This is a genomic window from Paenibacillus sp. CMM36, from assembly GCF_053570945.1.
The window spans coordinates 402,731-518,073 of sequence record NZ_JBSEDY010000001.1; the positions used below are offsets into that span (position 1 = coordinate 402,731).

Genomic DNA, 115,343 nt, shown 5'->3' on the forward strand with positions numbered 1-115,343 from the left:
AGATTACTCCTGTGAAGGCGAAAAAGAATCAGAGTTCTGTGGTACGTACTGCAGTGGAATTGAAAAAACTGCGCCAAATCAATGAAAACTTACTCAAATGGCCACAGTCTTTTCACGTATATCCGAAGCTGGATCGAATTTTACAGCGTAGAAAAACCGCTCTGAACGAAGGTGAAAAGGTAGATTGGAGTTTGGCGGAGACGCTGGCTTTGGCTACCATTCTCGCAGACGGCAAGCCTATTCGTATGACAGGCCAAGATGCGGAGCGAGCTACATTTGCTCACCGTAACCTTGTGCTGCATGAGCCTGAAACAGGCCGTACACATTGCCCGTTGCATACATTGCCGGAAGCACGTGCTTCGTTCAGTATTCATAACAGTCCATTGTCTGAGGCATCTGTCCTTGGCTTTGAATATGGCTATAACGTGTATTCTCCTGAAACGTTAGTGATTTGGGAAGCACAATTCGGCGATTTTGCCAACTGTGCACAGGTTATTTTTGACCAATTTATTTCCGCAGGCCGTGCCAAATGGAGACAGAAATCGAGTCTGGTGATGCTGCTACCGCATGGTAGCGAAGGACAAGGACCAGAGCATACGAGCGCACGTCTGGAGCGTTTTCTCCAGTTGTCCGCACAAAATAACTGGACTGTCGCTAATTTGAGCAGTGCCTCCCAATATTTCCATCTGCTGCGCCGTCAGGCTGCATTAAGCGAAAGTGAGGAAGCCCGCCCGCTGGTGATGATGTCGCCGAAGAGCCTGATTCGTAATAATCGTGTCGCTTCGCCTGCTTCTGAATTTAGCGAAGGAGCATTCCGTCCTGTGTTGGAACAGCCTGGTCTGGGTGCACGTCCGGATCGTGTAGAACGCATTGTACTGTGCAGTGGCAAGATTGCCATTGATCTCGAAGAAGCATTGGAAAAGGATAAGAATGAGGCAGAAGAGCGTCTGCATATTATTCGTGTGGAGCAGTTATACCCTTTCCCGGAAGAGGAAATTCGGAATATTTTCGGTCGCTTCCCGCATGTTAAGGAGTTCGTATGGGCTCAGGAAGAACCTAAAAATATGGGGGCTTGGAGTTACATTGAACCTCGCCTGCGGAATGTTGTGCCACAGGGAGCAGAAATTCGTTACGCAGGCAGACCAGATCGTTCAAGCCCGGCCAGCGGTTATCAGCAAGTACACAGCCTAGAACAACAGCGAATTATTCAATCGGCGTTGAAGCAGGATTCCAAAAACAATATTACACTGGGGAGGTAGCGGCTGTGAGCGATATTATAGTGCCGGCAATGGGAGAATCCATCACGGAGGGAACAATCTCCAAATGGCTTGTGAAGGAAGGGGATTCCGTAGGACAGGGAGATGTTCTGCTGGAGTTGGAAACCGATAAGGTCAATCTGGAAATTAGTGCGGAAGAAGCAGGTGTGGTGCAGAAAATCCTTCGTCAGGAGGGAGATACTGTGGTCATTGGTGAAGCTGTTGGTCTGATCGGAAGCGGCAGTGGTAGTGCGGATTCAACCGGTGCTGGAGAAGTTGCAGCGACTCAAGCGCCTGAAGCACCGTCCGTAGCGACTTCACCGTCTTCCGTAGGAGGCGGCGTTAAAGTAGAAGAAAAGTCTGCACCGCCTATTTCATCGAATAGCGACGGAAATGGCCAGACGGCATCACCATCTGCACGGAAGTTAGCGCGTGAGCGCGGGATTGATCTTGAGCAGGTACAGGGAAAGGACCCGCTCGGACGTGTATTCCAGGAGGACGTAAAAACGCATAACAGCGCTGAAGTATCACGTGCAGCATCTATACCTGCGTCTGCCGCTACTAGCAAGCCTGCGCCTCCGTCTCCAGCGCAAACGGAGTACAGCAAGCCTGTGGAACGCCAGCGCATGTCTCGTCGCAGAGCGACGATCGCTAAGCGTCTTGTTGAAGCACAGCAGACAGCTGCCATGCTGACCACTTTTAATGAAGTGGATATGACCGCCATTCTCGATGTGCGTAAACGCCGTAAAGATAAGTTTAAGGAAAAACATGATGTAGGCTTGGGTTTTATGTCCTTCTTTACAAAGGCAGTGGTTGGTGCTCTCAAGCGCTTCCCTACCGTGAATGCTGAAATTAATGGCGATGATATCGTACTGAAAAAATACTATGATATTGGGATTGCTGTATCTGCCAAGGAAGGTTTGGTTGTGCCAGTTGTGCGGGATGCCGATCGTCTTGGCTTTGCTGAGATTGAGAAGAGCATTGCAGATTTGGCTGGCAAAGCACGCTCCAATTCGCTTTCTCTGGCCGACTTGCAAGGAGGAACTTTTACCATAACCAATGGAGGTATTTTCGGTTCCCTGCTGTCTACGCCAATTCTCAATACGCCGCAAGTGGGGATTTTGGGAATGCATAAAATCCAACTTCGCCCGATTGCCATCGACGAGGAACGAATGGAAAATCGTCCGATGATGTATATCGCGTTGTCCTACGATCACCGGATTATTGATGGTAGTGAGGCAGTTCGTTTCCTGGTAACGGTCAAAGAATTGCTGGAAGATCCGGAATCATTGTTACTGGAAGGATAAAATAATTGAGGTAAGTGTATCTCCTCTTTACGTGTATGACAAAAGCAGACTCTTGCGAGTCTGCTTTTTTTCCTGCATAGTTATCACATAAGGCTACAGACATTACTGTCAGTAGATGTAGAGAAGGGCGGGAACTGTTTTGGACAAAGACTTGCGCTATCCGATAGGATCATTCGTTGTTCCAGACACCATTACAGAAGAACAGCTTATCGCATGGATTCACGACATTGCTGAATTGCCTGCACAGCTGCGTCTGGCGGTCGAAGGACTGAATGAGCAGCAGCTAAATACGCCTTATCGTGAAGGGGGCTGGACGATAAGGCAGGTAGTTCATCATGTGGCAGACAGCCATATGAACAGCTATATCCGTTTTAAGCTGGCGCTGACGGAGGATACACCGACGATCAAGCCATATGATGAGGGACGTTGGGCCGAAATACCAGACGCCAGGGAACTTCCACTGGAGCCCTCGTTGCAATTGCTAGAAGGACTGCATGAACGGTGGGTGACCGTGTTGCGATCGTTGGGAGAGGATCAGCTACACCGATCGTTTATTCATCCTGAATCGGGCCAGACGATCCGCCTGGAACGAAACATCGGTATCTATGCCTGGCATGGTAAACATCACACAGCTCATATTACTTCCCTGAGAGAACGAAATGCATGGTGATTTTTAAAACTAACCCAAATGGAAAATAAAAAGGAATAAGAAAAGAAACCTTCAATCCCACTTTAATCGTGGTTTTAAAGGTTTCTTTTCTTATTTCCTCACAAGGCTGATGACTTGGACGAGGTTGATTGTTCAGGTTCATCGGAGGCTCCAGACAATGTGGAAACAGAGGTCACCTCTGTATTAACATGACGGTCGAGCCAGTCTACGATGTCACTCATCACCTCGTCGCGGTTTGTTTCATGAAGCATCTCATGGCGACCATCAGGATAGAGGCGATACTCTATGTCCTGAAGCTCTAGGCTTCGATACATTTCCACTAGTGACAACACGCCTTTACCGAACAAACCCACTGGATCACGATCCCCGGCAAAAATATAAACTGGCAGTTTGGGATTGATATGTTTCAGCGAGGAAGGCCAATGGATTTCTTGCAATAGCCTGAAAAAATCCAGAAAAAAGCCTGTCGTGCAAATAGCTCCACATAATGGGTCGTGCACGAACTGATCTACTTCCTCAGGATCACGGGACAGCCAGTCGAACGCTGTGCGCACCGGACGAAAGGCACGATTAAAGCCTCCAAAGACCATAGCGTTGAGCAACATACTGCGATGATCCATTCCTTGCAGTTTGGCTTGCAGTAGAGCAACTTGCTCTCCGAGTTTTAGAAGACCACGTCTTCCGTTGGTTCCTGATAAAATAAACCCATGATACGTCTGCCGATCGTCATACATAATTTTCTGGGTTAAAAAGGACCCCATGCTGTGACCCAGCAAAAAACGAGACTGTTCAGGGAATTCCTTAGCCACAATTTCGCCTAGCTCCAGCATGCCATTTGCCATTCGATTAAACGCATCAGCTCCTGGCATACCCAGCTTATCAGGATCACCAGCCGTGCGCCCGTGACCGATATGATCGTTGGCATACACACCGTAACCGCAAGCAGTAAGCTTTTCGGCCAGTCGGATGTACCGATAGGACGTCTCGCACATACCATGCGAAATTTGAACAATCCCCTTAATGGGCAAATTCTGATCGGGCAGCCAGCGGTAGGCAAAAAGCTCTGTTCCATCATTTTCAGCGATGGTGAAGGTGTATTCCCGCATAATTAGACATCACATCCTTTAAGCCTTAAGGAAGATAAGATCTAAGTACGGTCATTCCGTCATTCAGCGTGTAACCGCTCAGGTTAGCGGGCAACAGGAAGCAATCTCCAGCTTTACAGGAAAGAGACTCGGTATTATTGTTCCATGTTATGGTCCCACTGCCTTCACAAATCACGAGAATGGTGAAGCTGTCTTCCGTTGTAGAAAGTGCCCAACTTCCATCTACGATACCCTTTTCCACAACAAAATACTCACAGGCTGCCAGCTGGAGCCATTTTCCAGGCTGTAAGCCGTCCGTTTTCATCGTTGTTGCGCCTGCACCTGCGTAGGAGGTTACATTGAGGGAATCCTCGATATGCAACTCACGAGGCTTGCCATCCAGTCCGGGGCGATTATAGTCATATAAGCGATAGGTAGTATCCGAATTTTGCTGGATTTCAGCAACGACAACGCCTGCACACAGTGCATGTACGGTTCCAGCGGGGATGAAGAATGTATCGCCTGCTTCGACTGGAACCTGTCGCAAACTGCCGAGGATGTCCCCACTTTCAAGAGCTGTACGCAGACTCTCGCGGGTTACACCTTCGGTCAGACCATAAATAATCTTGGCATCCGGCTTGGCATCAAGCACGTACCACATTTCAGTTTTTCCTAATTCTCCGGCTGGAAGTCCTTTGTAATCATCTGTCGGATGCACCTGAACGGATAAGTCATCATTACAATCCAGTAGTTTGATCAAAAGTGGGAATCGTCCGCCTTTTTCCGATACACCCTTGGCCCCGAGCCAATCTTGCCCGTAGGTCTCGCGAATTTCATCCAGTCCTTTGCCTGCCAGCTCACCATTGATGACCGTTGTTGTTCCGTTTGGATGATCGGCAATCATCCATCCTTCCCCGATATGTCCTTCTGGTGGGGTTAGACCAAATTGCTCTAAGGCCCGTCCTCCCCAAACTCTCTCTTTGAACTCAGGTTGAAATTGCAGCGGGTATGGCTTTAGCATAATTTCTCTCCTCCATAATGAGTAAATGAGTGTGATCTAACAGAATAGGGAAATCAATAACGTGCTGATGGGCAATAAACTGGGATGAATAGCGCCCAAACGAGCTAAAAAAATGATATATGTAAGGCGGCTAAAAAAGCCGCTCATAACCTGAGTTTAAAATCCGACATTATTTCTTCTCAACTGCCACTACGTAAGGTGAAGCGGCTCGTTGTAATTGACGATAAATAATGCTTTGACCGCTGGAGACCGGGAGAGCAGAAGCCCATTGAAGAACGGCATCTGCTTCTTCACTTCCTCCAGCATGCCCTGGATAGAGTACGGCAGTCAGAATGCCGCGTGGTCGCAGCAATTGTAAGGCAGCATCCAGTGCGACGAGCGTACTATGCGTATGCGTGATGACCGTAGGATCGGCGCCTTCGGATGGCAAGTAGCCGAGGTTAAACATGACCGCAGCGACTTTGCCATGCAGCATGTCCGGAACGGCCTCCCGCATTTGCTCATGACCTTGTAGTAGTAGCGATACTTCTGCTAATGAAGGTGAAGCGTTTTCTTCCAGTCGACGACGGGCGCAATGCAGTGCTTCTTGCTGGATGTCAAAGCCATAGACACGGCCCCGTTTGCCAGCAGCTTTTGCCAGAAATAACGTATCTGCTCCTGTACCGACGGTAGCGTCTATAGCAGTATCGCCTGGCTGCACCCGCGTAGCCACCAATTGATGAGCGTAGCTCAGGACGGATAGGAATCCCATTTAAGGTTGCCTCCAGTATTTTCCCTGCCACGTTTCGCGTGACTTCAGTTCATGATCAATGGCATTGAGCACTTCCCATTTTTTGAGCGACCACATGGGTCCCACTAGCAAATCGCGTGGGGCATCTCCGGTTAACCGATGAACAATCATTTCGGGAGGTAAAAACTCCAGCGTATCAACAATCAGCTTCACGTATTCGTCCTTTTCCAGAAAGCGTAGCAATCCCGCTTCATACTGCTTGACCATAGGCGTTTTGCGCATGAGATGCAGCAGGTGGATTTTGATGCCCTGCACATCCATAGCCGCTACTGCACGTCCCGTATCAAGCATCATTTCATGCGTCTCTTGGGGCAGACCATAAATAATGTGGGCGCACACGCGGATATTCCGCTTGCGCAACTTTTCCACCGCCTCCAGATAGCATTGAGTATCATGAGCGCGGTTAATCAGCTCTGAGGTCGATTCATGGACGGTTTGCAGACCCATTTCGACCCACAGGTACGTGCGTTCGTTTAGCTCGGCAAGGTAATCCACTACATCGTCAGGCAGGCAATCAGGACGTGTAGCGATGGACAGACCGACAACGCCGGGCTGCTCCAGAATTACCTCAAAGTATTCTCGCAGTTCCTCAACCGGGGCATACGTATTCGTGTAGGCTTGGAAATAGCCAATATATTTGGCGTTTGGCCATTTTAGATGCTGTCGATCCCGAATCGTATTAAACTGGGTGACCAGATCATCACGACGACGCCCGGCAAAATCACCCGATCCGCGTGCGCTACAAAAGGTGCAGCCCCCTTTAGCGATGGAGCCATCGCGATTCGGACAGGTAAAACCCGCATCTAGCATGACTTTGAACACTTTATTTTGAAATTGCTCACGCATTTCGTAATTCCAAGTGTGGAACCGTTTATCTCCCCACAGGAGAGGAGCAGGCAATAAATCTGTTTTCATGGGTGTACTCCTTTTTTTTACGATCACCCTATTGTAACAAAAATTAGTCTTCATTGGGAATCATTTGACCGAACAAGTCAATAAAATGTGCGGATTTCACGGCGTTGCGGATTGAAAAAGGTTACACAATATGTTATATTGTAAGCGGTACCAGACATACAATAAAAGGACTGTTTTCGATCCTGAAGATAAAAGTTATCCCGTTGCTAATGATTATTCTTCAGGGAGGCAGCTATGCTGTTTCTAACGCCTGTTTTAGGGTAAGTGCACGTCGGTTCCATCACAAATAACCCGTGAGGTGATCTTTTATGAATGCGCAGGATAAGACGCGTATGGATAAAGTTACTGTTGAGTTAACCTTTGATGAGGCGTTGGCATTGACTGGTGTCCGTTTTGGGCAGGATCGTCAGATTGGAACGACCGCACGTCAAAAAATCAGAGCGGCTTGCCAAAAGACAATTGATTTTTCACCTGCTGATGGGGTAGACTATGAACAATTAAATTAGTTGGACCCCAATCCAAATATATTGAAAAAGGAATTTCATTTCCGTATCTTCAAGCGGGGGTGAAATTCCTTTTTCCTTGATAACAGAGTATATGGAGGAGTAACATGCGTTTACGCGGAAGAAAAGGAATACGGGAAAGTCTGGAAGAACAGCAGGATCTAGTCATCTTGGAGCCGGCACAGTATAAGGGGAAATGGCAACAGCTTTTTGGTAATGATCGTCCCATTCATGTAGAGTTCGGTATGGGTAAAGGGCAATTTATAAGCCAAATGAGCTTCCGGAATCCAGAGGTTAACTATATTGGCTTTGATATGTATGATGAGCTGGTTCGCCGTGCAACAGAAAAGTCCCGTCTGGCCTGGAGTAATTCAGAGGTTGATACGCCGCCTAATATTAAATTGGCACTGGCAAACATTGAACAGATCGAGAATGTTTTTGAACCAGGAGAAATTGAACGCATTTATCTAAATTTTAGTGATCCTTGGCCTAAAGCCAAGCATGCACGTCGTCGTTTGACGCATCCGCGTTTTTTGGACAAGTACCGTCAGCTTTTGAACAGCAAAGGACAAATTCATTTTAAGACTGATTCGGAGACACTATTTGAGTTTTCTTTGAATTCGTTTGCCGATAGCGGTTTACAAATGACGAATATTTCGTTAAACCTTCATCGTGAGGGGATCAACGAGGAGCATGTCATGACGGAATATGAACAAAAGTTCATGGGCAAGGGTATGAATATTCATCGAGTCGAAGTGCTGATCGGCCAAGATGCTTTGGAAGAGTACGGAAAAACACGCCTTGAAAAGTACGGGAAATAAAAAAAAGATCAAATGGATAAAATAAGACAGGGTGCTTCCTTTTAGGAAAGCACCCTGTTCGGTTCCAGTATATCCAAAATACTCTGTGCGCTCTGAAGAGGATAATATCGCGCTACATTGTGGACGTGCTCCTGTCGTTTACGGACGATTTCTGGAAAATCGTGTAGCAGTCGGTTCATCCATTTCACGACAACATCCAGCGAAGTAATCGGTTCTCCGTAGCCTTGAGCCGTAAAGTATTGACAATTTTCCTCCTCCTGTCCAGGGAGAGGTTTGTGAAACAGCATCGGAATCCCTTTAGCCAATCCCTCGGTGCATGTCATTCCGCCGGGTTTGGTGATGAGCAGATTCGATACCTCCATTAATTTGTCGATTTCCCGTGTAAATCCGAAGATATGAATATTTGGATGATTAAACCTGGGATCTAATTGCATTTTACGACGAATTTTATCATTATGCCCCAAACAAAAAATAAATTGAATGTTCTCTCTCCACTGAGTAAGCGAACGATGTATAACTTCGTCATTCATAAGGCCCCAGCCGCCACCCATAACGAGTACGGTCGGGATGGGTTTAAGTCCAAATTGTTCTCTAATTTCATCGTGCCCAGGATGTTCCCAAAAATTTGGATGAACGGGAATACCGGTCACCTGGATTTTCGAGACGGGTACTCCGCGTGCTCGCAGCTTACGCATGACTTCAGGCGTAGATACAAAGTACCGGTCAACCTCGGGACTAATCCATGTTCCATGTGCATCGTAGTCTGTAATAACAGTACAAAGCGGAACATGTAAACCTAAGCGCTTCAAACGTGAAATTACCGCGCTTGGGATGGGATGAGTACATACCACCAAATCGGGACGAAGCTGCCGGAGAATGTTTCGGGTCTGCGTGTAGAACAGACGGTGCAAAGCGAGCGTTGTAAGACGGTTTAATGATTTTTTGTACTGATGACGGTAAACCAATCCGACTAGGCGAGGCTGCGATACGACAGTCTTCTTGTATGCTGTAATAATAAGGGGGGCCATTCTTGGATTCAAAAAACTCCCCAGCTCCAGCACTCTTGTCTGCACATTCGGAGAAAGCTTCCGCAAACTGCTTGAGAGCGCGTAGGCAGCTTGAGTATGTCCGGCACCGAAACCTTCCGATAATAATAACACTCGTTTTTTAGCCACTCTCATTTCACCTGTTCCTGCTGGGATGTTCTCAATCATACCATATCGGCTTTAAGGCCAGAATGCAACCGTTCCTATTGCTGCAGACGTTCCGATCACCGCTCCTGCAAGTACATCCGTTGGGTAGTGGAGACCTAGATAAATCCGAGAAAAACCTACAATTGTCGCTACAGGCAACAGCAGCAGTGTTAGCATCGGTGACTGTAGCATAAAAGGCACGGTAGCTGAAAAAATAGCGGTCGTGTGCCCTGAGGGAAAAGAATGGTCCGACAAGGGGTTGCGGAATGTATTTGTACCTGGTAGCGCTAAATACGGGCGAATCCGCGGGTACAGCTTTTTAACGATAGCTACGGGGATGTGACTGACCCCAAGAGCGATGGCTCCCTTCATACCGGAATCTTTCCACGGGTTCGGAGCGAGCCACCAAATAAGGAGTGTGGAGGCTATAGTAAAGGTAGCCCCGCCTAAATGTGTGAGATAATAAAGCCAGAAGTTCAAAAAACGGTTGTGTAAGCGTCCATTGATCCATTTGAACAACTGCTGCTCCAGACTTACAAGTTTTACGACTAGACGTTGCATTTGGTTTCCTCCGGTTGCCGGTTCAGGTCAGTCGGCAAATATTTTGAGTCATTTTGACATAATCAGACCATAAGTAATTATTCTCTTGCTCTCATCATATTTTTAAACGCTGTTCATTTCAAGAATCACTAAATATTCATAACTTACTTGGTTCAATTCTACACAAAAATGTTAATGGAATATAAGCTGTATTGTATAACTTTCTTTGCGTTCATCCGTCTAATAAGATAGAGTGTTTAGAAGTGGTTGCTAATTGGCCCACAAAAAGGAGGGACCAAAGAAATAAAAAGTTAGCAAATGGATGAAAATAAGACCTAAACGTCATGAATGAGAAGTCCAGCGCTGCATTCCCGGTTTAAACGGGAGTTTGTTGTGTTTTTTTGCTGCTGAGACCGGTTTAAGGGCTTTGACAAAAGATTGAAAACCAACGAAAATCGTAATGGCGTTCCTGTGTCAGCCAAAAGGGGGCTGCGCACAGCCAATGAAGAAAGCAAGGGTCGGGTCAAAAACTACAGAAAAGGCGCGAAAAGCGCCGCAACTTGCGCTACACAGATAGAAAACAAACAAACGCAAGATTTTAAGGGGTATAAAAAGGGGGTAACAAGAGATCATGTTAGACGCTATTTTTGTGACGCTCCAGGTCATACTGGCGGTGATCGCAGTCTATCAGTTTGCATTCTCCTTGTTCGGATTGGTTCGGAAGAAAAGGAAAGAGCACGCGGCTCCAGAAAAGTCATTTGCCATTTTAGTCGCTGCCCACAATGAAGAACAGGTTGTCGGAGCGTTGATGGAAAATTTGAAGCAACTTGATTATCCGAAGGAACTTTACGATGTGTTCGTAATCTGTGATAACTGTACAGATAAGACTGCGGACATCGTTCGCGCTCACGGCATGAATGCTTGTGAACGTACGAATCCGAATCTGCGTGGTAAAGGCTACGCTATTGAGTGGATGCTCAAGGAATTATGGGCTATGCCACGCCAATATGATGCCATTGTCATGTTTGATGCTGACAATTTGGCGCATACCAATTTCTTGAGTGAAATGAACAATGATCTGTGTACAGGTGCCCGTGTTATCCAGGGGTACATTGATACTAAGAATCCTGAGGATTCTTGGATTACAGCGGCATACGGGGTATCTTATTGGTACATCAACCGTTTGTGGCAGCTGTCACGTCACAATCTGAACATGGCTAATTTCCTCGGTGGTACAGGCATGTGCTTTGAAACAAATCTGCTTAAGGAAATGGGCTGGGGTGCGACAAGTCTCGTAGAGGATTTGGAATTCACCATGCGCTGCACGCAGTGCAACGTATATCCAAGATTTAATTACGATGCCAAGGTATATGATGAAAAGCCGTTGACGTTCAAAGCCTCGTCCAGACAGCGTCTGCGCTGGATGCAAGGTCATTTCACGGTCGCTCGTCGTTATTTCTTCCCGTTGCTGTGGCAAAGTATCAAGCATAGAAGCCTGATTAAATTCGATATGGCTCTTTATGGTCTGAACGTGTATATCGTACTGCTCACCTTCTTGATGACAGTAGCTATGTGGATAGATATCGCCTTCTTTGGTGGACCTAATATCGAGAACATCTATGTACAGTTACCAGCTTGGACCGGTGTTATAGCTATTGGTTTGAATGTTGCTACTTTTGTGCTCGCAATGATTTTGGAAAAGGTCACATTCAAAAAAGTATATCTGTACTTATTGCTGTTCCCGGTCTATGCGATATCGTGGTATCCAATTACGGTCTATGCGTTCTTCACACAAAACAACAAGCAATGGAGCCATACCCAGCATACGCGTGTCGTTCGCCTAGAAGAGGTTCAGAGCAAGCAAGGGTAATTAGACGGTGGAATAGGACTAGAGATCGGTGTCATCAATTTTTATTAAAGTGTTGACACCTCGATTGCACCGTGATAAGATATTTGAGTATGTTAATTGAAAAGTATGGATTAACAAGTAGAAGGTCCGACTTCTCACCTGTCCGGTATTGCCGGCTGGTCATGATCCAATGATTTGTGAATTGAACTTTCATGATGAATTGAGTATCAGACAGGGATGTCGGCTGTGTAGTCGTCATCCCTTTTTTGTGCTTAAACACAATACAACAATAACAGGTTCTGGAGGTGGAGGGTTATTAGTAAGGAACATATGATCAATGATGAGATTCGAGTGAGAGAAGTACGTCTAGTTGGTGCGAACGGTGAACAAATCGGGATTAAACCGACGCGTGAAGCTTTGCAAATGGCGATTGACGCAAACTTGGATCTCGTGAACGTGGCGCCTCAAGCGAAGCCGCCCGTGTGTCGGATTATGGATTACGGAAAATTCCGCTATGAGCAACAGAAGAAAGAAAAGGAAGCCCGTAAAAACCAGAAGATCGTTGACATCAAAGAGGTATGGTTCCGTTCCAACATCGAGGAACATGACTACCAAACCAAGTTTCGCAATGTGGTGAAGTTCCTGAATGAAGGGGACAAGGTGAAATGCTCCGTTCGTTTCCGCGGTCGTGAAATTACTCATGCTAACGTGGGTCAAAAAATTCTCGAACGTGTGAAATTGGAAGTTGCTGATCTTTGTACCGTGGAGCGCCAACCCAAGCTCGAAGGACGCAGCATGATTATGATATTGGCTCCAAAGAGTCAATGACAAATTAAGGAGGAAGTTCAATGCCTAAAATGAAAACACATAGCAGCCTTAAAGGCCGCTTCAAAATTACCGGTACTGGTAAAGTAATGCGTTACAAAGCTTACAAAAACCACTTGCTTTCCCACAAATCCAAACGTGCAAAACGCGTTCTGGGTACTAACCCTGAGATGGCACCTGGGGACGTTAAGCGTCTGAAACAAGGTCTTGCTAACCTGAAATAGCACAGCACGGCAATGAAGAAAGTATAAACATTATTTGGGAGGTCATTTGATATGGCAAGAGTAAAGGGCGGATTCGTCGTTCGTCGTCGTCATAAAAAAGTATTGAAGCTTGCTAAAGGTTATTTTGGTTCCAAACACCGCATTTTTAAAACAGCTAACGAGCAGGTAATGAAATCGCTTGTTTACGCATACCGTGACCGTCGTCAGACGAAACGTAACTTCCGCAGACTGTGGATCGTGCGTATCAACGCAGCAGCTCGTTTGAACGGTTTGTCTTACAGCAAATTGATGCACGGCCTGAAATTGGCTGGTGTGGACATTAACCGCAAAATCTTGGCTGATCTTGCAGTCAATGATATTAATGCATTCAACTCTTTGGCAACTGTTGCTAAAGGCAAAATCAACGCTTAATTATTCATAATGAAGGCGTGGAAACCACGAAAGTGGTAAAGAGGTATCCCAAGCAGTACGCTGTGTAGGGATGCCTTTTTTTGTACATACTCAATGGTACGGAAAAGACTTTGTTTTCTCCAAAATACGAATAAATATGACGTAGGATGGAAGAATGTATGTTTTTTTTAAGATTGTAGCGCTTACATTGTTGAGGTTTTAAAAAAAAATTGACCCAAGGTTATTAATTGTCTAGATTTTAGCCGATCATAATTGTATAATCTCTAAAGTAAGTCTTCTGTACGATCTGTCTCGTCAGTAAATGACATGCATGAGCATGTACATGTTCAAAGAAAAGAGACAGTCCAGGGATCTAACACTAAGGGGGAACAGTATCAGCATGAAGAAAATGTTCAGTATGTCTTTGGTTATGCTGCTGGCGATCTCGGTCATTCTCGCAGGCTGCGGTAACAAAAATCAAGGTGCGTCCAACGCAAATGGTGGAGACACAGGTGGTTCTGCCAAAACATCGAATGTCCAAATCGGCATGGTTACAGATGTGGGTGGAGTAAACGACAAATCGTTTAACCAATCTGCTTGGGAGGCACTACAAGCCACTGAGAAAGAATCAGGCGTTAAAGTTAAATACCTGCAAAGTAAATCTGATCAAGATTATATTCCTAACCTGAACCAATTTGTTAAGGGTGATTTTAACCTGACTTGGGGAATCGGTTTTAATCTGGCGAATGCGATTGGACAAGTAGCGAAAGACAACCCGAGCAAGAATTTGGCGATCATTGACAGTGTCGTGGATGCGCCTAACGTAAAATCGGTTGTTTTTGCTGAAAATGAAGGTTCCTTCTTGGTGGGGGTTGTAGCTGGTAAGCTTACCAAAACAAACAAAATTGGTTTTGTGGGTGGACAAGATAGCCCGTTGATCAAACGTTTTGAAAAAGGATTCGAAGCAGGAATTAAAGCTGTAAATCCAAATGCAAAATTGGAAGTTAACTACACAGGTGCATTTGATAAGCCGGATCTGGGTAAAGCAGCGGCTGCGACGATCTATAACAGCGGTGCAGATATTATTTTCCATGCAGCTGGCGGATCTGGTACAGGTGTATTTAACGAAGCACTCGCACGTAAGCAACAAGGTCAGCAAGTATGGGTTATTGGTGTGGATAAAGACCAATCGCTTGAATTTGGTGACGACGTAACATTGACTTCGATGGTAAAACGTGTAGATGAAGCTGTAAAACGCGTATCTAAAGAAGTAATTGACGGTAAATTTAAGGGCGGTGTCGAAACACTGGCTCTGAAGGATAATGGCATTGGTTTGGCAGACACTTCAACGAAAAACGTACCTAAAGACGTGCTTGATATTGTAGAACAATACAAGCAAAAAATTATTAAGGGCGAAATTACAGTTCCTTCGAAATAAGTTTTGGATTGAAGAATATAGAGGTGGCGACAAGGCTGGTTCATAAGACTAGCCTTGTTCTTACGTCTGGAGTTATATGGATTATAACGGGCAAAATCAGCTCATTGGAGCACATACTATAAAGTGTATAAGGGTGATCTCATGGATGCAGCGACCCCCGTCGTTGAGTTAAAGCAAATTACAAAACGATTCCCCGGCATCGTTGCCAACGACTCCATCAGCATCAAGCTGCATAAGGGAGAAATTCATGCCCTTTTGGGTGAGAATGGCGCGGGTAAATCTACGCTTATGAATATTCTTTTCGGACTGTATCAGCCGGATGAAGGGAACATTGAAATCGGAGGTAAACCTGTACAGATTGATAGTCCAAATAAGGCGATTGATCTGGGGATTGGCATGGTGCATCAGCATTTTAAACTCGTACAGCCGTTTACCGTTACCGAAAATATTGTCCTGGGCTCGGAGCCACGTAAGGGTCTGAAAATCAATTATAAAAAGGCTGCCGCAGAAGTACAGCGGTTGTCTGAGCAGTACGGCCTTCAGGTGAATCCGAATGCCAAAATTGAGGATATATCTGTGGGTATGCAGCAACGTGTAGAAATTATTAAAACGCTTTATCGCGGTGCAGATATTCTGATTTTCGATGAGCCTACAGCTGTACTGACACCACAGGAGATCACTGAGTTGCTGGATATTATGAAACGTTTGGTGGCTGAAGGCAAATCAATTATTCTTATTACTCATAAACTTAAAGAAATCATGCAAATTGCGGATACCGTTACGATCATTCGCCGAGGTCAGGTTATTGATACGGTCAAGACGTCTGAAACAACACCAAATGAGCTGGCTGAGAAAATGGTGGGCCGTCGTGTGTCCTTTAAAGTGGACAAGCAGCTTGCGCAACCAGGACAAACGGTATTGGAAATGAACAATGTAATTTCTAAAAACAAGGATGGTATTCATGTTCTAAATGAGTTGAACCTGCAGGTCAAGGCGGGCGAGATTTTGGGGATTGCCGGAGTAGATGGTAATGGACAGAGTGAGCTGATCGAAGCTTTGACAGGCTTACGCAAGGTGGATGGCGGGAGCATTCGTTTGCTCGGACAAGAGGTGGCCAATCAGTCACCACGCAAAATTTCAGAGGCAGGCGTTTCACATATACCAGAGGACCGTCATAAGCATGGGTTGGTGCTGGATTTTTCTATGAGTGAAAATATGGTGCTGGAGACGTATTACCAGGCGCCTTACAGTAAAAATGGCTTCTTGAACAAAGAAGCTATAGAGAAACAGGCTAAAAGTCTCATCGAAAAGTTTGATGTTAGAACACCGGATATTCACACGAAGGCAAGAGCATTATCTGGTGGGAACCAGCAGAAGGCTATCATTGCACGTGAAATTGATAAAAATCCGGACCTTCTCATTGCAGCACAGCCTACACGCGGTCTGGATGTTGGAGCTATTGAATTTGTCCAGAAACAACTGATTGCGCAGAGGGACCAAGGTAAAGCTGTGTTGCTCATATCTTTTGAACTGGACGAGATTATGAATGTATCCGACCGAATTGCTGTCATCTATGAGGGCAAGATTGTCGGGGAAGTGCTGCCAGAAGAAACGAATGACCAGGAACTGGGACTGATGATGGCAGGAAGTGCAGTGAAGAAAGGAGTAGAGAATGGCTAATCTATTGAAAATATTCACAAAAGACTCCTTTGTACTGGCGCTGGTCTCTATTATTTTGGGTCTCCTTCTGGGTGCTATCGTGATGCTGATTGGCGGGTATGACCCTATTGTGGCCTATTCTGCTTTGTTTAGCCGTGTATACGGAGATTCTTATAACTTTGGAGAGGCTATCCGCGAGATGACTCCGCTGATTTTGACGGGGTTGGCATTTGCTTTTGCGGCCCGCGCCGGATTGTTTAATATTGGTGGCGAAGGTCAGTTTCTGGTAGGTATGACAGCTGCTTCGATTGTGGGCATTAAACTCCATGGGTTGCCAGCTATCATTCATGCACCTTTGGCTGTGATTGCAGGCGCAGTTTTCGGAGGCCTGTGGGCTGCGATTGCTGGCTATTTGAAGGCCAAACGAGGCGTGAATGAAGTTATTACATGTATTATGATGAACTGGATCGGCCTGTATTTGGCTAATTTGGTGATCAATCAGTTCGCACTTATGGAAGGTGAGAATCGTTCTGTGGATATTCAGCCTTCTGCTTCAATTTCCATCGAATGGCTGTCCCAGATGATGGGGAATGCTCGGGTACATTGGGGTACGGTTATTGCTGTGCTGGCAGCAGTCTTTTTCTACATTTTTATGTGGAAAACAAAGCAGGGCTATGAGCTGCGGGCTGTCGGATTTAATCAGGATGCATCCCGTTATGCAGGTATGAATGTAAATCGTAATATTATAAAAGCGATGTTCATTAGTGGAGTTTTTGCCGGATTAGCAGGGGCCTTTGAAGTGCTGGGAGTATTCCATTACCAATCTGTCATGGCAGGATCACCAGGAACCGGTTTTGACGGTATCGCCGTAGCTCTGATTGGGATGAATAACCCATTTGGTGTGCTGCTCGGTTCTGTTTTGTTCGGAACGCTTACGTATGGTTCTGCGGGGATGAGCTTTAGCGCAGATGTACCGCCCGAAATTATCCGGGTTGTCATTGGCTCGATTATTTTCTTCATTGCGGCCCAAGGTATTGTACGTTGGGTTGTGAAGCCGCTCTACTCCAAGCGGAAGAAAGAGAAGGTGTTGTAAAATGAGTTGGTTAACACTTGGTGAATTAATCCATACAACGCTCGTTTTTGCGACGGCGATTATTTTTGCGTCTCTCGGCGGGGTTTTTTCAGAAAAATCCGGTGTGACGAACCTCGGATTGGAAGGACTTATGGTATTTGGAGCGTTTGCAGCGGGTGTTGGCGGATTCTATGCCGAGCAAGCTGGACTAGGAGGCACCTCTGCGGCTTGGGTAGGTGTGCTGTCAGCTGCGGTGTTCGGTATTCTGGTTTCGCTAATTCATGCTGTAGCCTCTATTACCTTTAAAGCTGATCAGGTAATAAGTGGTATAGTTATTAATTTTCTGGCAGCAGGTAGTACACTGTATATGGTCAAGCTTTTATTTGAGGGTGATGGTGACACCGGTCGGATTCAGGGTTTCAACGAAATATCCATCCCTTACCTTGTGGATATCCCGATTGCAGGAAAAGCCTTTTTCCAAGCTTACCCAACGACATATCTAGCCATTCTATTGGTTATTATTGGATATTTCACCTTGTATAAAACACCGTTTGGCTTGCGTTTGCGTTCCGTTGGGGAGCATCCAGGAGCGGCCGATACCGTGGGAATTAAAGTAAATCGTCTTCGTTATATTGGTGTGATGATTAGTGGGGCGTTGGCTGGGATTGGTGGAGCTACAATCACTCTAACTACAACCAACATGTTCTCACACAATACAGTTTCGGGGCAGGGATATATTGCTATTGCCGCTATGATTTTCGGTAAATGGAATCCGCTCGGTGCTTTTGGCGCAGCAGTGTTTTTTGGTTTTTCACAAGCCATTCGCAACTATGTGCAGCTGTTCGCATGGTCACAAAGTATTCCCCAGGAAATTATTTTTATGTTGCCGTATCTCCTGACGATTATTGTACTGGTAGCGGCTGTCGGACGTTCACGCGCTCCGGCCGCTTTGGGTCAACTTTATGATCCAAGCAAGCGTTAAACTTATAAACAACTGATGCTGTATGTTTTGCAAAATGTACATGGGTGTATAAAAAATCTGGTATCTGCATATGCAGGTATCAGATTTTTTTATATTGTGCAGGCATTTAAACATACGCTACTGGCATGAATGGAATAGACTGTGCTATGCAGATTGGACGGGACGCTCGGCCCCTGTCAGCTCCGGTCTATTTTGTGGTGGTGATGAGCTATCAAGGAGCCGTTCAATCTGTCCATCCGTTGAGAAGAAGGAGGAAATACGATGAAACAGGCAGTAACCAGAAAGCAGGTGGAGAAGCTTGTCGGCAAAGTCATCTTTGCTACTCGCAAGGATGGTTCCCAGGTCAGCGGCAAGCTGATTCGCATTTCGGGTAACCGACTGGTTCTTCAACCAAACCGCAAGAAAAAAGTAAACACGAAGGCAATTATTCCTCTGGTGCTGTTTGACTTGCTTGCCATCGGCACAGCTCCATACATTGGTGCCTATGGTGGGGGATATGGTGGCTACGGTCCGGGCTATGGAGGACCAGGATATGGTCCGCAGCCAGGCCCGTATACAGACGGGGGATACCCCGGGGTAGGATATCCGTATTACCCTAATTTATTTTAGTCATACAAAATCCTGAGCCCGAAAAAGATACTTTTTACAGTAACTTTTCGAGTTCGTGGCATCGGCTCAGAGCTACGTATCGCAGCATTTGATATTGATGACGCAGATAAAAGTGGATCCCCCTGATATTGTCTTCATCCACCATCACTTTAGCCCGCTTGCAGCGACGCAGTCGTCCGTAGTGTTCGGCATGCTCAAGCAGTTTTTTTCCGTATCGCATACCTTGATGAGCCGAAGAGATTGCGATCAAATCAATGTATAATAGTTCGCCATGCAGCATAACATGAATGAAGCCAACAACCTGTGCATTATCCGGTCTGCAAGCTACAAAAGTGATGCCCCGGTTTAAGCGCCGGGGTAATTCTTTGCGTATTTGCTCCATTTCTTGGGCACTTAAATGCGATAGGGGGACAAGCTCTTGCTCGATTAGACGAAAGATGATGTTGTCATCTAGAGAGCTGCGTTTTCGAATCATAAACGGGCCTCCTTTTCTACCCTTTTAACAAGATAAGACGTGGCTTTGGAGGAGTGTACTGTCTCACCGTGTGGTCTTTTTTATAATATGCGGGTACCTCTTACAAGCGTGCGACTCGGAGGTGCTTCAGAAAAGAAACATAAATTTTTATGAAATATGGGTATTGACTATCCCAGATGGGAGACATATAATGTGTCTAAACATTTGAAAGAATGACATGAACTCAACGGCAATGAAGAGGACGAAGTGATTAGGGCTCTTTTGTTCAGAGAGTGAGGCATTAGCTGCAAGCTTCACCAAAATCCCTTTTTAACGAGCTCACCTTGGAGCTGTTTTCCTGAAAAGTATTTGGGCCCGATGGTATTAACGGCGTACTAAATCACCTATTAGGGAAAATCGTACGGTCTACGTTACAGACGCCAGATATGGAGATCCTTTGTGATTTCTGTACCTGCCAAGGTTCGATATTGCGAAATATCGGGCAAACACGGGTGGTACCACGGAAGCTACAGCCTTTCGTCCCTCAGTAACAGCAAGTCTGTTCTAGGGATGAAAGGTTTTTTTGTTTTTACAAATGTCAGATGTATGTAAATTTTGTAAAGGAGGATGACCAATGAGTGCACAAATTCCTGAAGTTAGGTCAACCAATGAATTACGTGAAAAGTGGATGAAGCCTGAAGTGATTACAGGTTCGGAAATTTTACTCCGTAGCCTGTTGCTGGAGGGAGTAGATTGTGTCTTCGGATATCCTGGTGGTGCAGTGTTATATATCTATGATGCCATGTATGGCTTTAAGGATTTCAAGCATGTCCTCACTCGTCACGAACAAGGAGCTATTCATGCGGCAGATGGTTATGCACGGGCGAGCGGTAAAGTGGGCGTCTGTATTGCGACTTCCGGACCTGGAGCGACAAACCTGGTAACTGGTATTGCGACGGCTTTTATGGATTCGGTGCCGTTGGTGGTCATCACGGGTAACGTTGTATCTTCCCTGATCGGTACGGATGCTTTCCAGGAAGCCGATATTACGGGAATTACAATGCCGATTACGAAACATAGCTATCTGGTAAGAGATGTAGAGGATCTACCGCGAATCATCCATGAGGCATTTCATATTGCCAACACAGGGCGCAAGGGACCGGTACTGATTGATATTCCGAAGGATATTTCTGCAGCCCAGACGTTGTTTGTCCCACAAACGGAACCTGTGACCATGCGGGGTTATAACCCGAAAGTGTTACCCAACAAAATTCAACTAGACAAGCTAACTCAAGCTATTTCCGAAGCAGAACGTCCATTCATTCTGGCAGGTGGAGGAGTTGTATACTCCGGTGGACATGAAGCACTTTACGAGTTTGTTCGTAAAACGGAAATTCCTATCACGACAACATTGCTCGGATTGGGTGGTTTCCCAAGTGGACATGAACTGTGGACGGGGATGCCGGGGATGCATGGAACATACACCTCCAATCAGGCGATTCAACAGTCTGATCTGTTGATCTGTATCGGAGCCCGCTTCGATGATCGGGTAACAGGCAAGTTGGATGGGTTTGCTCCTCAAGCTAAAATCGTCCACATTGATATCGACCCTGCTGAAATCGGAAAAAATGTTGCAGCGGATATTCCTATCGTGGGTGACGTGAAGGCAGTGCTGGAATTGCTGAATCAGGATGTGAAACGTGCGGACCTGGCAGATGCATGGAGAGCGCAAATTCAGCATTGGAAGAATGAGAAACCTTATTCTTATAAGGATTCTGAAACGGTGCTTAAACCACAATGGGTTGTTGAGTTGTTGGATGAAACGACCAAGGGTGGTGCAATCGTAACGACAGACGTGGGACAGCATCAAATGTGGGCAGCGCAGTATTACAAATTCAATCAGCCACGCTCATGGGTCACCTCTGGTGGACTCGGTACGATGGGATTTGGTTTCCCTTCTGCAATCGGTGCTCAAATGGCCAATCCCGACAGATTGGTAATATCGATTAACGGGGACGGCGGTATGCAGATGTGTTCGCAGGAATTAGCCATCTGTGCAATCAATAACATTCCGGTTAAAATCGTAATTATCAACAACCAGGTGCTTGGAATGGTTCGCCAATGGCAGGAATTGATCTATAACAATCGGTATAGTCACATTGACCTGGCGGGAAGTCCGGATTTTGTGAAACTTGCCGAAGCATACGGTGTCAAAGGGCTGCGTGCTACGAATAAGGAAGAGGCACGTCGGGCTTGGCAGGAGGCGCTTGATACACCCGGACCGGTCGTTGTCGAGTTTGTAGTCAGCAAGGAAGAGAACGTATATCCAATGGTGACGCAAGGTTCGACAATTGATCAAATGCTGATGGGGGACGAGTAAAATGACAACAAAAAATACCATTGCTGTACTGGTAAATGATCAACCCGGCGTTTTGCAACGTGTGTCCGGCCTGTTCGGTCGCCGCGGCTTTAACATTGAGAGCATAACTGTGGGACAATCGGAAGAAGTTGGATTATCCCGTATGGTCATTGTGACTGTAGGGGATGAGAACAACCTAGAGCAGATTGAAAAGCAGCTTTACAAGCTGGTTGATGTGATCAAGGTCATCGATCTCAGTTCCAAACCAATGGTAGCCCGGGAATTGGCGATGATAAAGGTAAAGGCAGAACCGCCTCAACGGCCAGAGATTATGGGCGTGGTAGAAACATTCAGAGCAGCTGTAATTGATGTTGGAACGACGAGTTTGATTGTACAGGTCATTGGCGATACAGAAAAAATTGATGCCATGATCGAGTTGTTGAAGCCTTACGGTATTCGGGAGTTGACTCGAACCGGGGTTACAGCTATGATACGTGGCAATGCTTAATATGGAGCTTTAACGAATTACCGCTTATAGCGCATTACATCAATAAAGAACCGCCCGCATAAGAGCGGGGACTCGAAGAGATTTTTAGATGCTAATCACGAGGGAAAGTCTCTTGGAGTACCCGCTCATTATGAAGGGTCCAATTAAAAGGAGGAAATTAACCATGGCAGTTACAACGTACTACGAAAAAGATGCAGAACTCAGCGTATTGAAAGGAAAGACAGTGGCCGTTATCGGTTACGGTAGCCAAGGGCATGCTCAAGCACAAAACTTGCGTGACAGTGGTGTGAATGTTGTTATTGGTTTGCGTGAAGGCAAATCGGCTGATGTCGCAAGAAACGACGGTTTTGAAGTTCTGAACGTAGCTGATGCAACAAGCCGTGCAGATGTGGTTCAAATTTTGTTACCTGATGAAACTCAAGCTTCTGTGTACAAAAATGAAATTGAACCTAACCTGAAAAAAGGCGCAGCTCTTTTGTTCTCCCATGGTTTTAACGTTCATTTTGGACAAATCGTAGCTCCTAAAGATAGCGATGTATTGCTGGTTGCTCCAAAATCCCCAGGACATATGGTACGTCGTACTTATGTAGAAGGGTTTGGAGTACCGGGGCTGATCGCAATTGAGCAGGACGCAACGGGTCAGGCCAAAGAAATCGGACTTGCTTACGCAAAAGGCATTGGCTGTACACGTGCGGGCGTAATTGAAACCTCCTTCCGTGAAGAAACGGAGACGGATCTGTTCGGTGAGCAGGCGGTATTGTGTGGCGGCGTGAGCGCACTTGTAAAAGCGGGCTTTGAAACATTGACTGAAGCAGGTTATGCTCCTGAGATGGCATACTTTGAATGTTTGCATGAGCTTAAGCTGATCGTTGACTTGATGTATGAAGGTGGATTGGCAACGATGCGTGATTCCATCAGTAATACAGCGGAATATGGCGATTATGTAACTGGACCACGTGTGGTAACGGAAGATACGAAGAAAGCCATGAAGGATGTGTTGACTGACATTCAACAAGGTAAATTTGCTCGTGACTTCATCCTTGAAAATCAATCTGGACGTGCATTCCTGACGGCTACTCGTCGTAATGAAGCTAACCATCCGATTGAAGTGGTGGGTGGACAATTGCGTGAAATGATGCATTGGATCAAAAAGTAATAATCTTTTGTACTATGAATTCGACTACATGCATTATTTATAAATATTAATTACAATGCGGCCCTGCTTATTGCGTGAGCCGCATTGTAATTTAAGGGTCCTAATCCTGAGGAGGTGCGTTAGGTTGCGCAAAATATATATATTTGACACAACGTTGAGAGACGGAGAACAGTCACCTGGCGTGAACTTGAATACTCGTGAAAAAGTGGAGATCGCTCATCAGTTGGAGAAGCTGGGAATTGATCGTATGGAGGCTGGGTTCCCGGCTGCTTCTCCGGGTGATCTGGCAGCTGTTAATGCAGTAGCAAAAGCTGTAAAAAATTCGACGGTGATTGGTCTTTCGCGTGCAAGGGAACAGGATATTGATGCAGTTCGCGAGGCACTCAAGGGAGCTCAGGACCCGTGTATCCATATCTTTTTGGCAACCTCTCCTATTCACCGTCAACATAAGCTGCGGATGGAGAAGGCACAGGTTTTGGAAACTGCTCGTGCTGCCATACGCTATGGGTTGAAATATTTGCCTAAAGTGGAGTTTTCCTTGGAAGATGCAGGCCGTACAGAGCTTGATTTTGTGGTTGAAATGGTCACCATGGCTGTACAAGAAGGAGCTTCTGTCGTCAATATTCCAGATACGGTAGGTTACTTGACACCCTATGAGTATGGAAATATATTCAAACATATTAAGGAAAATGTAATCGATGTAGAGAAGATTCAATTGAGTGCACATTGCCACAATGACCTGGGAATGGCTACTGCTAATACACTTGCTGCCATCCTGAACGGCGCGGATCAGATCGAGGGAACCATTAACGGTATCGGTGAACGTGCTGGAAACACGGCCATTGAGGAAATCGCCATGGCACTGGAGACGAGACAGGAATTTTTCCAGGCCAAAACGTCTCTTCAATTGTCTGAAATTGCGCGCACGAGCCGTTTGGTTAGCCGTTTGACGGGGATGGTAGTGCCGGGCAACAAGGCAATTGTTGGAGCCAACGCTTTTGCGCACGAATCAGGTATTCATCAAGACGGCATGCTGAAAGAGAAAACGACTTATGAAATCATGACACCAGAAAGTATCGGTCTGAAAGAAAGCAAGCTGGTACTTGGTAAGCACTCAGGTCGTCATGCTTTCCGTGAGCGTTTGATCGAGTTGGGCTACGAATTGAACGAAGAAGATCTGAATCGCGCTTTTGGGCAGTTCAAGGATTTGGCTGATAAGAAAAAGGAAGTTTCGGACGATGATATTTTGGCATTGCTGGAAGAAAAATTGGCTGATGCACCTGAAGTCTTCAAGCTGGAAACGATTTTTGTTACCTACGGGAATAAGGCTACGCCTTCCGCACAAGTGCGTCTGGTTAACGATGAAGATCAGGTTATTGAGACAGAAGCTGAAGGAAATGGTTCAGTCGATGCGATCTATAATGCGATTGATCAAGCCAGCGGTGAGAGCGTTGTACTTTCAGATTACTCCATCAAGTCTGTTACCCATGGTAAGGACGCTCTGGGTGAAGTCCATGTAGTGCTGACGCAAAACGAACTGTCTGTACAGGGACGCGGGGTAAGCACCGATATTCTGGAAGCAAGTGCTCGGGCTTACGTGGATGCGCTGAATGGTTTAATCGACAAGCGTAAAAACTACAGTAATCGCGTAGATTATAAATCTTAGTTTTTATGCAGACTTAAGAGTTGGGTTTACAGGATCGGTTTTTTTCGGTCCTGTTTTCTTTTTTTCTGATGAAAAAACCAGCTTATAGGCTGTGCCTATTGAATTGATAGATTCTATATCTTGGTCAAAGCCCTGCCATATATGTTACAAAGAAGGTATGAAAAATACAGTTGTATGGCTGTATAACAAGAGGAGTGTACGTGATGGCAGACGTTAAAAAGATTGCGGTAATAGCGGGAGATGGAATTGGACCTGAAGTGGTCGCAGAGGCAGAGAAAATTTTGAAACGTACGGAAGAAGTATTCGGCTTTTCATTTGAAACGGAGCGTGCGCTGTTCGGCGGGATTGCCATTGATAAGAAGGGCACACCATTACCGGAAGAAACACTGGCAGTATGTCAGTCTGCAGATGCTGTTCTGCTGGGAGCGGTAGGAGGGCCACAATGGGACAACAATCCAAAGGAACTTCGTCCTGAAACCGGACTGCTGGGCATTCGCAAAGAGCTCGGTCTGTTTTCGAATCTTCGTCCTGCTGTCGTCTTTGACTGTCTCAAGGACGCGTCTACATTGAAACCGGAAGTGTTGGAAGGAACGGACTTGATCGTGGTGCGCGAACTGACGGGCGGCATTTATTTCGGCGAGAAGTTCAGACGAGAAAGTCCTCAGGGTGAGGAAGCAGTTGATACTTGCGCATATAATGTAACAGAAGTAGAGCGTATCGTGCGCCAATCTTTCGAAATTGCACAAAAACGTCGCAAAAAACTTGCATCGGTGGATAAGGCTAATGTACTGGAAACTTCCCGTTTATGGCGTGAAGTAGTGAACCGGGTTGCTGTAGACTACCCGGATGTCGAGCTGGAGCATGTATTGGTTGATAACTGCGCCATGCAATTGCTGCGTCGTCCATCTAGCTTCGACGTCATCGTGACGGAAAATATGTTTGGTGACATTCTCAGTGATGAAGCGGCTATGCTGACTGGATCCATCGGCATGCTCTCCTCCGCATCACTGGGAGAAGGCAGCTTCGGCCTTTACGAGCCGGTACATGGCTCGGCGCCTGACATTGCAGGTCAAGGCCTGGCGAATCCCATTGCAACGATTTTGTCCGTTGCTTTGATGTTCCGTCTTACCTTCGGGTACGAGAAAGCAGCAGATGCCATTGAGAAAGCCGTAGCTGAGGTGCTGGATGCAGGGCACCGTACGGCGGATATTGCGGTGGATAAATCTCAAGCAATCTCGACAACTCAAATGGGTGATCTGATCGCAGCAGCTATTCGCTAAAAGCTTCGTAAATGCACCCGTTCTGAAAAAAAGCTTCCTATTATATAGTAAGGTTATACAGTCTGGCTTTTTGGCAAATGTTTAGCACAGTAGCTCCTGAGCAATCAGGAGCTATTTGTATATTCAAAGGTTCAAAATGTGAATAAAATGTGAATTTTTAAGCTAGTTTAAAATAATTATAAAAAAGTAATGGTTACAATATTGACTTTGATTTCAGCGAATGATAACATTTATCAAGTAAGTTGTTGTTTATTACAATACAGATGATTGAGGAAAGCACATTTGGTGTTTTTCTTACATATTTTAAAGGAGGATTTCATATTATGGCAGAAAGATTGGTAGGAAGACCCGCCCCTGATTTTGCATTGGAAACAGTGACTGGAGACGGTCAAGAATTTGGTTCGGTGAAGCTTTCCGATTACCGTGGCAAGTGGCTCGTATTTTTCTTCTATCCACTGGATTTCACTTTTGTGTGCCCTACGGAAATTACAGCATTGAGCGATGCTGCTGACCAATTCAAAGAGCTGGATACTGAAATTCTGGGTATCAGTGTAGACTCCGTGCACAGTCACAAAGCATGGATCAACACAGCTAAAGAAAACAACGGTCTAGGCAAACTGAACTTCCCATTGGCTTCTGACATCACGAAAAAAACAGCAAGCGATTATGGCGTTCTGATCGAAGAAGAAGGCGTTGCATTGCGCGGCTTGTTCATCATTGATCCAGAAGGCGAATTGAAATATCAAGTGGTTAACCACAACGATGTAGGTCGCAGTGTAGAAGAAACATTGCGTGTACTGCAAGCTTTGCAATCCGGTGGCTTGTGCCCAATGAACTGGAAACCAGGCGATCAAAATCTGTAATATAAGCTTCACAAGTTGAAATTAATTAAACAAACAAGCCCCCAACTAGCGGTTACTCTACCGTTATTGGGGGCTTGCTTGCCTGCTCTGTGCAGCGGAAAATGTGAGGACAGCCTGTTTAATGAGGCAACGCAGAGTGAGGTAACAAATAATTATGGAAATGTTGTTGTGTTCTGGAGGAATTTTGCCTGACGAAAGCGAATAAGGTATTGTAGAAGATAAGCAAGGCAGAACAGGTTTTGTTCAGAGGAGGCTGAGCCCGGATGAGTTATTGCTGTGGAGCAAGCATGGTAGGAACCAAGGGAACGCTGAAGCATTACCGCACCCAAGTTCATAATGTTCCTTTGCTGTTTTGCCCGGTATGTCGTCGCATTGAAGTTCATTATAAAGTCGAAAATGAGTATGAAATCTTGGCTGAATATGCACATGGAGATGGGGCAAGCGAGATTGATTTTCAGGATTATGTCATGGAAGACGATGATACGATATTTGAAAATTGTGTGAATCGTGAAAGTGAAGATGCGTTTGAAATTGTGAAGCGTCAAATTGACATATCCCTGGATTTATTGATGGTAGCCAAACAGATGAATGATGAAAAATGGCAGGGAGAGCTTAAGAGAAGACTGGCCGTTATGAGCCAAAGACGATCCCGGCTTCAACATAATAAGAGCGGCAGTTGACATCCTACACACCAAAGAAGCTCTCAATTCTGGAGAGCTTCTTTGGTGTGTAGGGCGCTTGTTCCTAACTTCATTTTTCATTTTGGTAATGTTGCGCAGATATTATGACGAAAGAAAACAGGATAAAAATTTGGATTCGACACTTTTTCCGATTGACTGCGATCCTTAATCTTGTCTATCATAAAATAAGACTGGAATTGGAAAGAGATGGTCGGATTTCTGTGTAACTGTTTTCTACACCATTGAAGGGTAGTCGATAGATGCCTTTCTTTTCTTCAAGATTATTACGCGTCCGATACGGCCAGTTTGTCATTCCGAAACAAGGGGGAAGCCTGGCATGATCAGTGAATTCCAAGAAGCCTTGCTTGATACCGTGGGAGCTTGTCCTTCCACACAGATCGCCAATAACAAGTATGAAAATGTGCTGGAGAACCTGGATAGTGGTATCATGCTGTTTGACAGTGACGGGGTACTGACCTTTATTAACGTGCAAATGGCGAAATTGCTGGAGCTACCACGGAGTTCGCTAGCAGGTCGCAATTTGATGCAAATTTTGCACCATCCTGAGTTAAGCCGGTTTAAGAAGAAGAAAATCATGCGGATTTATAAAGAAACTATCTTTCATAGAAAGCGCTATCATGAGTTAATTGATGAGTATGGTCGGCATTGGTTGATAACAGTAACCTATGGTGATCAGATGGATGGCAATTTTTTGTTTAGCGTCAAGGATGTGTCGGATTATAAGCAGATTGAGCAGACAGCATATCAAAACGATAAGCTGGCGATGCTGGGACGCATCTCGGCCTCTATTGCTCATGAAATTCGTAACCCGCTTACCGCAATCCGGGGCTTTATTCAATTGCTTCGACCGCATTTGGTGGAGTTGGGCAGGGATGAGTATGCCCGCATTATATTAACAGAAATTGATCGTGCGAACGACATTATTTATGAGTTCTTAAATTCGTCCAAGCCTTCGGCTCCGCAAAAAACGGCTGTATCTGTGATGGGGCTGCTGAAAGAAGTAGTGATGCTGACAGAAAGCGAAGCATTGATGAAGGGTTGCCAGATTGCATTGGACGAAAATGATGAGCTCATGAAGGTTTCCATTGATGTGAAGCAGATTAAGCAGGTTATTCTCAATATGATTAAAAATGCAATGGATGCCATTGAAAGCATGGGTGGGGAACGAGAGGGCTGCATCGATATTCATACAGTGCTTGAGGGCAATTATGTCCACATTTGTATTGAAGATAACGGATTAGGTATGGATCACAATACATTGACGCGTTTATTTGATCCTTTTTTTACAACAAAAGAAAGTGGAACCGGATTGGGATTGGCTGTGAGCTATCGAATTATCAAAAATCACGGAGGTTTCATACATGTAGACAGTAAACATGGAAGTGGCACACAATTCAAAATCACGCTTCCTGTAGTTTAATATGGGGAGGTTTTCGCAGAGGGGTCCTGTACATACTATTTCTTTTATGTTGTGCAGCGTTGGGGTATAGGTATCACCTTTTTGGAAAAGGTTATCTGAAGCGCATAATCTGACAAGATGATGCGCTTTTTTGGTGCTGTAAGCTCGGTTATTTGCGTAAATGCGAAAATGAATTCATGAATTTAAGACAAAAAAATGATTCACCTTTCACAGATTAAATGCTATTATATACCAGAATACAACATTATTTTTGATACTATAGACTTAAACAACGGCTTCCAAAGCTGTCAAACGTCTTAGATGATCGGAATCTCCGATATGCAGGGGGCTGAAGAGGCTGAATGAGTATACGGCTGGAAGTAAAAAAAACGATAGGTATCGGCATTGCTGCGATAGTTTTGTTTGTCTTGGTTCAGTTATTTCACGTAACTTTGAATAAGATATACTCCCATAATGTTTTTTTCTTGTTATATCCGATCATAGGGTTTGCCTGTGCTGCGATTTGTTTTTCTATTTTTTATCAATCCTGGTCCGTTTTACTGGAACAGTTATCCTTGCAGAGACTTCTTATTGCCCCGACGTTTTTGGTGGCTGGTCTGCTTTACCTTGTTCATATTGTTTCGTTTAGTTTCGTAAGCCTGACGGACTTTGCTTTGTCTCCGGGCATTTCGTTATGGCTGCTGTTTGTAAATCGTGCCTTTACTTCTGTCTTGCTCTTATGTGTTTGTTTCCTCCCGTTTAGCAAGACGAAGTCTGAATACAAGACAGTGGCTTTGTGGGCAGGGATAGGCTGCACTTTGCTGATTCTAGGAGTTATTAAGATATTTGGTGCAGGCTTACCGGATCTACGTATACGATACGAAATAGGCAACCTGGGCTGGACGTTAAATCTGGCTGTCATGTTACTACTTGTGTTCACTTTTATTTTCGGGGTGCGAAAATATCGGAAAGTCCGCCCGGCGGAGTTGGGCATGTTGCTTATGGTTCGTGGAATTGGACTGTGTGTTGTGAGTCAGTTGTTCTATTTATTTTCTGAGCAAATGAGCGATATTAATCACCTATTGGGACTTTTGACCAACGCGATAGCATTCTATAACATGTTGAGCGGGCTGGTCCGGTTGATGGTTCTGGTTCCTTATCGTGAAAAGCAGGCAGCAGAATCTGAGTTTAATCACATTGCTTATAATGATGATATAACAGGACTCCCCAATCGTCGCCGCCTTTCCCAACGTTTAGATAAAATATTGCGCAAATCATTGAAATCGGATGAGACAGTAGCACTTTTAGTTCTAAATATTGATCGTTTCAAGGCGATTAATGATTCGCTTGGACATATGGCAGGAAATTATTTGCTGTATGCAGTAGGCGAACGCTTGGGGCATTTTAGCCATGAAGGGGAAGCTGTCTTTAGCATGGGCGGAGATGAATTTGCCTTTCTTCTAACGGGATACGAAGATACAGATGCTATGAGAAGTCGTATTGATGATATGGTGAAGCTGTTCGATCTGCCTTTCGATATTGATGGTGAGTCTTATCATGTGACGGTGAGCGTTGGTATAGCTTTGTACCCGTTGGATGCGAATCAGAGTGAACAGCTTATTCAGCAGGCGGATACGGCTGTACATAGTGCTAAAGAGCAGGGAGTGAATTTTCAGCGGTATGCTAGTTCGATGCAGATGCGAGCGCATGAAAGACTCCAGCTGGAAAATGATCTGCGGCGAGCGCTTGAAAATGAGGAATTTTCATTGGTGTATCAACCTCGTGTCCACCTGCAAAGTGGCGAGCTAACGAGTTTGGAGGCGCTGGTGCGTTGGAATCATCCTCATCGTGGGATGGTGATGCCAGGCGATTTTATTCCGGTGGCTGAAGAAAGTGGTTTAATTGTGCCCTTGGGGGAATGGGTGTTACGGGAGGCCTGTCTGCAAAATAAGCATTGGCAGGAGCTTGGGTACCCACCAATCCCGATTTCGGTCAATTTATCCATGCGCCAATTTCAGCAAAAAAAGCTGGTGGATGTAATTCGGGGCATTTTGACCTATACGGAACTTGAAGCACGCTATCTAGAGCTGGAGATTACCGAGAGTATGACCTTTGATAAGGATCGAGCCTTTGAACAGTTAAAAAAAAATAAAGGCTATTGGTGTCGCAATCAGTATTGATGATTTTGGAACTGGCTATAGCTCATTGCATTATTTGAAGAATCTCCCGATTGATCGTCTAAAAATTGATCGTTCCTTTGTAAATGAGGTACTGGTCGACAGCAAAAATGCAGCAATTGTATCTACTATTGCCTCCATGGCTCACCATTTGAAGCTGAAGGTTACGGCTGAAGGGGTAGAAAATGAGGAGCAGCTTCATTTTTTGCAGGCACAAGATTGTCATGAGGGTCAGGGGTATTATTTTAGTCGCCCCATTCCGGCAGAAATCTTTGAAAAATTGTTTTTACGTGAACCTATGAATTGGCTGGCTCAGGATAGTATGTAGTATACTTGCATTTTGCTGAAAGGTAAGTTATACTAAATAACATCCTGATTCAGCTGGTTGACGATAGGTTAAGCGTGCCATACATAAGAATCGAGATATTATAAAATGCGGGTGTAGTTCAATGGTAGAACTTCAGCCTTCCAAGCTGATAGCGTGGGTTCGATTCCCATCACCCGCTTACTATTTTAAGAAGTTCGAAACCCTTGTGACGCAAGGGTTTTTGTTTTGTTTGGAGTAGATAAATACATTATAGCCGGGGTGCCAATGGGGTATCACGGCTTTTTGCGTTCTTACGAACTATTTTTACATTGCCACACAAAATAAAATATAAAACATTTAGCTTATATGCTATAAATAAACAGATAAAAAGAACTATTTACCATTTACTAAAAAATAAGTATAGTCGCATTGTTGGGATTTAACTTAAAAAAGGATGGTGTAGCTGCAATGAGGAAAATTTCTTTTCTGTTTTTAGCATTAACTTTGGTGCTGCTTACTTTCCCTGCAAGTTCTACGTTCGCCGCTGCTGATTTTCCGAATACGTCGACGAATGGAATGACTGGTTTTACCGGACAGGCTAAAAGTGAAAATGGAGCTACTAAGCCTGCCACAACAGGGGGAAAAGGCGGTCAGATTATCTATATCAATAATCTAAACGATTTGAAAAACCAGTTAGGGGATTCAACTCCTAAAATTCTGGTCATCGAAAAAAATATCTCTGCCTCCTCTAAAACCGTGGTCAACATTGGTACTAACAAATCGCTCATTGGTTCTTATGCGCAAAACAAACTGGTTAACATTCATTTGAAAACAACAAATAATTCGGGAAATGTGATCTTTCAAAATTTAACTTTTGAGCACAGTGCCAACATTAACGGTAACGATGACATCCAACTTTATCTTACTGCGGGCACAAATTATTGGATTGATCATGTTACGTTTGCAGGTCACAGTTATAATGCAAATGGCTCGGATCTGGACAAACTTTTGTACATAGGCCAATCGGCTGATTATGTAACCATTAGTAACTCCAAATTTGCTAATCATAAATATGGTCTCATTTTGGGATATCCTGATGATGGCAATAAAAATTATGATGGCATGCCCCATATCACGATCGCTAATAATTATTTTGAAAACTTACTTGTACGTGGTCCAGGACTCATGAGATATGGATATTTCCATGTTAAAAATAATTATATTAATAATTTTCAGCTTGCTTATACCATTGCTACGAATGCAAGAATCTATTCTGAGTACAACTACTTTGGAAAAGGTAGTGAAAAGGGCGGTATTCTTGATGATAAAGGCAATGGCGAGTTTAAAGATGTAGGGAGTTTTCCCACCATCAACAATCAAAAATCGCGTGTAACCAACTGGAATCCAAGCAAGAACTATAGCTATCAAGTTCAGACTCCTGAATATACTAAAGAGTTTGTAACGAAATATGCAGGCTCGTCGAATACAACTTTGGTATTTGGAAAATAACGAGGGTTATTTGCAAATGTGTTGTGATCTGCTATACTAACCGCAAGTAATTATCCCATGAAAAGGAAGGTAACCATACGTCCGATGAAGTAAGCACACTGATTTTCCCACTTAACTGCACAGTTACTGGCAGGCGGCTGTAAGCTGCAACGGGAGAAGTGTGTCTGAAAATGAATGTAGGGACGTATGCGTTTATTCCGGAACGGGATTTGGCTTATTCGTTTACGGTGTTATTTTTCATAAGCGTATGTTCTGAAACGATTCATAACAGTCATTCTATATTCCTTGTATGCAAGCCGCAGCCTTCTGCGGCTTTTTTTATTGCTTCCGGGGTCAAAAAACCGGGCTGGGAAAGGATGATCGGTATGAGAACGATTTTGCGTATTCGCAATGTAGTAAAGGATTGGAACGGGACATCTTTATTTGAGAATGTGTCGTTGGATGTGATGGAAGGAGAACGGCTCGCACTGTTTGGAAGAAATGGAGCAGGTAAAACGACGTTATTGCGAATATTGCTGGGAGATGAAGTGCCAACCTCTGGTCAAGTAGAGCATGATTTGCCACTGGAAGAGCGGGGCTGGCTGAAGCAGCAGGATACGGTGGATGGGTCTCGAACCGCACTGGAGGCCGCACAGCAGGCCAGCCCTCGGCATTGGCTCCTCAAGCAAGCGTTGGGACAGCTGGAAGCTGACCTAGCCGATGCTGGGAAGGATATGGAGCATCATCTGGAGCGTTACGGCGAGCTGATGGATGAATACGAACACCTGCAAGGCTTTGCCTGGGAGTCTGAGGTGGAAAAGGCGCTCACTCGAATGGGAATGCCTGCCCAGACGTGGTCCATTGCTTATGGTGACCTGAGTGGCGGACAGAAGACGAGAGTGCGGTTAGCCGGACTGATGGTCAGGCAGCCGAGGCTGCTGGTGCTGGATGAGCCGACCAACCATTTGGATGCCGAAAGCTTGCTTTGGCTGGAGCAGTGGCTGTCCACGTATCCGGGAACGCTGCTGTTTGTATCGCATGACAGAGCCTTTTTGGATCGAGTGGCTACGAGTATAGTTGAGCTTGCATCAACGGGTATTGGGCGCTATAAAGGCGGCTATAAGGAATATAAAGCGCAAAAGGAGCGGGAACTGCGAGAGCAGGAAGCCAGCTATCGAAAGCAGGAGCTGGCGAAACAGGCGCTGGAGGAAACGATTCGAAATTACAGGGAATGGTTTCACCAGGCACATCGTAGCGCATCCAAAGTCGAAGTGGCTATTACACAGAGCTTCTATAAGGCCAAGGCTAAAAAAAATATCTCCCGTTATCATGCGAAAGAAAAAGAACTGGAGCGACTGGAGGCTAACAGGGTAGAGCAACCGTGTGAGGCTGCGTCTTTGCACATGAAATTAAGTGACAACGGGTTTCAGGCAAAATATTTGCTGCGTGCTGAGAAGGTTGGTTTTAATTACGACGACCGTGTCATTGTAGAGGGTCTCAACTTGAACATTGTACGTGGAGACCGTCTCGCTGTTCGGGGACCGAATGGAATTGGCAAGACAACGCTGCTTCGGTTATTAACGGGTCAACTGGAACCGCAGTCAGGAAAGATCACAGCCAACCCACAGTTAAACATCGGATATTTTTCACAGGAGCTGGAGCAGCTTCCAGAGGATCAAACGTTGCTGAACAGTCTGCTTGCACTCCCGGCGATGACTCAAACAGAAGCGAGAACAGTGTTGGGCTGCTTTCTTTTTGCGAAAGAGGACGTGTTTAAAAGGATCGGGACACTCAGTATGGGAGAAAAATGCAGGGTAGCTTTTCTGCGTCTGTACTTTAGTGGAGCCAACCTGCTGGTGCTGGATGAACCGACGAATTATTTTGACATTGAAACCCGTGAAATTGTAGAGGATTCTTTACGCAACTATGATGGAGCACTGGTGCTCGTCTCACATGATCGGGAGCTGGTGAGGTGCACGGCAACTCGGTTACTGGATATGAAGCCGGGAGGCGGATATGAAATTTATGAGGGGACAGCCGACGAAAAGCAGGAAGATGAGCAGAGCCGTCAACGGGAGCCAGAAGATCAGGAACGGCGTGAGGAACGGCTTCGATTACAATTGCGTCTTACAGAGTTGATGGGAATGACGGGCACGAATGACGAAAATGAGAAGTTGTTGAGCGAAATTAGGCGCATTCGTGCAAATCTGGAGCGGTTGGATGATCTCGATATCTAAAGGAATGAAACGTATGCCCTGCTTGCCAAAGCGCGGTAGTTTGCATATAATAATGAACAATAGTTCGAATTTTTGAAAATGTCTTGATGGAGAAGAGTAGACAGTGTCCGATTGAACAGGGAGGAAGCGTCGTAGGATTGAGAGCGTTTCTGCAAATACTGGGCTGTTGAAGTTCGCTCCGGAGCAGTTCCTTGAACCTCAGGCGCCATGTGAATGGCGAATGTGCAAGTAGGGGATACCGGTTCACGACCGTTACAACGTGCAGAGCGAGACGATGATGCACAGCATAAACAATCACCTGTAACTAGTGCCGTAAGGCAGAACGCCGGGTGAGCTGAGCTTATTGTCTAACGAGGGTGGTACCACGGTCTTTTCGTCCCTTACCGGGAGAAAAGACCTTTTTTTGTTGTCTGAAAAGCTGGATATGAAGAAAGGGGACTGAACAGGCGATGAGCGAAACCATCCAAATGAAGGAACATTTGCTGGCCTTGAAGGAAGAAGCACTGGAAGTATTGGAGAAGGTGGCAACACCCAAGGAGCTGGCTGATCTACGGGTCAAATACTCGGGGAAAAAGGGCGCACTGACTGAAATTTTGCGCGGTATGGGCAAGCTGAGCGCGGAAGAGCGTCCGGTTGTTGGACAGGTCGCCAATGAGGTGCGCGAGGCGATTGAAGAAGTCGTTAACCGTAAGCAGGACGAGTTCACGAAAGCGGAAACGAATGAGCGTTTGCAAGCGGAAAAGATCGACGTTACGCTGCCTGGACGCGCGTTGCCGCAAGGTGGACTGCACCCGCTCAACAAAGTGATTGAGCAAATCGAGGATATCTTTACAGGTATGGGCTATCGAGTGGCTGAGGGTCCACAGGCAGAGACGGATTATTATAACTTCGAAGCATTGAATCTGCCTAAAAATCACCCGGCACGCGATATGCAGGATTCATTTTATCTGACCGAGGATCTGTTGATGCGTACTCATACGTCACCAGTTCAGATTCGCGCGATGGAGGCGATGAAGGACGAAACACCTATTAAGGTTATCTGTCCGGGTACAGTATTCCGGCGTGATGATGACGATGCAACGCATTCTTTTCAATTCCACCAGATTGAAGGGCTTGTTATTGGAAAAGACATTCGCATGAGTGATTTGAAAGGAACCTTACTTCAATTTGCACGCGAAATGTTCGGAGAATCGACCGAAATCCGTTTGCGCCCAAGCTTCTTTCCATTCACAGAGCCGAGTGCTGAAGTAGACGTGACTTTTGTGAAGAAAAATGGCGAACGCGTATGGATTGAAATTTTAGGCTGTGGCATGGTCCATCCGAAAGTGCTGGAGATGGGCGGTTTTGATCCCGAGGTGTATAGCGGCTTTGCATTCGGTATGGGTGTAGAGCGGATTGCTATATTGAAATACGGTATCGACGATATTCGTCATTTTTATAACAGTGACCTGTCGTTCCTGAAACAGTTTGCGCGTCAATAAACAACTATATCAAGGGAAGTGAACCCATATGAAAGTATCATTCGAGTGGCTGTCCGAGTATGTATCGCTGGATCAGGTAAGCGCGGAGGATCTAGCAGAGAAAATCACCCGTTCGGGCATAGAAATTGATGAGGTCGAGCAGCGCAATCAAGGGATTACTGGCGTCGTTGTCGGCTATGTTAAAAGCAAGGAAAAGCATCCAGATGCTGATAAGCTGAATGTATGTATTGTCGATGCAGGTCAAGAGGAAGATCTGCAAATCGTGTGTGGTGCCAAAAACGTGGATGCAGGTCAAAAGGTTCCTGTTGCAGTTGTAGGTGCCAAGTTGCCGGGAGATTTCCACATTAAAAAGGCCAAGCTACGTGGTGTTGTATCCATGGGTATGATCTGCTCGGCCAAAGAACTGGGCATGAATGACAAGCTGCTTCCAAAGGAATTGCAAGAAGGTATTTTGGTGCTGCCTGAGGATGCTGAAATTGGTATGTCAATTACGAAGCTGCTGGCGCTGGATGATCAGGTGCTGGATTTTGATCTGACACCCAATCGTTCGGATTGCCTGAGCATGCACGGAGCAGCATATGAAGTGAGTGCGATTCTGGGACGTGATATTTCTCTGGCTGATCCGGCTAAGGATCTGGTGGAAATTAGCGATGCAGCGGCAGATCATCTGTCTGTGAAGGTAGATACTCCTGAACTGTGTACGCACTACGCGGCCCGTTATATTACAGGTGTAAAAGTGGGGGTTTCCCCATTATGGATTCAAAACCGTCTGATGGCGGCAGGTGTTCGTCCCATCAACAACATCGTAGATATTACGAACTACGTCATGCTGGAATACGGTCAGCCGTTGCATGCTTTTGATGCGGATAAGCTGGAAAATGGAAATATTGAAGTTCGACTCGCTCGTGCAGGCGAAACATTGATTACACTTGATGATCAGGAGCGTAAGCTGGAGCCGCATATGCTGCTGATTACAGACGGTGTGAAACCAATAGCATTGGCAGGCGTGATGGGTGGAGCCAACTCCGAGGTTACGGATGCGACGGTCAGCATTGCGCTGGAATCTGCGAAGTTTGACGGCGGTACAGTTCGCAAAACGTCTCGTCAACTTGGACTGCGTTCAGAAGCAAGTCTGCGTTTTGAAAAAGAGGTTGATCCAGGCGCTGTTGTGCCTGCTGTGAATCGTGCAGCTGCGCTGATTCAGCGTTATGCAGGAGGCACTGTACACCAGGGCATCGTAGAATCTGCGTCTGCAAAAGCTGAAAACCGCATTATCAAGCTGTCGCTAGATAAGATAAACCGATATTTGGGAACCGAACTGTCGCTGCTTGAGGTGAAAACGATTTTCGGTAGACTTCATTTCGGATGTGGCGACGCAGAGCAAGGGGTACTGGAAGTTCAAGTTCCTACACGCCGTGGAGATATCACCATTGACGTGGACTTAATCGAAGAGGTTGCTCGTCTGTATGGTTACGACAATATCCCGACCACGCCGATTGAAGGTCCTACAACTCCGGGAGCTTTGACAGCATCACAATCATTGCGCCGCTCCCTGCGCAGATTGCTGGCTCATGGTGGCTGGCAGGAGACGATCAGCTACTCTTTTGTACATCCGCAAAGTACGGGGTTATTTAATGCCCTGACAGAAGGCAGCCATCCGGTACGTTTGGCTATGCCTATGAGCGAAGACCGTAGTGTTTTGCGTACGAGTATCATTCCGCAGATGCTGGATACAGCGGTGTATAACATGAACCGGAAGCAAGACAATCTGGCGATTTTCGAGATGGGAACAGTATTTTATACAGAGGAACAAACATTAACCCGCCAGCCGCAGGAAATTCAAGTGCTGAGTCTGTTGTTGACTGGGGTACGCCGTGAAAAACAATGGAATATTGGTGCTGAAAAGGTTGATTTCTTTGATATTAAAGGCGCGCTTGAAACGGTGTTTGACTATTTCGGATTGAGTGCCAGCATTCGTTATGTCGCTGACCAACCGCAAAGCTACCACCCGGGCCGTTCCGCTTCGGTATGGCTGGATGTGAATGGAAGCTCTCAACGGATCGGTACCCTTGGGCAGATTCATCCGGAGCTCCAACAATCTTATGGGCTGAACGATACGTATGTTGCAGAAATTGCGTTGCAACAGGTCATTGAACACGCAAACTCTCATATTCAGTTCAGAGAGCTGGCTCGCTTCCCATCCGTGGAACGTGACATTGCCCTCGTGGTCAATAAAGACGTTGAGGCAGGCGAACTGCTTCGTGTTATTCACGCTGCAGGCGGAGAGCTGTTGCAGGATGCACGAGTGTTTGATGTATTTACAGGCAGTAAGCTTGGTGAAGATAAGAAGAGCGTAGCTATCTCTCTGACCTATCGTCACTGGGAACATACGTTGACGGATGAAGAGATCAATGCGGCGCATACTCCTGTCGTTACGTCTCTGGAACAAACTTTTGGAGCGGAATTGAGAAAGTAGCAGGAAATGCGGGAAGCCGTATCGAATCTTAGTGACAGAGGTTCGATACGGCTTTTTGGCCTATCATCATAGAAGCTCTCTTACTCTGATAATTACCCGCTGCGGGGAAGCCGGACTAATAAGGTTGAACGCTTCACGGAAGGCGGGTTACCATAGTACCGGACACACCTTAGAATCAACATACAGTAGTATTGAAGGAGGGCATAATTGTGACTACACCAGATCGTACTCGCGTCACTGTAGAGATCTACGGTACTTCTTATAAACTCGTCGGCAGCAATACCGATTATATGAAGCAGGTTGCCAATTACGTGGATGAGCGTATGCACAGCATTTCTCAAGCTCATTCGCGTCTGGATATGCCCCGAATTGCCGTGCTGGCTGCGGTTCATATGGCAGAAGAAGCTGTACAAATCCAGGAAATTCAGAGTCATATGAACCGCTTAGCAGCGGAACGAGCAGAGCTCCGGGGAGATCTGGCGCAACTCCAGACAGCTCTAGGGGAACAACAGCAGAAAAATACAGATATGCATCAATCTCTTATTCAACTGAAGGAAGAAAAGGAAGCAACGCAGAAGAAGCTGATGGAAACCGAATCTGTATCAGCCAAGGAGATTGCCCAATTGAGGGCAAAGCTGGAACAGCAGGAGAAAAAGGCGGCTGAACTTGAAAATGGACAAAAACAAGCTAAACGTGAACTGGAGGAGTCCCGTCAAGAAGCTTCTCGCAAGCTGAAAGAGCAGCAGGAGGCGGCCAATGCGCGTATCCGGCAGATAGAAGAGCAGATGAAGAAGGAAGTATCTGAAGCGGCTAAACAGGCAGAAGCCAAGCTGTCAGCTGCAGAGAAGACTCATCAGGAGCAAAAGCGCACAGAACTGGACAAGCTGCGATCTGCTTTGCAGCAAGAGCATAGCAAGAAGGTAAGCGAATGGCAAACCAAGTGTTCCGGACTGAATGAGCAGCTGGAGCAGGAACGTAAACAGGCTGAATTGGCGTTGAATGAGGAAAAGCTCCAGCATCAGGAAGCGCAGAAACGAGCTGATGAAGCCGCACTGGAGCAGGAGATTCGGGTCGAGGAGCTTCAGGAACAATTAGAACAAGTACAGGCAGGCAGTACAGAGCTTTCTTCTCGTCTGGGAGAGGCTCAAGAGCAAGCAAGAGTACTGAAGGAACAACAGTCCGAGCTGGAGTCTGTGCTGGAAACACAGCGACAGGCTGCGATAGAGCGAGAGCAGGTAGATACGCTTGCACGTGAAGAATTGCAAAGTCGATATGATCAATTAGAAGCTGAAGCCAAGGCTAAGCAGCAGCAGACGTCTAAGCTGGAGGAAGAACAGCGGCGGATGCAGAAGCTGTTGGAGCAAGCTCACGTATCTTCTCGCAAGCTACAAAGTGAGCTGGCTACGCTAGCTGAAAGCGAGAAGTCATGGAAGAAGCTTGCAGAAGAACGCCAGGTGGCAGTTGATGAACTGGAGCTCTCCCTGCTGGAAGCACGTGAGCAGAAGGAAGAAATACAAGTGCAATTACAGCACGCAGCGGCTGAGCTCGAAGCTATTAATGATAAATTTGCTTCACAACAGCAACGGCTAGTTCAACTCGAAGCGAGAATCAAGGAGCTTTCACCTGAGCTGATTCGCGTGCAGGATGAGCTTGAGAAAGCCAAAGTCCGAGAGCAAGAGGGAACTAAGGCGTATCAATCGCTTCAGGAGCAATATGGAAGCATGAAGAGCCGAGCTGGACAGCTGGAGCAAAATATCAAGCAGCTCCAGAAGGAAAATCGAGAACGGCGGAGTGAACTGGAACGTGCTGAGGAAGAATCCCTGGAATGGCAGCTTAAATACGATCAGTTGAAGGCTGAAGCGGAACGTTTGGAAGCTGAAGATGCTGCCCGTAAGGAAGAATTTGCTTCTTGGGAGCGGGAAATAGCGGTAACGGTTCAACAAAAGGAACAGCTTCAGGAGGAGATTCGTTTGGCTGTTGAAACTGCCAAAACGGCGAAGGCTGAACAGCAGTCCATAGAGCAGGAACGAATGGCCTTGCAGTCTGAATTGGACGAAGTGGGTCAAAAATATGAAATGGCGGCGCATCAGCTTCGTCTGTTGCAAGTACAACAGAACGTAGATCGGGAAAATACGGAGAAGATTTCTACGGAATTACGTCAATTACAGGAAGAATACACCAAGCTTCAAACTGAGTATAATGAATGGATTGAACTTATCGAACAGGATCAGTAGATACGGATTATACATGTAAGGCAATCCCCGGCTGCTCATCGCCGGGGATTGTTTGTTTATTGTATCCACTCAGAGGTGTAAATGACAAAAAGCTGTCCTTTGGCAGATGAATTCTGCTTCGGGACAGCTTTGCCAGAAGCGATTACTGAAATTAATTCCCGTTTTTGCGACCGGCTTCAAACGGTGTCGATACCGGAATGAACAGGTCGATAATCCCGATAACCAATGCAGCGAGCAATGCGCCCAGAACGGAAACACTGACATGAGCGACGACATATTGAGCGACCCAGATCACCAGAGCGCTCACAAGAAAACCTACGATACCGCGTCCAAATGGGGAGACGCGTCGACCAAACACCGCCTCGACGATATAGCCAATCAAGGCAATGACAATGGCTAGGATCAGCGCGCTCCAAAAGCCGCCTACACTAAATCCGGGAACGATCCAGCTTACGACCATCAGCACCAGAGCGGCAACGATGAAACGTACAATGTGCCCGAGAATGCTCACGGAATAACCTCCTTTGTTTTTTGAATCAGGGTTAGACAAAGGTTAGTGTGTGGCATGAAGAGCTTTCTTATGTGTAAAACAGAGTTGGCAAATAGCGTAAGTTTGCTGCTTTCGGTATAATATAGATATAAGTGAAAGGAGTAGTGAAGTTGGACTCTAAAATTTTCAAAACCCTTGAATATCAAAAAATTCTAAATAAACTAAGTCACTATGCCCAAACGGCAACGGGACAACAGACAGCCCTTCAGCTACAGCCCAGCGATGATTTGGAGCATATCAAGAAAATGCTGAAAGGTACGGATGAGGCCTATGCTGCTGATCGCCTCAAAGGAGTGCCTTCATTTAACGGAGTAGTGGATATCACTCCGGCGGTGAAGCGTGCCCGTATTGGTGGAACATTAAGCCCGCATGAGTTGCTTGGCATTCGGACAACGGTTCAGGCCGCACGCCGTATACAAGTATACGTGACAAGTTTGCATGAAGAAAATCCTGTCGAAACATTGCTGTATTGGAGTGAGCAGCTTTCGGAGCAGAGAGGTTTAGAAAACTCCATCAAAGGCTGTATTGACGAAAATGCAGAAGTGTTGGATTCTGCCAGCACAGAGCTTTCACAAATCCGTCGGGAGCTACGCTCGGGAGAAGTGCGTATTCGTGAGAAGCTGGATTCCATGATTCGTTCCTCAACTGTATCCAAAATGCTTCAAGATCAGTTGATTACGATTCGTGGAGATCGGTTTGTGATCCCGGTTAAGGCCGAATACCGTTCTTATTTTGGCGGAATTGTTCATGATCAATCCGGGTCAGGTGCAACATTGTTTATCGAGCCTGAATCTATCGTAGCCATGAACAATAAGCTGAGGGAAACAAGGCTGAGAGAAGAGCGTGAAATTGAAGTCATTTTACAAAAGCTGACCGCACTTGTCGCAGAACAAGCGGATATGTTGCTGTATGATGTGGACATTTTGGGCAATCTTGATTTTATTTTTGCAAAAGCGCGTCTCGCCCGTGAAATGAAGGCAACCTTGCCTTTAATGAATGACCGAGGGTACTTGAAGCTGAAAAAAGGCAGACATCCTCTAATTCCGTTGGAGCAGGTCGTTCCCATAGATGTGGAGCTGGGCAATTCATACACCTCCATTATCGTTACCGGACCGAACACAGGGGGGAAAACCGTTACCCTGAAAACCATTGGCCTGCTTAGTTTGATGGCGATGTCTGGACTGTTTGTACCTGTTGAGGATGAAAGCCAGCTGTGTGTATTTGATGCAATCTATGCTGATATTGGTGACGAGCAGAGCATTGAGCAAAACTTAAGTACATTTTCCAGTCACATGACCAATATCATTAGCATCCTGAAAAATATGACGCCCAAAAGTCTTGTATTGCTTGACGAAGTGGGGGCAGGAACGGACCCCGCGGAAGGTTCGGCTTTGGCTGTGTCCATTTTGGAGCATATACATGCCATGGGTTGCCGTATGGTTGCGACGACTCACTATAGTGAATTGAAGGCGTATGCCTATGAGCGTAAAGGAATTATTAATGCAAGCATGGAGTTTGATGTCGCTACCTTAAGCCCGACTTACCGCCTTCTGGTCGGTGTCCCCGGACGAAGTAACGCATTTGCCATTGCCGAGCGATTGGGATTGCCAGGGCGCATTTTAGACTATGCCCGTGGTGAGGTAACAGAAGAAGACCAGCGCGTTGAGCACATGATTGCGTCACTGGAGCAGAACCGTTTGACAGCTGAGCAAGAACGGGAAAAAGCGGAGCAGTTGCGTAAAGAAATGGAAGCATTGCGTAGCCGTCATCAGATGGAGCTGGATAAGCTGGAGTCCCAACGGGACCGTATGCTGGAAAAAGCTGAGGATGAAGCAAGAGTTCTCGTGGATAAGGCTCGTAGCGAAGCTGAGAAAATCATTACTGATTTGCGTAAATTGGCTCAGGAAGAAGGGGCTTCGGTTAAGGAGCACAAGCTGATTGCAGCTCGCAGAGAACTGGATGAGGCTGAACCGAAGCAACGCAAGAAAAGTACTGTCAAACGCCCGGCCGCTACGCGTACTCGTTCTATCATGGCTGGCGATGAAGTATCCGTTCACAGTCTGAATAAAAAAGGCCACGTGGTTGAACTGTCCGGTACCAAGGAAGCTGTGGTTCAATTGGGGATCATGAAGATGAAGGTCAGTCTGGATGATCTGGAACTACTGCAACCTGCCCAAACAACGACTCCAAGAGTTCAAAAACCAGTCACTGGCGTTAAACGGACACGGGATGATAACGTACGAAGTGAACTTGATCTTCGGGGGGCGAACGTGGAGGAAGCCTTGATGGAAGTGGACCGCTTCATGGATGAAGCGTTTCTGGCCAATCTGGGTCAGGTACACATTATTCATGGCAAAGGTACGGGTATTCTGAGAACCGGTATTCAGGAGTACCTCCGCAAGCATAAACATGTGAAAAGCTACCGTATCGGTAATTACAATGAAGGCGGCACAGGCGTAACCGTTGCTGAATTGGAATAGCTATGGGTTGCCGGCTTTGCTCGGGAACGCTTGGTAGAACGGGAGGGACGAAGTGAAGATGGCGATTGATGAATTGCTGTCACATCCGTTGGGGATGATGCTGGGTTATTTCTCGGTGGCGGTGCTGGAGCTAATTGTATTTTTGTCGTGTTTTGAGCTGGTAACCCGCTATAAATGCTGGGAAGAGATCAAGCGCGGCAATGTTTCAGTAGCCATGGCTACGGGAGGGAAAATATTCGGTATTTGCAACGTGCTCCGCTTTGCAATGGAAGCCAAATCGAGCGTGTACGATACGATGATTTGGTCGTTCGTTGGCTTTTTACTGCTACTTGCGGCGTACTTTCTTTTTGAGTTTCTGACACCGGTATTTTCTATCGATCAACAGATTAAAGAGGATAACCGTGCTGTCGGCTTGTTCTCCATGATTATTTCAATATCGTTATCTTATGTGATCGGTGCCAGTGTAACTTGACACATCCTGTATACTAGAGCTTGGTATACGCTTGGAACGGAAGGATGATAAAGCTTGGAAATGACTATTTGTCCATGGTGTAACATGGAAATTATTTGGGATGAAGAATTGGGCCCTGAGGAAGAGTGTCCCTATTGCCATAATGATCTGAAAGGGTACTCTGACATCACTGATGATGATGAAGATGAGTCTGTTTCTCCACCTGTTCATAGACATGCCGGTGAGCATGGACATGAAGAGACGAAACATGATCATGTGACTTCTGTAACCCCGGCGCCTCACGCTCATGGAAAAGAAGACCTGAAGGGTTATCGTACATTGAGTATTCAGCTCGGTGATGATGAAGAGCAGGATATTTTATATGAGGCAGAGGATGAAATCGTAGTTGAAAAACCGGTTGATGCACCGTTGTTGCAGGATAATGAGCTGCATAAGCTACCTGTTCTGCATACTTTGCAAAAATTTGAAGAAAGCGGTGCGGATCTGATGGCTTATGAACAAGGTGCTGAACAAATACTCGACAGACAAGATGAGGTTCTTGAATGTTCCCAATGTGGAGAGTACATGCTGCATGCGGGTTCGCAAACCGTAACCAGAGAAGGTTTTGAACCGTCGATGTCGCCAGCACTTGGCAAACCTGTTCTGGACTTGCCATTCGTCTTGAATGTTTATGTTTGTCCTAGCTGTTTTCATGTCCAGCACACATTGTCAGAGAATGACCGACTGCGGATGCTGGAGAAGCTCAGCGGTATTTCCAACAATTAAATAGCAATCCCCCGGATAGGCCCAAGCTTAATACGGGCATCTTAATCGAAGAAATCTTTGAACAAGCTGGCTTGAAATAAGCTGATTGGTGATTTTTCGGTTAGGGGGAACTGCATTGAAATCAAACCTGAACGGACAATCCATTCTGCTATTAAGCTTGAATGGATTGTTTGTGTTTGCAGCAGCATTGTCAGGCACATTTCTCAACGTATATTTATGGAAGAGCAGGCAGGATTACGCGATGATTGGCTGGTTTAATGTCAGCCAACAAATTGCGCTGGGAATTATGGTCTGGGTGGCTGGGAAATGGGTCAAGGAACATAACAAAATGAATGCCCTGCGCGTGGGGACAGCACTGTCCGGTCTGTTTTATTTAATCGTGTTATATACGGGACCGCAGGCTGTAAACTACATATGGCCGCTCGGAATGTTATTGGGTGCAGCATTAGGTTTATTCTGGCTGGCGTTTAATGTCATTTTTTTCGAAGTCACAGATCAGGCAAGTCGCGATCATTTTAACGGATGGGTCGGTCTGCTGGGTTCGTTTTCCGGTATCGTGGGTCCTTGGCTGTCTGGTTGGATTATTGCTCGTATGGAGGATGATGCGGGTTATCGAGTAATATTCAGTATTTCCTTAGCTTTTTATGTCGTAGGAGTGGTACTTAGTTTCTTTCTTCGCAAGCGTAAGCCGACAGGAAACTACAATTGGAAGGAGCCTAAGCAACGATTGTCACAAAAAGGGAGCATGTGGCGTCCCTTGTCGTTATCGCTTGTTACCCAGGGCATCCGTGAAGGGGTTTTTGCCTTCCTGATTACGCTGCTCGTGTATGTAGCTACTCAACAGGAATGGAAGCTGGCACAGTTTTCACTTATCACCTCGGCGGTTTCATTTTTCAGCTTTTGGGCTGTCGGAAAATGGCTCAAGCCACACTATCGCTCGGCTGGTATGCTGTTGGGTGCTGTATTGTTGGTGATTGCGCTGTTACCATTATTGTGGCGTATGGAGTATATCACGCTACTGATTATGGGGATCGGCACCGCTATATTCCTGCCCTTGTATTTAATTCCTATGATCTCAGCGAGTTTTGATTTAATGGGTACGAGTGAAGGAGATGCGAATCAGAGAGTGGAACTGGTTGTACTGCGTGAACTGTGCTTAATGGTAGGCCGGTTGACCGGTACACTCATTTTCTTGGGCGTCCTAAGTATCAGCAAGGCTCCTACAGCGATGATTTGGTTGTTGATTGGACTTGCATTAATGCCAGTGATCGGCTGGTTTTTTATGCGAAATGTGCTGAAGATGGAACAGAAGACAAAGCGAAGCAATTCTCATTCCCATGCACAACGCTGGCGCAAGCAAACGGAGTAACAGGAAAATTCAACACAAAAAGAACCTCAGAATTCACTTATATAGGCGAAAGGAGGTTCTTTTTGTATTCATATGTTAAACCATTGGTTTTGTTGCTTCTGGCGAGGGTTTGGTCGTACGGGTCAGAGAATACAGCTCCATTTCAGGTCGGTGTGTGCCCGTCAGTTCATCAGCCAATAGCTGTGCGGCCATCATATTCGTAACCGTCCCATTTCCCCCGTAACCCTCCAAGAAATAGCAGTTTGGAAAACGCGGATGTGGACCAATATACGGCAAGCCGTCGTGAGAGGAGCCGAATACAGCCGCCCAAGCGTAGTCGATCTGAAATGGCACACTGGGAAAATGCTCCTGTAGTGCTTGCAGCAGCTTTTGTTGTTGGTGTAGTAGCCTGATTTCACGTTGGTTGGCGTCCAATACAGGTTCATCCAAACCACCAATAATGATACGTCCTTCCGGTGTGGAGCGCATATATAGATAAGGACGGGCCGTTTCCCAGATCAGACACTGCTCATGCCACAAGGGAGCATCTCCGATTGGATTGGTGGCGATAGCATAAGAGCTTTGCAGAACGGCTCCCTGATCGGTTTTAATCTCTTGTGTTTCATAACCTGTTGCAAAAACAACCTTTTTTGCTCGGATCATTCCACCGTTAGTATGACAAACGACCTCATTATCATGGAATTCAAAATGCTTGGCTTCCGTATGCTCATATAAGCGAACACCGAGACGGTTGGCAGATTGCAGCAGGCCCTGGGCAAACAAAAATGGATTAACCTCAGCATCTTCGTGTGTGTACAAGGCTGCCGGTTTTCGAAAAGGAAATCGGGCAGCAACCTGTTGCTCATCCCAGTACTCCACTGGAAATCCAAACCGGGTTAGCTGTTTGTACTCTTCCTGAAGCACCTGTACATCTTCTAGTGTACTTGCATAGTACAGGCTGCTTCGCCGAATAAAGGAAGGGTCTGTATCCAGTGTGGCAGCCAGCTTATCTAACTGATCTAGTGCATCCTTGCACATGCGGTAAAACAGTACACCGTTCGTTTCACCAAACGTATTGATGAAAGAGGTTAAGGTCTTGTCATTGCTGTATTGCAGCAGGCCAGTATTGGCCGAAGAGCTTCCAGTTACCAGTTTGCGTTTGTCAATAACCACGGTGTCTACCTGTCGTTCTCCCAATAACCGGGAGCAGATGGCCCCCCCCATCCCTCCCCCGATGATCAATACATCACAATTTAAATCCTCTGCCAAAGGCGGAAAATCCAGCGCCTGCTCCAATGTATTCGGCCAATATGTATTCCCGCTTATCAACTCCATATAAAATAGCACTCCTCATAGGCAATATGTAGTATTTCTTATGTGTACATAGTATTTCGCCAAACGGACAAGATAACCAGCGTGCAACAAAACTTTTAAGGAGGCACAGAGATTATGCAATCTACGAACATGCAACCCCTGTCAGGCAAAGAGCTGGAGTACATCGTGGACTCCATCTCCAATGAAGAACTACTACTCAAACAATGTGCGGCCACAGCGGCGTCTATTCAGCACCCAGCCATCCAACAAGCCTGTTTACAACTGGCAAGAACTCATGAGCACCACTTGAATCTGCTTTCTAATGCTCTTCAACAGCATCAGCAGCTTGCTCCAATGCAACCACAGCAGTAATTTGGATTTACCAATAAAGGAGGTTTGACAGAATGTATTCACAAAACAATATGTCATTTATGCCCGAAGAAGATTTGCTCTATACCATTCTTGCTGATATGAAACGTACAGTGCGCGAATACACAACGGCGACGACAGAATCCAATTGTCCGTCTGTGCGTCAGATGTTCACCGACCTTACGAATGATACATTGCGTCTGCAAGGTGATTTGTATCATCTGATGAGCCAAAATAATATGTACGCCACTCCAACTAAAGCACTGCGCATCGATTTGGACAAACAGATTCAAGAAGCTCGCAAGACCCAACAAGAATGCCAACAGTTCATTCAGCAAAAGTCGACATCCGCGGGAGTATATGGTCAATCTATGCACCAGCAAGGCCAGTCTACACATCAAAACAACCCTTATTATATGTAAACGGGATTTTCTGTTTTTGAAGCAGATTCCCATAACAGCCGTCCACCTGCCGGGTTTACCGGAGTGGACGGTTTTTCTTTGCAGGTTTAAAGTGCGTATTGTATGATGTATAGTAATCTCTTTCGATGGAGGCCTTATGTAGAATGACAGAGCTGAATGAATTGAAATTAAAAGTGCTGGAATTGTTAAAAGAAGATGCAAGAAGAACACCGACTCTATTGGCTACTATGCTGGGGGTTGACGAGCAGGATGTACGCATCTCAATGAAAGAGCTCGAAGACCAACACGTGATTGTCAAATATGCCGCTGTAGTTAATTGGGACAAAGTCGACGACGAAAAGGTTACCGCTTTGATCGAAGTGCAAATTACACCCGAGCGTGGAAGAGGCTTTGAAGGGATTGCAGAACGGATTTATTTGTATCCGCAAGTTAAATCGGTCTATCTCATGTCCGGAGCATACGATTTGCTGGTAGAGGTTGAAGGCCGCAATCTTCGTGAGGTCGCTAACTTTGTGTCGGAGAAACTGTCGCCTATTGATTCGGTCTTGTCTACCAAGACTAATTTTACGCTTAAAAAATACAAGCAGGACGGAATTATCTTTGAGGACCATCAGGAAGATAATCGTCTGATGATTTCGCCGTAAAGGAAGATCATGATGAATCTCAAAACAGAAGCATTTACCGACAGTAACAAAGCTATGAGTTCCTATTTGTCCCCGTTGGTGCGCGAGATCCCATCTTCGGGTATTCGTAAGTTTTTTGACTTGGTGGGTGGCAACAAGGATATTATTACCCTTGGTGTAGGCGAACCGGATTTTACAACCCCTTGGCATATGCGGGAAGCCTGTGTCTATTCATTAGAGCGAGGTTTTACCAGCTATACGTCTAATGCGGGAACGCCAGAACTGCGTGAAGCGATCAGTGATTATCTGAATGAGCAATTTGAAGTCCGTTATGATCCTAAAAATGAGATTATCGTGACCGTTGGGGGAAGCGAGGCGATTGATCTTGCTTTGCGTGCGTTAATTGTACCTGGCGACGAAATTCTCGTGCCCGAACCGTGCTACATTTCATATTCTCCAATCACTGCAATTGGAGGCGGGATTCCGGTAGGTATTGAAACCTTTGCTAAGGATGAATTCAAGCTGACGGCTGAGGCGCTGGAGGCAAAAATTACACCTAAATCCAAGGTGCTGATTTTATGCTATCCGAGCAATCCAACTGGGGCTACGATGACTTATGAAGATTGGCTTCCGATTGCCGAAGTCGTGGAAAAGCATGATTTGATCGTCATTTCTGATGAAATTTATGCTGAATTGAATTATGGAGAGAAGCACGTCAGTTTTGCGGCTATGCCTGGTATGATGGATCGTACAATTCTCGTCAGTGGTTTTTCCAAAGCCTTCGCCATGACAGGTTGGCGTATTGGATATACATGCGGACATCCCGATCTGATTGCCGCTATGCTCAAAATCCATCAGTACACCGTAATGTGTGCGCCTTCTATGGGGCAAGTTGCGGCACTGGAAGGGTTGCGGAATGGTTTGGGTGAGAAAGATCGTATGGTAGAAGCCTATAATCAGCGTCGCCGTCTGATGGTTGAAGGGTTTCGGGAAATCGGCCTGGAGTGCCATGAGCCAAGAGGGGCTTTTTACGTTTTCCCTAGTATTCAAAGCACGGGACTCAGCTCAGATGAATTTGCACAGCGTCTTTTGGCAGAGGCTAAAGTTGCGGCTGTACCAGGTAATGTGTTCGGTTTGGGAGGCGAAGGCTATCTTCGTTGCTCATACGCGACTTCTGTTGCTCAGCTGACGGAGGCACTGGATCGGATTGGTCATTTTGTAGAAAAAGTAAGAAAAGAAGGTTAAAATTATTTTTTTATGGGTAATTCATAAAAAATAGTCTTTTATTTCTAATTTCTATGCTATAATTTGAAATCGATAGCAGGAAGTTCAATTTTTCAATTGTAGGAGGAATGCTCATGTCATATGTTGGATTTAATTCGTCTAGTTCAATAGGATACGACATTTCTCTGGAAGATGAAATTTTGTTCCTGCGCAATGAGATGATGCGGACGTTTCAGAAAGAGCAGTCCTTCACCTCTGATCTTGTCATCGAGATCAGCTGCAAGCTCGATTTGAAAATCAATGAATATATGAAGCTGTATGGTACGGAATGCAAGGTTTAACCGTGTGAAGTCAGCCAAATGTAAGAAGAAGGCCGTCGAGCCTTCTTTTTTTGCGTTCACAACTTATGATATATTAATGGCATGGAAGAGGGGGCGTACATATGAGAGCGGGGCTAAAAAGGCTATCGCCGTGGATCATCGGAATGCTGACACTTGTATTATTGGCTGGATGTGGGGGACGGGACAAGGACAGCTTCTCCATTTTTATTATGGATAAAGGGGATGCTTCAGTCATCCGTGAGGAGCTGGCACAAAAGCTTAAGGATAAGCTGGGTGAACAGGCTCCGACTATTGAGATTTCAGTCAGTCCGCTGTATAACCAGCAGAAGCTGGTTGTAGAATATGCGGCCGGGGAGCATGATCTGTTTCTTTTGCCAGAAGAGGACATGAAGCTGTATGGACAGAATGGTTCGAATCTGCCGTTAGATGATGCTTTTGACAAGAAGACGTATGCCCGGGGCGTGTTCGAGGGCGGCGTATTTAAGAAGAAGGGGCAGGAGGAAGAAGGAACAGATGTGAGCAAGGAAACTCATTTGTTCGGAATTCCGGTGGAGCAGATGAAGATGTTTAAGGAGCTAAAATATAACTCCAAAACATTATTTGCTACCGTTCCGCCTCGTACAAGCAATAAGGAAGAAGCCATCAAGGTGCTGAAAGCACTTACGGAATGATAAAGGGGATGAAATGGAATGGGAATCTATACTAGAACAGGTGATGAAGGACAAACTTCTGTGATCGGCGGTCGAGTGTCCAAAGATGATGATCGTGTGGAAGCGTACGGAACAATTGACGAGCTGAACAGCTTTGTAGGACAAGCGATCAGCTTTGCCGAAGGGGAAGAGTTTGCGGATATTCGGACTCAATTGGAAGAAATACAGCAGGAGCTGTTTGATTGTGGTTCGGATTTGGCATTTGTTAAAATCAGTGAAAGCAAATATAAGGTGAAGGACGAGCTGGCAGAGCGTCTGGAAGGTTGGATTGATGCATGTCAGGAGGAAAATCCGAAGGTGGAGCGTTTTATTATACCAGGTGGTAACACATTATCCTCAACGCTTCATGTATGCCGTACGGTTTGCCGACGCGCAGAACGCCGTGCGGTTACACTAGGTAAACATACGGACATCAATCCGGCGGTACGTCGGTATTTAAACCGCCTTTCCGATTATTTCTTTGCCGTCGCTCGCACAGCGAATGTCCGTCAGGGCGTACCCGATGTCGAATATGTGCGCAGCAAAAAAGTGTTCCGCAAATAAGGAGGCAACCGGGAATTTGTGATGAGCTTGTACTATGAACCTATCGTATATACGATCCCTCCGGAGGAGGAGGGCATGCTGTTGAAGACTATTTTACAAAAACGTATGAACATTTCTCGAAAGTTAATATCCAAACTCAAGCTGACCGAGCAAGGTATTATGCTGAACGGGACGCGTGTGTACATCAGCGTAAAGGTGAAATCCGGGGATCGAGTAGAAATTCGCATGGAGCGCGAGCGTTCTGATGATATTTTACCTGAACCCATTCCTTTTGAGATATTGTTTGAGGATGAACATCTGTTAGTGGTGAATAAGGCGGCGGGCATGATTGTCCATCCGACTCATGGTCATTACACAGGAACACTGGCTAACGGGGTTGTGCATTATTGGCAGACCAAGGGGGAGCTGTTCCGGTTTCGTCCTGTTCATCGTCTTGATCAGGAGACGACGGGGGTGCTGGTCGTAGCCAAAAATCCATATGTACACCAGCATATTTCTGAACAGATGATTGCGGGAACGGTGGATAAGCGCTATACGGCTCTGGTGCATGGGCGCCCTGAGCTGCAGGAAGGTAAGGTAGACGGACCGATTGACCGCAACCCGGATGATCCGCATTTGCGTATGGTGACTCCGGATGGTTATCCTGCCCTTACGCTGTATAAGCTGGAGGAAGTGTGGAACGGGGGAAGCCGTATCGGACTAAAGTTGGAATCCGGGCGTACGCACCAAATTCGAGTGCATATGACTTATATCGGCTGCCCGTTGATCGGAGATAAAATGTACCGGATTACACCTGATGATGCTGCGCAACGTGAGCGATATGATCAGCTTGATGTCAAGATGCCTCGACAAGCCTTACATGCTTCAGAGCTGTCCTTGGAGCATCCTGTAACCGGGGAGCGGCTGACGTTCTATGCTCCTCTACCTGACGATATGGCTGAAATGCAGGAGCTTTTAAGAGAAAACCAAATGGAGGTTAAACTAGCGATGAGCCAACTGAAAGTATATCAGTATTCTAAATGCAGTACCTGCCGTAATGCAGTGAAATGGCTGCAAAACAAGGGGCATGAGACGGAACTGATTCCTATTTTTGAACAGCCGCCCGGCCCGGAGGAATTGGAAGAATTGATTCGCAAAAGCGGGCTGGAGCTGAAAAAGTTTTTCAATACTAGCGGTGAGGTGTACAAAGAGTTAAAGCTGAAAGATAAGCTGGGAGACATGAGCCGTGAAGAGCAAATTTCGCTTTTATCCTCAAATGGAAGATTAATCAAACGCCCGATTGTAACCGACGGTAACAAAGTAACGGTAGGGTTCAAAGAGGAAACATTTGAGGGCACATGGGGAGCTCAATAACGCCCAATTTACCCCCACGATATGTTATACTGTGGGGGTTAAATATTATGATGAATGGGAGCAATACAATCTGTGACACAACGCAATGAACAATCCGTAATGCTGGTTGACGGCATGGCCCTGCTATTTCGCGCTTATTATGCAACCGCCGCAAACGGTTATATCCGTCGTACAAAAGCTGGGGTGCCAACGAACGCCATATATGGTTTTATTCGATATTTTTGGGATGCAGTCCAAACGTTTAATCCTACACATGTTATTTGTTGCTGGGATATGGGCGGAACGACATTCCGTGGGGAACATTTTGCTGCGTATAAGGGAAATCGAGCCGACGCACCCGATGATTTGATTCCCCAATTTACATTGATTCGTGAAGTGACGGACAGCCTCGGCATTCCCAACATTGGAGCGGAAGGCTTTGAAGCCGATGATTGTATCGGTACGCTTGCACGCCATTATTCGCAAAATGAGGACATGGATGTAATGATTCTCTCGGGAGATCATGATTTACTTCAATTAGTGGATGATCGGACACGGGTCATTATTATGAAAAAGGGCCACGGCAATTATATGGTATACACCCCGGAGACCCTGCTGACTGAAAAAGGGCTTAAGCCACGCCAAGTGGTGGACCTTAAAGGCCTGATGGGGGATGCAAGCGATAATTATCCAGGAGTACGAGGTATTGGTGAGAAAACGGCACTCAAGCTGGTGCAGGAATACGACTCTATTGAGGGCATTCTGGAGAATCTGGATCAATTAACACCATCGGTCCGCAAAAAAATTGAGAGTGATTTGGATATGCTGCATCTTTCACGCAAACTCGCTGAAATTCACTGTGGTGTACCTGTAGCATGTGCTTTGGATAGTTGTCTGCTGACGTTGGATCACGTGCAAATTGTAGACAAGTTTGAGCAGCTTGAAATGAAAAGCTTGTGTACATTAATGGGTGTCGCAACCGGATCATAATGAAGCTATTAGGCTTGGTACGACAATTTAAATAAAGTAAGTTATATAGGGATGCTGAGGCTGGATGCGTCAGTGTCCTTATTTGTATACGTTATGTTAACGGAGTTATATCGTCTTGTGAAGGATTATATACAATTGCGATTAGGGGATTGACCTCAGGTACATTTCAGGTGAATATAGTGGAGAGAGAACCGGATTATCGAAAGGGGACAACAGCAACTATGACAGTATTGGGAGCAATTGAGGCAGGCGGTACCAAATTTGTATGTGGAATTGGCAACGAACGTGGAGAGGTACTGGAACGAGCGAGCTTTCCAACAACCACACCAGCAGAAACAATGGAGAATGTCATCGCATTTTTTGAAGGCAAGGGCATTGAAGCATTGGGCGTAGGTTCGTTCGGGCCGATTGATCCTATCGAAGGTAGTGATACATATGGTTATATTACAACAACGCCAAAGCCACATTGGGGAAATTACAATCTGATTGGTAAACTGAAAGAGCATTTTGATGTGCCTATGGGGTTTGATACGGATGTGAATGGAGCAGCACTTGGTGAGTCTATTTGGGGTGCCGCCAAAGGATTGGACAACTGTCTGTATATCACGATAGGTACAGGCATCGGGGCAGGTGCTTTGGTTGGTGGAAAGCTAATACATGGATTATCTCACCCGGAAATGGGGCATATTCTGGTACGTCGTCACCCAGAAGATACTTACGAGGGGACATGTCCTTATCACGGAGATTGTTTGGAGGGTCTGGCAGCAGGTCCTGCGCTCGAAAAAAGATGGAAGGTTAAAGGACATGAGCTTTCTGTCGATCACCCGGCCTGGGAAATGGAAGCGCACTATCTGGCACAGGCTTTAATGAGCTATGTATTAATCCTGTCCCCGCAAAAAATTATTATGGGCGGGGGAGTAATGAAGCAAGACCAATTGTTCCCGCTCATTCGTACCAAACTACAAGAACTTTTGAACGGATACGTGCAGCATTCGAGTCTGACAACAGATATTGAGCAATATATCGTATCTCCAGGATTGGGTGACAATGCTGGATTGTGTGGTGCTCTGGCATTGGCAAAGGAAAAGCTGAATCATTAGAATTTAGGGTTGACGGCACTCCAAGGTACGGTTATTATATAGGCAACAGTATAGTACGGCTCAAAAAGGGAAGCACCTTTCTTGCGAACACGCAGGATAGGTGCTTTTTTTTGCGTTTTTGTGTTGTGCGGGACTGTCTTTCAACGATATGAGGGAGGAAGAAATCATGGAGATTGTATTTTTAAATCGCTTGTCCAAACGGAATGAACAGGGCTATGAGGACTTTGCTCAGGTATGGATTGGGCAGCATGAAGGGGGATGGAGTGCAGGCTGGAGCACACACCATGTCCCGGATGAAAGTATAGACGACCTTTGGTATGAGGGCAGCTTGTGGCAGGAATTACTGCATGTATACCGTCATGAGCTGGCGCTCAAAATGGCTGAGGGCTACAGGCCCTTAATCCATGGCGTATTTCATGAGCAAGAAGGATCATCAGGGCGAGGACAGACGCTGCAAAAGCTGTATTGCTACAGTGATTTGTATCCACGTGATGAAGTGTATGAGCAATTGACGATGTGGAGACGGCAAAAAGCAGCAACGGAACGAAAAGCACCTTATTTTATCGCTACGAATCGACTGCTTCGGCTCATTAGCGTTTATCTTCCCCATACCGAAGAAGAACTGTTGGAGCTGCCTGGTATGGGTCAGGGTAAGGTGTCGCAATATGGGACGGAGCTATTGGCTATTACGACACAAAATGACCGCACCACGCCATTTCCGTTGAACTGGGTAACAGAGACGCTGGAAGAAGAAGTTTTTTTGTCATGGCTATACAAGCAAAAAGAGAACCAGTACAGGCAGGAGCTGAACAAATTCAGCTTAACTAGAACGATTATTGAAGGCATTTCGGACGGTCTTTCACTGGAGCATATCGGAATGAAGACAGGTTTGCATCGTAGAGAGATGATTGAAGCTGTGGAGCATTTGGATAGAGATGGTATTGATATGGAGAAGCTGATCCACAACGAATTGGTGAATGTATCTGAGGCGGAGCAGGCAGCTATCTGGTCTGCTTATGAAGAGTTGGGGGATACGTTGCTCAAGCCCGTCATGCTGAAAGTGTATGGGGAAGAAAAGGCAACCGAAACAGGACTGGATCAGATTTATGAGCGTCTGCGTCTGATCCGTATACGGTTTCGTCATCAGCAGGTACCCGACCGACATGTTGGATAATATAGAACTGGTTGGATAAAGCTAGGTATTAAAGTATATTCAGGGTCCAACATACTAAAAAGCAGCAGCCAGTTCCTCACAGGACACGGCTGCTGCTTTTTATGACCAAGCTTGAAAATAGAAAAAAGTATCCAATTCGATACTTTTTCCCCTTTTATTTTTAAACCCAGTCTTTCTTACGGAAAATACAGAACATACTGACGCCTAATGCCACCATAATACCAATGACGACAAAATAGCCATAACGTGTATGAAGCTCAGGCATATTATCGAAGTTCATCCCATATATTCCGGTAATGACCGTCAATGGCATAAATACGGTCGTAATTGCTGTAAACACACGCATAATTTCATTGGCACGGTTGGCGATACTGGATTGATAAGCTTCTCGAAGGTTACCCATCAAGTCGCGGTAAGTTTCGAAAGTCTCCGAAATTTTCACAGCATTTTCATAAATGTCGCTAAAATATTTTTGCAATTGATCGTCGATGAGCCGCAAATCCCGCTTGTTCAGGGTATTGATGACTTCTTTTTGCGGGCCCAACACTTTTTTCAGCCACAGAATCTCACTGCGTAAGCCGATGATTTCGTTCAAATGCGACTTTTTCGTATGCATTAGAATATCTTCTTCCAGCTTTTCAATGCGGACCTCAATCCGGTCACCAACCAGAAAATAGTTGTCAACAATTAAGTCGACCAACAGATACATAAAACGGTCAGGCTGGCTGACTTCTTGCTCCCACAGCATAGGCTTGAGGGTACGAAGCTCATTGATTTTCTGCTTGGTCACCGTAATGATAAAATGGCGGCCGAGAAAAATGTTCAAAGCTCGCAAAAATATTTCTTCATCATCAAAACGAATGCTATTTACAACGATAAAATAATGGCTTTCATAAATTTCAATCTTCGGACGCTGTTCTTCTTCACTCAAACAGTCTTCTACTGCAAGATCATGCATGGAAAATAAAGGCTGGAGCACTGCCAAATCATCGACATCGGCATCAATCCAATAAAAACCTTCTGCCGGTGCAGTAAGCGCCATTTCAATTTCTTCGACAGGGGTAAAAACCCCGTTGTTGACCAAACGGATTTTCATATACGTCACTCCTTATGCTCCGCCGTAACGGAAATACGTTTACCTTAAGCATAAGGAATGGACTCAGTTAGCCAGTTAGCCGGTGCGGGTAAGCGTGCACTCTCATCAAAAGCCGGAGGCTTTTGGAGCATGCAGAGCCTGGCGTCCCGTCTTTCGGCAAGCTGAAGTCATTCCTATGCTGTTGTTCAGGGATCGCCGCCTATTCGGACTCGGGTCGCCTTCCATTCCGGATTCACCTCTCAAATGTTCTTTTTTTAGATTGCCACAGTATCGCAGGAAACACTCAAGTCTGCACTACTGCTCCATATTTTTGCCTAATAGCACTTGTATAGTATAACGCTCGGCCTACGGCCTTTCAAGCGCAAAATCATGGGCAAAATCAACAGTAGTGGCAAGAGCTTCAGCGATAGGAGGGATATGATTTAACCTATGGAAAAGGTAGACAAAATGTGAATGCAGGTTACAAATTTGCAAGTCCCATCTTGACGAAGCCCAGCCGATGCATTAAAGTGAACAACAAGAACTTTGTGAACCCAAAATGAATATAGCGAAATCTTATCAAGAGCAGGTGGAGGGACTAGCCCGATGATACCCGGCAACCGGCGATTTTAATCGCACGGTGCTAATTCTTGCAGGACGCGCGCTTTGTACAAAGCGCGTTGCCCTGACAGATGAGAGAGGCGCATATGGATACAAATATGACCTTTCTCTAACCAGAGAAAGGTCTTTTTATTATATGCCCGGCATCTCAACAAGACGATTTTCGCAAAACTTACCGAACAAGGAGTGAGTTTACATGCCGATTAAAATCCCAGACACATTACCTGCTAAGGAAGTGCTGGAGGGCGAAAATATTTTCGTAATGGATGAAAGCTTGGCTTATCATCAGGATATTCGTCCGTTGCGTATCGCCATTTTGAATTTAATGCCTACAAAGGAAACGACGGAAACCCAACTGTTGCGTCTGGTCGGCAATACGCCGTTGCAAGTGGATGTCACGCTGGTGCACATGAAGTCTCATGTATCCAAAAATACATCGCAAGAATATTTGAACATGTTCTATAAAACGTTCGACGAGATCAAGAACAGTCGTTTTGACGGCATGGTCATTACAGGAGCCCCGGTTGAACAGCTTGAGTTTGAGGATGTGAACTACTGGGAGGAAATCCGGCAAATCTTTGAATGGACGAAAACGAATGTAACTTCGACCATGCATATCTGTTGGGCCTCACAGGCAGGCTTATACCATCATTTCGATGTCCCTAAATATGGGCTCGACTACAAATGCTTCGGTGTATTTCCACACACCGTGATAAAACCTAAAGTAAAATTGTTACGCGGCTTTGATGAACTGTTTTATGCCCCTCACTCCAGACATACGGAGGTTCGTCGGGAAGATATTGATCATATCGCCGAATTAGAAGTTTTATCCGAATCCGAGGAAGCTGGGGTGTACCTCGTAGCCACGCTTGACGGTAAACAAATTTTTGTAACTGGGCATTCTGAATATGACCCGCTTTCACTGAAATGGGAATACGACCGCGATGTAGCCAAAGGAATGGATATTGAAGTCCCCAAAAATTATTTTCCTAATGATGATCCTGAGCGCACCCCCCCCTCAATTTGGCGGGCGCACGCCAATTTATTATTCTCGAATTGGCTGAACTATTATGTATACCAAGAAACACCTTATGATATCGGGCCCCAGATTTAAAAAAGGAGCATGTAGTTTACCTTTGTAGAGTATCACCTTGCAGTAGCGCAGCAGTATAGTCTTTGACATCCATTTTTGCAGGATTGGTTATAGCACCCACTATGGAAGTTAACAGGAGGATTCATATGAGTGAGAAACAGTGGAAAATCGAAAGTAGATTGGCACAAATCGGTTCAGTAGAAGAGCCAGTAACCGGGGCTGTTAATTACCCGATTTACCAATCTACGGCGTTCCGCCATCCCCGTCTGGGTCAAAGCACAGGATTTGATTACATTCGGACGATCAATCCCACGCGAAAGGTACTGGAAGAGGCTTCTGCTGCACTTGAATCGGGTGATGCAGGCTTTGCATGCAGCTCAGGTATGGCGGCGCTGCAAACGGTATTTGCATTGTTTGGACAGGGAGATCATCTCATAGTATCGCTGGATCTGTATGGCGGGACGTATCGTTTGCTGGAGCGTATTTTGTCTAAATTTGGTGTGACAGCCAGTTATGTGGATACGAACGATCTTGAAGCGCTCGAACAGTCATGTCGACCGAATACCAAAGCTGTATTCATAGAAACGCCTACAAATCCGTTAATGATGATTACTGATATTCGAGCGGTGGCTAAATGGGCATCACAACATCAGTTGCTTACCATTGTAGATAATACGCTGCTAACGCCATATTTCCAGCGGCCATTGGAACTGGGCGCGGATATTGTGGTACATAGCGCAACCAAATATTTGGGCGGACACAACGATGTGCTGGCAGGGTTGATCGTAACCAAAGGCAAAGAGCTATCAGCTGAAATTGCATTCCTGCACAATTCCATAGGGGCAGTGCTTTCCCCAAGCGATTGCTACCAGTTAATGAAGGGCATGAAGACGTTAGCGCTGCGTATGGACCGGCACGAGCATAATGCAACAGTGCTGTCTAACTATTTACTGACGCATCCGGCTGTGGCGGAAGTATTTTATCCAGCTCTAGAAGGCCATCCAGGTCGTGAGATTCAAAATAAACAATCCAGCGGAAATACGGGTATCTTTTCCTTTAAAGTAAAGGATGCTCGTTATGTGGAACCTTTGCTTCGTCACATTAAGCTCATTGCGTTTGCGGAAAGTCTCGGCGGTGTGGAATCGTTAATGACCTATCCCGCTGTGCAGACACATGCGGACATACCAGCAGAAATTCGGGATGCAGTCGGGGTAGATGACAGGCTGTTGCGTTTCTCCGTAGGCATTGAGCATACAGACGACCTAATTGAAGATTTACGTTCGGCGTTGGAAGCGGCACGTCAAGAAGTAGAAGGAGGAGAGCTGCAATGATAGAGGATGCGAGGAGGATCGGGCAGGATCTGAACAAAGAGCGGAAGTTCGCTACCAAGCTGCTGCATTTTGGCTCTGAAATTGACAGCGTTACGGGGGCATCGAGCGTCCCGATCTATCAAGCTTCTACCTTCCACCATCACGATATTTTTAATCCTCCACAGCATGACTATAGCCGTTCAGGTAATCCGACACGACAAGCTTTGGAGGATTATATCGCTTTATTAGAAGGCGGGGCGTGCGGTTTTGCCTTTGCATCAGGTATGGCGGCCATCTCTACTACATTTATGCTCTTGTCTGCTGGAGATCATGTCATTGTTTCCGAGGACGTATATGGAGGAACATATCGACTGCTGACCTCCATTTTGAAACGGATGAATATCGAAACGACCTTCGTCGACATGACGGACCTCAACCTTGTGAAAGATGCGTTGCAGGAGAATACAAGGGCTGTATATATGGAAACTCCGTCCAATCCGACACTCAAAATTACCGATGTGGCAGGAATAACTTCTTGGGCACAGGACAACGGGCTTTTAACGTTATTGGATAATACTTTTATGACACCTTATTATCAACGTCCGATTGAGCAGGGAGTTGATATTGTATTGCACAGCGCGACCAAGTTTCTGGGCGGACACAGCGATGTGCTGGCAGGACTTGCGGTAGCACGTACCGAATCGTTGGGAAGACAAATCAAGCAGCTCCAAAATGGACTGGGTACCGTGTTGGCTCCGCAGGAGTCATGGTTGCTCATGCGCGGTATGAAGACACTGGAGGCTCGTATGGCTCACAGCGAAAAGAGCGCAGCGAAGCTTGCTAACTGGCTGAACGAGCGCAACGACATTGAGGCGGTATACTACCCGGGTCTGGAGAATCATCCAGGGCGTGAAGTTCATGAGTGCCAATCCAGCGGTTATGGTGCAGTGATATCTTTTGATGTGGGTTCTGGTGAGCGTGCAAAAGAAGTCCTCAGTCGCGTACGTATTCCAATTGTAGCGGTGAGTCTGGGAGCTGTGGAAAGCATCTTGTCGTATCCGGCGATGATGTCACATGCGGCTATGCCCCATAGTGTACGATTGGAGCGCGGGATTACGAACGGACTACTCCGTTTCTCCGTAGGTTTGGAGGATATTGACGACCTGATCAGTGATCTGGATGAGGCGCTGCGCTAGAGCGTTAGCACATCCGCAGCATCTTTGTCGTTTTCACGCTGAGAGCAAATATGTACAGTACTAAACAGCAAGTTTCCAGTATTTCAGGAGGCTTGCTGTTTTCTATAAAATAACATGAACGACAGTGTGAAAAAAGACACTTTTCAGTTCTGTTTTCTTATTTTTTGGCTATATGCAATGTTGAGATAAGCTTGGCAGTTGCCTGTTTTCCTAGGTGAAAAGCAGAAAGAAGCGGGAATAAGTATGGTTCCTTACCTAAAGATATGTTAGTATTATCATTAGGTTTTACTATGCTAAATAGCACAGACAACATACAAGGCTAGTCATGAACATACATTACGGCAGGGTTCGAACGCAGGTTTGTGAAAGCATTCTCGTTCATAAGTCCTGTCGTTCATTTCGTCGCCCTGTGACAGCGAAGGAGGATACACCATGAGTGTAATCGACCATATTTTAGATAAAGCCCTACGCGGCGAACGCCTGAATTTAGAGGATACCGTTGCTTTGTTCGAATCAGACGAGGTAGAAAAAATCGGTCATGCGGCGAATAAAGTCATGAATCGCATGCATCCCGATCCCGTTAAAACCTTCGTTATCGGACGAAATATTAACTATACAAACGTGTGTGACGTATACTGTCGCTTCTGCGCTTTTTATCGTAGACCAGGTTCTGATGAAGGTTATGTTTTGCCGGATGAGGTGATCTTTCAGAAGATCAAGGAAACGCAGGAAGTAGGTGGCACCGAAATTCTAATGCAAGGCGGTGTGAACCCGAATCTGCCGTTCAGTTATTATACCGATTTGCTGAAAGGTATCAAGGAGCGTTTTCCCGATATTACGATGCACTCCTTCTCGCCAGCTGAAATTCACAAAATGAAGGAGAAATCTGGTCTTTCTATGGAAGAAACAATCCGCGCCATTCATGAAGCTGGATTGGATTCGCTTCCGGGCGGAGGTGGAGAAATTTTGGATGACCGCACACGCCGCAAAATTAGCCGTCTCAAAGGCTCTTGGCGTGATTGGATGGATGTCATGCAAACGGCTCATAAGGTTGGGATGAACACGACTGCTACGATGGTTATTGGCTTTGGCGAGTTGATGGAGGAGCGTGCGCTGCATTTGTTGCGTGTTCGTGATGCTCAGGACGAATGCATTGAAAACAAATATAATTCTGAAGGATTTTTGGCCTTTATTCCTTGGACCTTCCAGCCAGACAATACCAACCTGAAGAAGGAACGTCAGACGCCGGAGGAATATCTGAAGACCGTTGCGATCAGTCGTCTTGTATTGGATAACATCAAGCATATTCAATCCTCATGGGTAACTATGGGACCTGAAATCGGTAAAAAATCGTTGTACTACGGTTGCGATGATTTTGGTAGCACCATGATTGAGGAAAACGTAGTTTCCGCTGCAGGCGCAACGTATAAGGTTAACATTGAATCCATTTTACAGTTGATCCGCGAGACGGGTCACATTCCGGCACAGCGTAATACCCGTTATGATATTATTCGTACTTTTGACAGTGCCAGCAGTATTGAACATGATTTTATCATGCAGAATTAATATCCGTTAATATAGTGTTCATTACAAAACGCCTATCTGTACTAATCGTTATACATAGATTAGTGCAGATAAGCGTTTTTTTGATGTGTTACTTTGCTATGCTTTCCATCGTTTCATATACATGATCTCAGCTTGCGGGTCTGCCATTTGAATGACTGCCTTAAAGCGCTGCAAATCCAACAGATGAACGCTGTAAACGATGACCATTTGTTCTTTTTTATCCTCAGATTCGCTTTTGATCTTGCCCTCTATCTGGGCAGAGCCTACAACAGGCGTGCTGTGTATACGCAGCCTGCGATATATGGCATCCTCGACGGTTGGCTGCTTCTTGCTGACAACACAAACCATACGCGTCAGACCGGTAAACATCAGCCGGGTCGTTTCGTAGGCGGCGAGGCAGGATAAGGCTGAATATAGAGCTGGCTCCCATCCTAGCACAAAGCCAGCTGTAATGAGCAGCAGACCATTACACAGCATAACAATCTGTATTAACGGAATCTTGCGGTGTGTTAGCAACAATGTGGATGGACGGCCATCGCCTGATTCGTTAAGTCCTAGTGAATCGAGCAGACCACCGTGACGAGCTGCCAGCCCTGCGCCAAGCCCGATACAGATTCCGCCGCCCAAAGCACATACGACCGGATGGCCGCTCACTGCCGGAAAAGGCGAAAGAATGATGGCTGAGCCTGAAAAGGCGAACAAGCCGGGTAGTGCACGGAGCAGCATGGGTTTGTGAGTAGACAGAGAATACAGCAGCATGAGTGGTAAATTCAAAACGAATAGCAGTAACCCAAAATGCTCTTGTGTATAAAGCGACATGAGTCTGGAGATCCCCGTGACGCCTCCAGCGATCATATCATGCGGATGCAAAAACAATTCTAGACCGACGGATGCCGTAATCCCGCCAATCACCGTATAAAAGACAGGGAACCTGCTCGCATCTTCTGAAGCGGGCTTCACAAGCCGCCTCATAGAGTTTCGGCATGTTTAATAGCGTGCGGCATAGCCTTCCCTCCTATGGATTGTCGTATCCAGCTTTACAGTTACGCCGAGTTACTTTCTTCTTTTCGTAGGCGGGGGTCCTTGAACTTGAATATTTTGTTTAACATATTAAAAATAGGTTTTGACTGCTTTGTGAGAAGTGGTCCAAGAATGGCCAGTATGAGTACATAGATGGCTGCAAAGGGTTGAACAATATCAAGTAAACCACCTTCCTTACCCAAGTTGGCCATGATAATCGAAAATTCACCCCGTGCCACAATGGTCAGGCCGATATTTGCTGACGCTTTGGGAGATAAGGAGGCCGTACGCCCAGCCAGCATTCCTGCCCAAATGTTACCAAACAACGTGAGGACAACTGCTGCCAGCGCAAGCCATATCGCGTTTCCTCCTAGGGACAGTGGATCAATGGATAGTCCAAAGCTGAAAAAGAACAGGGCACCGAAGAAATCGCGGAAAGGAACAATTAAATGCTCGATTCGTTTGGCATGTTCTGTTTCGGCTAGTACCAGACCGACCAACAGGGCGCCGATAGCTTCCGCCACATGAATCGTTTCCGAAAAACCTGCCACCAGAAACAGGGAGCCGAAAACAACAAGTCCGAATACCTCATTGGAGCGAACACGAAGAATCCGATTTAACAGAGGGACGGCCTTACGGCCGATAATAATGACTGCAAGCATAAAGCCAAGCGCGATTAACGCTGATAGCAGCACACCCCCGAGCGAGGATGAATCGCTAAGAACCAATCCGGAGAGGATGGAGATGTATACGGCGAGGAAAACATCCTCGAACATAATAATGCCCAAAATCATTTCAGTTTCAGCATTGGCAGTCCGCTTGAGATCTACCAGCACCTTCGCAGCAATAGCACTGGATGATATGGTTGTAATTCCGGCGATAACCAGCGTTTCTGCTACAGGAAAGCCGCTCAGGAAGCCAAGAGCCAGCCCCAGTGTGAAATTGATGCCAATATAAATGGTGCCACCCACGGCAATGGAGCGGCCTGATTTAATTAACCGACCTACTGAAAACTCCAGACCCAAGTAAAAGAGAAGAAACAGCACTCCGATTCTTCCCATAAAATCAATAAAAGGGGCGCTTTCGATAAAGCGAAAATCAAAATGCCATAGCTCCATCGCATGCGGTCCAACTGCCATTCCGATCAGGATATAAAAAGGGATGACCGAGAAGCGCAGTTTGGAGGAAATAAGTCCGGCTGCAGCGATGAGAGCAATTGCCAATCCAACCTCAAATACCAGATGATCCATCCAATCACCCGCTTCCGTTCATAAGGATTTGTTTAAAGCGTTTTTGCTGATCGCGTTCCCCAACAACAACTACAGTGGCATCATCGTTAATAATCACTTCAGGACCAGGATTTACATATTTCTTTCCCTTTTTCTCCACAATGGCAATAACAGTGGCTCCCGAATTTTGCCTAATATCCAGCTCACCGATGGATTTGCCAACACTTGCATAGTGAGATTCCACTCTATACCATTCGATAATAAAATCGTCAAACGTCATTTCTACACTTTCAAGCTGTTTGGGCTTATATGTCATACCCCCGATGATGGAGGCTACCAATCGCGCTTCCTGATCATTCAGGGTTGTCGTAGAAATACTTTGTTCCAAATCCTCGTAATCAAAGTGATACAACTCACGCCTGCCATCATCATGAATAATAATGACAATTCGGTCGCCACTCTCTGCATCTATTCGATACTTAATCCCGATTCCTGGCAAAATAGACTCTCGAATATCCATTTGTAAAGCCTCCTGTACGATACGTTATTTAAATGAATGGTATGGGAAATAAATCACATGCTTTGGGAGTGACATGGAAACTTTCTTTTTGTATTAAATTTTATAAATTAACATAGAAAACCTGATAAATATACTTAACGTATTACACTTATTGGGAACGGTTAACAAATAGACATGCAAATGTGGTGATGTGCATGCTTAAGGGAGGTTAAGCCACATAACTAGAGGTAAATTTGATGGGGAACAAGTACAATTGCTTCTTTAGTTTGCAAATGACAGGAATAAAAGGCAGACGTAGTTTAGGGATGCTCAATAGCAGCACAAACGCTATCAAAATGACAAAGGGAAGTGATTTGGCCGCAGCGATCACCAGATGAAGTAAAGGGGAGGATTTGCGTATAGCTGGTTTGGGATGGTGCTCCAGACCGTGAGAATCTGTTTCTAACGAGGAAACATCAGCATGAGACAGGAGAGAAGATCCCGCAGTAAACTGAAGGGATTGAGTAGTGTCTTCTGCATGAAACGTCACAGGAAGGGACAAAATCTGAACGAGGCTCAATATGACGATCATGAATGTACGCAGCATGTTCAGCATCGTTGACATCTTATCTCCTCCCTCTTGTGAAAAATTCATATTAATTTAACCTTAACATACCCCACCCTAAATATTCAAACGTCTTTCGTTTTTTTCCTATACCACAGTCATTGTTTATAACACGCCAACCGGCTTTTTGAAACCTGATCATCCTCTTTTGACTATGTCTTTCTGTTTCCAGTCGTTCACTTCGTATAACCCTTCAGAGGCCGCCATATACTGAAAGCAGTGATCGAAAGGAGTGAGCCAATGGAACTGTTTACAGTGTGGACCAATACAGACGGAGATCAGGAAACCGACCGGTTTTACGAAGTGGTCAAAAGTAGAACAAAGGGGCTACATATGTCACGGCGCGGATTTCGATTCACTTTCAGACAGCTGGACAACAAAGTGGCATGGACCTGCAAGGGCACAGAAAGCAATTCGGCGTTTGAAAGCTTTCTCCCCTGTGTATACAGCATCATGTCTTCGGCAATAGCGGATTATATTATCGAGGTCAAGGAGTGGGGGCTGCTTAATCTCATTCTCACCAAAGCCTGTTCGCTGCTGGAGAAAGAGGATACAGAGCAAATTCGCAATATGATTCGTTCACTGTTAAACGATGATGGCCCGAGAGGTCGTTTGAAGCGTCATGGTAAGCTGACCACTCTCCTGGAGAAGGATTTCAAGGAGCTTCGTGTGATCAATTTGGAAGGACTGATTCAATTTAGGCTCCATGCGTATAAAAAAGAGCTTGAAGAAATCGTCGACTATGCCATGGAAGAATTCTGGGCAGATCGGCAATACGAAGAATTTATGGGGCTGCTTAAATATTTTGTTTTTTTTCAGGAAAGCAAAGTTCCGCTCGTACACGTACTTCACCAAGGCGGACATAATTTTACGATTCTTGATAGTGCCATGGTGCCGATACCGACTCCCGATGCAGATGACATCATTGTCGAGATGCCAGGCATCGAACTGGAAATGGAGGTCGAGGATCGAATCGTGAGCACCCTTATTTCGATTTCTCCTGCTTCCATTATATTGCATACAGACGATGAGCACACCCCCATAGTGCGGACACTCCTGCATATTTTTGAAGATAAAGTGAAGCTGAGCAGATTTTATCCAGGTCAGGATGTTCAAAAATAATAATCTGTTCGTATAAACCAATGGATTTCTGGAAAGCCTTTGCCTCAAGGGGAGGTTTTTTATGAGATCCATGTTGGTATGGAAACGGATTTTGGGAACCGTGTTAATCGCAACCTGTCTGGTATTGCCCGGCAATGAAGTTTACGGTCACAAAGAACCGGTCCAGCATAAGAAATGGCAGTCCACACCTGTTTTAGCTCCACGCGAAGAGCAGGTTATTACGACCATGACGGTCACAGCAACAGGATATACAGCAGGCTATGAATCGACTGGCAAACGGCCAAGTCATCCCGGTTACGGTATTACGTATTCCGGTGTAAAAGTGCGTCGTGACAAGAACACGCTGTCTACGATTGCGGCTGATCCCAAAACGTTTCCTTTGGGAAGCATATTGTACATTCCTGGTTATGGATACGGGATTGTAGCAGATACAGGTTCTGCGATTAAGGGTAATAAAATTGATTTGTATTTTAAAACAACCCGGCAGGTGTATTCTGAATGGGGCAAGAAAGATGTGGATGTTCAAATTATAAAAAAAGGGAACGGAAAATGTACGGAAAAGATGGTGAAATCGCTCCAAAAGGCGATAGAAACGCATAAAACCATTCCGACCGCGACACTGGATGCTTCCATATAATCCTTGAATATTGTTTTTTCCAACATCACATACTATGTTGCGGGATGAGTTTATCCCACAAAACATACTGGGAGGTTAAGAATTATGCCAAATCAAGGCGGAAGTTCTTTCACGAACAAAGGCTTCAATGCGAGCACAGGAAATCAGTTCAAAGCGGAATTTGCACAAGACAATACGGTAGGTGTTGTTTCACAAAAGGTAAAGCAGTCTGAACAAAATAAAATTCAAGACAACTTCCAGACACCAAATGAGAAGTATGATGAAGAATTTGCAACAGATCAAGGCGGTACAGGTGCAGTAGCACAAAAAGTTCAAAACTCTAGTCGCAACAAAATTCAAAACAATGCTCAAACACCGAACGAAAAGTTCGACGAAAACTTTAACACGAAATAAAAAAGCATATATAATCGATAATGCTCCGGATTATATCCGGGGCATTTCGTTTTGAGTAAAAGTGGTTAGGTACAAATAGGTCTAAGGTTTTATCTCCTTTTTAATTGTTTTTAAGGTGGAATTAAGGTTTAAAGTGCAAAATAAAGTCAGTTAAACAACACCACCTTGAAGCATAGGGTTTGGGAGGAGATATACAATGGACGAATTTAAAAATAATAACTCCGGACGCCGGAACGACAACGATCAGGTTGATACCGATAACGTAACTCGGCAAAACGATTCGAACGGTTCCTCATATTATTATTCTTACGGCCCTTTTTCTTCAGTTCAATCGGACGGACAACGTAAGGAAGGGCAGTCGGTGGAAAAAGATGTTGAGATCACGCCACCGCAGGCAGTAAGACCCCTTCCTCCCTCATACCATCGTGCTATGCCTGAGCAACAGGATGGTTCGGGCCGAAATGGCGGCAACTGGCAATTTAAACCGAATAAGCCCAAGTCGCAGGTGAAAACAATTTTCTTATCTTTTTTGGCCGGGATGCTGGTCATTACGGTATTGATGTATACAGCTGACCGAACAAATATGTTCACACCCGAGACGGCGTTGACTTCGGCGGCAGCTGAAAGCGGAGAAACGACTAATTCGGGAACAACCAGCTCGACTCCAAGCGCAGTTCCGGCTGTGATGCCTTCAGGTACCGCTGATGTTCAATCTGTTGTGGCTAAGGCTGGACCGGCAGTCGTCAAAATCGAAACGCTTGCCAAACAAACCAGTGGCAGCAGCGGCAGACAAAGTAGCCCTTATTACAATGACCCGCTGTATCAATACTTTTTCGGTAATCAGTATGGTGACAGTGGCAGCAGCGGTAACAGTAATGAAAATGAAGGTAGCAACAGCGGACAGCTGACTCCGCTTGGTATTGGTTCCGGTTTTATTTTTGATAAATCGGGTTACGTCCTAACCAATAACCATGTTGTTGAAGGCGCGAGTGTGGTTCAGGTTACAGTAGAGGGAACTAATAAGCCTTACGAAGCCAAAGTCTTGGGCAAAAATGCTGATCTTGATTTGGCGGTACTTAAAATTGAAGGCAAAAATAACTTTCCGACAGTAACTTTGGGTGACTCGGATAACGCTAAAGTCGGCGAGTGGATGGTCGCAATTGGCAACCCTGAAGGCTTTGAGCATTCGGTAACAGCCGGGGTGCTAAGTGCGAAAGAACGTACGATCACCATTAATAGTGAATCAACTGGAAAACCGACGCAATACAAGCATCTCATTCAGACGGATGCGTCCATTAACCCTGGTAACTCTGGTGGACCGCTGTTAAATCTGCAAGGGCAAGTTATCGGTATGAACGTAGCTGTTAGTGCAGACGCACAGGGAATCGGGTTTGCGATCCCGTCCAATACGATTTTGGAAGTCGTCGATAAGCTGAAAAATAACCAGCCTATCCCTAAAGAACCTGTACCTTTCATTGGTGCAAGTCTGTTAAATTTGAGTCCTGAAGTAGCCAAAGAACTGGGAACAACCCTGACCGAAGGCTCGGTTGTGCGGGATATTATATACAAATCACCAGCTTATCAGGCTGATCTGCGTCCTTACGATGTGATTATCGGAGCCAATGGCACGCCTTATAGCACATCACAAGAGCTGATCCAGTTCATTCAAAAACAAAAAGTGGGTACAGCACTGACGCTTAACATCGAACGAGCTGGGCAGAAAAAAGATGTTCAACTGAAAATAGGCAATAAAAATGACTTTAGCTCGACGCTCCAGCAATAAGATGATAACTTTACAAAAATGAACATGTGCACGCAAGAAACGGAAGGAAGATCCCTTCCGTTTCTTGCTGTATGAAGTAGCAAGATGCTACGCGCGTGTACTCCTGCTACAATAGAGGGAAAAGAAGAGATAAAGGAGTTCGATCGTGTATGCGTTCTACTATTTTGATCATTGATGACGATGAAAAAATTGTTTCCATGCTGCGCAGAGGACTGGCATTTGAAGGCTATGAAGTGCTGACAGCCGCCAATGGAGCAGAGGGATTAAATAAAATGCTGACAGCTGAGCCTGATGTAGTCGTGCTGGATGTAATGATGCCGCAGGTCGATGGTTTTGAGGTATGCCGTCGCATGCGGGAGGGGGGAAGCACGGTACCTGTCCTGATGCTTACAGCCAAGGATGAGGTTGAGAATCGGGTTAAAGGCTTGGATCTAGGGGCCGATGATTATCTCGTCAAGCCGTTTGCTCTGGAGGAGTTGCTGGCACGAGTGCGAGCGCTTTTGCGGCGTAAAACCGAACAACAGGGCAATAACGGAAATAGACTTACCTTCGAGGATTTACAACTGGATAACGAATCCCGTGAAGTGGTTCGTGGCGGCAAACGCTTGGAACTGACGGCCAAAGAATTTGAACTGCTCCATTTGTTCATGCAAAACCCGAAGCGTGTTCTGTCGCGTGATCTGATTATGGACAAAATTTGGGGCTATGACTATAGCGGAGAATCGAATGTGCTCGAAGTATATATTGCCATGCTACGACAAAAAACGGAGCAGGATGGCGGTAAACGTCTCATTCGTACAATTCGGGGAGCTGGCTACATTTTAAGAGGTGATGTGTAATATGTCTATTCGGTGGCGGCTGACAGCTTGGTATTCGAGCATCTTGGCTATAGTGCTTGTCATTTTTGGTCTGGCTATTTACGGACTGGTTTATTATTACACATACAATGAAGTAAAAAGTCAGCTTACGACTCAGGCGCCACGGATTAACAAGCAGCTACTGCTTACAATTAAAGGGGGATTATTTGAAGTCCCCAATCTGGATTTGGGTTTAGTGCAAGAACGTGGAATTGATGATTCACAGCTATATGTACAAATTTACAATTATACATCAGGTGTTACCAAAACCACCCAAAACATGAAAGACCTCAATATCACCTTCCCTGTCCCATCTACAGCGACAGGAGCAGTTCAAAATGAGGGAATCCGGCGTGTAAACGTAAATGGGGATACCTTTATGATTTACCAACAGCCCATTAAGTCCGAGGAGTTGGGCTTGGTAGTCGGGTTGCTACAGGTAGGACAATTCACGGGCTCTCAGGATCGACTCATGAACAGGTTGCAAAATGTGCTTGTATATGGTTCGTTGTTTGCATTACTTGCTGCTGCGACTTCAGGCCTCTTTCTGGCTCGCAAGTCTATGAAGCCGCTGGTCAAGGTAATTGAGGGGGCAAATCAGATTCAATCCAGTAATGATTTGAGTGTTCGGATTGAATATGACGGACCACCAGATGAAATTGGACAATTAATCGGGACAGTTAACAACATGCTGGGGCGTACAGAGGTGTTTTACAAGGAGCTGGAAGATGCGTACGGTGCACAGCGCCGTTTTGTGGCTGATGCTTCCCATGAGCTGCGTACGCCGCTAACGACGATCCGTGGCAACGTTGATTTTTTGCTCAAAATGTGGACTACCGAACCAGGAGAGCGACCGAATATGGATGAAGAGATGATTCGTGAGCTTTCTATGGAGGCATTAAATGACATGGCAGATGAAGGCAAACGGATGAGTCGTTTGGTGAGTGATATGTTGTCACTTGCGAGAGCGGACACAGGGAAAACGTTCGATAAGACTCCCGTTGCGCTAGAACCCCTTGTAAGTGAGGTTGCCCGTCGTGCTCAGTTTTTAGAGCGAACGGCCGAATGGAATGTAGGAGATTTTTCGTTGCTGAATGGTATTTATATGGATGGGAGCAAGGATTATTTACAGCAAATGCTATTCATTTTCATTGATAATGCATTCAAATACACACCTGAAGGTACGGTCCGATTTGATGCCATTGTTTATCAAGGACAGGTAGGGCTACGGATCAGTGATACGGGCATTGGAATGGACAAGAGTGAGGTTCCCTTTATTTTTGACCGCTTTTACCGGGCAGATGAGTCGCGCGGGGTGACAGAGGGAATTGGGCTGGGGCTGTCTATTGCCAAGTGGATTATTGATGAACATCACGGGTCTGTGGAAGTGGTTACGCGTCAAGGAGAAGGGACGACATTTGTCATCTGGCTTCCGGTCAGCTTTTCCGCGCCTTTGGAATAGGCTATAATAGGAAGGCAACTACATCATAGAATTGGCCGGTAAAGGCTTGGATGCCCACAGCTACCGAGTTATCGGAGCTGTATACTGTGTCGAAGAAAGCGGGGGCTCATTTTGGAAGTACTCAGAATTTCGCCCCGGGGTTACTGCTACGGCGTAGTCGATGCCATGGTATTGGCTCGTCAGGCAGCCAGAAATCTGGACTTACCCCGGCCTATTTATATATTGGGCATGATCGTGCATAACAGTCATGTCACGAATTCCTTTGAAGACGAAGGGATTATTACACTGGACGGCCCGAACCGTATGGAGATTTTAAGCCAGGTAGAGAGCGGTACTGTTATCTTTACTGCTCATGGCGTATCACCAGAGGTACGCAAGCTGGCACGAGACAAGGGGCTGACTACGGTAGACGCGACTTGCCCTGACGTCACAAAAACGCATGATCTGATTCGGGAGAAGTCTGCCGAAGGCTACCAGATTGTTTATATTGGCAAAAAGAATCATCCAGAGCCGGAGGGAGCTATCGGTATTGCTCCTGACCATGTTCATCTGATTGAAAAGGAAGAAGAGATCGACAGCCTTACGTTGCCAGCTGGCAAAATCCTTATCACGAATCAGACGACCATGAGCCAATGGGACATCAAGCACATTATGAAGAAGCTGCTGGAGAAGTTCCCGGGTGCTGAGATACACAATGAAATCTGTTTGGCGACGCAGGTACGTCAGGAAGCGGTAGCTGAGCAAGCTGGACAGGCGGACCTGGTGATCGTTGTCGGTGATCCACGCAGTAACAATTCAAACCGATTGGCTCAGGTGTCGGAGGAAATTGCTGGTACAACAGCTTATCGTATTTCTGATGTAACCGAGCTGAAGAGAGAGTGGCTTGAGGGCGTAGCCAAAGTGGCTGTGACTTCTGGGGCTTCAACGCCGACACTGATTACCAAAGAGGTTATTACGTATTTGGAGCAGTATGATGCGGCTAACCCGGATACGTGGGAGATTCAGCGAACCATAGATATGAAAAAACTGCTGCCTCCTGTACGAGAGAAGTCAAAAACGACGAAATAGTATGCAATTGATTACAGCCGTTATTCGGATACAACCATCCGGATAGCGGCTTTTCAATCGTTTAAATTATAGATATTATCCGGTAGCTTCACTAAGTTTGAATATTGAATAATTCGGGATAATTAAACCTTGACGAGTATAGCTAAAACAGGTATAGTTGCTTTAACGAATAAAAGCTTAAAAGCGAACAAGCGTCTAAGTGTCATAATATCAATCTATTACTGGTTAATAAAATATGTTTCATAGAGAGGAATAAAAAAATGATCGTTATCGCTGGTGTTCAAACACCTGAAGAGCATATTCAAGCTATTGTTGAAGTTATTGAGAAAGAAGGATTGCAGGCTCATGTATCAAGGGGATCGGATCGCACGATCATCGGACTGATCGGTAGCGTAGAGCCCAAGCTGGCTGAACATCTGCGTCAAATGAAAGGCGTAGAAAATGTGGTTAAAATATCGAAGTCCTACAAATTGGCTAGCCGTGATTTTCATCCGGAAAATACGGTTATCTCCATTAAAGGTGTAAATATCGGTGGGGGCGAGCTTGTCATTATGGGTGGACCATGTGCCGTTGAGTCTGCTGCACAGATAGATGAGATTGCCGGATTGGTCAAAGCAGCAGGTGCGCAAGTTCTCCGTGGAGGTGCCTTTAAGCCGCGTACAGGGCCTTACAGCTTCCAGGGAACTGGTGTAGAAGGACTGATCATGATGGCTGAGGCCGGCCAAAAGCACGACCTCCTGACCATCACAGAGGTCATGACACCTGAATACGTAGACATTTGTGCGGAATATGCCGATATCCTGCAAGTAGGTACACGTAATATGCAAAACTTTGATCTGCTGCGCAAGTTGGGAACTTGCGGCAAGCCAGTGTTGCTCAAACGCGGTTTTAGCTCGACTTATGACGAGTTTTTGAATGCTGCCGAGTACATCCTGGCAGGTGGCAATCCGAATGTTATGCTGTGTGAGCGCGGTATCCGCACATTTGAAACCTACACCAGAAATACACTCGATTTGTCTGCGATCCCTGTGTTGCAACAATTGAGTCATTTGCCAGTTATTTCTGATCCTAGCCATGGCACGGGTAGACGTGAATTGGTTGTTCCTATGACGAAGGCTTCGGTTGCTGCCGGAGCGGACGGACTAATTATTGAAATGCATACAGATCCCGACAACTCGATGACGGGTGATGGTGTGCAATCCCTGTTCCCGGATCAATTTTCAGATTTACTAAAAGATTTGGAAATATTGGCTCCTGCTGTGGGGAAAACATTTCACACGCCTAGTACCATTGCCTAAAACCAATGTTTAACATTAATGCATAAAAGTTTTGCTGCAACGCAGTAATGAGATTTAAATTGCCTAAAAGCCCGATGTTTCGGGCTTTTTGTGCTATCCAAATGTTATCAAGGGCGTAAGCATATCTAACATTAGTTTAAAAAATACCTTACATAGCTATTGACCCGTGTCATGTTTGAGATTTATAATGACGACAGAAAAAAACATTCGATCATGAACATTTCAGGGTTGTATAAGACTTAATGTTCGGAAAAATTGGGAGGAAGAAGACATGTCCGTTGAAAACGTATTGAAAACAATTCAGGAAAATAATATTGAGTGGGTAGATTTTCGTTTTGTAGATTTGTCTGGTCGTGCTCACCATATTTCATTGCCAGCTTCCGAAGTAGATGCAGAAACATTTGTTAACGGTGTTGCTTTCGACGGTTCTTCCATTCCCGGCTATCGTGGCATCGAGGAATCCGACATGGTTATGCTGCCCGATGCAGAAGCGGTTTTTATTGACCCTTTCACTCAGCATCCTACACTGAATATTCTGTGTGACATTGCTACGCCAGACGGCGAAAAATACGACCGCGATCCTCGCGGCATTGCAAAAAAAGCTGAGGAATTTCTGCAATCCGCAGGAGTCGGCACAGCAGCATTTTTTGCACCTGAGTCCGAGTTTTTCATCTTTGATGATGTACGCTACGAAAGCGGCATGAATAGCTCCTCCTTCTTCGTAGATTCCGAGGAAGCAGCTTGGAACACGAACCGTAAGGAAGAAGGCGGCAACCTGGGCTTTAAAGTGGGAGTGAAGGGCGGATATGTACCTGTAGCGCCAGTAGACACCCAACAAGATATCCGTAGTGAAATGTGCCGTTTGCTTGAAGAAGCAGGTCTGAGAATTGAGCGCCATCACCATGAGGTAGCTACGGCAGGCCAAGCGGAAATCAACTTCCGTTTTGACACACTCAAGAAAACAGCAGATAACCTGCTCGTTTATAAATACATTGTACACAACACAGCTCGTCAATATGGTAAAGTGGCAACATTCATGCCGAAACCGATTTTTGGGGATAACGGAAGCGGTATGCACGTTCACCAATCTATTTTCGATGGGGACACTCCTTTGTTCTACGAAAAAGGTGGTTATGCTAATCTGAGCGAAATGGCTCTTCATTACATTGGCGGTATTCTGTACCACGCACCTGCGTTGATCGCTTTGACCAACCCAAGCACCAACTCGTTCAAACGTCTCGTTCCTGGCTACGAAGCACCAGTTAACCTGGTATTCTCCAAAGGTAACCGTTCTGCGGCTGTACGTATTCCAGTAGCAGCTGTTACTCCTAAAGGCTGTCGGATCGAGTTCCGTACACCGGACTCCACGGCTAACCCTTACCTTGCCTTCTCAGCAATGCTGATGGCGGGTCTGGATGGCATCAAGCGCAAACTGAACCCAATCGAATTGGGATATGGTCCACTTGACAGCAACATCTACGAGCTGTCTGATGCTGAAAAAGGTAAAATCCGTAGCGTACCTGGTTCATTGGATGAGGCTCTGGACGCTCTGGAAGCTGACTACGAATTCTTGACTGAAGGCGGCGTATTTACGAAGGACTTTATTGATAACTATGTAGAGCTCAAACGTTCTGAAGCTAAATCGGTGAACATCCGTGTTCATCCACACGAATACAGCCTGTATTTTGACTGCTAATAAGTCGATAGCATAGCTGCTTTGAATAAAAAACATTAGCTTACGGGTAACACTTGTTATTCAAAATAGGTCTCCGGTCTTATGCCGGGGACCTTTTAATATTAAAGTGAAAATCACAGAATAAAGATGTTAAATATGTTAACATTCACAACTTTGTCACATCATAAATGAAATTGAAAACATTTTTATACAAGTCTTGAACGCATTTATGAATACTGCTATCATAGCGATAATATCCACACCAGAGTAGAGAAGGGATGGGAATTTGTTGAGTAAGAGAGCCTACAATTTTAATGCAGGACCAGCGGCATTGCCGCTCAAAGTACTGGAACGTGTACAAGCTGAATTCGTAGATTTCCAGGGAACAGGGATGTCGATCATGGAAATGTCACACCGTGGAGCTGTGTATGAATCTGTTCATAATGAGGCGCAGGAACGTCTGTTATCTCTGCTGGGCAATCCACAGGGCTACAAGGTGTTATTCCTACAAGGGGGCGCAAGTACGCAGTTTGCAATGCTACCTTTAAATTTCTTGCGCGAAGGACAGACTGGGAGCTATGTAATGACAGGTAGCTGGTCGGACAAGGCATATAAAGAAGCCAAGCTACTGGGCAAGGCTCATATTGCTGCATCCTCCGCTGATGAGAAGTACATGCGTCTTCCGAATGTGGATTCCTTGGACTTGCCTGAGAATACTGCTTATATGCATATGACGTCCAACGAAACGATTGAAGGTACACAATTTAAGCAATTTCCGGATACGGGTTCCGTACCATTGATTGTGGACATGTCCAGTGATATTTTTTGCAAGCCTTTTGATGTTACTCAATTTGGATTGATTTATGCTGGCGCACAAAAAAATCTGGGACCTTCTGGTGTGACGGTCGTGATTGCCCGTGAAGAGTTGCTGACTTCCTCACCGGACAATATTCCTACCATGTTGCGTTATAGCACATATGAAAAAAATAACTCTCTCTACAATACCCCCCCATCTTTTGCCATATACATGGTGAATGAAGTGCTGAAATGGATTCAGGAAGAAGGCGGTTTGGAAGGTATTGAGCGTGTGAACCAGCAGAAGGCTGCTTTGCTATACGACCGTATTGACAGTAGCGAAGGCTTCTATCGTGGTTGTGTGGACAGCGCTGATCGCTCTATTATGAATGTAACCTTCCGCCTTGCGAATGGGGATCTGGAAAAACAATTTATTAAGGAATCCGAACAGGCCGGGTTCATCGGACTGAAGGGACATCGCAGCGTAGGAGGGCTTCGCGCCTCGATCTACAATGCTGTTCCATTGGAGAACTGTCAAGCATTAGCCGAGTTTATGGACGGATTCAAGCAACGTAACAGTTGATTACGTCGACATATATTTCGATACACGATATTTGAAATCGAAAAAGTAAATGTAGAGCCTTCCCTGAATGTGTATAGGGGAAGGCTTTTAGTGGTGTGGGTTGAAATTTTTGTCGTTTGATGTTCATATCTGTCTGATTTTGTTAAAATAGAAGAATGTGTATGTTTTCAATGTATACACTTTGGTTAAACTGTAGGTTATTTGTCTGATGAATTTAATGATGAAGGGAACGAAACGAGATGCCATTACATATTGTGCTTGTCGAGCCGGAAATCCCGGCCAACACAGGTAATATTGCCAGAACGTGTGCTGCAACCGGAACTCATCTGCATTTGGTGAAGCCACTCGGCTTCCGTACCGACGATGCCACGTTAAAACGCGCCGGACTTGATTATTGGTACGCTGTCCACATTGAATATCACGAGTCTTTTGCTGAAGTGCAGGAGAAATATCAGGAAGGTCGCTTTTTTTATGCGACGACCAAAGCAAATCAGCGGTATAGTGATATTGCATTTCAGGATGGAGATTTTTTGGTATTTGGTAAGGAAACGAAAGGCTTGCCTCCTGAATTGTTAGCTGCTAATCCAGATACATGTATCAAGATGCCTATGTCTGATAAAGTAAGATCTCTAAACTTGTCGAATTCCGCTGCAATTATCGTATATGAAGCGCTGAGACAAATGGATTTTTTGGATTTATCATAAAGAGCATCAGGTGAACAAGTATAAATGCGAATAAAGAACCAGGACCTTAGTTGCTAATAAAAGTTTCACTTTTATTGCTCAAAAGTATATGACAGTGGAGCTTAAATCAAGCTTGTATGGTCAAAAATTTGCGAAATTTCTCAACTAGGGCTAATAATAATTGGCTTTCCGGTCGATAAAAATATTATAGACATTCTGTACCATACTTTGATATGGTTCATGATTTTATGAAAAAATGTAATAAAATTTCCTGTGATCAGCAGGATTCGACAAAAAGACAGCGAATACTACATAAAGAATAGTGTCTTTGTACCTAGTTTTTCGCATGGTAAGAAATTGTAAGTTATTACTCAATAGGAGAGGTGTACGATCACGATGAAACCTGCCGGTGTGGTACGTAAAGTTGATCAGCTGGGGAGAATAGTTTTGCCTAAGTCACTGCGTAAAAGATATCAAATGAATGAGGGAGATCCTGTCGAAATTTTGGTTCAGGGTGACCACATTATTTTGGAGCGTTACCGTCCAAAATGTGTATTCTGCGGGTCAGTAGAACAAGTGAACGATTTCAAAGACCGTTATATTTGTGCTCAATGCCTGACAGAAATGACACAGTATTCCTCCTAAATGAGGCAAAAGCATCACGACATTCGTTCGTGATGCTTTTTTTCGGATAGAGACGTACGTCGGCAAGCATATTTAATTTGGTAGCAGACTACACATAACTATTTATAGAACAAAAAATGAGTAGGGACTGGACGCAAATTACCATCTGACGGTTTGTTTACGACTCGACCGTTAAGTATAAGCGACGAGGAACCGCCTCCGTCCAAATTATAGGCATCTTGAACACCTAGATTGTACATTTTTCCTTGCAGTTCTTCGAGCGTCGCGCCCGAACCCCCGCTTTCATTGTAGCCGTCTACGACAATAATGAGCAACTGATCATCTTTATAGTTGCCAATGACCGTACGTGGGGCCCGCTTGGGGGAGACTTTCCATTTGTCAGGAATAGGCATTTTTTGTCCCCTTTGCAGCAGGACGGGAACGAAGGTAGCCCCAAAGGTAGGCTTTAAGCTGTCAAGTGCACCTTGACTGTAAAATTTGCCACCGATAAGCTTGCCATCGTTACTCAATCCGACGAAGGATAAATCCTTAAAACTGGACTGAAAGCCAGTAAGGTAGTGGCCATTCAAGACAGTAGTGCTTAATGGATAGCGTTTGCCGTCTCCATCCGCAAAGCCGCCTGCATTGATGCCTGCAATAGCTCCGTGTCTCAAGACTGCACGCATGGTGGTTTCGGAGCCACCCAATTTGTCACTTCCCAAAGACATTTTCATAGCAGTAGGATCTTTAAGTTTGACCTTCATAGCGTAGCCATGATAAATTCCCGGGTTTACCTTAAACAATTCAATGGTAATCCGGTTGCTATCTACCCGCTCATAGGGAACTCCCAGTTTGGCGGTGATGCGTCGATCATAGATGACCGCGGGCCGCTTGGACTGCGTAGAGGCAGTCACGACAAGCTGATTCATCGTTTGGGTCGTTTGCTTGTAGAGCTCAGAAGTCCGGCGAATTGTAGATAAGGTGTACGTTGCCGTTTGCTTGGCTTCATCAAGCTGCTTGCCTACTGATTGCGTTTGTAGAGTGACTTCAGCTTTTTGCAGACTTGAAGAAGTAGACCCAGGAAAGCTCAATGAGGGATGCACTAACAAAATACACCCTAACAAACCGATAAAAGGAGCAAGGGCCAACATAAAGAACCGATTCACTTGTTTTGCGTCTACATTCATTTTAGCAAGTCCATTTTTTTCTGAAGTGTATTGAGCTGCTGCTTGACTTCGTTTAATTGGGTGTACAGTTTATTACTGTTATCGGTCTTATTGTTTGCATTATCCTTCGTGAAGGTCAGTAGTTCATTGAAGGACTGGACTTTGCCTTGCAATCCGCTAACTTCCTTGGAAAGAGCAGTCAGTTGCTTTTCATAGTCAGATTTGAGTGCTTGAATCTGTTGGTCTGTATGGGTTTGCATCTCGTTTAGCATTTGCTGCTTCAAGTGATTGCTATACAGATAGGTTGCGAGAGCACCTAGTATAATAAGAATGAACCAAAATAGCAGAAAAGCCTTTATGGGTAACCCCTTTCTTGAATTGCTCCGCCGAGCTTCGGCAGAAGGACGTTCAGGTGAAGCTTGCATACGATTTTCAACTCCCGTGTAAAGTCAAATTTCCAGTCTTTATTTGCAGTTCCAATTCTATCATGGGCCTATTTATTTCGCAAAAGCGAAATAGTCGTATAAAAATATTGGAAAAAGAGATTGCATCGGAAGGAAGTCCTAGGATACAATTTCCTTAAACGTTTTTCGCTTCCTATACGTTCACATTCGCGCAATTTCTACATATGCAATCACCAATTTTAGGATTATTTTCGCTATTAACTATGTATTTTTTTGTAAAATCAGGAGGTTTAGATATGAGAAAAGTATGGCAGGTGGTCATCATAGATATCCATCCTACAAGTATGCTGGGAACAAAGCTTATTTTGGAAGACCAGCAGGATTTGCTTGTCAGAGGGATGTCTTCCTCCGGAACGGAAGGCTTGGAGCTGGCTTGCTCCATTCGACCAGAAATCGTTTTAATGGACTACAGGTTGCCTGAGGGAACGGCGGAACCATTTTTGACACAAATGCGGGCCTTGTCTCCGGACAGCCATATTGTTATTATGACGGATGAGGATAATATTACTTTGTTTCAGCAGCTAATTTCGCTCGGAGCAAATGGAATGTTATCCAAACAGGCATCACCGAGCCAGTTAATCCATCTGATCAACGGTTTACGCGAAGGATTTGCTTCCTTGCCGATGGATTGGATTCGGTATGGAAACTGGCCCTTTATGCCGTTAATGGCATCCGAGCCTTTTGACGAATTGACACAAACCGAAGTGTTTATTATGGAACGTATTGTACAAGGAATTACATATGACAAAATTGCTATCGAGATCGAAGTTAGCCGGCGCTCCATTGATAATTATCTACGTAAAATTTATGCAAAATTAGGCGTGTCCAGCCGGGCGCAGGCGATTGAACGTTATGCCTTATATGCGCGTCAGAGGAAGCAGCTATATGCCTGATGCGTCAGCCCGGAGATCATGACCTATTTTTCAGGAGAAGGAGGATGTTCATGCAATATTCCTTTGCTTCACGAACGGCTGCGATGTTGGCTTCTCCAGTGCGTCATATCCGGGAAAATGCGAGAAGACACTCCTTTATATCTTTGGCTGAAGAATTGCCTGCACAAGAGCTGTTTCCGGTGAAGTTGCTGGAAGAAGCGGCCCATGATGTGTTTGGCTCCGGCCCTGATGCCCTCCAGTATGGTGAACCGGAGGGCTATTTTCCTTTGCGAGCATGGCTTGCGGGTGAGTGGGAACAGCGTAAAGGAGTAAGAGTACCACCAGGTCAAATCCTTCTCACGACAGGTAGTCAGCAGGCCATTGACCTGATCATAAGGCTGATGGTGGATGAGCGTGATCCGGTATTGGTCGAAAATCCTACATCTCCTGGATGTTTACAAGTACTATCTATGCAGGGTGCACAGATCGTTCCTGTAGAATCAGATGGGGAAGGTGTCATTCCTGATAAGCTTGAAGCTTTAATGATCCGTTATCGACCCAAGCTTTTTTTTGCCACGCCAACGTTTACGAACCCCACGGGCTCCTTGTGGAGCGCGGCAAGGCGGCAGGAAATTTTGGACCTGTGTAGGCATCATGAGGTACTGGTAGTTGAGGACGATTCTTATGGTGAATTGCATTTGAAGCAAAAAAATGAGTCCCATGACAAGAGTCCGCATGGTCAGAGTCGAAAATTCGCAGAGACTTACCCCTCACTATTTGCGCTGGATCATGCGGGTCAGGGCGGTCAAGTGCTCTATATCGGTTCGTTCAATAAAACCGTTGCTCCTGCGCTGAGAACGGGCTGGGCTGCTGGTCCTGCGCCGCTGATTGAAGGAATGTACGCCTTGAAGCAGTTGGCTGATATGCAATCCAGTACGATGAACCAACGGCTGCTGTTCCAATTGTTGACCAGCTCGCGTTTTCAATGGCACGAGCACTTAGCGATGCTGAACAAGGAATATTCTACTCGACTTCAATTAATCTTGGAGTTGCTCAAGCGTCCGTTTTGGAAAGACGTGACGTATCATATTCCGTCCGGTGGCATGTATGTATGGGTGCAGTTGCCCGATGGACTGGATAGCGCATTGCTGCTAAAGGCGGCGTTACCCAAAGGCGTAGCCTTTATGCCAGGTGCGCTATGTGCGGTTGGCAGTGAAGGCGCGTCTCATATTCGCCTTAATTTTAGCCATCCGGGCCGTGAGCAATTGCTTATGGGCATGAATCTGATCGGTGAGACGATTAGCGAATTTACTGCCCGGAGCTAGCAAAAACCATCGCCCCATGTCAGTCATCCTCCGTTTCCGCAGCAACGGTGGAGTAAGTGATTGGCGCTTCCGCAATCTGGCGCTGTCCACTGTCCTCGTCAAGCTCTGCGTCCATTCCAGCGGCCGTTTTAATGCCATGTTCTTGCAGTACTGCCGCATACTCATTTAGGGCAGCTTCGCCAAACGGAGTCAGTCGATAGCGGCCGCGGGATACGCGCTCAAACCAGCCGTAGTAGTTATGCTGAAGCACGGCAGCAGCTGTGCTGACGGCTGCTATGCGAGCGAGCTGCGCCGGAGCGGCCTCCCCCAAGCTCTGCAAGGCTGCCGCTACGCGCAGCGCTTTTTCCCGATAGGCAGTGACCAGCTTGCGTCGGGTGCTGCCGCCGGTATTGTGGTCACCGCTGCGTGCGTGAAATTCCCGCAGTAGCTTTTCCTTGCGCGAGCCGTGGCGTACCGTTGCTGCGTTGTGGACATTGTCGCTATGCGCCGCAGGCTTACACAGTACCTCAACGAGCGGCGGCTTGGTTTTAAAATGGGTAACGGTGAGCAAGCCAAGTCCTAACTGGCGGCACAGTCCGACCAGCTCGTTCCAGCGCTGATTCACGGCCCCTTTTTTGGCACGATTCCGTTCTACAGCCACATATACATTGCTGCTTAGTTTCAAACGCTGCATGCCTTGCAGCACAAGCGCCAGGTTAAACGTCTTTTTGATCTCTACAATCAGTGGTGTCTGTTGCCCTGGCTTGATACCCACCAAATCGCAGTTGCGCACCTCTCCTCTGACTTCATATCCCAAGTTCTCAAAAAAGGCTTTCACCGGAGCGTACAGCTCCGTCTCATGCCGAACCGCCATGACTTCTTCCGCTCCTTTATCCCATTATTCCGAGCTTATATTGTACCATAATGCGTCAGGTCCGCGTCGTTGTTGTATATTTTAGCACAGTGTATCCCTTGGTTTTTTCGATAAAGCAGAGAGACCTGTCACAAAAAATAGGTCAATTCTGAAATCAATCTGCATAGGTATGTATTACACTTTTTTTAAGGGGATTGCATCATATCCTGAAAGGCGTGACGAGTGTAGCCATAATCATCCGGAGTGGAGGATAGTCATTACGCAGTCATGGGAGGAACCGAGCATGAATATTTTTGAACGCGTTGCGGAGTACCGGGCGGAAAACAACCGTCTGGCCTGGAGCGGCACTTTTAGAGAGTATATTGAGATACTCAAGAAAGACCCGACGCCGGCGATGACAGCTCATGCACGGGTTTACAAGATGATTGAATCTTTTGGTGTAGAAGAGGTTGGGGGACATAAGCGATATAAATTTTTTGAGCAGGAGATCTTTGGACTGGATCGAGCGCTGGAAAAGTTGGTGGAAGAATATTTCCATTCCTCAGCCAGGCGACTCGATGTGCGCAAGCGTATCCTTCTTTTGATGGGACCCGTCAGTGGGGGGAAATCGACACTGGTCACGTTGCTAAAGCGTGGTCTGGAGAAATTTTCGAGAACGGATCAGGGAGCCGTATACGCGGTTGAAGGCTGCCCGATGCATGAGGACCCGCTTCATCTGATTCCCCATGAGCTGCGTCCCGATTTTGAAAAGGAGCTGGGTGTACGGATTGAAGGTAATCTCTGCCCATCCTGCCAGATGAGATTGCGCACAGAATTTGATGGCGATATTGAAAAGGTCCGCGTGGAGCGGGTGTTTATATCGGAAGAAAACCGGATTGGTATTGGTACGTTCAGCCCTTCTGATCCGAAGTCACAGGATATTGCTGATTTGACGGGGAGCATCGACTTTTCCACGATTACGGAGTATGGTTCGGAATCCGACCCGCGTGCGTATCGGTTTGACGGAGAATTGAACAAAGCAAATCGTGGACTGATGGAGTTTCAGGAAATGCTGAAATGCGATGAGAAGTTTTTGTGGAATTTGCTTTCTCTGACCCAAGAGGGGAATTTCAAGGCCGGGCGGTTTGCGCTCATCAGTGCAGATGAGATGATCGTGGCTCACACCAATGAATCCGAGTATAAAAGTTTCATTGCAAACAAAAAGAACGAGGCATTGCAATCAAGGATGATTGTAATGCCGATTCCTTATAACCTGAAGGTGTCTGAAGAAGAAAAGATTTACGCCAAGCTCATTAAACAAAGTGATATGAGACATATCCACATTGCGCCTCATGCGCTGCGTACGGCTGCCATTTTCTCCGTACTTACCCGCTTGAAGGAGACGAAGAAACAGGGGATGGATCTGGTCAAAAAGATGCGCATGTATGACGGTGAAGAGGTCGAAGGATACAAGGAAGCCGATCTGAAAGAAATGCAAAGTGAGTTTCTGGAGGAAGGTATGTCCGGGGTAGACCCGCGGTACGTCATTAATCGCATTTCTAGTGCATTGATTAAGCAAAATGTGGAATCCATCAATGCCCTGGACATTTTACGAGCAATCAAGGATGGTCTGGATCAACATGCCTCCATCACAAAGGAAGAACGGGAGCGCTATCTGAATTTCATTTCCGTGGCTCGTAAGGAGTATGACGAATTGGCGAAAAAAGAAGTGCAGAAGGCCTTTGTGTACTCTTTCGAGGAATCAGCCAAGACGCTGTTCGACAACTATTTGGATAACATCGAAGCTTTTTGCAATTGGGCGAAAATTCGCGATCCGCTTACAGATGAGGAACTCGACCCGGATGAGCGGCTCATGCGCTCTATTGAGGAGCAAATCGGGGTATCGGAAAATGCGAAAAAGGCATTCCGTGAAGAAATATTAATCCGTATTTCTGCGTATTCTCGCAAGGGACGGAAGTTTGAGTATCATCATCATGATCGGCTGCGAGAAGCCATTGAGAAGAAGCTGTTCGCCGATTTGAAGGATATTGTGAAGATTACGACTTCAACCAAAACGCCTGACGCTAATCAGCTCAAACGGATGAATGAGGTGATTAAACGACTGATTGAGGAGCATGGCTACACAGGAGCCAGCGCTAACGATCTGTTAAGGTATGTAGGTAGCCTCCTGAATCGGTAAGACGAAATAATAAATAAGTACAGCATGGTGAAACTTTGGATTGATCTGGATGGTGCCACACAGTTGTGAGGTTCCGATAAACGTGTTTTAGAGGGAATTCGGCAAGCACAGGGGGGTCAGGTGCCTGTCGAATTCTTTTTTTAGTATCATTAGGCAGCGGAGAGTGCCTGCAATATTGCTTCTTCGCAGGAACATACAGAGGAATTGGCTTCGTTCACGAAGCTGATAAAACATGGTGAAGGAATTGGAAATGCTACAGCACTCCTCGGAAATGTTAAAGGTGTAAGATGTGGTTTGAAGACTATCCTTACGTTGGAAGCTTACTATTGCAATGATTCAGTCATAGACTTTTTCCATTCCATATGAGCCGCAAATACTCTTTTCCATAACTCGTCCCGTTCCTGGTGACTGTAGTTAACGAGCGGCTCGCCAAATACATCTGCCAACACTTCCAGCCACTGCGATTTTTGATCCAGCTCTATTTTTTCCAAACCGTTTAGCCCGCGCTTTTTCCAAATACATCCTCTGAGTTCATTCGCCTCTAATGCTTGCCTTTGCCGAATCAGAAATAGGTCAAACCATGGAGATTCCGCTGAGCGGCTATAGAAATGATGTTTCGGCATGAATTCTTCCAAATCCTGAACAACCGCAGGAGCAAAATCAACGCCAACAAATGAAGCAAGCGAGTCATGCTCTAACCGCCAACCTTTTGTAACAACCCCGGATTCCATGACTTTATAATGAAGAGGAGCCTGTTCATAAGTTCCCATACGGAGTGGAAGAGGCTCATATGGCATATCGCCCAGCCCGACATCAACAATCCATACTTCATCTTCATGATGCTCATTTAGCAAGTTCACTGTTAGTCCAAGATGAAATGAATTAATGCGTGGTTCAGCTCCCAGAGGTTGTACCCCGGCACGATGCAGAGAAACTTTGTACCCTAGTGAATATAGTAGTGCACTAAAGGCACCATTCAGATGAAAACAATAACCACTTCTCCCATGTAGAATGAGTTGAATAGATTCTTGAAAACCAATGGCTGCCGGCTTCCTTGCATAAATGTCCAATGTTTGCCATGAAAGATGTTTTACATGAGCCTTATGCAGCTCAACTAAATAGGGAAGGGTAGGAGGCTGAATTTCGAGAATTCCGATTCTGTTTAAATAAGCTTTTATTTCTTCTTTTGTCATGGTGTACATGTACAATCACCTCTATTGTTAGTTTCCCAAATTCTCTTCTCGAAACCATTGAGCATTGAGTCTTAGCATCATTGTAGAAGGGGGAAGTGCTGTTTACAATGCTATAAATTTTTGATTGTACCGGTACAGTTAGCAAGTCGATTAGCTTTAGCGGCATGCGCTTTTCCTGTAGTTGTTGTCAGAACACAAAAAAACAGACCGTTTCATCGGGTCTGTTTTTTTGTTTAGTTCCAAGCTGACCGATTATAATAGTGATCTGAGTTCACGTCGGTATTTGTTCAAATGAACGAACGAGGGAATGACTCGTTTGGCAGAACGGAAGCCGCCTATTCTGATATTGCGGACCACATGATAGGGAGAGATCAATAGTGCGTGAAGCAGATGCAAATCATGGGTGCTCAATGGACGATATCGTTGATAGTAATCTATCGCGCGCAGCATCTTTGTCCCATTCCAAAGACAATTCCGATGAAGAAGATGGGAGAGATCTTTCATCCTTACATGTAGGGAGCAATTTTCAAAGTCGATCAAATGGATTTTGAGCTGTTTGTCTTTAATCAGGTTGGGATAATTATAGTCGCCGTGTATAAATGCGGCGGCTTTTTGCTCCCGAGCAATGGCTTCTCTAACTTTGGGCTGCTGTAGACGATGGGACACTTCTTCACAAAGAGCTACGAGATGTGCTGTGCCTCTGTATGGGATGAGGCGTTTTTTGTATCCAGCTATTTCATCGCTCAAGCCTTCATAACGGATTCTGGATGGCGGAGCTTCAGTGACAGGAAAGCCCATGGCACTGGAATGGAATTTGGCTAAAGTAGCAATTCCCTTTTTGAAGTCTATTCTTTTTGTGAATTCTGGTCTGAGTCCATGAACCCAATTGGTTAATGTATACGAAACACCTTCATAGGTCATGTAAGCCGTTTGTTGTACTGTTGGATAGACCTTTTGGCTGCGTGTAAACCCGCGCTCATCCAGGTAGGACAAGACACGTGTAATAAAACGGATCTCTTCTTCCGGGAATTTGTAGGGTTTTAAGCAATAAGTCGTATTAGCGGTCTCAATCTTGTGAATGTCCTTCATTTGACGGGTACGCTGAATTTTGATTCCATACATCTGCTCAACGTTCGATAAAATCGACATTTTGCTCCTCACTTTCTTTTATACATGAGCCCACTCCTGCAAAATATGGATGATTTGTAATCGAAGAGGCCACGACTGATCCCAATGGTCCAGGATTTCACGATCTCTTGAACGGTGCGGGTGTCGGGAAGCATGCCAGGCTTCTCGTGGTAGTTTATATAAAGCCGTAACAATCTTCCGTTCAGTTCGGCTTAGTGGCTTGCGTTTTTGGTATCCCTTCAGCAAGGACTGCACAAATTCAGGATTGAATTGAGTCGTATTCATAAGGGCCTTTGCCAAATCAGCATAGACTGAGCCGATCTTAACCCGATCCCAATCAATGATTTTGAGATGACCATCATCCGAAATAATGACATTTGGGGTAGTGATATCACTGTGTATCAAGGAGGGGTGCCGATGTTCCATCCGAAGTAGCCTTATGATGGATGCATCCTGCAAATCCTTCCATGCTCGCCTGGATAAACGTTTGCAGTTTTCGCCGTGAGCATTGTACCAGTTGCGGTACGTTTTATCATGGCGACTGTTTTTTATCATTTTTCTTTGAAAAAGACGATCCTGGTTTTTCCATATCCGCAATTGTTGAATGGTCGGAGGAGACTTTACTTTATCCATCCGATGCAAGCCGGTGGAGGTGGCGTGAAGTGTGGCAAGTGCCCGCCCCAGTTTTTCGAAATCTTCAGCGGTCTCCAGTCCCCGTCCTTTGACCCACTGGCTTACATAAAATGGCGTTCCTTGATATAGAGTCCATAACTTGCCGGAATGAATGGGGAGCCATGCGGGCATGTAGGTATACTTTCTCTTTTTCAAAAGCCTTATATGGCTCGCAGCTCGTTCCATCTGTTGAATCGTATTTGAACGGACCATCTTTGTACGACTAAAAGGTTTTAATGCATAAGTTCCTTTTTTCGTTTTCACCTGGATCACTGCATTTTTTCGGTATAATGATGAGACTAAGCTTGATTTTAATGGAATCAGGCCGAAACGACGGGTGATTTTGCGAATCTGTGCTTTAGTATAGGATTTCGCCATAAGAACCTCACTTGACTTTGAATTGAAGAACAAGGTAATCCTCTGTTAGTTATCAGTCTATTCATAAGGAAATAATAGGTGCAGTTTTATGAAGCTATCTTCGTTCTTTTCTTGTGTCACATGGGTCAAAAAAAACGGAGCAGCGAAAGTTCGCTGCTCCGTTTTAATTAGCTCTGTATTTAGTTACCCTGATTATTGACCTGGGTGATAATATTCGTTGTCAACATCTTCGTCTGTATCCACGATTGTGCCAGATGATGCATGGATTTCAAGTTCAACGGTTCCTTCGTTGGTGAGTACCTTTACCTCGTAGATGAACTGTCCATCTTCCTTATCCAATTTAGAAGACAAAAGGGTACTCCCGGGCACGTGTTTAAGCGCAATTTGCCCAGCCTGCTTTTCAGTCAGGGTGATGTGATTTGGCTTGTTAAGGATGGACTCGTCATTCGAGTCATGATCAAGCTCAGAATGGGAACGGATGGTTTTCCCAGTATAAGCATCAACATCTATATCCCAATCTTTATCTCCTTGTTGGAGATCCACCTCATAGTAGACCTTTCCGTTTTTGCGCTCCAGTTCGACATCTTCAACTTGTGCATTATTCCCCACAGCTTTCTTGGCAATGTTGGCAGCGGCGGTCGCTCCAATAAGACCCGTAGGTTTAGCGGCCCATACGGCACTCGCTGAGACACCCGTAACCGTAACTCCAAGCAGAACCGTGGCTGCCATAATTCCTAATGTATAATTTTTTTTCATTACATCATTCCTCCTTGTGCTATAGCATGAATACAGCTTATCTCTTGAACATGAGAGGAACATAATAGAATCATGAGAAAACCATGAGAAACATGAGCTAAGATGATCGTCAAATCGTCATGATTCGTCGTGCTCCTGTTTTTCTTTTTCCCAAGTTATAGAGTCAATAGAGCCCGATACTGCATTGACCTGTACTACTGCTTCACGCCCATCTTTTACCTCAACCTCAACCAGATAGTAGAGGCCTTTGTCGTTGCGATGAAGCTCAATATCATCGGATGTTCCGTTAACTGCTTGGGCAGCAAGCTTGGCTGCTTCTTTCTCCGTAATGACGAGAGAAGCTGGGTCAGGTTTATTAGTTGGATTCGATGTGTCTCTGGTTGGTGAGGTACCGGGCTTGTGGTCCTGGGGCTCCTGCTTCGCATCTGTATAAGCCTGTGCCCGCTTAATGGATTCGATGACACCGTCATAGGCATTGGCTCTTATATCGTATTTCCCTTTGGCGCGTTCCAGCCTGATCAGATAAAAATCACCCAAGCGTTGCGTTTCAAGCACCTCACCGGGATACTGATGTAAAACGGATTGGATGACGGCCTTTTCTTCCAATGGAGAAGCTGCTAACGACCGTGCCCAAGGCCACTGTAAAAGACAAATTGTGATCAATACAGCCGCCAGCGTACCCCCAATCATCCACACATAGATGGCTTTCATCGTTATTTCCTCCTTTGGCTTATTATTTTGGAACGGCAGGGAGGATGATCGTTGCAGTTGTTCCGCTTCCCTCTACACTTTCTAGCCCAATTTGAGCATGTATAGCTTGTGCAATTCCTGTAGCCAATGATAAGCCTAGCCCAGCCCCACCTTCCTCGCGGCTTCTGGCTTCATCCACACGATAGAAACGGTCGAATACTTTAGATAACTTTTCTTCCGGGATTCCAATTCCTTGATCTGTGATTTTTATGCAGGGTTGAGTTGTGCCGTCCACGGTATCAATCATCAGGTATATCGGCTCGTCACTGTATTTGCGTGCATTATCCAAAAAGATAAATAGGAGCTGCTTCAGCTTATTTTCATCGGTATAGCCATTGCAGTCTGCCTGTACATCCAGTTGAATTTGTCGGGCGAACGCATTTTCAAATGTAGTCTTTAATTCTGTCGCGATGCTGGTCAGGCGTACAGACTCCAGCACGACATTCCACTGTTCTTCGTTTCTGGCCAACAAAAGAAGCTGCTCTGCCATGTCCTTCATTCGGATCGCCTCGGAATGGATCGCTTCAACGGATTCGGCAAAAATCTTGGGATGCTGCAACCCCCGCCGTTTGAGCAGGCTGGCATAACTTTCAATAATGGTGAGCGGCGTCTTCAATTCATGGGACGCATTAGATACAAATTGTTCTTGCCTGACGAAATTTCGCTCCAGCAGTTCAATCATGTCATTAAATGTTTCACCCATTTCGACCAGTTCGTCGCGTGATGATGAATGGAGCGGAAGACGTTTAAATTTCCCGCTGCGCTGAATTTCTTTCATCGTGCTAATCATAGATGTAATGGGACGTGTAATCAGTCTGCCGAGCAGTCTTCCCGATACCACGACAGGAATGAGCGCAATGCCAGTGACAGCAACAAGTACGATTCTGAGTACCTGTAGCGTCTGCATCGTCGGTTGCAGACTTTCGGTCACCTGGAGATTGACAACCTCGCCATTGGTCCAAATCATGGGGAGCGATACAAGAATGTAACGGTTGCTTTCATAGGTAATGATGCGAACCTGCCGTGTTTCATCAAAAACGCCCTTCATCAAGCTAAGAGATTGCTCGGAAGAAGAGGTGATAGGGGGAAGAAAGTCGCCTTCTGGTTTCATTAGCCGAAGCATGCCATCCAGCGGTACATAGGCTCGGAGAAGATCCTCAGCGGCTACGGATACCGGAGCACGTTGAATCCCACGAATCATGTTCTCTGCTGCGGCCTCTACCTGGTCTTTTCGACTGTCTATCGAAAGTTGGCTGAATAGGAAATAGACTGAGAAATGAATGGCCACAAGTAAAATCCCGAATAATAACGAGGTATACGTATGGATTTTGTTTTGTAGCTTCATAAGGATTCCTTCAGAACATAACCAATTCCGCGTACAGTATGGATCAGCTCAGGGAGCTGGCGCGTAGGGTCGATTTTATTGCGCACGTAGCGAATATACACATCGACCACATTGGTATCGCCCATATAATCTATACCCCATACATTTTCCAGTAATTGTTCGCGGCTAAGTACCTGTCGCTGGTGTCTAAGTAAATGAACGAGCAAGTCAAATTCTCGCGGTGTAAGCTCAATGTTGTGCTCTCCTCGAAGAACTTCACGAGTACCTTCATGGAGACGTAAATCCCCGGCACTAAGCCATTGATCTACCACTTGTGGAGCCATGTCTTTCGTTGCACCCACTCTGAGTGCGGCCCGTACACGTGCAAGCAGCTCTTCGATCACAAACGGTTTGGTAACATAATCATTGGCTCCCAAATCGAGTCCCTCGACCTTATCTGCAATGGAACTTTTAGCCGTCAGCAAAATGACAGGAACGTTTGCATCATGCTTACGAATCCTCCGAAGTAGCTCGATGCCATTGAGACCGGGAATCATAATATCCAGCAATACTAGATCCCAATTGCCTTTGCAATACGTCTCCAACCCATCAATTCCGTTTTTTTCTTTACATACTTGATAGCCTTCAAATTGAAGCTCGATCTCTAGAAGCCGGGCAATCTTCTCTTCGTCTTCTACGATCAAAATAGAATGTTTCATGATCATGCCCTCCTGTAGGCGAATAGCTGATACGGAAGTATTTTAGCATATACGGACAGGTAAGACACTTCAAAGCGCAAGGCAGTGAGGGAAGAGATGTTTATACTGCGTCATATTTCCTTGACATTAAAAAGAGTCAATGTCTAATGATGGCGCTATGGAAAGTTGGAGTAACATAAGTTCAGGTCGCGGGCTTGCCCTTTGTCGCCAGGAGCGTAAAATAAAATGAAGCGAGAGCAGGGAGGGCAGGACATGGATAAGAAAATACTGATAGCGGACGATGAGGCGAGCATTCGAAATGCGCTGGCTTATGCGTTAAAGCGAGAGGGCTTTTTGGTGGAAACCGCCGTTGACGGGGAGGACGCCTTGGAAAAAATACGTTTGTTCCATCCGGATGTGCTCATATTGGATGTGATGATGCCCAAACTGGGTGGATATGAGGTGTGCCGCCGTTTGGAAAGTCGGAAGGGCATCGGTATTTTACTGCTGACGGCCAAAAACGATATCGTTGATAAGGTACTCGGACTGGAGCTGGGTGCGGACGATTTTATGAGCAAACCGTTTGATCTGAGGGAGCTGCTCGCTCGTATTAAAGCATTGGTACGGAGACTGGAGCGAGAAGGAGCACCTGCCCCGGAAGGAACAGAAATGGTACTCGGCCCATTACGGGTACGTCCGTCCAGCCGAACAGCTGAACTTGGAGCCATAGCGCTGGATCTGACCCCCAAGGAGTTTGATGTGCTGGCGCTGTTGGTATCTCATGCCGGAAGGGTGTATACACGGGACGAGCTGCTGGAGCAGGTATGGAGCTTCGATTATGTGGGAGGAACGCGGACGGTGGATATTCATATCCAGCGTTTGCGCAAGAAGCTTGAGCCGCATCAGGCGATATTGCAGACCGTGTATGGTATCGGCTATAAGGCAGAGAAAATGACGTGAACGAACATCATTCACTCCATCAGCAAGGAAACTCGCGGTCCACCGACCAGCAGAAGCGTAAACGCAAACCTACAGGCTTGAGCCTGCGTTGGAAATTTCCGCTGGTACTGGCGGCTTTGCTGCTGTTTACTGTCGGTGTGCTGAGCTGGCTCGTGCTTACTGGTATTCGCGCTAACCAGACAGATCAAATGGAACGCAGCTTAAAGCGTCAGGCCGAAATTGTAGAAATGCGTGTAAAACAGTCTTACCTGTTGGGAGTGCGCCAATCACCGGAAGACTTTATGAAGAAGCAGGCACCTGGGCTCGCAGTGGAACTGGGCGTATCCAGTAATATGCGCGTTATTTTATATGATGGTCAGGGGCATGAGGTTGGCAATTCTCTACCGCTGGCTTTTAGAACAGATGTCAGCCAGGCGCTCTCCTATGCGATCCAAGGCAAAATTGCATACATTACGGAAGGAAGCGCAATCACTTATTTGGCTCCGCTTCAAGGTCCGGACGGCTTACTGGGAGTGGTACAGCTTCACAGCTCAATAGAAGCGCAGCAGCAGTTCTACCGGGCCATTGCCCACTTGTTTCTATGGACGGGGGGTGCGGTGCTGGTATTGAGCTTTATCTTAGGTTTAGGCTATGTCAGCCGCCAGACGAGGGACATCGGAAGACTAACTCGCGCTTCTGAACAGATATCGGCAGGGCATTATCCGGAAGCCAGACTGCTTCGGCGGCAGGATGAGCTGGGAAGACTGGATGAAGGAATGCTCCAGATGAGCCATGTGATCCGGGAGAGCATTACCGCGCTGGAAAACGAAAAGCTTCGGCTGGAAGAAACGGTTCAGCGTTTGAGAGAGCTAGAGCAGCAGCAAAAATCTTTTATTGGAAATATCAGTCATGAACTAAAGACCCCGTTAACCTCTATTCAAGCTTATGCTGATTTACTGGATATGTATGGGGATGATCCTGAACTGGTGCGTGAAGCGAGAGAAAGCATCAGTAAGGAAACAAAACGGTTATACGAGCTTGTCGAGGACTCGCTGCGGCTATCTGTGCTGGATAAATATGATTTTGAATTGCATACGGAGGTTGTGGAACTGCATTCGTTACTGGAAGATGCGGGGAGCCATATTCGAGGAAAAGCGGCAGCGCGTAGACTGGATTTTTCGATAGATACCGTTCCAGCCCAGGTGTGGGGAGACCCTAAGCATCTGATGCATATTGTACTAAATTTGCTGGATAATGCAGTAAAGTATAATCAAGACGGTGGATGGATTACGTTATCGAATCGGGTAGAACAGGACACTGTGATTGTGTATGTACGCAATTCCGGTCCGTGGATTCCTAGGGAGCAATGGGACATGATTTTTGAGCCGTTTGCTACTTTAAGTCGTGATCGATCTCGCCAGGACAGCGGTACGGGACTCGGTCTTCCTCTGGCACGCAGACTGGCGGAGCGCATGGGGGGAGAGTTGCAGCTTACAGCTTCAGATTATAGTAGCTTGGAAAATGACAACAGGCATACAAATGTAAGTGGAAATGAATTTTCGCTTAGACTCCCTCTCTTGGTTCACGATGGCTCCCTGTAAACGGCCAACTGTTAGCACAGGGCTAGAATGGTGTCTTGTTTACAACTTGGAAACAATTCGATGTATTCATGAGATGTTCGGGCATTAAACTGGGGGTATCGTTAACAAGGAGGCCGTTGTACATGATAAAGAAAAACATAGACAGCTATGGGCAAAAGAACGGTTCCTCTCATCGCGAAGATTCCCGTACAAGAATTTTCAGACAGAAAGCCACTGGGCTGCTTATGACCGGCTTAATCGCCGGAGGATTGCTCAGCGGTTGTGGCATGAAGAGCGCAGGAGAGACAAATCCAGCATTCGGTATGAAACCGGGCCAACAGCTTACTGTGATTGACACGGATGCAGCCCAGCAGCAAGTAACGGACGAGCTGGTGGTATCGTCTATCGACAGGCTGGGGGATGTCTACGCGAGGTCTTGGCTGAGTGACGAAGAGCTGATTGTGGAGCGTAAAACCCAGCTGTGGATTCATAATGTAGAGACAGACAAGGAGCGGATTTTAACACCAGGTCGTAAAGCTCCACAGTTACTTGCTGTGGTATCACCGGATCAGCGCCATGTCTTCTTTACTGAAGGTAGCCCCAACAGCAAATATGATATTCAGGGCTACATTTTGGAACTAAGCAGTGGTAAGGTTACATCGATTGGCAAGTTGGATATGACTAACGAAGTGAGCTGGAGCGATGAGAATCATCTCATTACAGGCACACCGGATGGTAAAATCCGACTGATTGGTCTGGACGGCAAAGCTGAAGAATTGAATTTTCAAGATCCGAATCGCTCTGAATTGATGTCTCATGTTGAAAAAGTGGGTAACGCCATATTTTATACAGGCAGTGATAAACAAGGGTATCCAGTGCTGAATCGGTTCACCCTTAATCATCCTCAGGCTGTGACCATTGCAGAGGGTGCCATGTCCTTTGCCGTGTCGCCTGACGGTAAGTCTATTGCCATTGAAAAGCGGAAATGGAATACATCCGAACCAGCCCGTATGATCATTTTGGATGAACAGGGCAAAGAGAAAGGAATTGTCGGGCAAGGTACTTTAATGAGTCGTGGAAGCTGGTCCAGTGACGGGTCCAAGCTTGCTTTTTCCATTTATGATGAGGATCAGCAAGGCATGAGAGGGCTGTATGTATTTGACCAGTCCACGGGTAAAACCACTCCGGTTACGACCAATATCCAATCCTATGACAGCCCAACGGTATGGAGCCCATCCGCCCGGTTTTTATCCATGTACCAGAACATTTCGGAAGGTGGAAAACAGCTCAATCAAAGCTATATCGTCGAATTTAAGGAAAAGTAGTAAAAGGCGTATATCCGTTTGTTCGGAATGCGCCTTTTTAAATGCAGACTGGCTATTGATTTTATATGAGAATCAATTTCATAACTCATTAAAGTTTGATGGTTGTAACTAGAAATAGACAAATTAAAACATTTTGATCTATATCTAGTTTTAATTGAAGCAGCTAGAGGTATTATGAAATTGATGCATGACTATACAAATTTACGATGATGCTTCTTACCGTCATATGAGAATAAGGCGAGCTTACCCTCAATCATCGTTTCCAAATGAACGGTGCGCCCCCACAGCTGATATACATACGGAAGCGTGCGCTCCATATATTTTAAATCTAGCTCAATGCCTTCGTACTGGTGCTTGAGCTTCAACTCGCCCGTATGCAGGTAATCTCCATCCTCGACGACGATATAAGGGGAGCCTCCATTCACACGTGAAAACACGAGCTGATCCCGTATGTTTTCCCAGGATTTATCGGTAATTTTCCAATCAGGTCCTCGTTTCTCAAACACGTACAGATCCAAATCCTCTGTCAGCTTCTTGGTCATGTAATTGCGTATAAAAGAGGTGTCTGAGTCAAACTCTCGCACCTCGAACATTTTAGCTCGACCCTCGCCCGGTTTGCGCCCTTGTCGCTCTTGCTCCTCACGGGTTGGGTTATCCCAACGTTTTTCAATATCCTCAAATATTTTCAGTCCCAAATAGTACGGGTTCAGGCTTTGCTTGGAAGGCTGTACGACAGAAGCGTTCAGCATCGCAAATTCAACGGTTTCCTCCCCGGTCAAATCCAGTTCCCTGACAATCCGCTGGTGCCAATAGGAGGCCCAGCCTTCATTCATGATTTTGGTCTCCATTTGGGGCCAGAAATATAGCATTTCGTCCCGCAGCATCGTCATAATATCTCGCTGCCAGTCCTCCAGTACCTCGGAGAATTCCTGAATAAACCAGACGATATCTTTTTCAGGTTCCGGTGGGAACTGGCGTACCTTAATACCCTCGGTCTCGGCCGAATCATGCTGCTTTACTGTGTCCAGTGACCACAGATCATCGTAAGGTCCGATGGGACGCTGGTGTTTTTTGGGTTCTTTTTGCTCCTTGATTTTGAGTTCCATATAGCGCTGTTTATCCAGATGCCTTGGTTTGATAAGCTGTGGGTCTACATGCTCCTGTATCGCCAGTACAGAGTCAATGAAGGATTCAACAGTCTTTGAACCATATTCCATTTCATAGCTGTTGATTCGATCTGCTGTGGCCGACATACTCTCCACCATATTGCGATTAGAAGCTGAAAAGCGGGCGTTGTGTTTGAAAAAATCACAGTGTGCCAGTACATGAGCGACAATTAGTTTATTTTGCACCAAAGAATTTCCTTCCAGCAGGAAGGCATAGCAGGGATTGGAGTTAATGACCAGCTCATAAATTTTGCTCAATCCAAAATCGTACTGCATTTTCATCTTGTGAAACGTTTTTCCAAAACTCCAGTGGCTGAAGCGCGTGGGCATACCATAGGCTCCGAACGTATAAACAATATCCGCCGGACAAATCTCATATCGCATCGGGTAGTAGTCGAGCCCGAATCCATCTGCAATCTCCATAATTTCTGATATCGCATATTCTAGCTCCTTCTGGTCGGTGCTCATCCCACCGTTCCCCCTTCCCGTTTGCGAAAAAAGGTGCGTAAGGCTTGGTATACCTCACCTTTCTCCTTGATGACATAGTACATAAACTGATCCTTTTTAATATTCTTGTAGGCTGACATCAACGTGCTGCTGCGATTATATTGATTCACTTCGCCATAGCCGAACATATTGCTCCGCTTTATAAGTTCCTCGATTAGCTTCACGCACCGCTCATTGTCCGAGGTCAGGTTATCGCCATCCGAGAAATGGAAGGGATAAATATTGTAGCTGGAAGGAGGATATCGTTTATCGATAATCTCTAGGGCTTTCAAATAAGCGGAAGAGCAGATCGTGCCGCCACTTTCTCCGCGGGTAAAAAATTCTTCTTCCGTAACCTCTTTAGCCTCGGTATGATGCGCGAGAAAGACAATTTCCACCTTTTCATACTGACGGCGCAAAAAGCGGGTCATCCAGAAAAAGAAGCTGCGAGCACAATATTTTTCAAAAGCGCCCATTGAGCCTGAGGTGTCCATCATGGCTATAATGACCGCGTTGGATTGGGGAATGGTCTTCTCTTCCCATGTCTTGTAACGAAGATCGTCCGGACTAATATGATGAATGCCGGGCTTCCCTTCACGGGCGTTGCGGCGTAGATTTTCGAGAATGGTTCGTTTCTTGTCAATGTTCGCTTGCATGCCTTTTTTACGTATATCATTGAACACGATAGATTCAACCTCAATTTGATCCTTGTCTTTTTGCTGTAAATTCGGCAATTCCATTTCCTCGAACAGCATATCTTCCAGCTCTTCTATGCTGACTTCCGTTTCCATAATATCGTGTCCCGGCTGGTCGCCGGCTTTCTCACCTTTACCAGGCTTCTGGGAGGCAGAATCACGCCCGATGACATCTCCCACCTGACTATCTCCATCCCCTTGGCCTACATGCTTTTGCTTTTGATAGTTATAAATGAAGCGATATTCATCCAGGCTGCGAATCGGCACTTTAATAATCTGTTGACCGTCCGACATAATAATATTTTCTTCCGTTATCAGATCGGGTAGATTTTGCTTAATGACATCTTTGACCTTCTGCTGATGACGTTGCTGGTCCTGGTACCCTTTGCGATGCAGCGACCAATCTTCGCGGGATACGACGAATGAATATGGCTGGCGTGGTTCTGGCATTATTAGGCACCCCCCCAAGTGGATACACGGCACAGTTTGGCCTTGTTGGTTATTAAGTATATTCACGGGGATGAACGATATGTGATGGAACTCGATTTAAATTCTGCCCGTTTGCTTTTATAATGAAAGTAAAAAATGTAAAAAAAGAATGGAGAACCTTGGGTTATGGAAGAAATTGCAGTACTTATAGTAGACGATGAGCAGGGATTGCGGGATATGCTGACAACGGTGTTAAAAAAAGAAGGGTTCCTTCAAGTTAAGCATGCTGCAACGGGGCGGGAAGCGCTGCAAGTCGTGATGGAATCTCATATAGATGTGATTGTACTTGATGTCATGCTGCCTGATAGCGATGGGTTTGAGATATGTCGTCAAATGCGTCTATATACGGATGCCCCTATTCTTTTTTTGACGGCAAGAGATACAGATCTAGACAAATTAATGGGGTTCGGTATCGGAGGAGACGACTATATTACCAAACCGTTTAACCCGCTGGAAGTCGTTGCCCGTATGAAGGCACGAATGAAATATCGGAAAGTTTCGACAGTGGCCATGAAACCGACCTTACGCACTTTAGATTTTGGATATTTTCGACTGGAACTGGAATCCGGTGTGTTGTATGTGGAGGACAAGCAGGTCGAGTGTCCGGCACGTGAATGGCTGCTGCTGGTATTTTTGTGCAAGCACCCTAACCGTATTTTCAGTGTACGGCAGCTTTACGAGGCGATATGGAGCGAGGCCTTCTTGGGTGATGAGAAGACCGTAGTGATTCATATCTCCCGTTTGCGGAAAAAAATAGAACCTGATCCCAAGCACCCGCAATCTTTAATCAATGTAAGGGGGCTTGGTTATAAAATGATGTCAGTCAAGATGGAGGAATGAGGATGAACTCTCTGGTTAAGATGTCCTTCCGTTTTATGAAAGTAACGTTATGTTTTGTACTGGCCTATGTCCTATGTTTTGTTATTTGCACGATCTTATATATTTTTATAAAAAGTATATTTGGAGCATCTCAAAATATAAATATTAATCTATTCTGGACAGGACTTGGTATCGTGCAGAGTGTTGTGTTCATAGCTGCCTACGGATGGTATATAGGCAAACCTTTGGTGTATGTAATTAAATGGATTGGAAATATTGCGACGGGGGAATTCCAAGCACCGCTAAGTGAACTGGAACTACCGGAGCGCAAAAAAAAATCAGAAAAATAGCTATAAACCTCCGTATCAATTGTATAAAGAAGTTTTTGAACAAATGAACATCTTATCGTCTCAATTGCGCAGCAATGAGGAAGAGAGAGTGGAATTAGAGAAACGAAAACAGCAGTGGGTAGCAGGTGTCAGCCATGATCTCAAAACACCATTATCTTATATTGAAGGATATGCGGCCATGCTGACTGCTCAAGAGTATGATTGGTCCGATGAAGAAAGAAGAAGCTTTAGTATGAGTATCAGTGAGAAAGTGACTGAAATGAAGCAGTTGATTCAGGATTTGAATGCTTCTATGCAGCTTAAGGAAAGTCCACTGCCCGTCCAATTGGAGAAGGAGGACATTGTGGAGTTTCTCCGTAGTGCAGTCATAGATATCGCTAACCATCCTTCGGCTGAGCAATACGAATTTTCTTTTACGTCCATGGAGGCGACTTGTATTATGTCCTTCGATAGCAAGCTATTAGGCAGAGCGCTGCAGAATTTTTTGATTAACGCCATCATTCATAATCCTCCAGGTACACACGTTTCCATGGAAGTGAACAAAGAGAACGATAAGCTTCATATTTCTATCGAAGATGATGGAATAGGAATGAATCCTAATGAGTGTAAGCAGGTATCTCACTCCGAAGGGCATGGAATACCTATTGCCAAAAGCTTTATTGAAGCGCACAACGGAACGCTTCATATCCTTTCAGGCAGTAAAGCGGGTACAAGGATGGAGATTTCACTGCCGCTAAACAACTAACTTTGTAACATCGAATCTCACATTTTGCAGTGTGCTCGATTTTTTTGCCTGTTGTTTAGGGACTGTTTACTTGATGTTAACTTTACTTCAGTAAACTGTATGTAACTTAAACTTCAGCATTAGAAGTCGAGAGGAGATCAGGAAGTGTCTGAATATGTAATACATACACAGCAGCTAACTAGGCGTTTTGGAAAGCGGGAATTTGTAAAACGAATAAATCTCCAGGTACCTGGACAACAAATTTATGGGTTTTTGGGACCTAATGGGGCGGGTAAAACAACCACGATTCGTATGCTACTTGGGCTGATTAAATCCACCTCCGGAGAAATTGAGATTTTTGGGAAAAAGCTGAAGGATCAGCGTATGGAAATATTAAAAGATGTTGGTTCCTTGGTTGAATCACCTGCCTATTATGCCCATTTATCCGCATATCGAAATTTGGAAATCGTTACAACCATGCGTGGACTGCCGACCCGAAGAATTCATGAAGTGCTGGATTTAGTGAGATTAACCAAGGATGCGTATCGTCCGGTAAAAGGATATTCCTTGGGGATGCGACAAAGACTGGGGATTGCTATGGCGCTTATTGCCAACCCCAAATTATTGATACTTGATGAACCGACGAATGGTTTGGACCCATCTGGTATTCAGGAAATTCGGGAGTTAATTATGAGCCTCCCTGGTGCTTACGGAATGACGGTACTGGTTTCGAGCCATTTATTAAGCGAAATTGAGCAGATTGCAACCTATGTAGGAATTATTAATCAGGGTGAAATGATTTTCCAGGGAACGATGAAGGAACTCACCGCCAAAAGCAAGCCTCAATTATTCATTGAAACCCCAGATCCTGTTTTGGCTGCCGGTGCACTGATTCAGCATGGATGGACAGCCGGAGCTGAATCGATTGAACAAAATGAGGTCGTGACCCCTATTGTAGATCGGCAACAATCTTCGGAGATGATCAAGGTGCTTGTGGAACACAATCATCCCATTTATCGGGTCACAGAGAAGAAAAAAACATTGGAGGAGATATTCCTGGAGCTGACAGGTAAGGAGCGAAGCTTATGATACTCCGGGTTATAAAGGCAGAGGGGCTTAAGCTGAAGAGAATATGCTGGTGGATTCCTCTTATACAGGGGTGTGTACTTACAGGCATGACTGCTGTGGAATGGTATCTTTACTTTCGGCAAGGACCAGGAGGTGTCTATGCTGGTTTTGCTGTTATGTTTATGTTCCTTTCGTTTGTGATGCTGCTTGGCGGCACACTTTTGGCGAGCATTATGGCCGGTACAGAGCATGATACTCAAACATGGAAGCAACTTATGGCCATGCCTGTTCCCAGAAGTTATATCTATTTATCCAAAATCGTATGGATCGTGATTCTGCAATTGGGTACCGCCTTGATCACTGTAGCAGGTATGAGCCTCATCTGGGTGTTATATACAAACGAACCCATTCCTTGGCGAATCATGCTCTTACAGCCGATTAATGCAAGTTTGGCTACCCTACCAGTACTTGCAATTCAACTTTGGTTGTCTACACATTTCACTAATCAGGCATTCCCATTAGCGTTTGGTATATTCGGTTCTATTGCAAGCTTGTTTTTGGCACGCACAAGTATTCTGTGGATTAAAATATTGCCTTGGTCGTACCCTGCACTATCAAGTCCTCTGATGAAGGAACACATGATTTGGGTGATTGTTGCTTTAAGTGCAGGAGTCATCTTTACGGGACTTGGTACATTACAGTTTACCAAGCACGAATTCAAATAGAGAGGAGAAGATACATGGGCTCTATTTTACGCGTAGAGATGATAAAGCTTCAATGGATCATGGTATGGATTCTCATTATATTAGATGCGGTCATAAATTCTTTAATGGGAGTCCTGGAGCTGAACGATTTGAAGCAGTTTTTTTCGCCCAGTTGGTTAACTTTATATACTTATTCAGCGCAATTTCACTCTATGTTTTTTTATCCGCTCTATTGTGGAATTATCGCTTCTCTTTTGTGTGCTTATGAGCATCGGGATGGGGGATGGAAGATTTTATTAAGCAGCCCGTATCCTCGTCAGCAAATTTATTATGCAAAATATATATTGCTCATTCTCATACTGGGTCTTGATCAACTTATATTTGTAGTAGGCTATTTTGTAAGTGGAAAGATAGCAGGTGCTCCAGGAGAAATCCCTTGGTCTGTCGTTCTTTCTACCGGTTTGGGAGGGTGGCTCGGGATTTTCCCCCTAGCAGCACTACAGCTTATGCTCTCGATAAAAATTCGGAATTTTGGAGCTTCTCTGGGGATGTCTATTTGTTGTGTGGTTCCTAATATTGTCATAACAGGCTTTCACTCTTCCATAGGTGCGTGGTTTCCTTTTACGATTCCTTATTATATTATGATGCCGCAAACAGCGACTTATGCACCCAGAGTTGAGCCTTACAGCCTCGGATTGATTGTCATTTTTACGTTTTTAGCCTATCTGTATGGTGGGAGAAAGATGTTTGTGAATAGGGACTGGTTGTAGTTAGGATAGCATGAGGATGTAATCCATAAGCGATCCTTTCAGTCGACAAGTTAATTGAAATAAACAATGATTACAAAAATAACGACAAAATCTTGCGGAAAAATTGCGTTGTTTACTTTCAAATCAGATAGTAATATATAGAAGAAAGAGCACTTCTTTTGGAAAAAATGTGAAAATAAAAAAGTTTTAAATAATATTATAGGATACTTATAAGGGGTTGGTATATTGGATTATATATTGAATTGTAATAATGTTACAAAGAAGTATGGTAGTAAAAAAGCTCTTGACTCATTAACTCTTTCAATAAAGCTTGGAACTATCTTAGGACTTCTTGGTCCCAATGGAGCAGGGAAAACGACATTAATGAAACTCATCGTATCTCTGCTGAGGGATTATAGAGGTGAGATTCGTATTAAAGGTTTGAAACCTAGTGTTGAAACGAAGAAGATCGTTTCTTATTTGCCTGACAGAGAATTTCTTTACCAGTGGATGACCATCGAGCAAGCTATTGCTTTTTTTGAACATTCTTTTGTCGATTTTAACCGAGGTTTAGCATACAAAATGGTGAAATCATTGGGTTTGGATATAAACGACAAAATTAAATCTTTATCTAAAGGAATGCAGGAAAGATTAAGTATTTCCTTGGCTTTTGCAAGGAAAGCAACGCTGTATATTTTGGATGAACCTTTGGCGGCTGTGGATCCTTCTACACGGGATAAGATTATACAAATTATACTTGATAACTTTGATCCTACTAGTGCGGTTATTATAAGTACTCATTTAATTAATGATGTTGAAAAATTGTTTACTGATGTAGCATTTGTGAATGACGGAAAGGTACTGCTACAAGGAAATGTAAAAGATATAAGAGACGAATATGAACAGTCTATAGAGGAAATATTCAAGTCTATGATCTAAGATGAGGAGGATTAATTTTGCGAGTTTCATCTTACAACGAATATTTGCTATTAAATGATTCTGATGAGGAAAGTTATTTAATTTATAACAGCTTATCGAATGGATTCGGTGAAATACATAAGGGTTTGTATAATGCCTTAATTCAAAAAGATATGGACTATCTTGAACATTGTGCAGAGAAAGAACAATTACTTCAAGGTCAGTTCCTATATGTAGGGCCTATAAAAGAACTAGACCAGATAGAGGAACAGTTCAAAATAGTTAGACATCAGAATGAGACCTTGAATTTAACTATTTTGCCTACATTTAGCTGTAATTTTAGATGTTCTTATTGTTTTGAAAATTTGACTTCTAAATCAGGAAAGAGAGCTTTTTCGCAAAAAATACAGAATGAAATTCTGACTTATATAGAAAAGTCGGTTGAAGAATTACATTTTAAACGTATTATTGTGAATTGGACAGGAGGTGAACCATTACTTGAATTTAAAAATATAACCAGTCTTATGGAGCGTATAAACTTTATCGCTAATGAAAATAAAATATCTATTGATCATTTTATGGTAAGTAATGGATACTTACTTACACCTGACCGGGCTAAGAAATTGAAAGAATTAGGTGTTAAAAGAATCCAAATTACAATAGATGGATCAAAAAAAAGCCACGATCAAAGAAGAATATTAGCTAATAAAGAAGGCACTTTTGATAAGATAATAGAAAATATTAATAAATCATGTGAATTTATCCATATTACGATTAGAACAAATGTGGATTTGGATAATATTCATTTTATGAATGAGTATATGGAATATATGGGGAGGCAACTTTTCAAAGAGAAAGTAAGCATTTATTTTTCAGCAACTACTGAATATAGTGCAGGGGGGTGCGTCAGTAACAGCAGTTGTTATGCGAATAAAGATTTTTCAAAGGTAATAATAAAGTTATACGAAAGCGCATTAGAAAAAGGGTTGAATATATCTTACTATCCTCAGTATGAACCGGTTGCTTGCGCAGCAATCGCAGCTAACTCTATGGTCATTCAGCCAGATGGAGGTATTCAGAAGTGTTGGAATACGGTTGGAAATAAGAACTGTTTAATTGGACATATTAGCGAAAATTTTAGTATTGAACAACTTAATTCAAATGCTTAGTTTTAACTTTCGTCATCAATAAATCTGGAAAATTTAACTATAGCTATTAATATATTTGAAAGGAGGTGAGTTGAATGCGGTGGATTGTAAAACCTCAAAAAGTAATGAACTCTGTAACTCCTGCATTTTGTCTTGTAGATAACAAAAATTCTTGTGTCTTGTATGTTTAAACAAAATCTTCTGTATTACCGCCTGTTTTTTACTAAACAGGCGGCTATTTCATTGAAAAGGGGCTTAATATGTTATTTTCTCATATATTTAAAGTAGAAATCAAAAGACATTTTATGGTGTTTGCTATTCTTACGATCTTAAGCGGTATATTTAGTCTTCATTTTTTAATTAATAATCATCAACAATTAGCATTCTCTTATCTACTAATCAATATGGTTATAGGGATATTGATACCCATTTACATATTTATGGACTTTTACAATGAGTTTTTTATAGGAAAAATGACACTTAATCATATGCTACCACTCAAAACATCAAGTCTATTTTTTATTAAATCAATAGTATTTTTAATTGGAATTATGGTTGTATGGGGGGCAACTCTCATAGAGATTTTTCTTAATCCGCAAGGGTTATACTTAACGCGCATTGTGCAGTCAACTAGTCCTTCCGAAGGTATTTTATATTTATTTTGCTCAAAGTTTTTTGGAATGTTAAGTGGGCTTTCATTGATGGGGTTTGCAATCTCTTTAGCAAAATGGGTGAGTAAAAAGGTAGCGACAGGTCACCTATTGATTGCCTTTATTTTTATTGCAGTAATCGGCTTTCAATTTGCTTTAATAATAAAAGGGTCTTGGCATTGGAGCATTGGAACATCATCACTAGAATCTTTTAAACAGTACGCCAATATGCTTACAATAAGTACCTTTTCCAATCGACCAACCTTTCCCGACATTAAAGAAACAATTCATTGGGATTCAGTAGTAATGAATGTAATTGTTACAATAATTTCAGGAAGTTTTGCAGCTTTACTATTTAATTCAAAAAGGTACGAAATTTATGGTAAATAAATTGGTTTACATTCAGTGAGCCTTTATTTTAGCTCTAGGAGGCAAGGGGGTGATCGATATAAATACCATTGTAATCATAGAAAATCAATTGACTTGGCAAAATAAACTCAAAGTATGGATTGAGCCGGAAAAGGACATGTATGCATTTTTTTTTTAGATCGTATACTGATTTTATTGAAAAAGGTATATTTGAGGATTAGCAACTATTAGTTTGTGATATAGAATTAATCAGTTTGGATGAGCTGGAGCCCATATACAGAAGAGATCGGCCAATAATAATAAGCATTTCAAACCATAAGTCTCCCAAAATAAAGCAGTTATTGAAACTTGGCATCTCCGGCATTGTGTATAAGACAGCTACATCGGCACAATTGATGCGGACCATTCGTAATGCTTTAGATGGATTGGCTACGTTACCAATGGAATTATTTCAAAGCTTACATACCATTCCAGAATATGATGATATATTAATCAGCCCTAAGGAACGCTCAATTCTAGAAGGGTTAGCACTAGGAAAAAGCAACAAAGAGCTAGCAGCCCTTTTATATGTTAGCCAGAGGACAGTCGAATATCATTTGACACATATATTTAGTAAATTCAATGTTCATACAAGAACTGAGGCCGTAATGGCAGCTAAGTCTAAAGGAATAATTCATATGTGAATACCTTTTTCTGAAGGCAGGAAAATGACTTTATTTCTATTTAAATATAAATATAGGTTTTTTGTAGTCATTTTTATGATCAGTCTCGCTAGTTTGCTCGATATTTATCTAGCCTTTATATTCAAAAGTTTAATAGACACCGCCACATCGCAGGGGGAAAAGCAGTTTATTGAAATTTCCTTAATTGCAATAGGCTTCATTATAATTAACTCTCTCGTAAAAATGTTTTCCAATTTATCGCAATCTTCTTATCTCTGTAAGACGGTGTTGCTTTTAAAAGAGATTGTTTTCCAACATATTCTATATAAAGACCATTCTCAGTTTACTTCAAACCATAGTGCAAAGTACATTTCGATCATGAATAATGATATTAAAATGATTGAGGATGATTACTTAAAAAATATATTTTCTTTGACCAGTACAGGAGTTTCGTTTTTGGCGGCTCTTTTTGCTATGTTTGTTTTGAGTCCTAATATTGTTGTTATATTACTTTTACTTACACTAATATCTATTTTAATTCCACGTATTTTTGAAAAAAAAATCCGAGCTGGAAAACGAAATATTGCAGATGCTTTAGAAAAATTTACGATAAAAATAAATGATGTTTTTTCTGGATTTGCTGTTATTAAAAGCTATGGAGTAGAGCAACATGTGGAGCAGCAATTTAGTTTGAATAATACTGTCGTTGAAAATAATAAGTATTTATTTTTTAAATTAAATGCTTATGTAAGCTCATTGAGCGATGTATTTGGCGGAGTAATGTTTATCTCTGTATTTCTTGTTGGCAGTTTTTTATCCATTCGAGGAGCTATCACACTAGGTACTATGATCGCTTGTGTACAGTTGACTAATAAAGTTGTCAATCCAGTATATATGAGTATTCAATACATAACTCAAATTAGGGCATTGCGTGATATTTCGGCTAAAATATTAGAAATTTTACACGAAGATCAGGATGGTAACCAATATATAAAAAAAACATCAATAGAACACTCAGTTCGTTTTACAAATGTGAGCTTTGGTTATGCCCGAAATCACCTAAATTTACATGATATTAACATGGTTTTGAATAAAGGGGGGAAATATGCCCTTGTAGGGCCTAGCGGGTCTGGAAAGTCTACTTTGCTTAAGCTCCTAATGAAACAATATGATGATTATGATGGAATTATTTATGTAGATGATTTGGATTTAAAGTTCATATCTGCTGAGGATTGGTGTCGGTTAGAATCGGTTGTGCAGCAAGACGTTTTTTTATTCGATGGCAGTATTAAAGAAAATATTACAATGTATCAATCGTTCCAAGATGAGATTCTTTCCAATGTGATAAGTGCCTCTGGGCTTAATAAACTTATCGATAAATTGCCTTATGGTTTGGACACACAGATTGGTGAAAAAGGAGGGAGGCTATCAGGGGGAGAAAAACAAAGAATTGCGATTGCCAGAACCTTAATTAGGCAAACACCGTTATTACTCCTTGATGAAGCAACTTCATCTTTGGATAGTGAAACGGCGAATGCCATTGAAGAGGTGATATTAGGTCTCGAAACTATTACATGTTTGGTAGTAACGCATCGTTTGTCTAAAGCTGCATTGCAGAAATATGATAAGATATTTGTTATGTCAGATGGAAGAGTAGTAGAAGAAGGTTCCTTTGATTATTTAATAGAGAATAAAGGTTATTTTTATCATTTATATAAATTTGTAAATGATTCTTCAATAAATCAGACACAACCTATATATACTTGATTTCACGATTTAACTATAGTTAGTTCTACACCCTTTTTTGATCTACCCCATCTATAAAAGTCGAACTACAGCCATACTCACAATACCGACAACGACGGTAGCCAGCAGGTTTTTGCTCCACAAGGCGGTCACTAGCGTTGGAAAGACAGCCATAAGCACTTGCCCATTAAAAGTGACGGAGGTCTCGGTTCGGACGAGCAGATTTTCCATCACGAGTGCAGTGAAAATACAAATAGGAATATAGGAAAGCCATTGTAGCACTGGCTTGGGTAGCGCCAGCCTTTGCAGCACGACAAAGGGAATGATCCTTGGGATCGCCGTGACAATCATGGCACCGATAATGATATACAGGACATGGGGATTAATGTTCATTTGTCGGTTAACACTCCAATCGTTGCGGTGATCATGGTCGCTACAATGACAGCAATATGTGACGGCACCCACCAGGACAAAAGGTACATCAGAACAGCCATACATAGCACAAGCAGCAGACGATGCTTGAGTTTGGAGGTATGGACACTTTGGAGCTGGGAAATGAGTAGGGCAAGAAACATCGCAGGCAAGGCAAAATCCAGACCAAAAGCCTCCGGTCGGGAAATCCAGTTTCCGAGAATCCCTCCTGCCACACAGGATGCAATCCAGGCGAGATAAGCTGTAATATTAAGCCCGTTCATCCAACGGTCACTGACCTGTCCGCCTTTAGCCAATTTATCAGACGCTACCCCAAAGGATTCATCCGTCAAAAGAACGCCGATACCTATGTTTTTCCATAGTGAATATTTAGAAAAGTAAGGAGCCAGCGATGCACTTAGCAGCAGATGGCGGGCATTCACAATGAATGTCGTTAAAATAATGACGGATGGAGGACTGGCTACAGCCAGCATTGAGCACATAATAAACTGGGAGGCTCCTGCGTATACAAGCGCCGACATCAGGGCAATTTCCATGGTGCTAACCCCTGACGAAGCGCCCACAATCCCTGCCGCGAACCCAATGCATACATAACCAAGCAATGTAGGAATGCAATCTTTAACCCCTTGTAAAAAGCTGAGTGAATCATGCTTCGTTCCGCTCAACTCCGAAGCTATGGACATTTTAATCTTACCCCCAGTGTATAAATTTTTTAATAGTATATAACGGAAGTCGTAAAGTATCAATATATTACACAATTGTATGTTATATTGAATATCACCTATAGCGAACACACAGTATTATTGTCCGCTCTCGGCTACACTCTTCTATTCAGAAAAATTACAGCCTAATAGAGTAGAATACAGGAGAATTGCCCTTAAAAAGCTGTTTGATTTACTATTGATGACCCAAGGAAGGCTATGTATTTACCAAAAAGCTTCGCTCGTGTTCCGGTTGCAGACGATTTGGCAGCAGCCAGCATCCAAAAGCGGTGTTCAAATCGGATGTGTTCATACAAGGACTGTTTTGACTGAATGGGGAGTTCGTAAAAAAAGGGCGTCCCAGTCAGTTCATGACTTATGGGACAACCCTAAGATGGTGACTTATATAAGCTCCTGCCGTTTTTTCAGATATCTGTAGAGAATAATTCCCGAGACCGCGCAGATGGCTGCGCATAGACCGATAACTCCATATCCCGCCTGGAGCCCGCGCAACATGCCAAGCTCAGTAGTTGCGCCGTAGACTATCTTGACCCCTTCGATTACCCAGCCGATCACATAGTTGCCAATGACACTACCTATACCCATCAGCGTGACGACGAACGTAATAGCTGTATCACTGTCCTTCGGATATCTCCGTGCTATGAACGCCATCACGGTCGGATAGATCATTGCAATGCCTGCACCCGATACGGCAAAGAGAAACGCCAGTCTCTCCCCACCCGCGATTGCTGCGAACGTACATATCGCTGAGAAGGCGGAGAATAGAATCGTCGAAAGCACAAACCCCATCCGGTCAGTGAGCGGACCAAGCAACAGGCGCCCCAACGAGAAGGTAAGAAAGAACGCTGAGAGCATGCTGGACGCCTTCACCGTACTCCATGAATACGCTTTCTCTAAGAAGTTGACTAGCCAGCCCCCAACTGCGAGCTCAGAGACTACCCCAAACGACAGGATCATTACCATCATCCAGAGTGCCGGATCGCGGGTTAGGGTCTTGAGTGAGGTCCGTTCCTCATGCTGCAGATCGTCTCCCGGGAAGGTACTGAGCAGCGCGGCCACAATCGGCAGCAGGCAGAGCGACAACATAGCCAGATACATCCCCCGCCAGTCCAGCGTATGTCCAAATACCGTCAGTGACATGACTCCCGTCGCCAGCAAAGGGGCGACTGTTGAGCTGAGCCCATAGAAAAAGTGGGACAAATTCATCATCGTGCCGGTATTTTTCACAAAAATCCTCGCCCCCAAAATGGCGAGCGCAATCTCCAGCATGCCGTTCCCAATATACATCAAGAAGTAGGACGAGGCGAAGAAAGGATACGTGTGCGACAGATAGATGAACACTCCCGAGATGATCATGGAAGCAAAGGAAATGATGCTGACCGCCTTGATTCCCCACTTACGGACAAGAACGGCGGTGAACGAGCAGGCAATCAAATAACCAAGTGCGTTTAGAGACAACAATGTTCCGAGCTGCTGTTCATCCAGATTGAAGTCGAATTGAATGCGTGGAATAGCAGGGCCTTTAATATTTTCCGAGATGCCAAATACAATAAAGCCAATAAAAATTGTCGCCAGCTGCATCGTGTACATGTAACGGGACTTGCGGGTTTGCGGATTCAAATTTAGTCCCTCCTAGATAGTCAACGTTGGTTTTCTCACCTGTTGGGTGTTCAGGGACGGAAAAGTCATAGGATAGCAGCCCTCCTTCAGGATATTACAATGGTTTTCAAAAACGTTTTAATAAGTGAAGTTTAAGGACATTTATATTCAATGTCAAATGTTTTTATTGGCATGTTGAAGTTAACGAGGAACCTGACCATATTACAGTAAATTATAGCATGCCTACTTCCCGTTTAAGCCTTGTATATACCTTGATCGGCTTCTATATATAGCGAACACACAGTCTTTTGTGTATTCTTCTTATATAGACTTTTGGATACAAGGAGGCATCGTCCGTGGATTCAATGCAGTATATTATTGGCTCTAATTTGGCTCAAATCAGGAAGACTAGAGGATTAAGTTTGGATAAGGTGGCTGAACTGACAGGGGTCAGCAAAGGAATGCTGGCTCAGATTGAGAAGGGGAAATCCAATCCTACGGTAACAACCCTTTGGAAAATTGCGAACGGTTTGCACGTATCCTTCTCCACCTTTCTTAAAGAAGACCCGCCGCAAATCACGAAGATTCGAAGGGAAGACCTGCATCCGGTTATTGATGAGGACGGTAACTATTTTGTTTACCCTGTATTCCCGTATCACGCGGAAAAGAAGTTTGAGGTGTTCACGGTAAGTCTGAAGCCAGGCTTTACACACCAGGCAGAGAAGCATCTGGGAGAGGAAACGATTCTCATGATCCGTGGGGAAATGTACTTTGAGATGCAGGGGCAACAGCTCAAGCTGAGTGCAGGGGATGCCGTGCAATTTCAAGTATCTGACATACATACCTACCGCAATGATTCGGATGAGGATGCCGATTTTTATGTATTGATTTATTATGCGGATTAGTGGGATGATTAGCATAGTCTAAAACAGGCTTCCACATCAGGATTTTGCAAAATCCTGAGATATAAAAGAGAGCAACGAGGAAAAGAGAGGAAAGAACCCATGGAAAGCAAGTACATCCGAGAAACCTACTGCTTTAAGACATCCCGAGTATTTCCCAACGATATCAACAATCATAACACGCTCTTCGGCGGCCGATTGATGTCGTATATCGACGATATCGCATCTATTGCAGCTGCTAAGCTGTGTCGTACGAACACAGTTACAGCCTCTACGGATTCGGTGGATTTTTTGCTACCTATCCATCCGAGTGATTCTGTCACGCTAGAAGCGTTCGTAACCTGGACAGGCCGTAGCTCGATGGAGGTGTTCGTAAAGGTAATTCGTGAAGGACTAATGACTGGCGACCGAAAAATCGCAGCCACCGCCTTCCTGAC

Annotated in this window: 106 protein-coding genes, 1 tRNA gene, 2 pseudogenes and 1 riboswitch (2 of these 110 running past the window's edge); of the genes and pseudogenes, 80 read left to right on the top strand and 29 right to left on the bottom strand. The window is 45.1% G+C overall.

Translation table 11 applies throughout. From position 1 onward, the window contains the following. The 3 genes from ACWA2B_RS02055 to ACWA2B_RS02065 all read left to right on the top strand — a co-directional run. On the top strand, positions 1-1,259 hold the end of the coding sequence (locus tag ACWA2B_RS02055) for a 2-oxoglutarate dehydrogenase E1 component (protein WP_342425852.1). The gene continues 1,633 nt to the left of window position 1, outside the view; the window shows 1,259 of its 2,892 coding nt (coding positions 1,634-2,892); its start codon lies off the left edge, out of view; the stop codon is at positions 1,257-1,259. 5 nt (positions 1,260-1,264) lie between these two features. After that, complete coding sequence (gene odhB / locus ACWA2B_RS02060) at positions 1,265-2,563, top strand: 2-oxoglutarate dehydrogenase complex dihydrolipoyllysine-residue succinyltransferase (protein WP_029516461.1); 1,299 nt, start codon at positions 1,265-1,267, stop codon at positions 2,561-2,563. Between the two features lie 139 nt (positions 2,564-2,702). After that, positions 2,703-3,233 (top strand): YfiT family bacillithiol transferase, encoded by a 531-nt coding sequence (locus tag ACWA2B_RS02065; protein WP_029516462.1) that lies wholly within the window; start codon positions 2,703-2,705, stop codon positions 3,231-3,233. Positions 3,234-3,331: 98 nt separating this feature from the next. Here ACWA2B_RS02065 and ACWA2B_RS02070 read toward each other — a convergent pair whose 3' ends face one another. The 4 genes from ACWA2B_RS02070 to ACWA2B_RS02085 form a co-directional block, all read right to left on the bottom strand. Further along, positions 3,332-4,339, bottom strand: a complete 1,008-nt coding sequence (locus tag ACWA2B_RS02070; RefSeq protein WP_029516463.1) for an alpha/beta fold hydrolase — start codon at positions 4,337-4,339, stop codon at positions 3,332-3,334. 25 nt (positions 4,340-4,364) lie between these two features. After that, positions 4,365-5,339 carry a type I phosphomannose isomerase catalytic subunit gene (locus ACWA2B_RS02075; RefSeq protein ID WP_029516464.1) on the bottom strand — a complete coding sequence of 325 codons (975 nt, stop codon included), beginning with the start codon at positions 5,337-5,339 and terminating at the stop codon, positions 4,365-4,367. 169 nt (positions 5,340-5,508) lie between these two features. After that, the gene (locus ACWA2B_RS02080) at positions 5,509-6,090 is read right to left on the bottom strand and encodes a class I SAM-dependent methyltransferase (RefSeq protein WP_029516465.1); all 582 of its coding nucleotides are present in this window, start codon (positions 6,088-6,090) and stop codon (positions 5,509-5,511) included. Next, positions 6,091-7,044, bottom strand: a complete 954-nt coding sequence (locus ACWA2B_RS02085) for a TIGR01212 family radical SAM protein (RefSeq protein WP_029516466.1) — start codon at positions 7,042-7,044, stop codon at positions 6,091-6,093. Positions 7,045-7,352: 308 nt separating this feature from the next. Here ACWA2B_RS02085 and ACWA2B_RS02090 point away from each other — a divergent pair, with 308 nt between their 5' ends. Beyond that, positions 7,353-7,550 (top strand): hypothetical protein, encoded by a 198-nt coding sequence (locus ACWA2B_RS02090; protein ID WP_013309373.1) that lies wholly within the window; start codon positions 7,353-7,355, stop codon positions 7,548-7,550. A gap of 104 nt (positions 7,551-7,654) precedes the next feature. Then, positions 7,655-8,368 (top strand): tRNA (guanosine(46)-N7)-methyltransferase TrmB, encoded by a 714-nt coding sequence (trmB, locus tag ACWA2B_RS02095; protein WP_029516467.1) that lies wholly within the window; start codon positions 7,655-7,657, stop codon positions 8,366-8,368. 41 nt (positions 8,369-8,409) lie between these two features. On the opposite strand, the gene ACWA2B_RS02100 is transcribed toward trmB, so the two are convergent. Both ACWA2B_RS02100 and ACWA2B_RS02105 read right to left on the bottom strand, forming a co-directional pair. Continuing rightward, the gene (locus tag ACWA2B_RS02100) at positions 8,410-9,543 is read right to left on the bottom strand and encodes an MGDG synthase family glycosyltransferase (protein WP_029516468.1); all 1,134 of its coding nucleotides are present in this window, start codon (positions 9,541-9,543) and stop codon (positions 8,410-8,412) included. Positions 9,544-9,594: 51 nt separating this feature from the next. After that, positions 9,595-10,122, bottom strand: coding sequence for a phosphatase PAP2 family protein (locus tag ACWA2B_RS02105; RefSeq protein WP_029516469.1), 528 nt, complete (start codon positions 10,120-10,122; stop codon positions 9,595-9,597). 610 nt (positions 10,123-10,732) lie between these two features. Between ACWA2B_RS02105 and ACWA2B_RS02110 the strand changes: the two genes are divergently transcribed. From ACWA2B_RS02110 to ACWA2B_RS02150, 9 genes are all read left to right on the top strand, one after another. Next, positions 10,733-11,971, top strand: a complete 1,239-nt coding sequence (locus ACWA2B_RS02110; protein WP_029516470.1) for a glycosyltransferase family 2 protein — start codon at positions 10,733-10,735, stop codon at positions 11,969-11,971. 309 nt (positions 11,972-12,280) lie between these two features. Further along, positions 12,281-12,778, top strand: coding sequence for a translation initiation factor IF-3 (infC, locus tag ACWA2B_RS02115; protein WP_010349250.1), 498 nt, complete (start codon positions 12,281-12,283; stop codon positions 12,776-12,778). 20 nt (positions 12,779-12,798) lie between these two features. After that, positions 12,799-12,999 (top strand): 50S ribosomal protein L35, encoded by a 201-nt coding sequence (rpmI, locus tag ACWA2B_RS02120; protein ID WP_013309379.1) that lies wholly within the window; start codon positions 12,799-12,801, stop codon positions 12,997-12,999. Between the two features lie 51 nt (positions 13,000-13,050). Further along, a complete protein-coding gene (gene rplT, locus ACWA2B_RS02125) occupies positions 13,051-13,410 on the top strand; it encodes a 50S ribosomal protein L20 (protein ID WP_007429517.1) in 360 nt (119 codons plus the stop codon). A gap of 379 nt (positions 13,411-13,789) precedes the next feature. Continuing rightward, complete coding sequence (locus tag ACWA2B_RS02130) at positions 13,790-14,827, top strand: BMP family lipoprotein (protein WP_165145041.1); 1,038 nt, start codon at positions 13,790-13,792, stop codon at positions 14,825-14,827. Positions 14,828-14,968: 141 nt separating this feature from the next. Then, the gene (locus tag ACWA2B_RS02135; RefSeq protein ID WP_449291653.1) at positions 14,969-16,507 is read left to right on the top strand and encodes an ABC transporter ATP-binding protein; all 1,539 of its coding nucleotides are present in this window, start codon (positions 14,969-14,971) and stop codon (positions 16,505-16,507) included. Next, positions 16,500-17,579 carry an ABC transporter permease gene (locus ACWA2B_RS02140; protein ID WP_069012850.1) on the top strand — a complete coding sequence of 360 codons (1,080 nt, stop codon included), beginning with the start codon at positions 16,500-16,502 and terminating at the stop codon, positions 17,577-17,579. The genes ACWA2B_RS02135 and ACWA2B_RS02140 overlap by 8 nt, the downstream gene beginning before the upstream one ends. 1 nt (position 17,580) lies before the next feature. Further along, on the top strand, positions 17,581-18,540 hold the full coding sequence (locus ACWA2B_RS02145; protein ID WP_010349245.1) for an ABC transporter permease: 960 nt from the start codon (positions 17,581-17,583) through the stop codon (positions 18,538-18,540). A 261-nt stretch (positions 18,541-18,801) separates the two neighbouring features. Beyond that, positions 18,802-19,149 carry a hypothetical protein gene (locus tag ACWA2B_RS02150; protein WP_023987757.1) on the top strand — a complete coding sequence of 116 codons (348 nt, stop codon included), beginning with the start codon at positions 18,802-18,804 and terminating at the stop codon, positions 19,147-19,149. Positions 19,150-19,183: 34 nt separating this feature from the next. Here ACWA2B_RS02150 and ACWA2B_RS02155 read toward each other — a convergent pair whose 3' ends face one another. Continuing rightward, positions 19,184-19,624, bottom strand: a complete 441-nt coding sequence (locus ACWA2B_RS02155; RefSeq protein WP_340954882.1) for a GNAT family N-acetyltransferase — start codon at positions 19,622-19,624, stop codon at positions 19,184-19,186. Positions 19,625-20,237: 613 nt separating this feature from the next. On the opposite strand from ACWA2B_RS02155, the gene ilvB reads away from it, so the two are divergent. From ilvB to zapA, 15 genes and pseudogenes are all read left to right on the top strand, one after another. Next, complete coding sequence (gene ilvB / locus ACWA2B_RS02160) at positions 20,238-21,983, top strand: biosynthetic-type acetolactate synthase large subunit (protein ID WP_029516475.1); 1,746 nt, start codon at positions 20,238-20,240, stop codon at positions 21,981-21,983. Position 21,984: 1 nt separating this feature from the next. After that, entirely contained in the window at positions 21,985-22,470 is a 486-nt protein-coding gene (gene ilvN, locus ACWA2B_RS02165) for an acetolactate synthase small subunit (RefSeq protein WP_023987760.1), read from the top strand. A gap of 163 nt (positions 22,471-22,633) precedes the next feature. Beyond that, positions 22,634-23,626, top strand: a complete 993-nt coding sequence (ilvC, locus tag ACWA2B_RS02170; protein ID WP_013309387.1) for a ketol-acid reductoisomerase — start codon at positions 22,634-22,636, stop codon at positions 23,624-23,626. A 124-nt stretch (positions 23,627-23,750) separates the two neighbouring features. Then, a complete protein-coding gene (locus tag ACWA2B_RS02175; RefSeq protein WP_069012849.1) occupies positions 23,751-25,292 on the top strand; it encodes a 2-isopropylmalate synthase in 1,542 nt (513 codons plus the stop codon). Between the two features lie 203 nt (positions 25,293-25,495). After that, positions 25,496-26,572, top strand: coding sequence for a 3-isopropylmalate dehydrogenase (gene leuB / locus ACWA2B_RS02180; protein ID WP_449291654.1), 1,077 nt, complete (start codon positions 25,496-25,498; stop codon positions 26,570-26,572). Between the two features lie 323 nt (positions 26,573-26,895). Continuing rightward, positions 26,896-27,435 carry a peroxiredoxin gene (locus tag ACWA2B_RS02185; protein ID WP_023987763.1) on the top strand — a complete coding sequence of 180 codons (540 nt, stop codon included), beginning with the start codon at positions 26,896-26,898 and terminating at the stop codon, positions 27,433-27,435. 263 nt (positions 27,436-27,698) lie between these two features. Continuing rightward, positions 27,699-28,115, top strand: a complete 417-nt coding sequence (locus tag ACWA2B_RS02190; protein ID WP_029516478.1) for a hypothetical protein — start codon at positions 27,699-27,701, stop codon at positions 28,113-28,115. A 337-nt stretch (positions 28,116-28,452) separates the two neighbouring features. Further along, positions 28,453-29,556, top strand: coding sequence for an ATP-binding protein (locus ACWA2B_RS02195; RefSeq protein ID WP_341039120.1), 1,104 nt, complete (start codon positions 28,453-28,455; stop codon positions 29,554-29,556). Between the two features lie 341 nt (positions 29,557-29,897). Continuing rightward, positions 29,898-32,040 (top strand): annotated as a pseudogene (locus tag ACWA2B_RS02200) (bifunctional diguanylate cyclase/phosphodiesterase). Positions 32,041-32,147: 107 nt separating this feature from the next. Further along, a tRNA-Gly gene (locus ACWA2B_RS02205) sits at positions 32,148-32,218 on the top strand. A 269-nt stretch (positions 32,219-32,487) separates the two neighbouring features. Next, the gene (locus ACWA2B_RS02210) at positions 32,488-33,528 is read left to right on the top strand and encodes a polysaccharide lyase family 1 protein (RefSeq protein ID WP_449291722.1); all 1,041 of its coding nucleotides are present in this window, start codon (positions 32,488-32,490) and stop codon (positions 33,526-33,528) included. Positions 33,529-33,893: 365 nt separating this feature from the next. Further along, the gene (gene abc-f, locus ACWA2B_RS02215; protein WP_449291723.1) at positions 33,894-35,744 is read left to right on the top strand and encodes a ribosomal protection-like ABC-F family protein; all 1,851 of its coding nucleotides are present in this window, start codon (positions 33,894-33,896) and stop codon (positions 35,742-35,744) included. 449 nt (positions 35,745-36,193) lie between these two features. Then, positions 36,194-37,225, top strand: a complete 1,032-nt coding sequence (gene pheS / locus ACWA2B_RS02220; RefSeq protein WP_449291655.1) for a phenylalanine--tRNA ligase subunit alpha — start codon at positions 36,194-36,196, stop codon at positions 37,223-37,225. A gap of 28 nt (positions 37,226-37,253) precedes the next feature. Next, positions 37,254-39,701 carry a phenylalanine--tRNA ligase subunit beta gene (gene pheT / locus ACWA2B_RS02225; RefSeq protein WP_449291656.1) on the top strand — a complete coding sequence of 816 codons (2,448 nt, stop codon included), beginning with the start codon at positions 37,254-37,256 and terminating at the stop codon, positions 39,699-39,701. 209 nt (positions 39,702-39,910) lie between these two features. Next, on the top strand, positions 39,911-41,935 hold the full coding sequence (gene zapA, locus ACWA2B_RS02230; RefSeq protein WP_340884825.1) for a cell division protein ZapA: 2,025 nt from the start codon (positions 39,911-39,913) through the stop codon (positions 41,933-41,935). Between the two features lie 151 nt (positions 41,936-42,086). On the opposite strand, the gene ACWA2B_RS02235 is transcribed toward zapA, so the two are convergent. Then, a complete protein-coding gene (locus ACWA2B_RS02235) occupies positions 42,087-42,446 on the bottom strand; it encodes a phage holin family protein (RefSeq protein WP_029516484.1) in 360 nt (119 codons plus the stop codon). 149 nt (positions 42,447-42,595) lie between these two features. On the opposite strand from ACWA2B_RS02235, the gene ACWA2B_RS02240 reads away from it, so the two are divergent. The 4 genes from ACWA2B_RS02240 to ACWA2B_RS02255 all read left to right on the top strand — a co-directional run bounded on the left by ACWA2B_RS02240 (position 42,596) and on the right by ACWA2B_RS02255 (position 47,571). Then, positions 42,596-44,965 (top strand): endonuclease MutS2, encoded by a 2,370-nt coding sequence (locus tag ACWA2B_RS02240; protein ID WP_340884827.1) that lies wholly within the window; start codon positions 42,596-42,598, stop codon positions 44,963-44,965. A gap of 58 nt (positions 44,966-45,023) precedes the next feature. Next, the gene (locus ACWA2B_RS02245; RefSeq protein ID WP_449291724.1) at positions 45,024-45,437 is read left to right on the top strand and encodes a DUF350 domain-containing protein; all 414 of its coding nucleotides are present in this window, start codon (positions 45,024-45,026) and stop codon (positions 45,435-45,437) included. Positions 45,438-45,491: 54 nt separating this feature from the next. After that, positions 45,492-46,202: a hypothetical protein gene (locus ACWA2B_RS02250; RefSeq protein WP_069012840.1), complete on the top strand. Its 711-nt coding sequence runs from the start codon at positions 45,492-45,494 to the stop codon at positions 46,200-46,202. A gap of 115 nt (positions 46,203-46,317) precedes the next feature. Beyond that, entirely contained in the window at positions 46,318-47,571 is a 1,254-nt protein-coding gene (locus ACWA2B_RS02255) for an MFS transporter (protein WP_069012839.1), read from the top strand. A 75-nt stretch (positions 47,572-47,646) separates the two neighbouring features. Here ACWA2B_RS02255 and ACWA2B_RS02260 read toward each other — a convergent pair whose 3' ends face one another. Further along, positions 47,647-48,885 carry an NAD(P)/FAD-dependent oxidoreductase gene (locus ACWA2B_RS02260; protein ID WP_165145053.1) on the bottom strand — a complete coding sequence of 413 codons (1,239 nt, stop codon included), beginning with the start codon at positions 48,883-48,885 and terminating at the stop codon, positions 47,647-47,649. A 114-nt stretch (positions 48,886-48,999) separates the two neighbouring features. Here ACWA2B_RS02260 and ACWA2B_RS02265 point away from each other — a divergent pair, with 114 nt between their 5' ends. From ACWA2B_RS02265 to ACWA2B_RS02320, 12 genes and pseudogenes are all read left to right on the top strand, one after another. After that, positions 49,000-49,236: a hypothetical protein gene (locus ACWA2B_RS02265; RefSeq protein WP_013370103.1), complete on the top strand. Its 237-nt coding sequence runs from the start codon at positions 49,000-49,002 to the stop codon at positions 49,234-49,236. Positions 49,237-49,268: 32 nt separating this feature from the next. Then, the gene (locus ACWA2B_RS02270) at positions 49,269-49,655 is read left to right on the top strand and encodes a spore coat protein (RefSeq protein WP_069012837.1); all 387 of its coding nucleotides are present in this window, start codon (positions 49,269-49,271) and stop codon (positions 49,653-49,655) included. Between the two features lie 143 nt (positions 49,656-49,798). Continuing rightward, positions 49,799-50,299 (top strand): Lrp/AsnC family transcriptional regulator, encoded by a 501-nt coding sequence (locus ACWA2B_RS02275; protein ID WP_069012836.1) that lies wholly within the window; start codon positions 49,799-49,801, stop codon positions 50,297-50,299. Positions 50,300-50,311: 12 nt separating this feature from the next. Continuing rightward, positions 50,312-51,523 carry an aminotransferase class I/II-fold pyridoxal phosphate-dependent enzyme gene (locus ACWA2B_RS02280; protein WP_029516491.1) on the top strand — a complete coding sequence of 404 codons (1,212 nt, stop codon included), beginning with the start codon at positions 50,312-50,314 and terminating at the stop codon, positions 51,521-51,523. A 113-nt stretch (positions 51,524-51,636) separates the two neighbouring features. Further along, positions 51,637-51,843 carry an aspartyl-phosphate phosphatase Spo0E family protein gene (locus tag ACWA2B_RS02285; protein WP_069012835.1) on the top strand — a complete coding sequence of 69 codons (207 nt, stop codon included), beginning with the start codon at positions 51,637-51,639 and terminating at the stop codon, positions 51,841-51,843. Between the two features lie 101 nt (positions 51,844-51,944). Next, entirely contained in the window at positions 51,945-52,514 is a 570-nt protein-coding gene (locus ACWA2B_RS02290; protein WP_069012834.1) for a hypothetical protein, read from the top strand. An 18-nt stretch (positions 52,515-52,532) separates the two neighbouring features. After that, entirely contained in the window at positions 52,533-53,096 is a 564-nt protein-coding gene (locus ACWA2B_RS02295; protein ID WP_069012833.1) for a cob(I)yrinic acid a,c-diamide adenosyltransferase, read from the top strand. Between the two features lie 21 nt (positions 53,097-53,117). Further along, positions 53,118-54,071: pseudogene (locus ACWA2B_RS02300) on the top strand (RluA family pseudouridine synthase); the annotation flags it as partial. A gap of 12 nt (positions 54,072-54,083) precedes the next feature. After that, positions 54,084-54,449, top strand: coding sequence for an arsenate reductase family protein (locus ACWA2B_RS02305; protein ID WP_141695545.1), 366 nt, complete (start codon positions 54,084-54,086; stop codon positions 54,447-54,449). Positions 54,450-54,521: 72 nt separating this feature from the next. Next, positions 54,522-55,418, top strand: coding sequence for a 5'-3' exonuclease (locus ACWA2B_RS02310; protein WP_080710677.1), 897 nt, complete (start codon positions 54,522-54,524; stop codon positions 55,416-55,418). Positions 55,419-55,639: 221 nt separating this feature from the next. After that, positions 55,640-56,518, top strand: a complete 879-nt coding sequence (locus ACWA2B_RS02315; RefSeq protein WP_307348962.1) for an ROK family protein — start codon at positions 55,640-55,642, stop codon at positions 56,516-56,518. Positions 56,519-56,684: 166 nt separating this feature from the next. After that, the gene (locus ACWA2B_RS02320; RefSeq protein WP_340954898.1) at positions 56,685-57,692 is read left to right on the top strand and encodes an HRDC domain-containing protein; all 1,008 of its coding nucleotides are present in this window, start codon (positions 56,685-56,687) and stop codon (positions 57,690-57,692) included. Between the two features lie 160 nt (positions 57,693-57,852). On the opposite strand, the gene corA is transcribed toward ACWA2B_RS02320, so the two are convergent. After that, on the bottom strand, positions 57,853-58,788 hold the full coding sequence (corA, locus tag ACWA2B_RS02325; protein WP_023987788.1) for a magnesium/cobalt transporter CorA: 936 nt from the start codon (positions 58,786-58,788) through the stop codon (positions 57,853-57,855). A 552-nt stretch (positions 58,789-59,340) separates the two neighbouring features. Continuing rightward, a riboswitch (SAM riboswitch) is annotated at positions 59,341-59,466 on the top strand. A 118-nt stretch (positions 59,467-59,584) separates the two neighbouring features. Here corA and metA point away from each other — a divergent pair. From metA to mqnC, 4 genes are all read left to right on the top strand, one after another. Next, positions 59,585-60,502, top strand: coding sequence for a homoserine O-acetyltransferase MetA (metA, locus tag ACWA2B_RS02330; protein WP_039269776.1), 918 nt, complete (start codon positions 59,585-59,587; stop codon positions 60,500-60,502). Positions 60,503-60,627: 125 nt separating this feature from the next. After that, positions 60,628-61,812 carry a PLP-dependent transferase gene (locus tag ACWA2B_RS02335; protein ID WP_069012830.1) on the top strand — a complete coding sequence of 395 codons (1,185 nt, stop codon included), beginning with the start codon at positions 60,628-60,630 and terminating at the stop codon, positions 61,810-61,812. Beyond that, entirely contained in the window at positions 61,809-62,987 is a 1,179-nt protein-coding gene (locus ACWA2B_RS02340; protein WP_342434992.1) for an aminotransferase class I/II-fold pyridoxal phosphate-dependent enzyme, read from the top strand. The genes ACWA2B_RS02335 and ACWA2B_RS02340 overlap by 4 nt, the downstream gene beginning before the upstream one ends. Before the next feature lie 432 nt (positions 62,988-63,419). After that, entirely contained in the window at positions 63,420-64,553 is a 1,134-nt protein-coding gene (gene mqnC / locus ACWA2B_RS02345) for a cyclic dehypoxanthinyl futalosine synthase (protein WP_029516502.1), read from the top strand. Between the two features lie 96 nt (positions 64,554-64,649). Here the strand turns inward: mqnC and ACWA2B_RS02350 are convergent, their stop codons facing one another. The 4 genes from ACWA2B_RS02350 to ACWA2B_RS02365 all read right to left on the bottom strand — a co-directional run bounded on the left by ACWA2B_RS02350 (position 64,650) and on the right by ACWA2B_RS02365 (position 67,926). Then, positions 64,650-65,513, bottom strand: coding sequence for a YitT family protein (locus ACWA2B_RS02350; protein ID WP_342435167.1), 864 nt, complete (start codon positions 65,511-65,513; stop codon positions 64,650-64,652). Between the two features lie 83 nt (positions 65,514-65,596). Next, positions 65,597-66,823, bottom strand: a complete 1,227-nt coding sequence (locus ACWA2B_RS02355; protein ID WP_449291657.1) for a cation:proton antiporter — start codon at positions 66,821-66,823, stop codon at positions 65,597-65,599. Between the two features lie 4 nt (positions 66,824-66,827). Next, positions 66,828-67,322: a cation:proton antiporter regulatory subunit gene (locus tag ACWA2B_RS02360; protein WP_342434993.1), complete on the bottom strand. Its 495-nt coding sequence runs from the start codon at positions 67,320-67,322 to the stop codon at positions 66,828-66,830. A gap of 208 nt (positions 67,323-67,530) precedes the next feature. After that, entirely contained in the window at positions 67,531-67,926 is a 396-nt protein-coding gene (locus ACWA2B_RS02365) for a hypothetical protein (protein ID WP_069012825.1), read from the bottom strand. A gap of 240 nt (positions 67,927-68,166) precedes the next feature. Between ACWA2B_RS02365 and ACWA2B_RS02370 the strand changes: the two genes are divergently transcribed. From ACWA2B_RS02370 to ACWA2B_RS02425, 12 genes are all read left to right on the top strand, one after another. After that, positions 68,167-69,048, top strand: a complete 882-nt coding sequence (locus ACWA2B_RS02370) for a putative sporulation protein YtxC (protein ID WP_342434994.1) — start codon at positions 68,167-68,169, stop codon at positions 69,046-69,048. Positions 69,049-69,109: 61 nt separating this feature from the next. Continuing rightward, entirely contained in the window at positions 69,110-69,685 is a 576-nt protein-coding gene (locus ACWA2B_RS02375; RefSeq protein WP_013309429.1) for a 3D domain-containing protein, read from the top strand. Between the two features lie 84 nt (positions 69,686-69,769). Further along, positions 69,770-70,078, top strand: coding sequence for a hypothetical protein (locus ACWA2B_RS02380; RefSeq protein ID WP_029516507.1), 309 nt, complete (start codon positions 69,770-69,772; stop codon positions 70,076-70,078). Positions 70,079-70,274: 196 nt separating this feature from the next. Further along, on the top strand, positions 70,275-71,861 hold the full coding sequence (locus tag ACWA2B_RS02385) for a S1C family serine protease (RefSeq protein ID WP_029516508.1): 1,587 nt from the start codon (positions 70,275-70,277) through the stop codon (positions 71,859-71,861). A 149-nt stretch (positions 71,862-72,010) separates the two neighbouring features. Further along, positions 72,011-72,700: a response regulator transcription factor gene (locus tag ACWA2B_RS02390; RefSeq protein ID WP_029516509.1), complete on the top strand. Its 690-nt coding sequence runs from the start codon at positions 72,011-72,013 to the stop codon at positions 72,698-72,700. 1 nt (position 72,701) lies between these two features. Further along, complete coding sequence (locus ACWA2B_RS02395; RefSeq protein ID WP_029516510.1) at positions 72,702-74,180, top strand: sensor histidine kinase; 1,479 nt, start codon at positions 72,702-72,704, stop codon at positions 74,178-74,180. A 111-nt stretch (positions 74,181-74,291) separates the two neighbouring features. Next, positions 74,292-75,248, top strand: a complete 957-nt coding sequence (locus ACWA2B_RS02400) for a 4-hydroxy-3-methylbut-2-enyl diphosphate reductase (RefSeq protein WP_013309434.1) — start codon at positions 74,292-74,294, stop codon at positions 75,246-75,248. A gap of 260 nt (positions 75,249-75,508) precedes the next feature. Next, positions 75,509-76,546: a 3-deoxy-7-phosphoheptulonate synthase gene (gene aroF / locus ACWA2B_RS02405; protein ID WP_023987802.1), complete on the top strand. Its 1,038-nt coding sequence runs from the start codon at positions 75,509-75,511 to the stop codon at positions 76,544-76,546. A gap of 271 nt (positions 76,547-76,817) precedes the next feature. Beyond that, positions 76,818-78,242, top strand: coding sequence for a type I glutamate--ammonia ligase (gene glnA, locus ACWA2B_RS02410; protein ID WP_029516512.1), 1,425 nt, complete (start codon positions 76,818-76,820; stop codon positions 78,240-78,242). Positions 78,243-78,507: 265 nt separating this feature from the next. Then, positions 78,508-79,599 carry a 3-phosphoserine/phosphohydroxythreonine transaminase gene (serC, locus tag ACWA2B_RS02415; protein WP_449291658.1) on the top strand — a complete coding sequence of 364 codons (1,092 nt, stop codon included), beginning with the start codon at positions 78,508-78,510 and terminating at the stop codon, positions 79,597-79,599. A 239-nt stretch (positions 79,600-79,838) separates the two neighbouring features. Beyond that, positions 79,839-80,303 (top strand): tRNA (uridine(34)/cytosine(34)/5-carboxymethylaminomethyluridine(34)-2'-O)-methyltransferase TrmL, encoded by a 465-nt coding sequence (gene trmL, locus ACWA2B_RS02420; RefSeq protein ID WP_029516514.1) that lies wholly within the window; start codon positions 79,839-79,841, stop codon positions 80,301-80,303. Between the two features lie 375 nt (positions 80,304-80,678). Beyond that, entirely contained in the window at positions 80,679-80,927 is a 249-nt protein-coding gene (locus ACWA2B_RS02425; protein WP_013309439.1) for an AbrB/MazE/SpoVT family DNA-binding domain-containing protein, read from the top strand. A gap of 98 nt (positions 80,928-81,025) precedes the next feature. Here ACWA2B_RS02425 and ACWA2B_RS02430 read toward each other — a convergent pair whose 3' ends face one another. Both ACWA2B_RS02430 and ACWA2B_RS02435 read right to left on the bottom strand, forming a co-directional pair. Next, positions 81,026-82,093 carry a phosphodiester glycosidase family protein gene (locus tag ACWA2B_RS02430; RefSeq protein WP_029516515.1) on the bottom strand — a complete coding sequence of 356 codons (1,068 nt, stop codon included), beginning with the start codon at positions 82,091-82,093 and terminating at the stop codon, positions 81,026-81,028. Next, complete coding sequence (locus tag ACWA2B_RS02435; protein WP_029516516.1) at positions 82,090-82,497, bottom strand: hypothetical protein; 408 nt, start codon at positions 82,495-82,497, stop codon at positions 82,090-82,092. Before ACWA2B_RS02435 ends, ACWA2B_RS02430 begins: the two co-directional genes overlap by 4 nt. A gap of 275 nt (positions 82,498-82,772) precedes the next feature. On the opposite strand from ACWA2B_RS02435, the gene ACWA2B_RS02440 reads away from it, so the two are divergent. Both ACWA2B_RS02440 and ACWA2B_RS02445 read left to right on the top strand, forming a co-directional pair. Next, complete coding sequence (locus ACWA2B_RS02440; RefSeq protein WP_029516517.1) at positions 82,773-83,429, top strand: response regulator transcription factor; 657 nt, start codon at positions 82,773-82,775, stop codon at positions 83,427-83,429. 50 nt (positions 83,430-83,479) lie between these two features. Then, positions 83,480-84,733 (top strand): aminotransferase-like domain-containing protein, encoded by a 1,254-nt coding sequence (locus ACWA2B_RS02445; RefSeq protein ID WP_029516518.1) that lies wholly within the window; start codon positions 83,480-83,482, stop codon positions 84,731-84,733. Between the two features lie 19 nt (positions 84,734-84,752). Here the strand turns inward: ACWA2B_RS02445 and ACWA2B_RS02450 are convergent, their stop codons facing one another. After that, positions 84,753-85,586 (bottom strand): DUF2161 domain-containing phosphodiesterase, encoded by an 834-nt coding sequence (locus tag ACWA2B_RS02450; protein ID WP_322251387.1) that lies wholly within the window; start codon positions 85,584-85,586, stop codon positions 84,753-84,755. 283 nt (positions 85,587-85,869) lie between these two features. Here ACWA2B_RS02450 and ACWA2B_RS02455 point away from each other — a divergent pair, with 283 nt between their 5' ends. Continuing rightward, positions 85,870-87,765 (top strand): PrkA family serine protein kinase, encoded by a 1,896-nt coding sequence (locus tag ACWA2B_RS02455; protein ID WP_340884849.1) that lies wholly within the window; start codon positions 85,870-85,872, stop codon positions 87,763-87,765. 323 nt (positions 87,766-88,088) lie between these two features. Here the strand turns inward: ACWA2B_RS02455 and ACWA2B_RS02460 are convergent, their stop codons facing one another. From ACWA2B_RS02460 to ACWA2B_RS02490, 7 genes are all read right to left on the bottom strand, one after another. Then, positions 88,089-88,967, bottom strand: coding sequence for an arylamine N-acetyltransferase family protein (locus tag ACWA2B_RS02460; RefSeq protein ID WP_449291659.1), 879 nt, complete (start codon positions 88,965-88,967; stop codon positions 88,089-88,091). Positions 88,968-89,210: 243 nt separating this feature from the next. Then, positions 89,211-90,107 (bottom strand): aminoglycoside phosphotransferase family protein, encoded by an 897-nt coding sequence (locus ACWA2B_RS02465; RefSeq protein WP_069012818.1) that lies wholly within the window; start codon positions 90,105-90,107, stop codon positions 89,211-89,213. 18 nt (positions 90,108-90,125) lie between these two features. Continuing rightward, entirely contained in the window at positions 90,126-91,136 is a 1,011-nt protein-coding gene (locus ACWA2B_RS02470; RefSeq protein ID WP_318626819.1) for an aminoglycoside phosphotransferase family protein, read from the bottom strand. Between the two features lie 192 nt (positions 91,137-91,328). Then, the gene (locus ACWA2B_RS02475) at positions 91,329-91,892 is read right to left on the bottom strand and encodes a PepSY domain-containing protein (RefSeq protein ID WP_318626818.1); all 564 of its coding nucleotides are present in this window, start codon (positions 91,890-91,892) and stop codon (positions 91,329-91,331) included. Positions 91,893-92,009: 117 nt separating this feature from the next. Further along, entirely contained in the window at positions 92,010-92,603 is a 594-nt protein-coding gene (locus tag ACWA2B_RS02480) for a PepSY domain-containing protein (RefSeq protein WP_449291660.1), read from the bottom strand. A 22-nt stretch (positions 92,604-92,625) separates the two neighbouring features. Further along, complete coding sequence (locus ACWA2B_RS02485) at positions 92,626-93,987, bottom strand: sensor histidine kinase (protein WP_340954921.1); 1,362 nt, start codon at positions 93,985-93,987, stop codon at positions 92,626-92,628. Then, complete coding sequence (locus ACWA2B_RS02490; RefSeq protein WP_069012810.1) at positions 93,984-94,685, bottom strand: response regulator transcription factor; 702 nt, start codon at positions 94,683-94,685, stop codon at positions 93,984-93,986. Before ACWA2B_RS02490 ends, ACWA2B_RS02485 begins: the two co-directional genes overlap by 4 nt. A gap of 252 nt (positions 94,686-94,937) precedes the next feature. Here ACWA2B_RS02490 and ACWA2B_RS02495 point away from each other — a divergent pair, with 252 nt between their 5' ends. The 3 genes from ACWA2B_RS02495 (at position 94,938) to ACWA2B_RS02505 (ending at position 98,508) form a co-directional block, all read left to right on the top strand. Further along, positions 94,938-95,624, top strand: coding sequence for a response regulator transcription factor (locus ACWA2B_RS02495; RefSeq protein WP_029516529.1), 687 nt, complete (start codon positions 94,938-94,940; stop codon positions 95,622-95,624). After that, on the top strand, positions 95,621-97,204 hold the full coding sequence (locus tag ACWA2B_RS02500; protein ID WP_449291661.1) for a sensor histidine kinase: 1,584 nt from the start codon (positions 95,621-95,623) through the stop codon (positions 97,202-97,204). The genes ACWA2B_RS02495 and ACWA2B_RS02500 overlap by 4 nt, the downstream gene beginning before the upstream one ends. Before the next feature lie 122 nt (positions 97,205-97,326). Then, a complete protein-coding gene (locus ACWA2B_RS02505) occupies positions 97,327-98,508 on the top strand; it encodes a WD40 repeat domain-containing protein (RefSeq protein WP_342434998.1) in 1,182 nt (393 codons plus the stop codon). Between the two features lie 191 nt (positions 98,509-98,699). Here the strand turns inward: ACWA2B_RS02505 and ACWA2B_RS02510 are convergent, their stop codons facing one another. Both ACWA2B_RS02510 and yhbH read right to left on the bottom strand, forming a co-directional pair. Next, a complete protein-coding gene (locus ACWA2B_RS02510) occupies positions 98,700-100,142 on the bottom strand; it encodes a SpoVR family protein (RefSeq protein WP_069012807.1) in 1,443 nt (480 codons plus the stop codon). Further along, a complete protein-coding gene (gene yhbH / locus ACWA2B_RS02515) occupies positions 100,139-101,305 on the bottom strand; it encodes a sporulation protein YhbH (protein ID WP_029516533.1) in 1,167 nt (388 codons plus the stop codon). Before yhbH ends, ACWA2B_RS02510 begins: the two co-directional genes overlap by 4 nt. Before the next feature lie 165 nt (positions 101,306-101,470). Between yhbH and ACWA2B_RS02520 the strand changes: the two genes are divergently transcribed. From ACWA2B_RS02520 to ACWA2B_RS02570, 11 genes are all read left to right on the top strand, one after another. Further along, a complete protein-coding gene (locus ACWA2B_RS02520) occupies positions 101,471-102,184 on the top strand; it encodes a response regulator transcription factor (RefSeq protein WP_340931772.1) in 714 nt (237 codons plus the stop codon). Between the two features lie 35 nt (positions 102,185-102,219). Then, entirely contained in the window at positions 102,220-102,513 is a 294-nt protein-coding gene (locus tag ACWA2B_RS02525; RefSeq protein WP_449291662.1) for a hypothetical protein, read from the top strand. Between the two features lie 43 nt (positions 102,514-102,556). Then, positions 102,557-103,258 (top strand): sensor histidine kinase, encoded by a 702-nt coding sequence (locus tag ACWA2B_RS02530; RefSeq protein WP_449291663.1) that lies wholly within the window; start codon positions 102,557-102,559, stop codon positions 103,256-103,258. 144 nt (positions 103,259-103,402) lie between these two features. Then, a complete protein-coding gene (locus ACWA2B_RS02535; RefSeq protein WP_190298922.1) occupies positions 103,403-104,326 on the top strand; it encodes an ABC transporter ATP-binding protein in 924 nt (307 codons plus the stop codon). Then, positions 104,323-105,030: an ABC transporter permease gene (locus tag ACWA2B_RS02540; protein WP_449291664.1), complete on the top strand. Its 708-nt coding sequence runs from the start codon at positions 104,323-104,325 to the stop codon at positions 105,028-105,030. Before ACWA2B_RS02535 ends, ACWA2B_RS02540 begins: the two co-directional genes overlap by 4 nt. A gap of 14 nt (positions 105,031-105,044) precedes the next feature. Beyond that, the gene (locus tag ACWA2B_RS02545) at positions 105,045-105,779 is read left to right on the top strand and encodes an ABC transporter permease (protein ID WP_449291665.1); all 735 of its coding nucleotides are present in this window, start codon (positions 105,045-105,047) and stop codon (positions 105,777-105,779) included. A 225-nt stretch (positions 105,780-106,004) separates the two neighbouring features. Next, entirely contained in the window at positions 106,005-106,697 is a 693-nt protein-coding gene (locus ACWA2B_RS02550; RefSeq protein ID WP_449291666.1) for an ABC transporter ATP-binding protein, read from the top strand. 17 nt (positions 106,698-106,714) lie between these two features. Beyond that, on the top strand, positions 106,715-107,845 hold the full coding sequence (locus ACWA2B_RS02555; protein WP_449291667.1) for a radical SAM protein: 1,131 nt from the start codon (positions 106,715-106,717) through the stop codon (positions 107,843-107,845). Positions 107,846-108,264: 419 nt separating this feature from the next. Next, positions 108,265-108,864, top strand: coding sequence for a hypothetical protein (locus tag ACWA2B_RS02560; protein ID WP_152526695.1), 600 nt, complete (start codon positions 108,265-108,267; stop codon positions 108,862-108,864). 344 nt (positions 108,865-109,208) lie between these two features. Beyond that, a complete protein-coding gene (locus ACWA2B_RS02565; protein WP_449291668.1) occupies positions 109,209-109,526 on the top strand; it encodes a response regulator transcription factor in 318 nt (105 codons plus the stop codon). Between the two features lie 24 nt (positions 109,527-109,550). Next, positions 109,551-111,272 carry an ABC transporter ATP-binding protein gene (locus ACWA2B_RS02570; protein WP_341071847.1) on the top strand — a complete coding sequence of 574 codons (1,722 nt, stop codon included), beginning with the start codon at positions 109,551-109,553 and terminating at the stop codon, positions 111,270-111,272. 51 nt (positions 111,273-111,323) lie between these two features. Here the strand turns inward: ACWA2B_RS02570 and ACWA2B_RS02575 are convergent, their stop codons facing one another. From ACWA2B_RS02575 to ACWA2B_RS02585, 3 genes are all read right to left on the bottom strand, one after another. Beyond that, positions 111,324-111,644 carry an AzlD domain-containing protein gene (locus tag ACWA2B_RS02575; protein ID WP_449291669.1) on the bottom strand — a complete coding sequence of 107 codons (321 nt, stop codon included), beginning with the start codon at positions 111,642-111,644 and terminating at the stop codon, positions 111,324-111,326. Next, positions 111,641-112,366 carry an AzlC family ABC transporter permease gene (locus ACWA2B_RS02580; RefSeq protein WP_165145137.1) on the bottom strand — a complete coding sequence of 242 codons (726 nt, stop codon included), beginning with the start codon at positions 112,364-112,366 and terminating at the stop codon, positions 111,641-111,643. Before ACWA2B_RS02580 ends, ACWA2B_RS02575 begins: the two co-directional genes overlap by 4 nt. A 420-nt stretch (positions 112,367-112,786) precedes the next feature. Continuing rightward, positions 112,787-114,025, bottom strand: coding sequence for an MFS transporter (locus ACWA2B_RS02585; protein WP_029516543.1), 1,239 nt, complete (start codon positions 114,023-114,025; stop codon positions 112,787-112,789). Between the two features lie 335 nt (positions 114,026-114,360). On the opposite strand from ACWA2B_RS02585, the gene ACWA2B_RS02590 reads away from it, so the two are divergent. Together ACWA2B_RS02590 and ACWA2B_RS02595 are read left to right on the top strand one after the other, a co-directional pair. Next, positions 114,361-114,909 (top strand): helix-turn-helix domain-containing protein, encoded by a 549-nt coding sequence (locus ACWA2B_RS02590; RefSeq protein ID WP_029516544.1) that lies wholly within the window; start codon positions 114,361-114,363, stop codon positions 114,907-114,909. 99 nt (positions 114,910-115,008) lie between these two features. Continuing rightward, positions 115,009-115,343: the 5' portion of an acyl-CoA thioesterase gene (locus ACWA2B_RS02595; RefSeq protein WP_013309488.1), read on the top strand. Its footprint extends 181 nt past the window's final position; the window shows 335 of its 516 coding nt (coding positions 1-335); the start codon lies at positions 115,009-115,011; its stop codon lies off the right edge, out of view.

Bases quoted from the DNA above. Each gene is read 5' to 3' on its own strand.
- pheS (WP_449291655.1), top strand. From the start codon at position 36,194: ATGAGCGAAACCATCCAAATGAAGGAACATTTGCTGGCCTTGAAGGAA.
- ACWA2B_RS02440 (WP_029516517.1), top strand. From the start codon at position 82,773: ATGAGAAAAGTATGGCAGGTGGTCATCATAGATATCCATCCTACAAGT.
- ACWA2B_RS02575 (WP_449291669.1), bottom strand. From the start codon at position 111,644: ATGAACATTAATCCCCATGTCCTGTATATCATTATCGGTGCCATGATT.
- corA (WP_023987788.1), bottom strand. From the start codon at position 58,788: ATGAAAATCCGTTTGGTCAACAACGGGGTTTTTACCCCTGTCGAAGAA.
- ACWA2B_RS02495 (WP_029516529.1), top strand. From the start codon at position 94,938: ATGGATAAGAAAATACTGATAGCGGACGATGAGGCGAGCATTCGAAAT.
- ACWA2B_RS02320 (WP_340954898.1), top strand. From the start codon at position 56,685: ATGGAGATTGTATTTTTAAATCGCTTGTCCAAACGGAATGAACAGGGC.
- ACWA2B_RS02260 (WP_165145053.1), bottom strand. From the start codon at position 48,885: ATGGAGTTGATAAGCGGGAATACATATTGGCCGAATACATTGGAGCAG.
- ACWA2B_RS02525 (WP_449291662.1), top strand. From the start codon at position 102,220: ATGAAAGTAACGTTATGTTTTGTACTGGCCTATGTCCTATGTTTTGTT.
- abc-f (WP_449291723.1), top strand. From the start codon at position 33,894: ATGAGAACGATTTTGCGTATTCGCAATGTAGTAAAGGATTGGAACGGG.
- ACWA2B_RS02080 (WP_029516465.1), bottom strand. From the start codon at position 6,090: ATGGGATTCCTATCCGTCCTGAGCTACGCTCATCAATTGGTGGCTACG.
- ACWA2B_RS02435 (WP_029516516.1), bottom strand. From the start codon at position 82,497: ATGCAAGCTTCACCTGAACGTCCTTCTGCCGAAGCTCGGCGGAGCAAT.
- ACWA2B_RS02105 (WP_029516469.1), bottom strand. From the start codon at position 10,122: ATGCAACGTCTAGTCGTAAAACTTGTAAGTCTGGAGCAGCAGTTGTTC.
- ACWA2B_RS02070 (WP_029516463.1), bottom strand. From the start codon at position 4,339: ATGCGGGAATACACCTTCACCATCGCTGAAAATGATGGAACAGAGCTT.
- ACWA2B_RS02455 (WP_340884849.1), top strand. From the start codon at position 85,870: ATGAATATTTTTGAACGCGTTGCGGAGTACCGGGCGGAAAACAACCGT.
- ACWA2B_RS02475 (WP_318626818.1), bottom strand. From the start codon at position 91,892: ATGAAAAAAAATTATACATTAGGAATTATGGCAGCCACGGTTCTGCTT.
- ACWA2B_RS02075 (WP_029516464.1), bottom strand. From the start codon at position 5,339: ATGCTAAAGCCATACCCGCTGCAATTTCAACCTGAGTTCAAAGAGAGA.
- ACWA2B_RS02430 (WP_029516515.1), bottom strand. From the start codon at position 82,093: ATGAATGTAGACGCAAAACAAGTGAATCGGTTCTTTATGTTGGCCCTT.
- ACWA2B_RS02540 (WP_449291664.1), top strand. From the start codon at position 104,323: ATGATACTCCGGGTTATAAAGGCAGAGGGGCTTAAGCTGAAGAGAATA.
- ACWA2B_RS02390 (WP_029516509.1), top strand. From the start codon at position 72,011: ATGCGTTCTACTATTTTGATCATTGATGACGATGAAAAAATTGTTTCC.
- ACWA2B_RS02360 (WP_342434993.1), bottom strand. From the start codon at position 67,322: ATGGATATTCGAGAGTCTATTTTGCCAGGAATCGGGATTAAGTATCGA.
- ACWA2B_RS02450 (WP_322251387.1), bottom strand. From the start codon at position 85,586: ATGGCGGTTCGGCATGAGACGGAGCTGTACGCTCCGGTGAAAGCCTTT.
- ACWA2B_RS02560 (WP_152526695.1), top strand. From the start codon at position 108,265: ATGGACTTTTACAATGAGTTTTTTATAGGAAAAATGACACTTAATCAT.
- ACWA2B_RS02490 (WP_069012810.1), bottom strand. From the start codon at position 94,685: ATGAAACATTCTATTTTGATCGTAGAAGACGAAGAGAAGATTGCCCGG.
- ACWA2B_RS02340 (WP_342434992.1), top strand. From the start codon at position 61,809: ATGATAGAGGATGCGAGGAGGATCGGGCAGGATCTGAACAAAGAGCGG.
- ACWA2B_RS02085 (WP_029516466.1), bottom strand. From the start codon at position 7,044: ATGAAAACAGATTTATTGCCTGCTCCTCTCCTGTGGGGAGATAAACGG.
- ACWA2B_RS02185 (WP_023987763.1), top strand. From the start codon at position 26,896: ATGGCAGAAAGATTGGTAGGAAGACCCGCCCCTGATTTTGCATTGGAA.
- aroF (WP_023987802.1), top strand. From the start codon at position 75,509: ATGATCGTTATCGCTGGTGTTCAAACACCTGAAGAGCATATTCAAGCT.
- pheT (WP_449291656.1), top strand. From the start codon at position 37,254: ATGAAAGTATCATTCGAGTGGCTGTCCGAGTATGTATCGCTGGATCAG.
- ACWA2B_RS02275 (WP_069012836.1), top strand. From the start codon at position 49,799: ATGACAGAGCTGAATGAATTGAAATTAAAAGTGCTGGAATTGTTAAAA.
- ACWA2B_RS02290 (WP_069012834.1), top strand. From the start codon at position 51,945: ATGAGAGCGGGGCTAAAAAGGCTATCGCCGTGGATCATCGGAATGCTG.
- ACWA2B_RS02190 (WP_029516478.1), top strand. From the start codon at position 27,699: ATGAGTTATTGCTGTGGAGCAAGCATGGTAGGAACCAAGGGAACGCTG.
- trmL (WP_029516514.1), top strand. From the start codon at position 79,839: ATGCCATTACATATTGTGCTTGTCGAGCCGGAAATCCCGGCCAACACA.
- leuB (WP_449291654.1), top strand. From the start codon at position 25,496: ATGGCAGACGTTAAAAAGATTGCGGTAATAGCGGGAGATGGAATTGGA.
- ACWA2B_RS02570 (WP_341071847.1), top strand. From the start codon at position 109,551: ATGACTTTATTTCTATTTAAATATAAATATAGGTTTTTTGTAGTCATT.
- ACWA2B_RS02155 (WP_340954882.1), bottom strand. From the start codon at position 19,624: ATGATTCGAAAACGCAGCTCTCTAGATGACAACATCATCTTTCGTCTA.
- ACWA2B_RS02545 (WP_449291665.1), top strand. From the start codon at position 105,045: ATGGGCTCTATTTTACGCGTAGAGATGATAAAGCTTCAATGGATCATG.
- ACWA2B_RS02465 (WP_069012818.1), bottom strand. From the start codon at position 90,107: ATGTCGATTTTATCGAACGTTGAGCAGATGTATGGAATCAAAATTCAG.
- ACWA2B_RS02280 (WP_029516491.1), top strand. From the start codon at position 50,312: ATGAATCTCAAAACAGAAGCATTTACCGACAGTAACAAAGCTATGAGT.
- trmB (WP_029516467.1), top strand. From the start codon at position 7,655: ATGCGTTTACGCGGAAGAAAAGGAATACGGGAAAGTCTGGAAGAACAG.
- ACWA2B_RS02470 (WP_318626819.1), bottom strand. From the start codon at position 91,136: ATGGCGAAATCCTATACTAAAGCACAGATTCGCAAAATCACCCGTCGT.
- ACWA2B_RS02580 (WP_165145137.1), bottom strand. From the start codon at position 112,366: ATGTCCATAGCTTCGGAGTTGAGCGGAACGAAGCATGATTCACTCAGC.
- ACWA2B_RS02460 (WP_449291659.1), bottom strand. From the start codon at position 88,967: ATGTACACCATGACAAAAGAAGAAATAAAAGCTTATTTAAACAGAATC.
- ACWA2B_RS02365 (WP_069012825.1), bottom strand. From the start codon at position 67,926: ATGTCAACGATGCTGAACATGCTGCGTACATTCATGATCGTCATATTG.
- ilvB (WP_029516475.1), top strand. From the start codon at position 20,238: ATGAGTGCACAAATTCCTGAAGTTAGGTCAACCAATGAATTACGTGAA.
- ACWA2B_RS02145 (WP_010349245.1), top strand. From the start codon at position 17,581: ATGAGTTGGTTAACACTTGGTGAATTAATCCATACAACGCTCGTTTTT.
- ACWA2B_RS02375 (WP_013309429.1), top strand. From the start codon at position 69,110: ATGAGATCCATGTTGGTATGGAAACGGATTTTGGGAACCGTGTTAATC.
- ACWA2B_RS02395 (WP_029516510.1), top strand. From the start codon at position 72,702: ATGTCTATTCGGTGGCGGCTGACAGCTTGGTATTCGAGCATCTTGGCT.
- ACWA2B_RS02210 (WP_449291722.1), top strand. From the start codon at position 32,488: ATGAGGAAAATTTCTTTTCTGTTTTTAGCATTAACTTTGGTGCTGCTT.
- ACWA2B_RS02135 (WP_449291653.1), top strand. From the start codon at position 14,969: ATGGATGCAGCGACCCCCGTCGTTGAGTTAAAGCAAATTACAAAACGA.
- ACWA2B_RS02090 (WP_013309373.1), top strand. From the start codon at position 7,353: ATGAATGCGCAGGATAAGACGCGTATGGATAAAGTTACTGTTGAGTTA.
- yhbH (WP_029516533.1), bottom strand. From the start codon at position 101,305: ATGCCAGAACCACGCCAGCCATATTCATTCGTCGTATCCCGCGAAGAT.
- ACWA2B_RS02195 (WP_341039120.1), top strand. From the start codon at position 28,453: ATGATCAGTGAATTCCAAGAAGCCTTGCTTGATACCGTGGGAGCTTGT.
- ACWA2B_RS02305 (WP_141695545.1), top strand. From the start codon at position 54,084: ATGAGCCAACTGAAAGTATATCAGTATTCTAAATGCAGTACCTGCCGT.
- ACWA2B_RS02505 (WP_342434998.1), top strand. From the start codon at position 97,327: ATGATAAAGAAAAACATAGACAGCTATGGGCAAAAGAACGGTTCCTCT.
- ACWA2B_RS02150 (WP_023987757.1), top strand. From the start codon at position 18,802: ATGAAACAGGCAGTAACCAGAAAGCAGGTGGAGAAGCTTGTCGGCAAA.
- ACWA2B_RS02480 (WP_449291660.1), bottom strand. From the start codon at position 92,603: ATGAAAGCCATCTATGTGTGGATGATTGGGGGTACGCTGGCGGCTGTA.
- ilvC (WP_013309387.1), top strand. From the start codon at position 22,634: ATGGCAGTTACAACGTACTACGAAAAAGATGCAGAACTCAGCGTATTG.
- ACWA2B_RS02295 (WP_069012833.1), top strand. From the start codon at position 52,533: ATGGGAATCTATACTAGAACAGGTGATGAAGGACAAACTTCTGTGATC.
- ACWA2B_RS02530 (WP_449291663.1), top strand. From the start codon at position 102,557: ATGAACATCTTATCGTCTCAATTGCGCAGCAATGAGGAAGAGAGAGTG.
- ACWA2B_RS02510 (WP_069012807.1), bottom strand. From the start codon at position 100,142: ATGAGCACCGACCAGAAGGAGCTAGAATATGCGATATCAGAAATTATG.
- ACWA2B_RS02380 (WP_029516507.1), top strand. From the start codon at position 69,770: ATGCCAAATCAAGGCGGAAGTTCTTTCACGAACAAAGGCTTCAATGCG.
- ACWA2B_RS02520 (WP_340931772.1), top strand. From the start codon at position 101,471: ATGGAAGAAATTGCAGTACTTATAGTAGACGATGAGCAGGGATTGCGG.
- mqnC (WP_029516502.1), top strand. From the start codon at position 63,420: ATGAGTGTAATCGACCATATTTTAGATAAAGCCCTACGCGGCGAACGC.
- metA (WP_039269776.1), top strand. From the start codon at position 59,585: ATGCCGATTAAAATCCCAGACACATTACCTGCTAAGGAAGTGCTGGAG.
- ACWA2B_RS02140 (WP_069012850.1), top strand. From the start codon at position 16,500: ATGGCTAATCTATTGAAAATATTCACAAAAGACTCCTTTGTACTGGCG.
- ACWA2B_RS02335 (WP_069012830.1), top strand. From the start codon at position 60,628: ATGAGTGAGAAACAGTGGAAAATCGAAAGTAGATTGGCACAAATCGGT.
- ACWA2B_RS02485 (WP_340954921.1), bottom strand. From the start codon at position 93,987: ATGAAGCTACAAAACAAAATCCATACGTATACCTCGTTATTATTCGGG.
- ACWA2B_RS02385 (WP_029516508.1), top strand. From the start codon at position 70,275: ATGGACGAATTTAAAAATAATAACTCCGGACGCCGGAACGACAACGAT.
- ACWA2B_RS02425 (WP_013309439.1), top strand. From the start codon at position 80,679: ATGAAACCTGCCGGTGTGGTACGTAAAGTTGATCAGCTGGGGAGAATA.
- ACWA2B_RS02285 (WP_069012835.1), top strand. From the start codon at position 51,637: ATGTCATATGTTGGATTTAATTCGTCTAGTTCAATAGGATACGACATT.
- ACWA2B_RS02270 (WP_069012837.1), top strand. From the start codon at position 49,269: ATGTATTCACAAAACAATATGTCATTTATGCCCGAAGAAGATTTGCTC.
- ACWA2B_RS02315 (WP_307348962.1), top strand. From the start codon at position 55,640: ATGACAGTATTGGGAGCAATTGAGGCAGGCGGTACCAAATTTGTATGT.
- ACWA2B_RS02130 (WP_165145041.1), top strand. From the start codon at position 13,790: ATGAAGAAAATGTTCAGTATGTCTTTGGTTATGCTGCTGGCGATCTCG.
- glnA (WP_029516512.1), top strand. From the start codon at position 76,818: ATGTCCGTTGAAAACGTATTGAAAACAATTCAGGAAAATAATATTGAG.
- ilvN (WP_023987760.1), top strand. From the start codon at position 21,985: ATGACAACAAAAAATACCATTGCTGTACTGGTAAATGATCAACCCGGC.
- rpmI (WP_013309379.1), top strand. From the start codon at position 12,799: ATGCCTAAAATGAAAACACATAGCAGCCTTAAAGGCCGCTTCAAAATT.
- infC (WP_010349250.1), top strand. From the start codon at position 12,281: ATGATCAATGATGAGATTCGAGTGAGAGAAGTACGTCTAGTTGGTGCG.
- ACWA2B_RS02265 (WP_013370103.1), top strand. From the start codon at position 49,000: ATGCAATCTACGAACATGCAACCCCTGTCAGGCAAAGAGCTGGAGTAC.
- rplT (WP_007429517.1), top strand. From the start codon at position 13,051: ATGGCAAGAGTAAAGGGCGGATTCGTCGTTCGTCGTCGTCATAAAAAA.
- ACWA2B_RS02370 (WP_342434994.1), top strand. From the start codon at position 68,167: ATGGAACTGTTTACAGTGTGGACCAATACAGACGGAGATCAGGAAACC.
- ACWA2B_RS02110 (WP_029516470.1), top strand. From the start codon at position 10,733: ATGTTAGACGCTATTTTTGTGACGCTCCAGGTCATACTGGCGGTGATC.
- ACWA2B_RS02355 (WP_449291657.1), bottom strand. From the start codon at position 66,823: ATGGATCATCTGGTATTTGAGGTTGGATTGGCAATTGCTCTCATCGCT.
- ACWA2B_RS02245 (WP_449291724.1), top strand. From the start codon at position 45,024: ATGGCGATTGATGAATTGCTGTCACATCCGTTGGGGATGATGCTGGGT.
- ACWA2B_RS02445 (WP_029516518.1), top strand. From the start codon at position 83,480: ATGCAATATTCCTTTGCTTCACGAACGGCTGCGATGTTGGCTTCTCCA.